Raw genomic sequence first — 113138 nt, 5'->3', positions numbered from 1 at the left:
ATTTGAGTATTACCAGATTGACAGTATGATTCAAAAGGCATTGGCGAAAAAAGGTCTGGTTAAAATGCGGAGGGTATATTATTATTGAGAGAACAGAGGCTCTTACCGTTATTGATGTAAACACCGGAAAATATGTCGGAGTAAGCAACTTGGAAGAAACCGTTTTGAAAACCAATCTCGATGCCGTTAAAGAGATTGGAAAACAATTGAGACTAAGGGATATTGGTGGAATAATCATTATTGATTTTATTGATATGCATGAGCCGGAACATCAGCGGCAGGTACTGGAAGCTTTAAAGCAAGTTCTGAAAAAGGACCGTACCAAAACAACTGTGGTGGGAATGACCGGTCTTGGCCTCATTGAAATGACAAGGAAAAAGGTAAGGGAAGGCCTTGAATCCATGGTGCTCCATGACTGTCCTTATTGCGAAGGCAGAGGAAAAATACTTACTCCTGAGTCTGTAGCACGTAATGTTGAAAAAGAAATAAGTAAATATTTCACAAAAACGATAGCAAGTGCTATTATGGTTGAGGTCCATCCTACGGTGGCCGAAGTATTAAAGGGTGAAGACAATGACAACCTTGCAAGAATTCAGAATTTATTTAATAAAAAAGTTATAATAAAGCCTACAACGGAAGTGGGCCATGAAGAAATGAAAATAAAAGAAGTTGACATAGATACACTTGTGTGATAGAATATTTCGGTAGCCGCTCGGTGCAGGTTTAGTAAACGCAAGCAATAATTTACTTTGTTGCTGCTACCTTTCGCCGGCGAGACTGGGTAGGGAGGTGTTTTGAATGTACGCTATAATTGAGACAGGCGGAAAACAGTACAAGGTTCAAGAAGGTGACGTGGTTTTTGTTGAAAAGCTTGCGAATGATGAAGGTTCAACAGTTACTTTTGACAAGGTTGTAGCTGTATCAAAGGAGGACAAGGTGAGCTTCGGTGCTCCGTTCGTAAGCAATGCGTCCGTTACTGCCAAGGTATTAAGCCACGGCAAGGATAAAAAGATTATTGTTTTCAAATTTAAGCCTAAGAAAGGTTATAGAAGAAAACAGGGCCACAGACAGCCTTATACAAAAATACAGATTGAAAAGATAAATGCATAAGGTAATATGCAATGATTAGAGTCGAAGTAATCAGGGATAGCAATCGTTTTATAAGGGAACTCAGAGTTACAGGGCATGCAGGCTACGAGAGGCGCGGAAAAGATATAGTATGCGCGGCTGTGTCGGTTCTTGCATACACTGCGGCGGGAGCTTTAGAAGAGCTTGCCGGTATAAAAGGGTATACCGAAAGGGATGGATATATGAGATGTGCTGTTCCGAAGGATATACCGGAGGAAAAGAAAGAAACGGTTAGAACTATCCTTGAAACAGTAGTGTTAGGTTTAAAGCAAGTTGAACTTGGATATGGAAAGTATGTATCGGTTTTAGATAAGGAGGTGTTGACCGATGATTAAGGCTAATTTGCAGTTGTTTGCCCACAAAAAAGGAGTGGGTAGTACAAGAAACGGTCGTGATAGTGAATCTAAAAGATTGGTGTAAAAAGAGCCGACGGTCAGTTTGTTACGGCCGGGAACATTCTGGTTAGACAGAGAGGTACAAAAATACATCCCGGTGCAAATGTTGGAATCGGGAAGGACGATACACTCTTTGCTCTGGTAGACGGAAGAGTGAAGTTCTCAAGATTGGGTAAAGATAGAAAACAAGTAAGTATTATTACAGCATAGAGAATAAATTATGAATCCCGGTTTTACCGGGATTTAATTTTTATATTTGTGCAATACTAATGGATAGAAAGATTCTGTATTATAGTATGGCCATGGAGTTGAAAAACAATGTTTATTGATAGTGCAAGAATTTATATAAAAGCCGGAGACGGCGGAAACGGTGCAGTATCTTTTCACAGGGAAAAATACATAAGCAAGGGCGGCCCGGACGGTGGAGACGGCGGAAAAGGCGGAGATGTTGTTTTTGTTGTGGATGAGGGATTGAGGACGCTTCAGGATTTTAGATACAGAACCCGCTACAAAGCTGAAAACGGGCAAAACGGTGGCGGCTCCAACTGCTCCGGCAAAAGCGGAGAAGATTTGATAATCAGGGTTCCTCCGGGAACTTTGGTTAGAGACGAACAAACCGGAAGGATTTTGGCTGACCTTGTGAAACCTGGACAGAGGACTGTAATTGCAAGAGGCGGCAAGGGTGGAGCCGGAAATCAGCATTTTGCAACACCTACAAGGCAGGTGCCCAATTTTGCCAAGCCAGGAGAACCTGGGCAAGAGATATGGGCAATATTAGAGCTAAAACTCTTGGCTGATGTGGGTTTGATTGGTTTCCCCAATGTGGGCAAATCTACTATTCTTTCAATGGTTACGGCTGCGAGGCCAAAGATTGCGAATTATCATTTTACGACCATTGACCCAAATCTTGGCGTTGTAAACATTGATGCCGAAAACGGTTTTGTAATGGCAGATATACCGGGAATTATTGAAGGTGCGCATCAGGGTGTGGGTTTAGGTCACGAGTTTTTAAAACATATTGAAAGAACAAAGCTTCTTATTCATGTTGTGGATATTTCGGGTTCTGAGGGAAGAGACCCGGTTCAAGATTTCGAAGTAATCAATGATGAACTGAAAAAGTATAATCCTGTACTTTACGAGAGGCCCCAGATTATTGCTGCAAATAAAATGGATGTCACAGGAGCTGAGGAAAATCTCGAAAAATTCAGAAAAGCTGTTGAACCTCTGGGATATAAGATTTTTCCCGTATCTGCGGCATCCAATACGGGACTTAAGGAATTGGTGTATTATGCCGCACAGAAGGTTAAGGAGCTTCCGGATACTATTCTTGTAAGCGATGAAGAGAATGAGGTAGTGTATACCGCAGTTGAAGAGGAACCTTTTAAAGTGCGAAAGGAAAATGATGTTTTTGTAGTTGAAGGAAGCTGGGTAATGAAGCTGGTTAGATCCACTAATTTCGACAATTATGAGTCGTTGCAATATTTCCAAAGAGCCATAAGAAAAAAAGGGATTGTTGATGCCCTGGAGAGTATGGGAATTAATGAAGGAGATACCGTAAAAATGTATGATTTGGAGTTTGAATATTTCAGATAAAAATTATTCGAATATCCTGTAATTGTTTGTCCTAACAATGTATACAAAAAGATTTGCTGGACAGATATGTACTATCTGTTGTAAAATATATATATGATAAACTTAATATAAGCATGATAAAACGGAGGGGCATTAGTAAGCTTTATGGAATGTTTTAATTGTGGAAACTGTAAAACCGGCAGTGCGGCATATTATTGCCTGATGAAGGATGACTTTGTGCTAAACGAAGAAGCAACATCCCAAGTTATCGAGAAGACTAGGGCTGGATGGAAAAAGGGGCATCCGAGGTATGAGGTTCAAAGGAGAAAAAGCCGGAAGGAAGTTGAGGCATACTAAGACATGAATGGGGATAGGGTCGACTATCCCCATTGTTTTGAATTATTTTGAAAAATTAAAAATATATAATAGATTAAAACAGATATGCTTGACGAGGAGAGTTTATATGCTTACAGGTAAGCAAAGAAGTTATTTAAGAAGTTTGGCAAACAACATCGAACCGATTTTTCAAATTGGTAAGGGCGGAATAAATGATAATATGATAAAGCAGTTTAACGATGCTTTAGAGGCCAGGGAGCTTATAAAAGTTACAGTGCTTAAAAATGCTTTGGCCGAGACAAAAGAAGTATGCCATGAAGTGGCAAGTCTTGTAGGAGCTGAAGTGGTTCAGGTTATAGGAAGTAAATTTGTTTTGTACAAGGAATCAAAGGAGAATAAGGTAATAGAACTTCCATAGTTTATATATCTTTAATGCTGAAAAGTAATGTTTGAAGAGCCCTCAAAGGGCTCGATGCATCAATAAGCTCGGGACATCCGCCCCCTTTGTTTTTGCCTCTTTCGTTTCACTCCAAGAGGCTAACTAAAATCAAGACTTTTGCTCGTTGATTCCGGTTCTGTCTTTTATAAGGCTTTCAATGATTTCGCTGTATATTTCCTGGGCGTGCTTTTTCCAGTTTTCACAAATTCGCCGCGCATCGTTTTTTGTTCCCACGGTAACCTTTAAATCAATAAGATTAAAATTGTCTTCCCGGACCTGACACGAGACCGTGAATTCATTTTCCCCGCTGAGGGTATAGTCGGCCGATATAAAGGTTTCATTTCTAATGTTGTTCCTTATATTGGATATACTGTTGTCAATCAGGCTCTTTATACCTCTGGGTATGTGGTTGGTAAAATAGCTAAGTGTCTGTTTGCCCGAAGGTGTAATGGTGTAAAATGCTTTATTATCAATATTTTTATACAATAAATAATTACTGCTGCATAGTTCATTGAGAAGCTGCTGAAGCATGAAATAATTCATAAATTTATTTTCCAGGATGATTTTTGTTATCTGCAGATTACTGATAGGTATATTTACCTTGTCAATAATATAAAGAAGGATTAGTTTATTCTCTGCAAGCTCTTTGTTGCTGCCGATACTCATAGCAATAATCATTCCTTTCGATCAGCTTGTTTGATTTTCTTATTGTGTAATCGTAACATATTTTGAGTGTATTATAACATAGTAGAGGGTGATTGTGCCATATTGCCCGCAAACAAATCCAATTTTGATTTATATTTATTAATAAATCTATTAAAAATAAGATACATTATGGAAGAATTGCAATGTATGTTTTATAATATGTTAATGTGTATCAGTGTAGAAAATAAGGTTGTCATAAGGAGTATTCGGTATGGAGAGTTTCATCAAAATTCAAGATAAATTAATGGATTTGGGGGCATCTTTTGTAGGGTGTTCCGATGTAGAAGCATACCTTCCGCAAAGCCTTAAAAAGGTTGGATATGCTATAACCGTTGGGGTAAGACTGTCCGATTTTGTTATTGATCAAATAAGTGACAAACCTACCTATACTTATTTTCACCATTACAGGACAGTTAATACTTTGATAGACCAGATAACTTTAAGGGGCCAGATAGAGCTTCAGAACATGGGATATAACGCTATGGCAGTACCTGCTTCCCAAACGGTAAATGATTTGGAGGACAGATACTCGGGTATTTTCCAGCATAAGACTGCTGCTGTAAAAGCGGGCCTGGGATGGATAGGAAAAAGCGGTTTGTTTATAAGCTCAAAATTCGGCCCTAGAGTAAGGCTTGGGACGATACTTACAGATATGAAATTGCCGGTACAGTCCCATGCTATTAGGGACGGCTGCGGCAACTGCAGGATATGTGTTGACAACTGTCCGGCAATGGCTTTGACCGGTAACAGCTGGACCGAAGGCTGCGACAGAAGCCATATTGTTGATGCACAAGCGTGCAGTGATTATATGAACCGAAACTTCAAACATATAGGCAGGGGTTCGGTGTGCGGTATCTGCATCAGGGTATGCCCTAAAGGCATTGCGAGATGAAAACGCTAATTTTTCACAAAGACGGGAGACTGCATGCGACTCAATCAATATTGATGACTTTTTTAATTCCGGTATTGATGTAGTTATAAAGACACAAATTGATCAATACAGGCCTAGGATTGTTTTAGGAAAAATGGAATATTTTAAAGAAGATAAAAGAAAATAATGCATGTTTATTCTTTTTAGCCAGTGAGAATAATAATTCTGGGTGATAATGATGGGATATATCTTTTTTTATTTTTCATTGTTTGGAGTACTGGTTAGTCTGATTATATGTCTTTATTTTAAGCCTCTGGACTTAAAAAAGAGCGTTATAGGCATAATATCGGTTGCATATTCAATGGTTTTCGAGACGGTACTGGGCAGCTATTATAAGCTTTATTATTATCTTAATCCGCAAGACTCAATGATTTATATTGTGATAGCGGCAATTTTCATATATCCTGTGTTGAATATTATATATACAATGTTTCTGCCTAAAAGCAAAAAGGCAGTACTTGGATATACATTAGTATGGATAATAGCCATGTTAATTTTTGAGTATTTAAGTGTGATATTCGGCACAATAGTTTTTACCGGATGGAATCCCGTGCCGTGGTCTTTGGTTACTTATATTTTCACTTACCTTTGGGTGTATTTGACATACCGATATTTAAGCAAAAAAAGATTGCCTTTAAAACTCTACTAATTCTTACGAGTCATTATTTTTAAGCTTTTTTATTTTTTCATTTATCAAATACACTCGAGCGAAATTTTTTACCACGTCCAACCTAGTGTTGTACAAAAGGTGCCGAATACCCGGAAAACCAATTGTAGCAAAAAGAAAATCATAAGTATTGTTGCTGGCTTTGTTAAAGGCTTTCCTCATTTGATAAAGCTGATAGTTATGTTTGGTCACTCGCTTAAGAAGCCTTTCATAATCTAGGCCTTTTGCAATGGAGCGGGCCGCCATTACGCCCATTTCTATGGAATTTAGCTGGCCGAAGCCTAAAAACGGGTCTATTGCGCCGCCGGAATTCCCGGCAAAATATATGTTATCTACCTTATGAGGATAAGCAAACCCTGTATCGTGTGCTTGTTTGAATTCTTCAATGATAGTGTAATTTATATTTTCATAATTCAAAAAATCTTTCCAATAATGGTCAATCTCTTTTTCATTTACGTCAGTTACTACCAATATAACCGAAGCTTTTTTATTGCTAAAGGGTGTAAGGTAGGCATAGCCGTTTTTGCAATAATCTTTATTAATCCACATAACAAGCGTGTTTGGGTCAAAATCCCCTAATATAATTCCACCTCTTATATATGTTTTTATTGTCGGATACCAGCATCCCAATTGATTGGTAAACACAGTATTCCCATTTGCAACAACCACATAGTCAAACTCCTTTGCCAGTGGTTCAATATCTCCGTAGGTATTGAATTTTATCTCGGAAGATTTAAGATGGGAAAAAAGCTGCAAAGGCAGAGAATCTTTATCTTTTCCCCTTTTTAGAAAAAATCCGAAATCACCCTTAATCACAGTTTTCTTATTTGGAGAAATGTGTGTAAGGTTGTTGACCCTGTTAATAGGAGTTATGCTTATATTAAAGTTTTTCTTAATGTATTTTATTGCATCTTTTATGGGTCTGTGCTGAATTTCCAAAAGAGCCGAAACATGGCTGTATTGGTCGCCAATATATCCATTTCTCTGAAATATTACAGGTTTAATGCCATGCCTCTCCAATTCGTAAGCGCAAGAAAGGCCTGCCAATCCTCCGCCGATTATTGCGACTTTCACATCAATTACCTCCGAATCTTTTTAGAAATATAAGCCACGCAAAAACCAGTGAGCCGTTTACAAATGTCAGGATAGTATATAACCAGATATTCATCACGACATATCCTCCTTCTTATCAAGCACTACTATTGAAAACCAGCTTAAAATAATCATAATGCACATATCTATGACTATACTGTTGGTAAAGTGCCAATTGATATAAGTAAGGCTGCCGCTGAACAGCATTAAAGCTTCCTGAAAATAAAAGAGTGTTGAAAATGCAAATATATTTAAAATCCTGATCCACCTTTTTTTAGGGTAGAACTGGGCAAACAGAGTTCCTATAGTAAATACCGGCCCTGCAGTAAAGAAAATGGAAGACCCCATTATGCTAATTACAGGATTATTTACTCTGTATAATCCATAACTAATAGCATGCGTGTCTGTTATAAGCTGCAGGGCCAAAGCCAGGACTCCGCACCACATATTTTTTTCAATTCTCGAAAATCAACCAAAATAAAAAAGAGTATCCAACTGGTTACAAATAGTATAATCCACTCCATAACGAAATTATCTCCCAATATGCGAATTAATTAATGCTATATGCTAAATTTTAGGTCTTAAAGGGAATAGTTTGGAGATAATTCCCTCTGATGATTGAAGCCTGTCTATTCTCTGTTGAAGATTCACTATAGCTCTCATTTCATCGTCCCTAAGTTGGGTAAAAACCTGTCTTGCTTCAGGATTTTTGACATAAATAAGGCTTTCATTATAAAATACCTCGTTTGCAATTCTACATTGCAGTAAATCCTGTAAAATATCAATTTGCTCCACAATAATCACCATGCTTTCTTTATGGTATTCAAAACGAACATAGGGACTTATAAAAGCTAAATAATCAGGACTTATCTATAGATAACAAAATCATCTTGTCATTTATCATTTTTATATGATCCCGGGAAGTTTCGAAAAGTCCCTAAGAATATTTTTCAATTCCTTAGCCCTTGAAATTTCGTAATAGTGCTCATATTTTTTCAATAAAAGCTCTTCTCTATTTATTGCATCGGTGAATGCAATGTTTAAAATATATTGTTGTGACTGCCTTTCCATAAATTCCTCCGAAAAAGCAAAATTAAATTAAACTATAAATCTATAAATATTTTTGTCTTTTTTGCAGATATTATTCTTATGAATTAATAAGGAAGTAATGTAAAAGCAATACGGATTATGAAACATTAGTAATTTGCAACGATTAACATAAACTTTATACTTAAGGTGGGATATTATGAAGGTGGCTATAATTGGTGCGGGATTGGCCGGATTGTCCTGTGCTTTTGAGCTGGAAAGAAACGGGATATTGCCGGTTATTTTTGAGAAAAGAGATTATATAGGTGAAAACTATATGATTTCCAGTACAACTATGAGATTATTTGATAGAAGCTACAGGGACCCAATAAAATACTTTAAAAAAACATATAATTTAAATCTTATGCCCTTTTCTCCTCTTAAGGAAATAGAAATGAATGGGCCAACAAAAAAAGGTGTTATAAACGGAAGATTGGGATATGTATTCATGAGAGGAGACGAAAAAAATTCTCTGGAAAATCAAATTGCAATGCACATCAAAGCCCCTATACATTTTGATACTTATATAAATGTTGACGACATAAAAAAAGATTTTGACTATATTGTTGCTGCCACCGGTGATGAAACCATTGCAAATCAGCTTGAGGTCTGGCACACGACTACAAGTGTATATACAAGAGTTGCTCTGATAGTGGGAAATTTTAAAGTAGGTTCCGCAAAAATGTGGGTTAACCGAGAGTATTCCAAAGCATGCTACGGGTTTTTGGCTCCCCATAACAAAAAAGACGGCAGATTGCTGTTAGCTGTGAATGATATAGCCGAATATGAGTTTGATCACTATTGGAATAATTTTACGAGGGTGGAAGAAGTGAAATATAAAATAACTGAGACAAGGGACATCATAACCAAACTTGGATATGTATCTTCTGCTAAGGTTGATAATATTTACTTAACCGGTAGCGCGGCAGGACTTATAGACGATTTTTTGGGTTTTGGCGCAATTAATGCTATTGAAAGCGGAATTCTTGCGGCACGAGCCATCGCAAAAGGCAAGGACTATAATGAGTTGATTAAGCCAATAAAGAAACATGTATCTAAAATTCATGAACTTAGAAAGATGGTAAGCGAATTTGACAATGAGGACTATGACCGGATGATAAAGATTTTGACTATGCCCATTATAAAACGGATTATTTATAACAATCCCTTGGCGAAGGTGGAAAAAATAACCCCTACAGCAAGAAAATACAACAACATGAGACATAGAAAACAACGGCGTATTATAAAACGATAGTTATTAACAACCAATAACTAATACTTGATTTTTTGATTTATATGTTTTAGTCTATATATGTTTAGAGTTATTTCACAATTTTGAATCGGAATAAAGGCGGTATAAACCGGCCATGGGGGATTCATATAATGAAATAAAGTAAAATGATGTATAAGTGAGGTTATTATATGAAAATCAGTATAGAAAGAGTAAGGGGCAATATTTTTACCAATGTCAGACCGCGACTGGATATATTTGGAATAATTTATGCTTTATTTTTTGCATGTTCTATTGTGTTTAAAGGTGTATTTCTTCAATTTCAAAACCAAATTAATTTTAGACCCTTTTTTTCAACAACAAATATCTTCATGTTTGTTGCTTCAATGTCTTTTGCATTGGTACTGGTGGCTTTGTTGATTATTTTTCATACCAAAAGAAGGATGTTGTTTTTTATATCAAACATCCTGATGTCGGTTTTGTTGCTTGCCGATGCTCTGTATTTACGCTATTATAATACAATAATAACAATACCGGTCATTTATAATGCCCGCTATTTAGGCCCGGTCAGAGAGAGCATCATGAGTCTTTTTAGGATTAGCGACATACTTTATTTCTTAGACATTCCGATTTTTGCAGTAATGTCGTTTGTATTATCCAAAAGAACTGAGCAAAGCAAGATTCCATTACTTAAAAGATGCATAGTTGCAGCAGTACTTATCCTTATATCCTTAGGTTCTTTCAAAATTGCTTACAGTAAGAATGATATGTCCGAGTATGATAACAATTATATCGTGAAGAACTTCGGAATAGGCTATTTCCACTATTACGATGTGAAAAAATATTTAAGGGAAAACTACCTTAGGGACAAAAAGCTTAGAAGTGATGAGAAAAACGAGCTGATTTCCTTTTTTGAGGAGAAAAACAAGAAAAACGGCGAGCTTTCCGATAGATTTGCCGGGATAGCGAGAGGGAAAAACCTTATTGTTATCCAGATGGAAGCGCTTCAGCATTTTGTTATCAACAGTAAAATGAATGGAAGGGAAATAACTCCGAACTTAAACAAGCTTGTGAGGGAGAGTTTGTATTTTGACAATATCTACGTTCAAGTGGCAGGGGGAAATACATCGGATGCCGAGTTTATGGGCAATATCTCATTGTATCCTGCCAAAGAAGGTGCGGCATATTTTAGGTTTGCGACAAATGAGTATAATACTATTGCCAAAGAATTAAAGAAAGAAGGTTATAATTCTTATGCTTTGCATGCTTATGGCCCTGCGTTCTGGAACAGGACCGAAATGTACAAAGCTGTAGGTTTTGACACTTTTATAAGCTCCAATGACTATGTTATGGACGAATATATAGGCTGGGGAGGTTGGGCACTCAGTGATGACTCGTTTTACAGACAGTCCATGGATATAATTGATGTCACCAAGCCGTTTTATTCCTTTTTCGTAACTCTTTCCGGCCATCACCCTTATTCTTATTTTGAAGATAAGCAGACCTTTGATGTCGGAAAATATGACAGGACATATTTTGGAAACTATATTAAAGCTCAAAACTATGCAGATGCAGCCATTGGGCGTTTTATTCAAAAGCTTAAGGACATGGGATTGTATGAAAACAGCCTTATAGTAATTTACGGAGACCATACAGGGCTTCCGAAGACTCAGGCGAAAGAACTTTTGGAATTTCTCGGACTCTCCGAAAGTAAAGTTGATTGGATAAAGCTTCAAAAGGTGCCTTTGCTGATACACTGTCCGGGAGTGGAAGGGGAAATTATCGATACAACTGGGGGACAGATTGACATACTCCCTATGATAGCCAATATGATGGGATTTGAAAACTATTATGCTTTGGGCAAAGACTTGTTGAATACACAAAAGGGTTATGCGGTATTAAGAAACGGTTCGGTGCTGACAGACGAATATTACTACTGCAGCGAGGATGACACGGTCTATGATATGAAGACCGGCGAAGTTCTTGATAAAAAAGATTATGAAGAAGAAATACAAAAGTATCAAAAGGAGCTTAGAATATCCGATATTATTTTGGAAAAGGATGCATTGCGAAAGCTAAAATAAAACATTCAAAAAAGTACAGAGAAGGTTTAATTTGTATTTGAATTATGTCTTATATGTTTATATAATTAAAATATACTAATATGAGTTAATGAAAAAATATTGTGTATTATAAAGATTATTTATATAAAGGCGCAGCTTATAAATAACGAAGGAGAGTATATAAAATGACATCTTTCTTTAGAACAAAGGTTATTAAAATAGTTCCGGCAATAGTTTTATCTCTTTCTTTACTGCTTGCAGGATGCAACAGTCCGAAGTTAAATGACGACTTAAAGTCTCCGGTTCCCAATACCTCGGGACAAGATTCGGGGCAAGCGGACAGTTCTTCAGCACCTGCAACACCCACACCGACACTGATACCTACGCCTACAATTGACGTTCAAAGTGTCAAGCCCAATGAAGCCGGAAAAATAATGGTTGTTATGTTCCATAATTTTGTTGAATCTTTTACGCCTACAAGTTATGATAACGGGGAATATACCACGACTTTCAGTGAGTTTGAAAAGCTGCTTCAGAGCTTGTATGATAACGGATACAGACTTATCAGTATGAGTGATTATTTAAATAACAATATTTCCGTGCCCGCAGGATGCATTCCTATGATATTTACATTTGACGACGGAACGGCTGGGCAGTTTAATCTGGTTGAAGAAAACGGGACTCTAAAAGCAAATAAAAAATCTGCAGTAGGTATTATGGAAGAGTTCTACAAGAAGCATCCTGACTTCGGACTTAAAGGTACTTTCTATGTAAACCTTGGCAACAGTACTTTTGAGGGTAAAGGCACCCTTCAAGAGAGGCTCAAATATTTGGTTGACAAAGGGTTTGAAATTGGCAATCATACCTACACGCATATAAATTTGAAAAATACCACAAGTGCGGAAAAAATACAGGAGGAGATTGGAAAGAACCAAAAGACCATCGCCGAGCTTATACCGGGATATAAAATGACTACTTTTTCTCTTCCTTACGGACTTCCATCCAAAGACCTTCAGACTATGTTATAAAGGGTGTGTATGACGGGGTGGAATACGAACATGCGGCAATTATGGAGGTGGGCTGGGATCCGGCACACTCACCTGTATCGAAAGATTTTAATCCTCTTTCTACCCACAGGGTTAGAGCTTCGGGAATTAATCCTGTAGAATGTGACTTGGCTTGGTGGATTAAGAATTTATCCAGAGGAGAGCAATATGTTAGTGATGGAAATCCCGATACCATTACAGTTCCTGCGGGGAAGGAAGATAAAATTGATAAGGATAAGCTAAAGGACAAGGAGCTCATAGTTTATTAAGTGTTAAATCACAATTTGAATTAACTTCGAGCAAAAGGGACTTAGCGGTCCCTTTTGTATTATTTTATCACTTTGAGTGCCGTATTACTTATTTTATGATTTGCATTAAAAGTGATACTGTATTATAATTAATGTGTATAATATTAGATATGTAACATAGAATTTCCCATGACAAGTTAGCCCTACAAAAAGTAAATAATTTAAAAGAAAAAATTTGTGTTTATTTGCAGCTATTGCTGCATTATTTAGTACTATTATTATATTTATAGGGAGTGTTTTAAATGGAAAAGGTTCAATCCAATATTAATTCCAAAAAAGAAGGAAGGAAAGTTCAAACGGATGCGGATGTAAAGAGAAAGGCTGTAAAGCTTGTTATTTCTCATCTGAAGAAAAAAATAGCCAAAGAATATGCCGGTTCTGAACTTGTCCAAGAATGGGTTGGAGAAATGGAAAAGCTATTGGAAAAGAACGAATTTGAACTTTCGGAGTATGTTCAGATGAGAAGGGAACTGAATGATATTATAGAGAGAACTATGGATGAAGAGATGAGATTTAAGTTAAGGGACTCTTGGTATAGTTTTGGTAGGGCTCTTGATAAAAAAGTAAAAAAATATTAAAATAGTCCGGTGTTCCGGACTATTTTGTTTAGCATTTTAAAGTGAAATGAAAGAGGAAAAACTATTCAGGGCAAATTTTTTAAATTTTTTAAAAAAATATCGAAATAAAATTCTTCCGCCTCATGTGGAAATATTATGCAGCATAAGGGAAATGGTATATCATATTAATCAAGAAAACAATTCAAATGAGGTGGGACTAAAATGTTTATGCTGTTAAAAAAGAAATTTGATGAATCAAATAATAGCAAGCAGATTGGAAGAATAAGAAGGGATTTGATTGTCAGCTTGAGGAAAATGGGTATAGAGGTTTCAAATATTGAAATAGACCTGGAAGAAAATAATGTATCTTTGCACCTTTCCATTCCTGAGAAAAAATATAGTTCCATCCCAAGTGAATGAGTTTTGCTTTTATAGGTGTTCATAGATAAAATAATGAGCTACGGCAAGAAAATTTATTTGATTTTGCCGCAGCCCAATTATTCAAAATCTAATATTTTTATAATTTTGACAGAAATTTAAGACCGTTTTCAATCGAAGCCATGACGCTTTCCTTTGCCGGGCCTCCGGGGAGTTTTCTTCCGGAAACACACTTTGACAGGCTTATTTCTTCATATACATCTTCAGATATAAGCTCTGAGAAGCTTTTAAACTCGCTCATGTCAAGTTCGTCAATGGACTTGTTGTTCTCGATACAGTAAAGAACCATTTTTCCTATAATTTCATGGGCGTTTCTAAAAGGAATACCCTTTTTAACAAGGTAATCTGCAATATCGGTGGCATTGGTAAATCCGCCTTGTGCAGCACGGTACATGTTTTCCTTGTTTACTTTCATGGTTTCAATCATTTTGGTGAATACCGGAAGACACATTTTTACGGTGTCCACAGCATCGAAAATTGCCTCTTTGTCTTCTTGCATATCCTTGTTGTAAGCTAAAGGAAGCGACTTCATAACCGAAAGGAGAGCAAAAAGGTCGCCGTAAACCCTTCCGGTTTTGCCTCTGACCAGCTCAGCCACGTCCGGATTCTTTTTCTGAGGCATTATACTGCTTCCTGTACTGTATGCATCATCAAGTTCAACAAAACCAAACTCATGGGAGGACCATAAGATTATTTCTTCGCTGAATCGGCTAAGATGCATCATCACTATCGAAAGACAGGCAGAAAGCTCAATAGCAAAATCCCTGTCGCTAACAGCATCAAGGCTGTTTTCGGTAATAGAGTCAAAATCCAGCTCCTTTGCCACCATATACCTGTCAAGGGGATAGGTTGTGGACGCCAAAGCTCCGGAACCCAAGGGCATTATATTGATTCTCTTATAGCAATCGTCCAGCCTTTCAATATCGCGCTTAAACATTTGAAAGTATGCCATCATGTGATGGGCAAAAGTTATGGGTTGTGCCCTCTGAAGGTGGGTATACCCCGGAAGTATGGTGTCGGTATTGTTTTTTGCTATTTCTATAAGAGTCCTTTCAAGTTCGGCCAATAATTTTTTGATTTCAACAACTTCATCTCTCAGGTACATTCTGATATCAAGGGCAACTTGGTCATTGCGGCTTCTCCCGGTGTGAAGCCTTTTGCCCACATCGCCGATTCTGGATATAAGGATTTTTTCAACATTCATATGAATGTCTTCGGCATCAATCTCAAACTGGACTTTACCTTCTTCAATGTCTTTGAGTATTTCCTTTAATGTGTTCTGAATGAGAAGGGAGTCCTCTTCGGAAATAATTTTACATTTCCCAAGCATTTTGGCGTGGGCAATGCTTCCTAAAATGTCCTGTTTGTACATACGACAGTCAAATCTTATGGATGAATTAAAATCATCTACGGACTTGTCGGTACTTTTTTCAAATCTACCGCCCCAAAGCTTCATTTTATCACCTTATTGCCTTTATTCTTTTCTTTCATAAGAGCCTGAACCTTCATCGGAAGACCAAAGAGATTTATAAATCCTTCAGCATCCTTCTGATTATATACATCATCCTCTCCAAAAGTAGAGAGTTTTTCATTGTAGAGAGAATAATCGGACTTGGCTCCGGCACTCATGACATTGCCTTTGTAGAGTTTCAACCTGACTGTACCGGTAACCGTCTCTTGAGTAACGTCAACGAAGGCTGAAATAGCCTCACGAAGAGGAGTATACCACTGTCCGTAATAAACAAGTTCTGCAAATCTTTGTGCTACAATATCTTTGTAGTGTAAAGTGTCGCGGTCAAGACAGAGAAGTTCAAGTTCCCTGTGAGCAGCATATAGAATGGTTCCACCCGGGGTTTCATAAACACCTCTGGATTTCATTCCGACCAGCCGGTTTTCTACTATGTCAACGATTCCGATACCGTTTTCGCCGCCAATTTTGTTAAGAACCTCAATGAGTTCTACAGGTCCGTATTCCACACCGTTGACCTTCTTCGGAATACCCTTTTCAAAGTATATTTCAACATAGGTTGGTTTGTCCGGAGCTTTTTCCGGCGGAACCATGAGCTTTAATATTTTGTCATACTGCGGCTCGTTCCATGGATCTTCCAGATCCGAACCTTCGTGACTTAGATGCCAGAGATTTCTGTCCATGCTGTAATTGTCCTTTTTTGAAACAGGGATGGGGATATTTCTTGCTTCTGCATATTCGATTGCATCTTCTCTTGATCTGATATTCCATATTCTCCATGGAGCAATGATCTTGAGGTGGGGAGCAAGAGCTTTGACAGTAAGCTCGAAACGAACCTGGTCATTTCCTTTTCCCGTTGCTCCGTGAGCTATGGCTGTAGCCCCTTCCTTTAAAGCAATCTCAACCATTCTTTTTGCGATAATAGGTCTTGCAAAGGATGTACCTAAAAGATACTTTCCTTCATATACTGCACCGGCTTTTAATGTAGGGAAAATAAAATCTGTTATGAATTCTTCTTTTAAATCTTCGATATATATTTTGCTTGCCCCGGTTTTTATAGCTTTTTCGTTTAAGGGTTCAAGCTCTTCGCCTTGCCCTACGTCGGCAGCCATTGCAATTACTTCATAATCATAATTTTCTTTAAGCCAGGGAATGATTATTGAAGTATCCAAACCACCGGAATAGGCAAGGATAACTTTTTCTTTTTGACTCATACAAATACCTCCTTAAATGTGTTAGAATATATTATTAGTAAGTTAAATGCCTAACTTTGAAACTGGAAACAGTCTGTGCAAAATAGTATGCGCAAAGTTAAAGCTTACAATATAATGAGATATATTATATAATAAAATGTATAAATATGCAATGAAATATATAATTATTCACAAATATTTTAAGAAAGGATAAAACCGATGATTATAATGGGAATTGATCCCGGGTTTGCAATTACCGGTTATGGTATAGTAAAATATGAAGGAAACAGATTTACTCCTGTAGATTATGGTGCAATAACTACCGAAAGCTCAATGGAGCTTCCGAAAAGGCTTTTGATTTTGCATAACGATTTAATGGAAATTATTGAAAAGTACAAACCTGCGGCAATATCTATAGAAGAGCTCTTTTTCAATAAAAATATAAAAACGGCTCTTGCAGTAGGACATGGAAGAGGTGTTGCGGTTTTGGCAGCCGCCCAATCGGGAATAGATGTTTTTGAATACACTCCCATTCAGGTAAAACAGTCAATAGTGGGGTATGGGCGTGCGGAAAAGGCCCAGGTGCAGCAGATGGTAAAGGCTATACTTAATCTTCCGGCCATACCCAAGCCGGATGATGTGGCGGATGCGCTGGCGGTTGCGGTATGCCATGCCCATTCCTATAAAATGAAAAGTTACGGACTATGATAAACCTGGAAAATACACGAAAAAATTTAACCGGAGGAAATAAAATTGTTTGCATATATTAGAGGAAGGCTTGAATACAAGAATAACGATTTTTGATAGTTGAATCAAACGGAGTGGGATACAGGATTTTTACATCCCTGTCCACCGTTTCGGGCATTGGTGAGATAGGTGGGGAGGTAAAGGTTTACACTTACCTTTATGTTCGGGAGGACAATATAAGCCTGTATGGGTTTCTGACTCAGGAGGAGCTCAATGTGTTTGAGCTTTTAATCAGTGTTTCCGGAGTGGGACCTAAGGCAGCAGTATCTGTTTTGTCCGCAATATCGCCTTCAAGGTTTAGCCTTGCAGTCATAACCGATGATACGAAGACATTGACAAAAGCGCAGGTATAGGAAAGAAAATTGCCCAAAGGATAATCCTTGAACTTAAGGACAAGATAAATAAAGAACAACTTACATCGAATATAGGAATTGAAGCTGAAAGCAAAGCTTTAGACGCGGACGGTTCAAAAATATCGGAGGCAGTAAGCGCCCTTATGGTTTTGGGATATTCTCCCGCTGAAGCAAATAAAGCGGTATCGGCGGTTTACAAGGAGGATATGGACATCGAAACCATAGTTAAAAATGCTCTTAAAGGACTGGCAAGACCTTAAGTGAGCATTAAGTAACAGTTGAAGCTGAATTGCGGTTTGGTGCAGAACGATAGACTAAAGGGGAAAGATTACTTAATACGGATTTGGAGGTTGTAGCGATGGAGGACAGGCTTGTCGGTTGTAAACTTAATGAAGAGGATCTTGATGAGGCAAGTTTAAGGCCCAGAAAATTCGGAGAGTATATCGGACAGGCAAAGGTGAAAGAAAACCTTATGGTTTTATCGAAGCGGCAAAGAAGAGAAACGAGGCATTGGATCACGTACTTCTTTATGGCCCGCCCGGACTGGGTAAGACAACCCTTGCCAGCATAATAGCATCGGAGCTGGGCGTCAATTTGCGAGTCACCTCAGGTCCGGCTATAGAAAAGCCCGGAGATTTGGCTGCCATATTGACCAATCTCGGTAATTTTGATGTCCTTTTTATAGATGAAATCCACAGGCTGAACAGGAGTGTTGAGGAGATATTGTATCCTGCCATGGAGGACTATGCTTTGGATATAATTATCGGAAAAGGCCCCAGTGCCCGGTCAATAAGGCTTGACCTTCCCAAATTCACACTGATAGGTGCCACTACCAGGGCAGGCTTGTTGACATCTCCTTTGAGGGATAGATTTGGGGTAATAAACAAGCTGGAAATGTATACTGTGGAGGAACTGAAGCAGATTGTGAAGAGATCTGCGCGCATCCTGAATACCGGAATAGAAGATGAAGCTGCTGAAGAGATAGCACGCCGGGCCAGAGGTACGCCGAGGGTTGCCAACAGGATATTAAAAAGGATTCGGGATTTTGCCCAGGTCAAGTCCGACGGATTTATAACAAAAGATATAGCAAAGACAGGGCTTGACGCCTTGGAAGTTGACGAAATCGGTCTTGATGCTGTCGACAGAAATCTGCTTATGAGTATTATTGATAAGTTTGCAGGAGGGCCGGTGGGACTTGATACATTGGCGGCAACGATTGGAGAGGAAGCAGACACAATAGAGGATGTGTATGAGCCTTATTTATTGCAGCTTGGGTTTATAAACAAAACCCTCGGGGAAGAATGGCTACAAAGCTTGCCTATGACCATTTCGGGCTCAGGTATGAGTGATGTTGATTAATTTGGAATTCATAAAAAACGGAGGAGAAAAATGAAGCTATTGCTGCACATATGCTGCGGGCCATGCGCTGTATATCCGGTAAGTGTACTGGAAGAAGAAGGCATTTGTTTTGAGGGACTTTTTTATAATCCCAATATTCATCCGTACGACGAGTTTGTAAGAAGAAAAGAAAATGTTGAAAAGCTTTCGGAACTAAAGAATATTCCTGTAAAATACATGGATGACTTTTCTCGGGAAATATGGGAAAAGTTTGGTGAGGACAATGAAAATCGATGCAATATGTGTTATACGGTAAGAATGGATAAAGTTGCTCAGTTTGCAAAAGAGAACGGCTATGATGCCTTTACTACAACCCTTCTGGTAAGTCCGTATCAAAAGCACGAGCTTATTGTTGAGCTGGCAGAGAAAGCAGCGCAAAAATACGGCATCGGGTTTTATTACAAGGATTTCAGGCCAGGTTTCAGACAGGGACAGCAAGTGGCAAAAGAATTGGGACTTTACAGACAGAAGTATTGTGGTTGTATAATATCTTATAGGGAAGCAGAAAAATTAAAAAACAAAAGAAAAAGTAAATAACAAAAGTTTTAGATATAAAAATTGGCTATTTCATGCATAATTATTGATTTTTTTTCAATATTGTGCTAATGTATAATTGGAAAGAAAGTTTTAGTGATGATAAGTCAATTCTATTATGGGGTTAAGGGAGTCAATGATGTATGTTGTTACCATTTTTGAGAAATAATTATCTAAGTATTGATGTAGGTTTTAGGAATATCAAAGTTGTTGAAGTGGCTGTAAACAGAAATAACGAAGTTATATCAACAATTTTGGAATTGCTCCTACTCCTTTAAACTGTATTAAAAACGGTGTTATAAAAAACGTTGATGCGGTTTCTAGCGAGATTAGCAGGATAATTCGGGAAAACAAGATGAAGGTAAAAAAATCCAAGATTGTTATGTCCGGTACCAGCATAATTTCAAGAGTATTTATGATTGAAAAGGTACCCGGAAAGGATATTGATGAGCTTGTATATAATGAAATAGTATCCAATATGCCTATTAATCCCGATGAACATAAGATTGACTACAAGATTTTACAAGAGTTGAAAGAGGATAATGTTGAAAAGATAAAAGTATTTGTGACTGCTGTTAGAAAAAGTATAATAAATAGCTATATAGATGTACTTTTTGAGCTTGGATTAAAACCGGTTTCGGTTGATATACCTGCAAACAGTACTGCAAAGTTTTTCAACAGGGATATAAAGGTAAGCATTGACAACGTTAAGTTTGTAAACCCCAATAAGAGTCAGTTGAACAAAGATGCTTTTGCTGTTATAGATTTTGGTTCGGAGACTACGATTATAAATATTTTAAGAAATAAGATACTGGAGTTTAACAAAGTAATACTTACCGGCAGTACCAATCTTGACGATGCAATAGCTAAAAATATGCGCAAATCTATAATTGAAGCTGAGAGACTTAAGAAATTATACGGTATTTCGGTTCCGCCACATCATTCTACCAATGAGGAACATATGAAAGTTTATAGAACTTTGAAGGAAGTAGTTGATAAGCTCTTAAACCAGATTTATATGTGTCTTACTTTCTACGAAGCCAGATGCTATGGTGTGAAGGTCGGAAAGATATTTATAATCGGCGGAGGTTCGCTTCTAAAAGGTTTGGCCGATTACATGGAGCAGGTACTGCAGATACCTGTATATCCTGTAGGACTTTTGGATATAGACGGTATTGATATAAACAAAAATTTAAACAGCGACAAATTGAATTTCTTAGTAAATGCAGTAGGAATAACCCTTTGATGCATTTTTGGTTTCAAAAGTATGTTCGTTATACCGGGAAGCCTAAATAAGGCTTCTTTTATTTTATCTCGTTCCGAGCTTTTGATTTTAATCCTTTTATTGAGAAGTAATTTTGCCTAAACTGTGCCGCAAACTACTGTATTACAATTTAATTACAAATCATATTTAAAGCACTTCTACGACAGGAATTATCATAAGTATGTCGAATATCATATAGTGTATGCTGTCGTTTTTTCTGAATTTACAAATATTAGAAAACTTCATAAGATAACATAAAACTTATTACTAATGATAAATAATTTTAAGAGGTGTTCGTATGAAAAGAGGTCTATTAATTCTATTTATTGCAATGTCTCTAATATTTAATTCCTTCAGTATCTGTGCAGAAGCATTAATACTAAATTATGACGGCAAAGTGCAGGAGTATACGGGAAATATCTTTACGTTGAAAGTTGACGGAGAAATTGTCAACTCCGACATGCCGCTCATTATAATTAACGGACGTTCTCTGGTCCCTGTCAGAGCTATTTTCGAAAAGCTCGGTGCAAAGGTTGGGTGGGATGCAGCCAGTAAAAAAGTAACGGTATCTTATGACAGTAATATAATTGAGCTTAAGATAAATGATGTGTATGCCTTGGTAAACGGTGCCAAAGTTGAGATGGAAGTTCCGGCAAAGATTATTAATGACAGGACTTTAGTGCCTTTGCGTTTCGTGGGAGAGCAATTGGGCATGGAAGTTGGCTGGTACCCGGAAAAAGGTGAGATTACCTTGGACGGCAAGAAAGGCGCTGTTGCCAGCATAAATGATATAAATTATAAAACCGACGGTGATTTGCATCAGGTTGCAATAGAGCTGGATAAATGCCGGGAATATAAGATAATGAGAGCTGCAAATCCTGACAGAATTGTTGTGGATTTTCCCAACACAAAGCTTTCAAATGTCAGTTCAAATATTAGTGTGGACAGTGAACTTATACATTCGATTCGCAGCGGATATCCCGATGCAAAGACTGCAAGAGTAGTGCTTGATGTAGTCGGTCAGCCTCAGTACATAGTAAAGGAAGACGGAAGCAGTGTTGTTCTAAATCTTCAAAAAGAAAATGCCGGTAAAGCACCGGGCACTGTCGAAAACAGCAGTAAGCTTGATATTGAGCATATAAATAGAACAGATCACGAAGAAATACATATAAAATGCGGAACAGCTTCGGAATACAATTCTTTTACCCTTTCCGACCCTGAAAGAATTGTGGTTGATGTATCCGGAGCGTATATTGAAGGCGAGATTAAGAATATTGAAGTAAAAAGTAATCTGGTAAAATCAATAAGGTCTGCAAACCAGATGGATAATGTTGCGAGAGTAGTGGTTGACCTTCAGCAGAAATTAAACCATAGGGTTATAAAATCGGGAGAGTACCTTATCGTATATATATCGAGAGCACCTATTCCGGAAAGTCCCGTGCTTTCTCTGCCCAACAGAGGAGGCGGTAAAGATGCTGGGACAAGGGACAACATTCTTTATGTTGCCTATGAACCTGAGGGAGAAGAGGACACAGTTGTTTTAAGCATTAACAGTTATGAAAATTATAATATTGTTAAGAATGTTGAGAAAAACAGGATTACTATTGATATACCGAATGCTATAGGTCCTTCTGAAGAGAAAACAATAGGTGTTGACAGTGATATGATTGGCAGCATCAAATATATTGGGTTTGATAAATCGTATGCACAGGTGGAGATTCTGCTTAAAAGAAAGGTCCAATACCGGGTGATTGAAAAAGAAGGTAAATTATTACTGGCTCTTTCTGAGGATTCATCCGATTCTCCGTCAGTATCTCCTGTACCTGAGCCAACACCAAGTGTTACACCAACTGCAGTACCGACTGCTACGCCAACCGTAACACCAACTGTAAAACCTACAGCATCAGCAATTCCGACCCCGACAGCGACGCAAAAGCCGAATAAAACTCCGGGCTCTGGGGATGGACTTGTTTCAGTGGATTATGTTGTTAATTCAGGTTATAACAAGGTCATAATTGGAGTAGATAACTATAAAAGTTATGATGTAAAGCGTATTTCGGATCCTGACCGTCTTGTGATTGATATAGAGGGAGCATATGTGGATAAAAAGGCGAATACCATTGAGGTAAAGAAAGGCTTGATAAGTGCTATAAGGTATTCACAATACGAGATGGGTGTTGTCAGAGTTGTTGTTGATTTAAGAGGTAATCCGCAGTACCATGTGGGAGAATTGGAAGGCAAGCTGGAAATATACCTTATGGAGCCAACTTTCAAAAATATACAGTACATTAACAATATGGACAGGGTACATTTTATCTTGCAGGGAGCAAAGCTCACAGAGGGCGGAGCGGATCTCAAAAAACTTTATACCGAAAAGTATGGACTTGACGGAAAAAGATATACAATAACTTTCCCTTCCAATCTTGCTGATATAGGAAGCGGCATAATGCAGATAGACGATAAAATGATAGATTACATTGAAATTACTCAAAATGCGGATACCAATGAAACGAGCATAGAGTTTAACACAAAAGAGAGCTTTAGCTATTTTATAATTACCCGTTCCGATGTGAAAAATACAACCATTACCTTGTTAAAGAAGGCATCAAAGGCGGATAAGCTTGTGGTCATCGATGCCGGACATGGAGGCTCGGAACCGGGTGCGGTGCACGCCGGATATTATGAAAAGGATTTCAATCTTGATATTGCAAAGAGATTGAATGAGCTTTTGAAGAGCAAAAATGTCAAAACATATATGATTCGTGAGGATGACAGTTATGTAGGATTATATGAGAGAGCCTATATTGCAAACAAACTTAATGCAACACTGTTTTTAAGTATTCATAATAATGCATATTATTCAAAATATCATGGAACCGAGACTCTGTATTATCCGACATCTTCAGGAAGTACCGGGTTTACCGGCAAGAGGTTTGCGCAGATTATTCAAAATAGCCTCATCAGCAAGCTCAAGACAAACGACAGGGGAATTGTGGAAAGGCCGAACCTGGTAGTTCTAAAAGCGACTACAATGCCGGCGGCACTGGCGGAAATTGCGTTTATGACCAACAGTGATGACCTGAAAAAACTTGAGACGGAAGAATTTAGGCAAAAAGCGGCAGAAGCGCTGTGCGAGGCTATAATTAAGGCACTTGAGGAAGTAGAATAATAGAAATAATATAATGAAAAGAGGGCGGTGTAAAAAACTGCCTTCTTTTTATTATCCCTTGTTTTAAATAGACAGACTTTGTGTTATTATAAAATATGGATGAGAATATGCAGTAAAAAGCCGTATGCAAAACAGTATGCATATGGTTTTGCTGTCTTAAGTAAGCATAATAAACATAGAGGAAAGGTTGTGTTTAAAGTGGCAGTATTGGTTACAGGAGGCGCAGGTTATATCGGAAGCCATACAGTGGCGGAGTTGGTTGAAAAAAATGAAGAGGTAATAGTTGTTGACAACCTTGAAAAAGGTCATAGAGATGCTGTGGCAGGGCAAAAGCTTATTGTAGGAGACTTGAGGGATAAAGAATTTTTGGCGAAAGTATTTTCGGAAAACGATATTGAAGCAGTTATTCATTTTGCGGCTTATATTGAAGTGGGCGAGAGTGTTCAAAATCCCTTAAAGTATTATAACAACAATGTTGTTGCAACGCTGAACCTTCTTACGGCAATGAAAGATGCGGGTGTTGATAAAATTGTGTTTTCTTCCACGGCTGCAACTTACGGTGAACCGGAAAATGTGCCGATTTTGGAGACCGATAGGACATTTCCCACCAACCCATACGGCGAAACAAAGCTGGCTGTTGAAAAAGCTCTTAAGTGGTGTGACAGAGCCTATGGTACTAAATACGTTGCCTTAAGGTATTTTAATGCCAGTGGTGCCCATGAAAGCGGCGAAATAGGTGAAGACCACTCTCCGGAAAGTCATTTGATTCCCCTTATTATACAGGCCGCGTTGGGTAAAAGGGAATCCATCAAGATATTCGGAAATGACTATAATACTCCGGACGGTACATGTATAAGGGATTATATACACGTTTCCGACCTTGCAAATGCGCATTATCTTGCGCTGCAAAGGCTCAGAGAGGGCAAGGAGAGCGAGATTTACAACCTTGGAAACGGAAAAGGTTTTTCTGTAAAAGAGGTTATTGATGTGGTACGCAAGGTTACGGGAAGACCAATCAAAGTCGAGGACGCCCCAAGAAGACCGGGAGACCCGGCAATACTGGTTGCTTCATCCGATAAAATTCGTAAGGAGCTAAACTGGCAGCCACGCATGCTGATCTCGAAACGATAGTAAGTACTGCATGGAAGTGGCACCAATCTCATCCGAACGGATATAACGACAAATAATGAGCAATAAAAAAAGACAATAAAACTTTATAAAAAGATTATATTATGTGCAGCTTCTGTCTATAATTACAGTAATACTAATATTTTACTGTAAGGAGTAGGTAATATGAAGAAGCTGACATGTCTTGTTGTTGTTTTGCTGGTTACGTTTTTATACGGATGTCAAATACCGACGGATAAAATAACTCAAGATGAAAACGGTATGAACAGCCCCAATATAGATAAAGAAGTTATGAGTCTTGATGACTCATTAAATGCGGAGAATAGAGCAGGTGATAATGTCTTGGACACGAGTAATCCTTCGGATGACGAGGATAAAAGAGTCTTAAGCAGTACTGTAGAGCCATCGGCAGGCAGCGGGGAAAAGGAGGATAAAAGCGAAGAAAAAACAAAGATTGCTGTGACTGTATACTACAGTGATAGTGATAATCACCTCATACCCCTTACAAGAGATATTTATAAAGAAGAGGGTATTGCAAAAGCTTCTTTAAAATGCATGGTGGATAATGATTTGAATCGCAGTGCGGTAGAAACTTTAGGCCTATACCCTGTTTTGCCCGAAGGTACTGAAATATTGGGGATGAATATAAAAGACGGTATTGCAACAATTGACTTTAACAGCCGTATTTTGGACTACAAGGATAAAACGGCGGAGAATAATATAGTGGCAGGAGTTGTATACTGCCTCACCGAATTTAAGACGATTGACGGCGTTAAGATATTAATTGAAGGCATGGAAAAGGAAAAACTGCAATACGGCACCGATATATCCGGCATTCTTGCAAGGGACAATATTCTTATCAATTCGGATAAGGTAAACCTTGAGGATAAGCTGAAAAAAGCCGATGTTTATATGTTTAAATACATAAAGGATAAGAATGAGTTCATCCTTCCGATTTCAATGGAATATATCGGGGTTTCGAATGAGCAGCTTCCGGCAGAGATAATAAGAATGCTGGCTGCAAAGCCTGCAAACGAGAGGATATATTCACAGATTCCGTCAGGCGTCGAGGTGCTGGGAAGTAGGATTCAAGGGAATCTTCTGGTATTGGATTTGAACAAAGAAATAAAGAATTATGGGGGAACTGCCAGGGAAGAGGGGATTTTGAAGCAGATACTATACAGTATGAGGCAATTAAAGAATGTAGATAAAATTCAAATTCTCATTGAAGGAAAAAAGGATCATCTTCCCGAAGGAACGGACATATCCCGCGAAATACTGCTTCCTGCGGAGATAAATAGACAAAAAGGCTTGTAATTTCTTTAAAATTATAGGAAAATTGAAAATATTACAGGATTATAATGACAGCGGAAAGGTTGTGAACATGTTGAGAGTCGACGGAAGAAACCAGTCTGATTTAAGACCGGTAAAGATAACAAGGAACTACATCAAACATGCCGAGGGCTCGGTTTTGATTGAGATGGGAGATACTAAGGTAATTTGTACGGCTACAGTGGATGAAAAAGTACCTCCGTTTAAGAAAAACACTGGTGAAGGATGGGTTACTGCAGAGTATTCAATGCTGCCAAGGTCCACTGCCACCCGTAATCAAAGAGATATAAGCAGGCTGAAGTTAAACGGAAGAAGCCAGGAAATACAAAGGCTTATAGGAAGAGCACTTCGCTCAGTTGTGAATTTAAACCTTCTGGGTGAAAGGGAAATCATAATAGACTGTGATGTTATTCAGGCAGACGGAGGCACAAGAACTGCTTCAATTACCGGCGGATTTGTTGCTTTGGTGGATGCCTGCAAAAAGCTTGTGGATGACGGTGTAATTGAAAAAATACCGGTGACTGATTTTTTGGCAGCGGTAAGTGTCGGTATTGTAGATGATGTGGAAATGCTGGATTTGTGCTACGTAGAGGATTCAAATGCTGCTACGGATATGAATGTAGTGATGACATCCAAAGGCGAATTTATTGAAATTCAAGCAACCGGTGAGCAGTTACCCTTTAGGAAAGAGCAGTTTGACACGCTTTTGAGTCTTGCTGAAAAAGGTATAAGTCGGTTGATTGAAATACAGAAGGATGCGTTGGGTCAGGTATCAAATGAGGTTGGGAGAGTTACGAAAGATGAGAAAGTTTGTAATTGCGACGAAGAACAGGGGCAAGCTTAAGGAAATAGAAGAAATATTGGATGGTCTTAACTTTCAAGTGGTGTCTATGGAAGAGGTTGGAATAACCAAGGATATTGAAGAATCCGGAAGCACTTTCGAAGAAAATGCCTGATTAAGGCTCGGGAAGTTTTTAATGCTTGCGGCGAAATGGTAATGGCTGATGATTCCGGACTTGAAGTGGACTATTTAAACGGTGCTCCCGGAATCTATTCTTCGAGATTTGCAGGAGAAGGCGCCAGTGACGAGGACAGGAACAACAAGCTTCTTTCGCTTTTAAAGGATGTGCCCTTTGAGAAAAGAAAAGCAAGGTTTGTATGTGTTATTGCCGTGATACTATCGAATGAGGAATACTTTACTGTAAGGGGAACCGTTGAAGGCTACATAGGTTTTGAGCCTAAAGGAGACAATGGCTTTGGATATGACCCTCTGTTTTATCTTCCGGAATACAATATGACATCGGCACAAATGGAGCCCTCCAAAAAGCATGAAATAAGTCACCGGGGGAAAGCAATGAGAATGATGCTTGAGGAGCTTAAGAAGAGGTTGGAAATTTAATATAGGATATGGTTTTAAGGCTATTGCAGGGAATGCAGTAGCCTTAAAATTTTTCAAATATATAAATCGTAGTTTTAAGTTGAATATATTTTTTGGGTTAATTTTTATTTGTTGAAATATGATTCTTAAAATTTACATAAAATAAATAGGGAGGAAATTGTGGGTTGTATTTTGTTTAATTTCTTGATATAATATTAATGGAAAAATAAAGATATTTTATAATTTTATGTAATTAATTCCGGCATAACATATTCTAATTCCTTTCTGTTATTTTCACGGTTACCATTGAAGCAAGCAATACTTTTTCTTGATAATTAAGGGTTATTTTATTTAAACCTTAAAAAATATATTTATTTTTATTTAAGGGGGAATTGTTATGCAAAAGAAAATGATTTTTGTCCTTATTTTAGCATTGTTATCTTCTTTTTTGCTTGTCAGCAATTCGTTTGCCGACGGGAATTGGGATACATATTATGAGTTGTATCCTGAGCCGGTTGTTGCGCAAAACTGTGCTGTCGTTAAATTTAAGCTTACGCAAGTAATGACAGACGACTTTATCACGTGGCCGGGATATATGTATGAAATTAGATACTGGAAGACTGAAGAGCCTTCGAATATCAAATCTGTACGAATAGAAATGAGGTTTGATGTTGTACAAACAGTAGAGTTGACCGATTTGGAGTCAGACACAGAGTATACATATAAAGTCTGGGGACAAATGCCTACATATAATCTTGAAGGTACTCCTAAAACTCTTTCATTTAGGACACTTCCTAAAAAGAATGTTTACGGTGAGCTGAACGGAGACGGAAATATAAACAGCACAGACCTTAACTTATTGAGACGTTATCTGCTTCGGGTAATAGATGGATTTGCTGTAGGTGACATTGCTTGTGCGGATTTGAATGGGGACGGAAATGTAAACAGCTCGGATTACAGTTTGCTAAAAAGGTATGTTCTTCGTATATTGGATAAGTTCCCTGTAGAAGAGAAAGAAGAAATAAATGAAGGTATAAGTGATGGTTTTATCGAAGGAAACAGCAAATTTGCATTCGATATTTTCAAAGAGATCAGTAAAGGCGAACAGGGTGGGAATGTGTTTATTTCTCCCTTTGGCATTTCAACTGCATTGTCTATGGTTTATCAGGGAGCCAAGTCTGATACTAGGAAAGAGATGGCTAAAGCTTTAGGTTTTGAAGGACTTGATATTACAGAGATTAACAAGAGTTATAAGTGTTTGTTGAAATACTTTGGGCAGCTTGATGAAAAAGTAAAACTCAAAAACAGTAATTCAATTTGGAATAACTCTTTAAGGAGCAATGCTATTAAAGAAGATTTTATATCTGCAAATAAGGATGTATTTAATGCAGTGGTTGAGTCGAGAGACTTTTCTGATCAAAGTGTAGTAAGTGAAATAAACAACTGGATTTCCGAGGCTACAGAAGGTAAAATAGAGAACATGTTCAGCCGTGTTGATCCGAATGATATATCATATATTATATCAGCATTATATTTTAATGGAATGTGGAAAGAAGAGTTTGATATAGGCAGAACATCTAAAGAGGTTTTTAAAGCTGAGGACGGAAGTACTGACTATGTTATGATGATGAGAAAAAATGGTAAGATAGGGTTTGGCAATGGCAATGGATATAAAGCTGTCAGACTTCCCTATGGTGATGGTGAGATGGCCATGTACTGTATTCTTCCTGACGAAAGTACACCAATGAACGATTTTATTCAAAAGATGGATTTGTCTCTTTGGAATGAAATTAATAACAGTATAACTGAAACAGAAAATGTATTTCTTTGCTTACCTCGCTTTAAAATGGAATATGGTAAAGGAGAAAACGGCAGTATAATGGAAAGCTTGAAAGCTCTGGGTATGGAGAAAGCATTTCGGGATGATGCAGACTTTTCCGGTATATCCGAAATTTCTGTTCGTATTAGTGATGTTTTGCATAAAGCGGTAGTGGAAGTAAATGAAAAGGGAACAGAAGCTTCGGGAGGAACAGTAATACCTATTGTAAGCCCGGGTATTGGACCAAAACCTGAGTTTGTTGCAAACAGACCATTTGTATTTGTAATTGCAGATGAAAAATACGATACAATACTCTTTATGGGTAAAGTAGCTAACGGTGAATTTGCAAATTAATTGTTGACATCAGAATTGAATATGTAAATAAATTTATATAATAGAAAATCTCCACTTTGCATTGTTATAAGTGGGGATTTTTCTATGCATTTTAAGAAAATAAACCGGAAAATTTTTAAAAATTTTATAAAAATAGTGTTGACAAACAAAAAAAGTTGTTTGTATAATAAACTAGTCGGTTGAAGGTTTCCCGATTATGATATAAGTCGCGGGTGTAGTTCAATGGTAGAACATCAGCCTTCCAAGCTGATTGCGAGGGTTCGATTCCCTTCACCCGCTCCAACAAGTTTTTTATATCTGCCCGTAGCTCAGCTGGATAGAGCAACGGACTTCTAATCCGTCGGTCGGACGTTCGAATCGTCTCGGGCAGGCCAAACAAAACCCTAGAGGTGTAAGACTTCTAGGGTTTTGTTTTTATTTAGCCTCTTGGAATGAAATGAAAGAGGCAAAAGCGAAGGGACTCGATGTCCCGAGCTTTTATTTTCGGAAATATTGCAAAGACAAAAAATTGACTGCTATTTAACTACCTCCGGTTTCTTTATTTTTTCTCCAAGCAGAAGGAATATTAGAATGACTGAGCAAGGAGCTTACCAGAAAATTTTTATCCCTATTATTCTGATGAATACTAATGATATGATATTATGAAAGAGCAAAAAGTATATTCAAAGCATTATATATTAAATATAATATTATTAAATTATGCTACTGTTAGATTCATTTGCTTACTTTTCAAAACAATGCTATAATATAGTTGTTAATAATGTATAATTTAACCAAAAATAATATATAAAAACTGACGAATAGTTAAGTTTAGAGGCTACAATGTTCTGAAATAAAAAGCTTTCTGTAAGGCCGTTGCATAATTAGATGACATATATTATGAATTACTGCAATTACCCGGTCTTTTGAGAAGACAATCATAAGGTGAACGACGAAGACGTAAAATGAAAGGGTTATGGATACAGGAATGAAGGCAATTTCAAACTATGGATCAATCTTAATTTAGTGTTGAGTCAAAATTAAAAGAAAAGTTAATATAGAAATAATAGGAGAAGGTAGTAATTTTGAAATTAAATAAAAAAGTATTGTCAATTGTAATAGCAGCTGTTTTAATCACCTTTTTAAGCAGTATGGCGTTTGCCGGATATTATATTATAACGCTCTTTGGCAGAAGTATTACTGCAGATGAAGTAACACATTTGGATAATATAAATAACATGAAAAAATATAGAGTTAAAAAGGTTGATAGCTTGGAAATATTCGATGAAAGCAAATTTGATGACTTTTCTATCGATGATGAATCCAAGATAGAATCATCGTTGGAAGCAATTACCGAATACCTTGAGAAAAAGGGTTATTTACCGGAAGGAGCCGAATTTGACAGTATATCAACCAGAGAAAGCATTCCTATACAAGCATCCGATGCACAACAAAAAACAGAAGTACTTAAAAATTATGTTATAAACTATAGGCAGAATTATAACGGTAAAAAAGTATCTACTTTGCACAAAGGAAGTTATTTGAATGTATATATTGAAGACGGCAAAATAACCGGCATAATTAAAAATTGAATAGAGGTCGATAGCGAATTAGGAGAAGATTTAAGTAACCAAAATTTGATTAGCAGTGAAAAAGCTGTTGAAAAGAGCAACGCTGAATTGAAGAAAAGCGGATGGGCTGAAATACCGGAAATAAAATCTAAAGAGATAGTATACATAAATAAAAAGGGAGAACTATTGCCTATATGGGAAGTAAAATACGATGGTATAACTATGCAGGTTGATTGTATAAATGAGTAATACTTTTAGCATTAAGTTTATAGCGATACAGAGTTCAATTCTTTATCAATGGAATTTTTTTACAATATGAGCGCTTTTGATCTAATTCTGAATTTGTGGTATTGTGGAACATATTCTGATGCATTAGCTTATGGTATAATAGAAATTAGATACAGCTTCTAAGAAGATGAATGTGATTTGGCGGTATTAGCAATAATGAAAGGCAAAGAGGGCGCATAAAGCTCTAATTATAATAGTATTTAAGGAGGAAGACTATGGGGAAAAGAAAAAAATTAATATTAGGCGGAGTACTTTTTATAGGGGTTATATTAATAGCCGGTTTTACTTTACTTTCAGTACTGAAACCGAGTGTGAAGGTGGGGTATGTTGGAAATAGTGTTGGAAATACAATTAATGCTTCTTTTAAGTATTTTGACGGTGTGGAAAGCAGAAAAGTTAAATTCAATGAAGGTGACATTGTTACAATAAAATATGCTATAGGATTGGAAGAAGGAAGTCTCAGTCTGGTTGTTTTTGATGAAAAGGGGAACGAAATAATCAATAGGTCAGATAGTGAGGGAGAAGTAAGTTTTCAAGTTAGTGAAACCCAAAAGTATAAAATCAGTCTGGTTGCAGCTAAGGCTAAAGGGGATTTCAGTGTAAAATGGGGTATATAACCTGAAGAGGTGTATATCATTTACACATAAAGAGGCAAGTTATTATGGTATTGGTTAAATCGACATTAATATAACTTCTATGTAGATTTTGGTTATTTTCCTTGACTATTTAAGAGTTATTATATCATTTAAGAGGAATTGAATTTTGCAAGATTGACAAAAAGAAATGGCCACTCTGCAAACAACGCAGAGTGGCTATAATATAGAGTGGTAATGATATATAGAAGATCTACTGGATACCCAGAGAATTGCAGAATATTACAAAGCAAAACGATAAGACTTCTAGAGAGTTTGTTTATGTATTTAATATTTTATTGCTTTGCGTATCCGCATCCGCATGTTCCAACGTAAGTTGGATTTTTCTTATTACATTTCGGACAACGCCATTTATCCTCATCAGATAAATCATCGGAAAGATATGTTAGTTTTTTGTTCATTGTGTAATATAGATTTTCTTGATTATCAATGATTTCATATTGAGAGCGCAAAAGCGTATAAAGTATAAGTGTACTGAATATTGCGGCTAGGAATATTGCAATAGTAGTACCCCAATCCCTTTGGTAGGAGATATTTGGAAGATATGTTACCTTTACGACTCTACCCCCACTATACGCAAGAAAAAAACTACCGATGGTACCGAGCACAAGTTCAAGATAGGCCAAAATCTTGACAAATTCTTTTGACATATAAGAATCCCCCTTAAATTGAATGATAATTAAATTATATTTGATTTTGACAGGAATTCAATAGTTAGGTTTTTATTAGCAAAAAAGTCACCACTTTTTTATATTTTGGAGCGAGGAATTCTTTTCTTATGCGAAAGTAAGTGTAATACCCGATTTTTAATTCAAATCTTTTACGATTACGTTAAAACTTTTACTTTATTTGATTTTGCTTGCTTTGCATCTGCAATTATCATATAATCATTCCTATATCTTGTAAATACACATGCTGCTACTTTCGTATTAATTAGTTTATAATCATGAGTCAGTATTTGATTTTTAATCACTTCTTTCATTTCTTCCCAATAGAGATTTTCTTTTTTAAGTAAGCCGAGACTTTACGCTTTTTCCGAAACTTAAACGTATACTCTTGCACTTTTTCATCTCTTTGTAATGAATAATGTTTTTGAATTACCTTGCTTAAAAATGAGTTAAGTTCTGGATTCTAGAAAGGCGATTCTTTCTTTGACACCAAATATGTGGTAGATTGTAGGAATATTATATTGCTATATAAACATTATATCAAATTTTCTAGATTTTTCGGTAAGAGTTTGAAAAATACCTGATTTTTAGAAAATGATTGGGTTTAGGCGAGTTGGATAGGATATTTACGAATAGATAGGTGGTTCCGAGAAGGCAAACAATTTATTGCTTTTTCTATGCTACGGATTATTTTCTCATCTTGCAACAGGATGGAAGAGAGGTCACATTGTTACTTCATACCAAGCAAAAATAAAATATTGACAGCAGTAATTTTAGGTTCCTTTAAATTTAGGCCATTGATTGTATCCGACTTCAGGATTGTTTGAATTGTAATACTTAATGTATTCTACTTCTTTACGGCTAACTTCCTCATCTGTAGCAGTTTCCGATTCCCATAAAATTTGCTTTCGTATTGTAAAGTCTCTTCTCTCTTCTCTTGTAAAGTCTTTCTCAATTAGCTTACTATTTGCACTTCCAAAATAATTAATACTGTCCGTTAAATCTTTTCCAATATAGATTTTGCCGTTTGGATAAGTAATTTTATAAATAACTTTCACAATTAATTTCCCCCTTAACACCATCTGTATACATCGTATTACAATTGTGCAATATTTTATATCAAATTTCAATATTTATTTAAAGAATTTAGATTTGTGCAGTAAAATGTAAAACTTTATGCAGCAACCCCTAATTTGGCAGCTATATCATCGAGACTTACCCATTTTTCTGCACAAGAGTATGCAAACTTGGCAATACAGACCATATATTGTTTGCGGAAGTACTCTATGGTATCTCCAATGGTCTCAAATTTCAAGGTTCTCCTTTTAGAGACCTTGAAGAGCTCAAGGAAAGCATAGGTCATAAAGACCATACTCCAGAAACACTTTATTGAAGTTAATGATTCAACCTAGTATTCGAAAAACCCTAATGAGTTTTTATGATACCGGCAGCTCACTTCAATATCCCAGCAGTTCTGGTAATATCCAATAATAGTGGAGATGGTTAGGCTTACATCGGTACTTACGATAAATACTGGCTTGTCAGAAAGATCTTTTTTGCTCCAAAATTAAAGCATAATTAAAAATTAAAAAACTTGATTTTGGGTAAAAGCATTTTATTATAGTATATTTAAATCTGAAGCACCTTTTTTGGATTTTTCATAAAATCATCTCATTTTCCATATATAACCTTTATTTTACTCTGGGTTGTCTCAAAATAAGATAAATTTTGGGGGCAGTGTGCTCTTTTTTTAATTTTAAATCTGATTTTTTCATCCTAATTAAACCTTAATTAGTCAAAAATTTAAAAAATAGAAGAAAGACATAAAAATAACTTCTATGTAGATTTTGGTTATTTTCCTTGACTATTTAAGAGTTATTATATCATTTAAGAGGAATTGTAATTTTGCAAGATTGACAAAAAGAAATGACCACTCTGCAATCAACGCAGAGTGGCTATAATATAGAGTGGTAATGATATATAGAAGATCTACTGGATACCTATAATTATTGATATCAACTGCTTTTTCCAATCAATTTTCATAGTTCAACTTCAATATCGTCCTGCAAAGCATCGTAATCTTCTTCACCGGTGCGAATTTTGACTACATTTTCCACATTGAAGGTAAATAACTTACCATCCCCGATATTTCCGGTGTGCAGGGCTTTCTTAGCTGCTTCAATTACAGTTGATACAGGAATTTTACATACAACAATTTCAACTTTAACTTTGGGCAAAAGGTTTATCTCAAGAGGAGAACCTCTGTAATATTCGGTACTGCCTCTTTGCATTCCGCATCCTAAAACTTGAGTTACTGTCATTCCGGTTATACCTATTCCGTCCATAGCGGCTTTTAAGCTATCAAATTTGCTTTGCTTTGTTATTATGACTATTTTGGTCATTTTAGCGTTAGTTTTTGAAAGGTTGTATTCTATCTTTGGAGTGTCCGCAAGAGGAGCTACAGCGGTATCATCACCGGATGCCGGTGGCATAAAGTCTGCATAGCTGCTTATAATGCCGTGTTCTGCTATATCAAGACCTGCGATTTCTTCTTCTTTGGAAACTCTAAGGCCAACGGTATGCTTAATTAAATAAAACACAGCAGTCATAGTTATAGCAACCCATGCCGTTACGGCTAAGACTCCAAGGGTTTGAATTCCCAACATTTTTAACTCCCCGCTATATAATAGTCCTCCATTTTGAGCAAACACTCCCGTTAATATGGTACCTGCGGCACCACATAGTCCATGTACTCCGATTGCACCTACCGGATCGTCAACTTTTAGCTCTTTATCAATAAATTCTATGCCAAACACAATTATAAAACCTGAAAGAATACCGATAATTAATGCTCCTGTGGCAGACACCGCATCACACCCTGCAGTGACAGCCACGAGTCCTCCCAAAGCTCCGTTCAGCGTCATAGAAACATCCGGCTTTTTATACCTCAGCCATGTAATAATCATGGTGGAGGTTGCAGCAGCGGCAGCAGCCAGATTTGTTTTAACGAAAATGGAAGAAATCAGAATCAAGGTATCATCACCGGACGCGGAAACAGTGGAACCGCCATTGAATCCAAACCAACAAAACCATAGTATGAATACTCCCAAGGCTCCTAAAGTCAGGCTGTGACCGGGAATTGCCTGGATTTTCCGTTCTTTGTATATTTTCCTATGCGAGGACCTAATATTTTTGCGCCTATGAAAGCTGAAATTCCGCCTACCATATGAACTGCTGCCGAGCCTGCAAAATCATGAAATCCCAGCTGGATAGCCATCCGCCTCCCCAGATCCAATGCCCGGATACAGGATAAACGAAAGCACTTATAACGACACTGTAGATGCAGTAGGACAAGAACTTGGTTCTTTCAGCCATGGCACCGGAGACAATCGTTGCAGCAGTAGTGCAAAACACTGTTTGAAAAATAAAGAATGCTGCTGTCGGAATTTTCGAACTGTAATCTCCTTGTACAAAGAAATCCGGTGTTCCGATTAATCCGAATTTTGAGGCGCCAAACATCAGTCCAAATCCGAACATCCAATAAATTATACTCCCCAGACAAAAATCCATTAGATTTTTCATAATAATGTTGCCGGCATTTTTTGCCCTTGTGAATCCTGCTTCTACCATTGTAAAGCCGGCTTGCATGAAAAATACAAGAACGGTTCCTAGCAATACCCAGATGGTGTCCGCTGATGAATACATAATAAATCCCCCTTGCGACATACCTTATAAAGGTAAATAAAGACGTGCAATCTACTTTTATAATAGACTACACGCCTTTGTGAGGCTTATATTTATTTTAATATACACTGTACAGAAGCTCGCCGTAAGTGGGGAACGGCCAGTATTTTTTACCTATTTTTGTTTCAAGATTATCAATTACGCTTCTTAATTCCTGCATATTAATGAATACAACTTCTCTATAGTATTTTGCAATACTTAAAACATCAGATTGATTTTTTGCCTCGAGAATTGAATTATCCAATTTCTCAATATTTTTATAAAGGCAACCGGCTAAATCGGATACAGTACTAATTAAAGATTCTTCAAGCTTGCAATTAAATTCGCTGCTTATGGCTTTTTTGTTTTTCGCAACTTCGGTTAGGTCTTTGAGGTAATCGACAATTGCGGGTATAATACCTCTTTTAGTCATATCGAGTATTGTGAGCGCTTCAATGTGTAGTACTTTGATATATTCCTCAAGCATTATATGATATCTTGAATGAATCTCCGACTCTGAGAAGATGTTGTGTTTTGTAAACAGCTCTATATTCTTTTCGGATATAAAGTACGGAACAGCTTCAACAGTTGATTTAAGGTTCAGAAGCCCTCTCTTTTCAGATTCTTTTACCCATTCCTCCGAATAGTTGTTGCCGTTGAATATAATTCTCTTGTGCTTTGCAATTGTTTCTTTAATTAATGCAGACAATTCTCCTTTGAAATTTTCGGCCTTTTCCAGTCTGTCGGCAAATTGGGACAGAGCTTCAGCAACAATAGTATTGAGAACAACGTTGGCATCGGATATGGATGCACTGGAACCCAACATTCTAAACTCGAATTTATTACCGGTAAACGCAAAAGGTGAAGTTCTGTTTCTGTCAGTGCTGTCTTTGGGGAAATGAGGAAGCACAGTTGCACCGATTTCCATTTGAATTTTTTCTTTCTTATTATAGCTGGTATCATTTTCAATGGATTCGATAATTGCTGTAAGTTCATCTCCCAAGAATACTGATATTATTGCAGGCGGCGCTTCATTCGCTCCGAGTCTGTGGTCATTTCCGGCACTTGCAATGGATATTCTGAGCAAATCTTGATATTCATCCACTGCTTTTATAACAGCACACAAGAACAATAAGAACTGCGCATTATCGTAAGGAGTTTCCCCGGGTTCCAAGAGATTTATACCGGTGTCTGTTGAAACAGACCAGTTGTTGTGCTTACCGCTTCCGTTTACTCCTGCAAAAGGCTTTTCATGCAGCAAACATACAAGGTCATGCTTATTTGCAATGGTTTTCATAAGCTCCATAATTAACTGGTTGTGGTCAGCGGCAATATTAACTGTTGTAAATATTGGAGCTACTTCATGCTGAGCAGGTGCAACTTCGTTGTGCTTTGTTTTGGCTAAAACGCCAAGTTTCCAAAGCTCTTCATCCAGCTCTTTCATAAAGGCGGAAACCCTTGGTTTTATTGATGCAAAATAGTGGTCTTCCAATTCCTGACCTTTTGGAGGTCTTGCACCGAATAATGTTCTGCCGCAGTATATCAAATCCGGACGTTTTTGGTACAATTCTTTGTCTATCAAGAAGAATTCTTGTTCCGGTCCTACAGTTGTTACAACCCTTTTTACATTGTCGTGTCCGAAGATCTTTAGAATTCTTTTAGCTTGTTTATCTATTGCTTCCATGGAACGAAGAAGCGGTGTCTTTTTGTCAAGGGCTTCTCCGCTATATGAGCAGAACGCTGTTGGGATACAAAGGGTATTGTCTTTGATGAATGCATAAGAAGTTGGATCCCAAGCAGTATAACCTCTTGCTTCAAAGGTTGATCTGATTCCGCCGCTGGGGAAGCTTGAAGCATCGGGTTCTCCGCGGACAAGTTCTTTACCTGAGAATTCCATGATTATATTTCCGTCATCTACGGGAGAAATAAAGCTGTCATGCTTTTCTGCAGTTACTCCCGTGAGGGGCTGGAACCAATGGGTAAAATGAGTGGCTCCTTTTTCGATAGCCCATTCTTTCATGGCAGTTGCCACGATATTAGCAACGTCCAAATTTAAATGTTTCTGCTCTGCTATTGTTCTTTTCAAAGCCTTATATACATCTTTAGGCAGTCTTTGTTTCATGACTTTATCATTAAAAACCATACTTCCGAATACATTAGGGATATCTAGCATTTTAATTCCTCCTTACAATTATACAATTATAATAGATTGACTCCTTTTTCCTGGCATACGGCAATTGTCTCATCGTCCCAAACGGACACTTGCACTTCTCCTATATGAGCTTTGGCAAGAAGAAGCATGCAAATTCTGGACTGACCGATTCCGCCTCCTATGGTAAGAGGAAGCTCTCCATTTAACAGCATCTTGTGGAAAGGCAGATTTCTTCTGTCGTCGCAATTTGCTTTTGTAAGCTGTTCATCAAGGGATGCAGGATCTACACGAATTCCCATGGAAGAAATTTCAAAAGCATAATCTAAAACATCATTCCAGAATACAATGTCTCCGTTTAATTTCCAATCATCATAGTCAGGAGACCTACCGTCATGTTTTTGTCCTGACTTTAATATATCTCCAATCTGCATAATAAATGCAGTTTTATGCTCTTTCAAATAAGCATTTTCTCTTTCTTTTGGGGATAGGGACGGATACATGTCTTCAAGTTCCTGAGTAGTGATAAAGTTTACATCCCTGGAAAGTTCAACCGGAATTTCGGGAAAAACTTTTTTGATGGAATCAAGAGTGTTGCATACGGAATTCACTATTGATTTTACTGTTTCCTTTAAATAATTCACATTGCGATCTTCTTTTGTAATTACTTTTTCCCAATCCCATTGATCTACGTATATGGAATGGAGATTATCCATTTCTTCATCTCTACGAATGGCATTCATATCTGTGTAAAGGCCTTCTCCGGGCTTAAATCCGTACCTATGGAGAGCCATCCTTTTCCATTTGGCCAGAGAGTGGACAATTTGTGCTTCAGTTTTTGTTTGCAAGATATCAAAGCTTACCGGTCTTTCAACACCGTTCAGATTGTCATTTAGACCTGTTTTCGGATCAACAAACAGCGGAGCGGATACTCTTCTTAAATTTAATGCTTTCTTTAATTCATCTTCGAAAATCCTCTTTATCATTCCTATGGCAGTTTGGGTTTCATATAGGTTGAGCAACGATTTATAACCTTCCGGTATAACAGTTTTTTTCATTCTATCATCCCTTTCCAAAAAATTAAGGCGCTACGAGTTTTGAAAACTCATAGCGCCTTTGCTTTATATTAGTAGTATAACACCAAATCAATAAAATGTAAATACTTTTTTCTTAAAAAAAATGCAAGATTATTTTGATAAAGTTGCAAAAATTTTGACAAATAGTTTTTGGTAATGGCATATATTCAGTGTTGTATGAAATTTAGAATAATAAATCCTTCAAAATGTTATTGACAGAATTGTTATTTTAACGTATTATAATAGTACAGTGAACAAAGGCGTTCACCAAATAACGAAAGCACTGAAAGTATTGATATGCTTTTGTTATCGGTGAACGCCTTCTTATATTATAAACAAAGATGTATTTTGCAGAATACAGATATTTATTACAGAGGTGGGAATGATGTTGAAAGAAGGTCAAATAAGGATACCGTCAGGTTGTGCAATATCGGGTATATTTTCAAAGTCGGGTAAAAGAATAAGTGGAGATGCAATTATCAAATCAATCGCAACAATGCACGACCGTTCAAACGGCTTGGGCGGAGGATTTGCCGGTTATGGAATTTATCCTGAATATAAAGATTTCTATGCATTCCATGTTTTTTATGATGGGGATGTTGCCCAAGACGAATGTGAGAAATTTTAGAACGACATTTTGACATAATTAATCTTTCTAAAATACCAACACGAAAAACTCCGGGAATAACAGATGCTCCTTTGATTTGGAGGTATTTCGTTACTCCTTTGCCGACAAAACTCGATGAAAGCCAACTGGATGAAAGAGAGTTTACGGCAAGGTGTGTAATGAAAATAAACAAGGGAATAGAAGGGGCCTATGTGTTTTCCAGCGGCAAAAATATGGGAGTATTCAAGGCGGTAGGTTTTCCGGAGGATGTCGGAGAATTCTACAAACTTTATGAGTATGCAGGTTATTGCTGGACTGCTCACGGAAGATATCCAACCAACACTCCCGGCTGGTGGGGTGGTGCGCACCCTTTTGCGTTACTGGATTATTCGGTGGTACACAACGGTGAAATATCTTCTTACGATACCAACAGAAGAACTATTGAAATGCATGGTTACAAATGCACATTGCTCACAGATACAGAAGTAATTACTTATATAATTGACTATTTGAACCGCAAAGTAGGTTTAACTCTTGAAGAAATAGCTGGAGTTGTTGCAGCACCTTTTTGGCAAGTCATTGACAACATGCCCCAAGGAGAAAAAGAAAAATACTCTTATCTTAGAAAGGCATTTTCATCAATGTTAATAACAGGGCCTTTTTCCATCTTGGCAGGATTTGAAGGGGGAATTATGGCTCTCAATGACAGGCTAAAACTTCGTTCTATGGTAATCGGAGAAAAAGACGACATGTTTTATGCAGCTAGTGAAGAATGTGCAATTCGTGTTTTAGAAGAAAATTTGGATAGAGTTTGGTCTCCGAAAGGCGGAGAAGCAGTTATCGCTACATTGAATAGAGGTGTTTTATAATGGGAATCAATTTATTGTATCCGGAATATGAAGTTGCAAGAAATATGGACAGATGCATTAATTGCAGAGTATGTGAAAGGCAATGCGCCAATGAAGTTCACAGCTATGATAAGGAGAAAAAAATAATGTGCAGTGACGATTCAAAGTGCGTCAACTGTCACAGATGCGTAGCTCTTTGCCCTACAAGGGCTCTAAAAATAGTAAAAACAGATCATACTTTCAAAGAAAATGCCAACTGGCGTGGTTCTATAATTAATGAAATATACAAGCAGGCTGAAAGCGGTGCGGTACTTCTGTCCAGTATGGGAAATCCCAATGCTTATCCTGTGTATTTTGACAAAATTCTGTTAAATGCATCCCAGGTTACGAATCCTTCTATTGACCCCTTAAGAGAGCCTATGGAAACAAAAGTGTTTCTAGGCAGCAAACCGAATAGTATTCAAAGGGATAAGGACGGAAAGCTTGTAAATAATTTGTCTTGCGGGATTGAACTATCTGTACCCATTATGTTCTCTGCCATGAGTTACGGATCCATCAGCTACAATGCTCACGAAAGTTTGGCAAGAGCCGCAAGAGAGGCCGGAATTCTGTATAACACAGGTGAAGGAGGACTTCACAAAGATTTTTATCAATACGGCAGCAACACTATTGTACAAGTGGCTTCAGGAAGATTTGGGGTGTATAAAGACTATCTTGAAGCTGGAGCTGCAATAGAAATAAAAATGGGTCAGGGTGCAAAGCCCGGAATAGGAGGACATCTCCCAGGAACAAAGATTGTAGGGGACATATCTAAAACCAGAATGGTTCCTGAAGGCTCGGATGCCATTTCCCCGGCTCCTCATCATGACATTTATTCTATTGAAGACTTAAGACAGCTGGTCTACTCGCTAAAGGAATCCACAAATTACACAAAGCCCGTTATAGTAAAAATAGCCGCAGTTCACAATGTCGCAGCTATTGCCAGCGGAATTGCGAGAAGCGGAGCTGATATTATCTCTATCGACGGATTCCGCGGAGGTACCGGAGCTGCTCCTACAAGAATAAGAGATAATGTGGGAATTCCGATTGAGCTTGCTTTGGCAAGCGTGGACCAAAGACTTAGAGAAGAAGGTATAAGAGATAATGTATCCGTTGTTGTAGGCGGAAGTATCAGAAACAGCAGCGATATCGTAAAAGCAATTGCATTGGGAGCTGACTGTGTTTATATCGGAACAGCTGCTTTGATTGCTTTGGGTTGTCATCTTTGCAGAAGCTGTCATACAGGAAAGTGTAACTGGGGTATTGCAACCCAGGAGCCTGAATTGGTAAAGCGCCTAAACCCCGATATGGGCTACAAGAGGCTTGTTAATCTTGTCAGCGCGTGGAAGCATGAAATAAAAGAAATGATGGGCGGAATGGGCATTAACTCGATAGAGAGCCTGAGAGGAAATCGACTGATGCTAAGAGGAGTAGGACTTAATGAGAAGGAGCTTCAAATATTAGGAATTAAACATGCGGGGGAATAGGAGGTGCTTTGCGTTGAAAAGGGTGTATGTAAATGAAAAATGGTGCCTGGCATGCCATCTGTGCGAATACTACTGTGCTTTTGCAAATTCCAATGAAAAAGATATGGTTAAGGCCTTAAAAGACATAGTTATAAACCCAAGAATTCGAGTAGAACAAAAGGATAATATAAGTTTTGCCGTGTCCTGCAGGCATTGTGAAGAACCTTTGTGTGTAAAGGGTTGCATTACAGGGGCTCTTTCAATAAAAGACGGAGTAATATCCGTTGACCAAAATAAATGCGTCGGATGCTTTACCTGTATTTTATGCTGTCCCTATGGGGCAATAAGTCCGGGCGATGAATCTGTTATTCAAAAATGCGAATTGTGTACCAATAACATACATGGAAGTCCTCAATGTGTAAAAGGTTGTCCGAACAACGCCATTGTATTTGAAGAGAGGTGAGAAAATGAAATATGTAATAATAGGAAATTCTACGGCGGCTGTGGGAGCTGTGGAAGGGATAAGGAAAATTGATATGGAGGGCGAAATAACCATTATTAGTAAAGAGCTTACCATGTATATTCAAGACCTCTTATATCGTATTTGCTGTATGGTAAGACCGATGAGGAAAGAATGAAATACCGGAAAGAAGATTTCTATGAGACTATGAATTGCAAGACGATTTTAGGAAAAGAAGCAGTAAAGATAAACGATGCAAAAAAAGAAGTTCTATTAGATGACGGAGAAGTTGTAAATTACGATAAATTACTTGTGGCTACCGGCTCACTTCCTTTTGTTCCGCCTATGAAAGGACTTGAAGGGGTCGAAAAAAGATTTTCTTTTATGTCTTTGGACGATGCCAAAGAACTTGAAAGTGCAATTTCTCCTTCAAGCAAAGTTTTAATAATCGGTGCCGGACTTATCGGTTTAAAATGTGCCGAGGGAATTTCAAAGAGAGTGGAAAGCATTACAGTAGTAGATTTGGCGGACAGAATTTTGTCAAGTATTTTGGACAGGGACGGAGCCGAAATAGTTAAATCCCATATAGAAAAGAAAAATATTAATTTCATTTTAAACGCCAAAGTGGATGAATTTACGGGAAATAAGGCTTTGCTCTCCAATGGAGAAGAAGTTGAATTTGATGTTTTAGTAGTTGCCGTTGGTGTTATACCTAATACAGGTTTGATAAAAGAGATAAACGGCAAGGTGAACCGGGGAATTGCTATTGATGAATTCTGTCAGACTTCCATACCGGATATATATGCTGCAGGAGACTGCTGTGAATCTTTTGATATTACTTTAGATCAGAACAGTCCTTGCGTTACTCCCAAATGCTTATATGCAGGGCGAGTGTGCGGGAGCTAATATGGCGGGGGGCAAAAAAGAGTACGGAAAAGCAATTCCCATGAATGCAATATCTTTTTTCGGACTTCACATCATAACAGCGGGAAGCTATATCGGGGATGTTTTCAGCCAAATCGAAGGGGACAATTATAAAAAATTGTTTGTTAAGGATGGACTGTTAAAAGGGTATATTATGATTGGGGATGTGGATAAGGCAGGAATTTATACGAGTTTGATTAGAGAAAAAACTCCTCTTTCTGAAGTTGATTTTGAATTGATTTTCCAAAAGCCCGGTCTGATGGCTTTTACAAGAAGAGAGCGCAAGAAATACTTGGAGGTGTGGTAAATGAATATTAATGCTCAAAACTTATATTATAAAGAATTAAATCAAAGAATAAGAGAAGTATCCGATAAAGATATTGTTATAGAAAATTGCTTGGGGCAAAGATATATAGGAAGCGGTCAAGGTGATAAAAACATTACAATATACGGCACACCGGGAAATGACCTTGGGGCATATTTGGACGGATGTACTATAAGGGTGAAAGGAAATGCCCAAGATGCCACAGGAGATACGATGAATGACGGCGTTATTTATATTCACGGAAACAGCGGAGACGCCTGCGGATATGCAATGAGGGGCGGAAAAATATTTATAAGGGATAATGCAGGATATAGAACTGGCATTCATATGAAGCAATATAAAGACAAAAAGCCTGTCATAGTTATTGGAGGCACTGCAGGAAGTTTCCTTGGCGAGTATCTTGCAGGGGGAATCATAATAGTATTGGGATTAAACAGCGAGAATGCTATTCCGGTAGGAAATTTTTGCGGAACAGGCATGCATGGTGGTAAAATATACTTAAGGTGCAGTAAGCTTCCTCAAGACTTGCCCAAACAGGTGATTTCAAGGGAAGCAACCAATGAGGATATGGAGGAAATAAAGGGGTATATAGAGGAATTTTGCCAAGAGTTTGGCAAAGACAAGGAGCAAATTTTAAACTCCAAATTTTTCTGTCTGATTCCCAATACAAAAAACCCCTACAAGCAATTGTACACATATAATTAACCGATAGTATGACCAAAAGTATGACCAAAGGAGGTTTTCTGAGGATGACTTATATTATGAAAGAGGTGCTGGAATTTGTCGAAGAAAATGATGTGAAATTTATTCGACTGGCCTTTTGCGATATTTTAGGGACTCAAAAGAATATCTCTATCATGCCTCAGGAGCTTGAAAGAGCATTTGAGCAAGGTATATCCTTTGATGCGTCTTCTATTTTGGGATTTATGAATGTTGAAAAATCGGATTTGTTTTTGCATCCGGACCCATCGACTTTAAGTATTTTGCCCTGGAGGCCTCAGCAGGGAAGAGTAATACGTTTTTACTGCGACATAAAGCACCCCGATGGGAGAGCGTTTGAAGGAGATACGAGAAATATTCTCAAAAAAGCTGTGGAACGTGCGGAAAAAATGGGATATGTATGCAGGATAGGCTCGGAATGTGAGTTTTACTTGTTTGAAACCGATGAAAAAGGAAGCCCCACATATATTCCCCACGATGAAGGAAGATACTTGGATATAGCTCCTCTTGATAAAGGTGAAAACGTAAGAAGGGAGATTTGCCTGTCTCTTGAGCAAATGGGAATCCAGCCGGAAAGTTCCCATCATGAGCAAGGTCCGGGGCAAAACGAAATAGATTTCAAATATAGCGATGCACTTACTGCCGCAGATAATTTAATGGCTTTCAAAGCAGTGGTCAAGGCTGTTGCATTAAGAAACGGACTTTTTGCCTCCTTTATGCCAAAACCCATTTTGACCGAAAGCGGCAGCGGACTTCATATAAACTTATCTCTTTCCAAAGACGGACATAATATTTTTAGGGATAGGGATGCCGATTCTTCTGCTGCAAAAAGCTTTATTGCCGGAGTTATTGATAAAATATTGGATATTACTGCATTTACAAATCCAATAACAAATTCTTATGCCCGGTTTGGAAGTTTCAGGGCGCCTAAATACGTATCCTGGTCTCATCAAAATCGTTCCCAGCTTATCAGAATCCCTGCCGAAAAGGGAGAATACAGCAGAATGGAACTTCGCTCTCCGGATCCGGCTTGTAATCCATACATTACCTTTGCCCTTATTTTGCATGCAGGACTTGACGGAATCGAGAAAAAATTAGAGCTTTCGGAGCCAATTAATCATAACTTGTATAATGCCAGCGGCGATGAACTAAGGGAAATCAAGGCTCTTCCGGAAAATTTGAAACAAGCTTTGGATATTGCGTCAAAAAGTAGTTTTGTAAAGAGCATTTTAGGGGAAGAAATGTTAAGCAAGTATATGGAGATAAAGCTTGAAGAATGGAAAAGATATTCTGAAAGTGAAGACAAAGAAAGTGTGGAAAAGCAGATGTATTTTCGAACAATCTAAGATTTTATAAGGGATAAGTCGGTGGTAGTATGGACAGTATTTTAATTATATCCAGTTCCTTGAAGGTGAGTTCTTCGTTGGAAGAACTGTTAAAGTTAAATTCTTATAGCGAAATTGTTTTGGCTAAAAATGCCGGTGAGGCCAAAAGAATACTACTTGACAGGGATTTTGACTTGTGCATAATTAATACGCCGTTGACGGACGAATTTGGAGGCAATTTGGCAATAAATATTGCAAACAGGGGAACGGCGCAAGTTATGCTGCTTGTCAAAAGCGAATTGGAAGATGAGATATCGGATAAAGTTGAAGATTTCGGGATATTTGTTATAGCAAAACCTGTCAATCGTCAGCTTTTTGGAGTGCTCTAAAACTTGTCTCCGCTTCCTACAATAGAATGAAAGGGCTTAAGAAGCAGAATGAGCAGCTTCAAAAAAGATAGAAGATATTAAGTTTGTCGACAGAGCAAAATGTGTTTTGATTGAGTATTTAAAAATGTCGGAAGCTGAGGCTCACAGATTTATAGAAAAACAGGCTATGGATATGCGGGTTACAAAAAGAGAAATAGCGGCTAGAATTTTGAAAACATATGAAAAATAAGAAAAGTAAAAATTTTTTTAAATAATCGAAAAATAATTGAATAATAAATTTTAAAAAGGTTAATAATTATATTGACCTCACACAAATACATTTTAACCCCCTAATAGATGCCCTGGCGTAATGCGGGGTGTTTAATTTGCTCTAAAATTTGTTATAAAACGATAAAATTTGATATAATATATATGTAATCCTGTTGTTAGCTTATTAGCAGTCTCTATAATTCTTGGTAATTATGGAAACCCAATATTTGATGACGATGGGGGAAACGAGTATGCCAAACTTAAAATCTAATCCATATATGTTTGTTTTTCTCTTATTTGCCTTAATAAATCTTGTCGGTTTTGCCTTAAGCGGGATTGACAAATATAAAGCAGCAAGAAGCCTGTGGAGGATACAGGAAAGAACATTTTTCTGGCTTGTGCTGATGGGAGGCGCACCGGAGTATATTTGGGGTTGCTTGTTTTCAGGCACAAGACAAGGCGTATGAGTTTTATGGTGGGAATTCCGTTAATTTTTGTATTTCAGATTTTGGGAATCATTTTTGTTTATATCCTAAGTAGAGCTTAATTGAGCTTTATGACACTATTTTTATTGCTTGGCAATCTATTCTTAGATATTTGAAAATTGTCGATTGCAATATTGCCTGTTGTAGTTCATAAATGTTTTCATTAATCTTCCCATGATGGTATAATATATAAAGTAAAACTTTTTGGAGGGATACCTATCATATTTTTGATGATCTTGCAGGGAAGATTATTAAAGCACCAGCAGAAAATTCAAAACTGATACTTAAAGGTCCTACCGGGAGCGGAAAGTCGACTCTGCTTCTTGAAAGGTACAAATATATGGTGAACACTCTTGAGGTGCCCAGTGAAAAAATATTGATACTGCTTCTAAACAGAACACAGTCATTGGAGTGGAGGACCAAGACTTTTTTGGAGGGTTCCGCAGCAATTCTCAGAACATCATATTTTGGGTTTGTTCAAGAGGAGATAAGGACTTATTATCCCCTTATTCTAAAAAACTGCAATGAGATAGGTAACAGGAATGTGAAGCCTGTTTTTTTGACTTTTGAAGCTTCCCAATTCCTTGTATCCATTGTTTTGGAATGGCGCAGGCAAAAAAAGGAGCCTTTGCGGGGGTTACCTCTTATTCCGACAGGCTTGCAATTGAGATGACATCGAATCTTGTAAAGGCTGCCATTTCCGATATTCCCTACAGTGAGATAGGAGAGAGGCTTTATAATGCTTTGGAGAAAAAGGAAGACATTAAAAAGCAGGTATACAAAGAAGCGGACGAAATAATAAGAGACTACAGGAAAAAGTGTATGGAGCTGGGGATATTTGATTTTGGCATGGCTGTGGAATTGTACAACAAATGCCTGCTTACCGATGAAACATACCGGAATCAGTTGTTTCAAAGGATAGACCACCTTATTGTGGACAATATCGAGGAGTGTGTACCTTCGGAGGTTGACTTTATCAATTTCCTAATGCCTAAGGTAAAGACATGTCTTTTAGGGTATAATCATGAAGGGGGATATGGACAGGCTTTTGGGAGCAATCATGAATATGTCAAAAAGCAATTGATTGATAAGATGGAGATAGTGGAGCTAAATAAATCCTATACCTGCAAGGATTTTATGTATGAATTTTCGGACATGCTTTTTGATACCATAAAGAACTCAACACCGTGTAAATTTAAAGCGCGGCCGGAGATAGAGAGGACTTTGCCGCTGGAACTTAGAAGCGATATGCTGGAGGAGGCAGGAAACAGAATCGTTGAGTTGATTGAGAATGAAGGATATAATCCTTCGGATATTGCGGTGATATCCAACTATGCAGACCCTGTCACAGAGTTTGTTATAGGAAGAATCCTTGAAAGACACGGATATGAGATTAAAAACTTGGCAAGAATGAACAAGATAATAGACAATCCTTTCTCCCAGGCACTGATAACTTTGGCTCAATTGTGCCATCCGGCTTACGGTTCGGCTCCGGGAAGGGATGATGTAAGGGCACTTATAAGGATAGTGCTGAAAATAGATCCGGTAAGAAGTTCCATTCTTGCAGGAGAGGTTCTTGCCCAAAGGCCCTTTGCCGAGTTTCCCGATATAGAGTTCCCGGGACTGGTGGAAAGGGTCGGGTATTATAACATTGAAAAGTATGAGTACATAAGAAATTGGATAAAGGAATACCGGGAGATGGAGAAACCGCTTCAAATACATGAGTTTTTTCAGAAGGTTTTCTTAGAGATACTTCTATCAAACGAAGTGTCTCAGAAAGATATTATTGAAGCCAAAAAGCTTATAGACAGTGCAGAGACCTTTGTTGATGTGGTTTCAAGGTTTAACAGGAATGCCAGCAAAGATTTTCTTGATATCGCAAAGAAGGGAATAAAGTCGGCGGAAAGCATATTTGAGCTGGAAGAAAAGCTTAACGGCAATTTTGTGCTGATGTCTACTCCCGTTGCATACCTGTCAAGCCCGTTAAAAAGCAAAGTACTGATACTTTTGAGTATCAGCAGCAATAACTGGACTCCAAGAAGCATAAAAGAAATAACAAACATCCATGTCCTGACAAAGACATGGAATGAGAATGATATTTATACGGAAGAAATGGAAGAACAAAATCAGAAGCATTACCTAGCGGTTCTCATAAGGTCGCTTTTAAAAAGATGTGAAGAGAAGCTTATAACATTTGAGTCCATGCTTTCAGCCAACGGCTATGAGAATGACGGAATTTTGGCAGAATATTTTGACGAGATACTGACGCAGTAAAAGAATTATTGGGGAGGCATGTTTCGTGGGGCTTAGAAAAGGACAGAAGGAGCTTGTGGAAAGATACAGAGGAGGAAAATGTGCTATTCCGGCAATACCTGGGGGAGGAAAAACCCATTGCCTGTCTCTTTGGGCAGTGGAGATGATAGCCAACGGATACCACAAACCGGGTAAAATTTTGATTGTTACATACATGAATAGTGCTGTGAATAATTTTAAGCAGCGAATTTCTGCAGAACTGCAAAAAAGAGGCATTAATGGAAGCAAGGATTACTTTGTATCTACAATTCACGGCCTGTGTCTCCAAATCATCAAAGAAAAGCCCGACCTTATTATTGCAAACGAGGAATTTGAAATACTTGATGAGGTATCCAAGATACACCTGATTTCCAGTGCCATTGACGAGTGGAAGAGATATAACCATAGGGAGTTTCGGCTTTACCTTGATATGGAAAATTTAAGCTCAAGCAAAATAGGGGATGTATACAAAAGCTGGCATGAAAAGCTTTGCCGTATAATGCTCTCTGCCATCGGCGATTTTAAGGTAAAGGGAATTACTCCTTCAGAGGCAAAAAATAAATGTAAAAGTTTGGGAAGAGACTCTATTCTCTCATGGGCCTCCGACATATACGAGATATATGACAGGAGGCTAAAAATGGGCGGTTATTTGGATTTTGACGACATGCTTTACAATGCAAAAAAAATGCTGCAAACCGATGAACACCTTCTTGAGAAATACCGAAAGAAGTACTCCTTTGTTTGTGAGGATGAGGCTCAGGATTCAAACTATATTCAGAACGAGATACTCACACTGATAGCCAACGGCAATCTTCTGAGGGTTGGAGACAGCAACCAGGCGATTTGCGGAAGCTTTAGCAGCAGTGATTTTACGCTTTTTAAGAGCTTTTGCGATGCTCCGGACACGACGGTGTACAGTATAACCCAGTCAAGCAGAAACACCAGGGACATTATTGACCTGGCTAATTATTTTGTAAAATATGTAAGGGAGAACCACCCGGTACATGAATGCCGTGACAGCCTGCTTCCCCAATATATCGAGCCTGTGCCGAAGGATGACCCAAGGCCAAATCCGGTCATAGATGAATATGGCATAAAAGCCGCTGTCTTTGAATCATGGGAAGAGGAAGCCGGGGGAGTTGTGGACCAGGCAGTGCAAATGATAAAAAAGCATCCGGACAAGACTATTGCAATACTGGTTCCCACGGCATGGAAAATGTCATTGATTATTGATATTTTACAATCAAGAAAGGCTCCTTTCGAACAGCTTGACAATACTTCCGGTGAGAGGAACAAGACTTTGAAAAAGCTTGGAAGGATTATTGACTTTTTGGCCGTTCCGGAAGATGGCGAAAAGTTTTCCAATATGATAAATGAGTGTATTCTAACCGGTGAATATGACAGTACTGTTTTTACCGAGTTGGTGGATGAAACGGAAACGGTGGGGCAGAGGGAGCTTTTGAGTGAGTTTATAAAAAAGTATCCTGTGGAAAAGATTCTTTATCCTATGGGAGGGATTATTGAAATCTCTGATGTTCCAAAGGAGCTTCTTCAAACCAAAATCTGGAAAGATTTTACGGATAGCCTGGACATAGTTAGAGAGCTACTGGAGTTTCCCAATACTGTTGTGGAAAAGCTTATTCTTTTTATATCGGAAAAGCTTAGGTTTGACAGGGAAGAAAGAGCCATAGCCCAGAAGGTGGCCGGAGATGTAAGGTACCTTATGAACCAAAATCCAAGATGGAGGCTCAGCGACCTGGCATTTGAGCTTTTAAGCCCTAAAAATATGTTCAATTATTTTGCCGGCATTGTTTGGGATTTAAAAGGCTTTGAGCCGCATCCGGGAGTAGTTACGGTTGCCACATACCATAAATCCAAAGGCCTTGAGTGGGATATTGTTTTTCTTACCGGGCTCAACAACGCCGATTTTCCGGTTTTGCTGGAGGATAAATTTATGGGTGAATTCTGGTTTTTAAAAGAGCAGTATAAAAATCCCCAGCCTTAATCAAAATGATATGGCAAAATTATTTGAAGGAAAAACCGTCGTAGATTCGGTTTTGGAATCAAAGTTTGAGATAATTTCGGAGAAGGCAAGGCTTCTCTATGTCGGTATTACCCGGGCAAAGGAGTATCTCTTTTTATCCTCATATGAGCAAAACAAGGGTAAAAGGGGTGAACTTCCGTCGAGATATTTTCTTGAACTGAGACGGTATATTGAGGAGGCCGGAAAAGTATGAATAATGATTTGAGGTTTTTCAACTATTTTTTGTTTACCCAGTATTCCATATCCACCTTTGAAAAGTGTCCGTTGAAGTTTAAAAAGAGATATCTTGAAGGGATTAAGTGGAAAAGTGTAATTAGCGAAGAGATAAAGAGAAGGAGTGATATAGGCAGAAACTTTCATTTAATGGCCAGAAGATACTTTTTGGGGATTGATACGGGACTTACTAGTGGAATTGAAGGATATGAAGAGCTTTCAAAGTGGTTGGAAGCTCTAAAAAGCCATTTTCCAAAGACAGATGATGCACTGTATCTTCCTGAGTACAAGCTCAGAATGGCAAAGGGGACTTTGAGACTTGAAGCAAACTTTGATCTGGTTGTAATAAAAAATGACGGTATAGAAATATGGGACTGGAAGACCCAAGGCAAAAGTAAGTCAAATAAGCCATGGGATGATAAGCAAAAAGGCGAAAGGCTCAAAGGAAGCCTTCAGACAATGGTGTATCTTTTTGTGCTGAAAGAGCAGGCACAAAGAGTGGTGCAAAGAGAAATTGAATGCTCAGACATTAGGATGTTTTACTGGCATCCGGACCCGGCCCGTATTTTGGCTGAAATAAACTACAGCGATGAAATACATGAACAGTTTGGACAAGCTCTAAAAAGCAAGATAGACGGTATTTTGCAGTATGATTACGAAAGCTTTGACAAAGAGCTCTACAAGAAAAACTGCCTCTATTGTGAATTCAATTGGTTTTGCAACAATGAACGGGTTGATTTTCAGGCTGTGGAAGAGGATGAGGATTTTCTGGAAGAACTCGATTGGGACAGCATAGAGGAGTTGAGATAGATGAAAGTTAAAGTAAATATATTAAATCAGGGAGTTGAGTTGCCGCAAGAAGTGCTGGATGCTTGCGGCGGTGACGAACTTGTGGCAAGAATTTTTTACAACCGGGGGTATAAAAATCCCGAAACCATAAAACAGATGTTGAATCCGGAGTTTTATGAGCCTACAAAACCCAATGAATTTTCGGATATGCCCAAAGCTGTGGACAGGATATTTCGTGCCATAGACAATGGAGAAAAAATATGTGTGTACGGAGACTATGATGTTGACGGTGTTACCAGCACCGTCACTCTTGTTGAATGCCTGAGTTTTTTTACGCAAAAGGTAGTCTACCATGTTCCTGACCGGTTTACCGAAGGATACGGCATGAATGAGAAAGTGGTAAGAAAACTTTTCCGGGATGGTGTTTCGCTAATAATCACCTGCGACTGTGGGATTTCCAATATCAAGGAGATAACTCTTGCCAAGGAGCTGGGAATGGATGTGGTGCTCACCGACCACCATACTGTACCCGACGAACTTCCTCCTGCCGATGCGATATTAAACCCCAAGCTTTTGGAAGAGGGACACAGGGCTAGGAATATATCCGGTTGCGGAATGGTGTATTTTCTCTGTCTTGCTCTCCTTGAGAAAAAGAGTCTTCTTGGCAGGGCGGAAAAGTTTTTGGACATGCTTGCGTTATCCCTTATAGCGGATGTTGTGAGCCTTAACGGAGAAAACAGGTACCTTCTTCAAAAAGCTCTGCCGGCATTATTTAATACTGAAAGAATTGGGCTTCGGCAGCTAATTGAGATAGCAGAAATAAACGGAAAACTTGAGAATGAGGAAGATGTTGCGTTTCAGATAGCACCCAGAATAAATGCGGCAGGAAGAATGGAGACAGCACGGCTTCCTGTGGAGCTTTTTTTGTGCCGGGACTTTGAAAAGGCACGGATCATGGCGGAGAAAATTGACTCACTGAATATGGAGAGAAAAAGGGTACAGCAGACAATTGTAGATGAAGCTGTGGAGATGGTGGAGACACGAAAGAAAAACAAGACAATTTTGGTGCTGTATAAAGAGTATTGGCATCATGGGATAATCGGAATTGCTGCCGGAAGGATTTGCGAGCTTTATCGAAAGCCGTCAATTCTGTTTTCCTTAAAAGAGGATGGGGTTACTGCGGTAGGTTCTGCCAGGTCCATTGAGGAGATAAATATTTACGAATTGATTAAGGAATGCAGCGGAAAGCTTTTAAAGTTTGGAGGGCATTCCCAGGCTGCAGGACTTTCAATCAAAAAGGATGATATTGAGGATTTTATCAGCCGGATTGAGCTGGAGGCAGAAAACAGATATTTTATAAAAGACATGATAAATGTCAATGCCGATATGGAGCTTAAGATAGAAAATATAGATGAAGAATTCTACAGCAGAATCCAATCGGCGGGACCCTATGGAGAAGGATTTCATGCTCCTTGCTTTTGCATAAGGAATGTTACTGTTTTAAGTGACAGAATGACGGAGAAAAAACATCATATAATGGTAATAGAAGACCAAAATGGAAACAGAATACCGGCGGTCAAGTGGTTTGGAGAGGATGAGTCCTTTGAAGGCAGGAACTTTGATATAACCTTCAAGGTCAGCCGAAACAACTACAACAAAGACGCAGGTATTCAACTGACTTTGGAATATATGTTTGAAACTTTCGGAGAATCCAGGAAGCTGTTTGAAGGAGAAATTTTAGATGAGAGAAAAACATCTATTGAAAACCTCTTAAAGAAATATCCCAATGCACAAATATTCTACGAAGGACTTCAGGCAGCATGCCCCATTGAGAATACCGTTGACAGATTTTCGGTGAAAAGCTGCGGTGAGCTTATATTCCTCTCTACTCCTAGCAATACGGACATTTTTAAAGAGACCATTGCTCTTGCCAATCCCAAAAAGGTGATAATAAATTTTGGCGTTCTTCCGAATTATACCTTTAAAGGCTTTGTATTGAACCTTTTGGGCTCATAAAGCACATAATTAATAAACGGAACGGAAGAGCTTATATTGATGAGCTTTCCATGAAGCTTTGCGTTGAGGAGAACATTGTAAAGGCGGGCCTAAAATATCTTGGGTCTTCCGGAATGTTAAACTATACCTTAAGCGATGATGAGCAGAAAGTTTATTTGTCGGAAGGAAAAGGTGTAGCAGATAAAAGTACTTTTATGGCAAAAAAGAACCTTGCCGATGCTTTGGCAGAAAAAAATGCCTATCAGCAGTTTATATTAAAGATGGAGATAGATAGATTTAAGGAATATCTAAAAAAATTCGATTAAATGAGTTGATAAAAGTGCATATCAATTGAGAATTTTAACCGTAATTTCGAGTTTTTATATAAAATTCAGATTTCAAAAGTATTTAAAAAGTTTTTCTTAAGAATTATATTTCAGGTGTTTTTAAGCGTTTTATGAAAAGCGCCTAACCACAATTAGCATTACTGTTTTTGGTGTTACTGCATTACTTACAGTACATTTATTTTTATATCAGTAAAAAATTGACAAGTAAAATCATGATAATAATATTGTTGAGTATTCTGATGAAAGCAAAAAAACAATTACTCTAATGGAAGATTGGCCTATGTATGACAGTAAGATGCCTTATACAATGATGCAATTGCTGTTATTATAGGTGAGGTTTTAAAAATAGATTGCAAGGCTACTAAGGAACATGCAAGCGATTCAAGTTACACGAAACAGAAAAAGGATGAGATGGGCTTATACATAAAGGTTACACTATCTGATATTAAAGTTCTGAAAGCACTTAAAGAAAATTTAGAAGAAGGCCAAGTAATTTGCGTCGGTCAATCATAGTATGAAGAAAACGGTATTAAATTATGAAGGGCATTAATAGATTTGATAACGGAATCAAATACCGTCTGTTGTTATTGGAAGATTATGTTAGAGCACGTATATAGAAAGGCTCTGATATTATGAGTAGAGGAAAACTTGAGGTAACTGGAAAAACCGACTCTTATGATGTACATGAAGCTTCATTCGAGATTGCAACGATTCAAAACTTCGAACAAGAATGCTCGCCGTATTGCAGACCTGGGATGGTAAACCAAGTCTAGAAGTATCTAAAGATATTCATATGGCAGCTACCAATGTCCGTAAGTGGTGCACCGATATAACGAATATGGTATTGCCGGTCTTATTGATACTCGACGCAGCAACTGAAAGAGTTACTTATCACGAGAGCAGAAGCAAGCAGTAAACGAAGCCTTGCGAAAGTTTCCCCGTGAATGCGGGTTCAACAAAAGCAACTGGACTATGCTTTTGTTAAAAAGGCGGATAAGTAATTAGTGGGGTATCAACTATTAAACCTTAAGCTTATATGACTTAGTCCATAAACTTTGATTCACTTTTCAAAGGTCAAAGAAGCAGAGCCAGAATGCCAAGAAGGAAAAGCAGGAGCAATTCAGGGAGAAGCTACAGGACCTTCTTACCAACTCCGATGATGACACTGTGTACTTTATGAAGATGACGCATATTTACAGACGAACGTACTACAACATTAGAGTGGTTATGCAAAGGTGAACAGCCAATTGTGCCGACTGACAGTTCCAGTTCCGGGGAAAGAATTGTTATGTTTGGGGCAGTAGATCCTGTCGATGGCAAGGTATACTTTAAAAACTCTGAAACTGCTAATTCTGAAAGCTTTAAGATTTTTTTTATATAAGCCTTCAATGTATTATGCCAACAAGAAAGTAATATTGCTTCTTGATAATGTACGGTATCATTATACCAAAAGCGTTATAGAATTATTGGATTCAATAAAGAATATCTCCCTTAAGTATTCACTCCCCCTATAGCTCCGATTTGAATTCAATCGAACATCTTTGGAAAGATATCTGAAAGGATGTAACGCAAAACCACTTGTTGGAATCCATGGATAAAATTGCGCAGGCGATACGCAAATACTTTATGACTGTACAAAGATCTCCTGCGAAAATCGAGCGGTTTTGTGCCTATATATTGTAATTTTTTGCGAGCCTAAACTATATAAATTAATTACCTTCCTGCTAACAACTAAAATCTTCATTTTTATAAAATAAGAAAAACTTTAAAAAATGAAGAAAAAATAAAAAAGTAGAATAATTTAAATAATAATCATGTATATGCATATACTCTATTATTTACAAATTTTAACTTGTAATATACAATATAACATATAATAAACATCTAAGGATAATTCTAATCGACAAAAGCACTTGAAGTTTCAACAAAAGGGTTGCCATGGCAAAAGTATACACCTTTTTGTTGATTATGGATTATCTGATAGTAATAACTTAAAAAGAAAGTCTTAATTATTGATCATGAATCTATAGCAGAATGGGCAAGTTTTTTACTTTTTTTACTTAATAACCAAAGGAGGCTTAGTTCAAATGAAAAAAAAGTGTTTTTTTGATGATGATTGTATTCTTTGTGGTAATTGCTTCTAAAAATGTTTTTGCGTATGATAATGTAATATATGAAACTACTAGTTCAAATGATACCTTTGGAACTGCACAGAATCTTGGTAATAATTTTTCTGAGGCTACTATTAAAGGTACTTTTCCATCAGGTGATCAAAATGACTACTATAAGTTTAATGCTACAAAAAATGATAATATGTATATTCATCTATCGAGTATACCTACTGGTTGCGATTATGATTTCTATCTTTACGACAAAGACTATGTTCAATTAGCATACTCAAACACAAGCCAAGATTTTGGAGAGTTTTTTAGCTACACTGCTCCATATACCGGTACTTACTATGTCTTAGTAAGAAAATGGGGTGGCACACCCCCGGCAAATTCTAGGTATAAGTTGTTCATTAAAACTCAAGGAGAAACTTTTAACCACTCATTCTATGTTACAAATACTACTTCAACGGATTATATGAGATATTTAGGTCGTGATCATACGAATAATCTTGAAGGAATTGTAATATTAAGCTTTGGTCGCCCTATGAAACAAGGCTCTGTTCATGGTGTTCAAGGTTATAATGACAGTTTTTTGAGCTATTCTCAAATAACTCAAGCTGTAAATGCCTTTATTAGTGGATATAATGAGCATCCTAAGCATACTGCAAAAATTAAAGTTGTAGTAGGTGTAACTAACCAAAGAGGAATGTTGGTAGATAACACGGTGGAATGGTATAATAATGGTAAAGCTTTTAAAGAAGCTGTGCTCAATATAAGCTATAGTAAAAATGTTACAGAAGTATTTGGAGGCTATGATGCAGAAATGGGTTGGAATGACCCTTTATATACAAAAGAGCTTGCAAGGGGATTTAGTGAGACGGGGGCTTATCGTAGATTATACAATTATGGTAGTCATAATGGAGCTACTTATGATTGGTCAGGTGAAACGGATCCATCTTGGTCTGTTAAAGATGATTTTAGTAGTAGGTATTTTCAATGGAAAGCAAGTGATGTTTATTATTTGTCATGGGGACTGAGCTGTGCGTATTGCATGCCTCAAATTTATAACGATTCTCACGTTAAAAGATGGACATACCAGAAAAAGTGGAGAGCTTTTTATTTTGATGGGCTTTTGAGTACAAATAAATGGAGTGAGTTTAGCTCTGCTTTATATAGTAACCAAGAATCATATGCAAACTTTTATAACTTTTTAAATCAAAACGGAATAGGTGAACCTCTTGAGTATCGCACATGGATTGCATTGCCAAGTCAGTATAATTAATAAAGAAAGGGGTAATTTAGATGACAAATCGAGCAAAAAAGGTTATTTTAGTCACAACTGTTATAGCTGTTTTGTTGAGTAGTGGTACAGCTATTGCAAAAAATTTTGATAAGCAATCTAAAACCGATTTAATTGAGAGAAATACTAGTGCCGGAACTGAAAAAGGTTTTGAAAATTTACAGGATGCAGAAGGATATTTAAATCCGAAGATAGCTGAACTTACCAAAATGAAAGAGGAGTACATAAGAAGAGGTGAAAAAGTTCCGGAAGAATTGGAAGCAAAAATAGAAGGTGAAAAGGAATATGAAGCTTATTTGAGGGAAACTGAGAAAAAACGTCTCGAATACGAAAAAGAGCATGAGAAGAAATTAAAAAACGCTCCTAAGGATGAGAAAGGAAACCCTATTCTTAATGTTGAACCGCTTAAACATGGATTTGGTTACTTCCCTAAGGAACAGCAAGTTATAAAAAAAGTGGATACAGATCCTTCAACGCCAGGTTTTATTTTTGGTAGAGGAATGCTTGAGTATGAGATAAATACAATGGCAAAAAGTAATATTAGTATTTTGGCATCAGGATGTAAAAAAGACAATGAAGACGTAGGGGTTATTTGGCAAAAAATATATAGTCCCACAGAATTTGAGGTATCTGTTGAAAAATATGAATATCCGGGGAAAGGTGCGATAACTTTTAAGTCATACGCAGATGATAACAATATACTAATATTCACATACGGAGACGGACAAGAAGGATATTTCGATGTAAGAGCAAACGAAGCTGTTTTCGAAAAGTACAACGGAAACTGATTTGTTTCAGACGATTTTTCTACATGAATTACGCTTGATTATTTGAACATTCACCGTTTTTTGCCTGTTTTTTATCTCTTTATTATTAATAGAATCGAGCAATAATTCAATAGAACATTTGGCTATTTCAGGCAATGAAACATTGACTGTGGTAAGGGGAGGGGACATGTATTGGGATATATATGAATTATCGAATCCCATAACCGAAATATCCTCCGGAATTTTAAATCCTTGCTCTTCTATTGCTCTATATGCTCCGATAGCCATGGTATCATTGCTTACAAATACGGCTGTCGGCTTTCTTTCGGAGGCCAATATTTTTTTCATACCTTCATAGCCGCTGTGTTCGGTAAAGTCACCATATGCAATAAAGGCATCATTTAATGGAAGGCCGTGTCTTAAAAGTGCGTCTTTAAAGCTTTCAAGCCTTATTTTACCCGAAAGCTTGTTTAAATCGCCTGTGATAACGGCAATATCTCTATGCCCAAGTTCAATAAGATAATCTATCGCATCGGACACACCGTCATAATTATTGATATTCACAGACATAACTGTACCTGTATTTTCTCTTTCCATATCCAAATCAACTGCAACGGTAACAAAATCCTTATCCGTTATTTCGAAAATTTTGTTGTAATCGGATTTGCTGCTTCCTATAATTACTGCTCCGTCAATTCTCTTCTCATAAAAAGCACTTTGAATCTTCCACAATTCCTTGGAACTGTAGATAGTCGATACCAAAACGTGGTACTGTGCTTTGTTTGACTGGTCGATAAAAGCATTAATAAACGATGAAAAATATGAATTGCCGTATAAAAGGTCCTCGTTATTTTCAATTACATGGTGCGGTTTTTCGTTATCTCTAATGTCAATAATGAAAATTCCCAATGTGGAACTTTTCATTCCTGCAAGCCTCCTGGCCGAAGCATTAGGATAATAGTTATATTCTTTTATTGCTTTTAATACCTTTTCCCTTGTTGCTTGAGGGATATCGGGATAGTTGTTTATTACTCGGGAAACAGTACTTCTTGAAACACCGACGATTTTTGCTATATCCTTGCTATTCATGCCCAAACCACCTTAATACCGAAAAATAAAAATTAGCCTTTTAAGTAAAGGATAGCACTGATATCGGAATTAATCAAGAGGGTTTACTGTTTGTGTATGCATTGAGAATAATTTGGATTTTTTGCATCCCAATAATTTAGAACCATATTCTTTTTTATCTAAGCATGGATTTGGTTGACAATCAAAAATCGATATTATATAATAAAATCGAATTAACACGTGTTAGTTGTTTGGAATGCTAGATTTGAGATAAATAGATAGATTGAATTGATTTTTTCAGAAGTTTTATTGGAGTTACAATTTTGCTGCGGCAATTATATTATTATTTTTCGGGAGGTATCTTATGAAAAAGAGGGTAATTTCATTATTAGCTGCTTTGTTGTTGATTTTACCGCTGTTTGCTTCTCCTTTACCAAAAGTGGAAGCTGCCAATGTGGTAAATACACCTTTTTCTGCAGTGTTTTCAAATTTTGACTCCAGTCAATGGGAGAAGGCAGATTGGGCAAACGGTTCGGTGTTCAACTGTGTTTGGAAACCTTCTCAAGTGTCGTTTTCCAATGGAAAGATGGTTTTAACTCTGGACAAGGAATATGGCGGTTCATATCCGTATAAAAGCGGCGAATACCGCACAAAATCATTTTTCGGATACGGTTATTATGAAGTAAGAATGAAAGCTGCAAAGAACACAGGTATTGTTTCATCGTTTTTCACATATACAGGACCTTCAGACAACAATCCATGGGACGAAATAGATATCGAGATTTTAGGTAAAAACACGACCCAAGTTCAATTCAACTGGTACAAGGACGGGGTTGGCGGAAACGAATATTATTATAATCTAGGATTTGACGCTTCTCAGGATTTTCATACATATGGTTTTGAGTGGAGACCGGGTTACATAGACTTTTATGTTGACGGTAAAAAAGTCTATCGCGGAACCAGGAATATACCGGTTACCCCAGGTAAAATTATGATGAATTTATGGCCTGGAACAGGCGTTGACGGATGGCTTGGACCATATGACGGAAGAACTCCTTTAACAGCAGAATATGAATATGTAAAATACTATCCCGATGGAGTGCCGCAAAATACTCCGACTCCAACTCCAACTCCGACCCCTGCGGTTACTTCTAAGCCGACTCCTAATTCGTCAAACTTTGTTGCAGTGTTTTCAAACTTTGACACCAATCAATGGGAGAAGGCAGATTGGGCAAACGGTTCGGTATTCAACTGTGTTTGGAAACCTTCTCAAGTGTCGTTTTCCAATGGAAAGATGGTTTTAACCCTTGACAGGGAATATGGCGGTTCATATCCGTATAAAAGCGGCGAATACCGCACAAAATCATTTTTCGGATACGGTTATTATGAAGTAAGAATGAAAGCTGCAAAGAATACAGGTATTGTTTCATCATTTTTCACATATACAGGACCTTCAGACAACAATCCGTGGGACGAAATAGATATCGAGATTTTAGGTAAAAACACGACCCAAGTTCAATTCAACTGGTACAAGGACGGGGTTGGCGGAAATGAATATTATCATAATCTAGGATTCGATGCATCTCAGGATTTCCATACATATGGTTTTGAGTGGAGACCGGGCTATATAGATTTCTATGTTGACGGACAAAAAGTCTATAGAGGAACCAGAAATATACCTGTTACTCCGGGTAAAATTATGATGAATTTATGGCCTGGAATAGGTGTTGACGGATGGCTTGGACCATATGACGGAAAAACTCCATTAACAGCAGAATATGAATATGTAAAATACTATCCCGACGGCGTTCCGCAAAATACTCCGACTCCAACTCCAACTTCTACTCCGACTCCAACGAACGGCATTGGGTTCCGAAAAGGAGATGTAAACGGTGATGGAGCCGTTAATTCAACAGATTATGCAGCATATAAAAGATATATACTCAGAATTATTAATCAATTTCCGGTTAATGATTTAAGAGTTGCTGATCTCAATGATGACGGAAAAATTGACTCAACAGATCTTTCAAAGTTAAAACGATACTTAATGCGAGTGATTCCGGAACTCTAAAATTAAGCTTGTGTGCACCCAAAATTAATTATATTCTTCTCAAAACCCCATTCAAAAAACTCTGTAATTTGATTTGTTTCAATTACAGAGTTTTTTGCTTGAATTTTGCGTTTGATAATTATTCCGGATAATTGGAGTAAAATTAAATTATGTGCTTCTTTTTGTGCGGCAATAATGATAAAATATATATGTGGATAGTTTTTTAGCTTAATTCCCTACATATTCTTTTTAGTTCGTTAATACAGTTTAAGTACCGAAATAGGACTTATAACGGATGAACTATCCAGAAAAATGTGAAGGGTGGTATTTTAATGGATGGTTATTTAAAACAATATGTGGGAAAGAAGGTTGTGGTATATCTTTCTTTGTGGTCTACGCTCCTTCATGTTGGTATATCCGGACTGGTAAGTGAATGTCGTGATGGATGGATTGGACTTAAGAGAAAAAATAGAGTTCAACACATTAGCGTTGATAAAATATATTGCTTCAGGATTATAGATTAAAGTAAATAATGCTAATGGACATTCGGATATGGATGCCCATTAGCATTTGTGTTTTATACCGGTTATTATTGATGCATGAGGCTAGAAGCCGTTGTTTTTAATAACTTCCTTATACCAGTAGCCGCTGTCCTTTATTTTTCTTTCCTGGGTTTCAAAGTTGACATGAACAATTCCGAATCTTTTGTTGTATCCGAAAGACCATTCAAAGTTGTCCATAAGCGACCACAAATAATAACCCTTTAAGTTTACACCGTCTTGAATTGCTCTATGAGCTTGAGTTAAATAACTCTTAAGATATTGAATTCTCTTTGTGTCTTCTATCCTTCCGCTGCTGCTTATTTCATCTTTGAAGGCAGCACCGTTTTCGCTAATAATCAGATTTGGCTTTCCGTAATCTCTGTCAAGGAGCATAAGCAGATCATACAAGCCTTCAGGATAAATAATCCAACCCATATCTGTTTTCTCAAACTTATCCAATATGGATTCTGCAAAGGAAAAGCCAGACTCATCGGACGGATCGTACTGTATAATGTCCGAAGAATAGTTGTTGAATGCCAAAAAGTCTATTGGCTGGCTTATGAGCTTTAAGTCATCCTGAGGGAAAGAAAGCTCAATACCCTTCTTTTTATAATACTCTAGGGCATCTTCGGGATAACAGCCTTTGAACAAAGGATCAAGATACCATCTTCCGGCAATTGAGAACGACAGTTCTGCTGCTGCAATATCTTCAGGTTTTTCGGATACGGGATAATGATGCGACAAATTGAGAGCAATACCTATTTGGGCATCGATATTCATTTCTCTAAATAGTTTTACGGTTTTGCCGTGGGACAAAAGAATATTATGCGAAACCTCCAAGGATGTGCGAAGGTCTTTTATGCCAGGCGCATGAATTCCAAGAAAATGACCCAGCAGAGCCACAACCCGAGGTTCGTTGTGAGTAATCCACATTGGTACGATATCTCCCAGGCTTTTAAATATTGCTTCGCAATATTCTGTAAAATAATCGGTAGTGTCCCTGTTTTTCCATCCTCCTTTGTCCTGAAGCTTTTGAGGAAGGTCCCAATGGTAAAGGGTGATTGCGGGCATAATTCCATTTTCCAAAAGCATATTTGTCAGCCGCTTGTAAAAATCCAATCCCTTTTGATTTAATTGACCTGTCCCTTCGGGAAAAATCCTAGGCCATGAGATAGAAAACCTGTATGATTTAAGGCCGATTTCCTTCATTATTTTAATATCTTCTTCATAACGATGGTAGTGATCGCATGCGATATCGCCGTTATGTCCGTTCTCTATATTTCCCGGAGTATGGGAGAAGCGGTCCCATATAGATTCACCTTTGCCGTCTTCGTTGTACGCGCCTTCGATTTGATATGCCGCTGTTGCAGAACCCCATATGAAATCCTTTGGGAAATTGATTTTTGACATGTTTATCACATCCTTTGAGATATTATTTGCAAACAATGGGTCAATATAATTATAACTCAGATATAACATAAATACTATTCGTTATTTTAATTTTGTCTGAGGCAAACAGCAATATCAAGTGATGTGCAAGTATTATAGCAAACTATGGATAACTTATGAGTTTTTTTCTTTGAATTAAGTTAAATAATATGATAAAATAGCAGAATGAATCGAGATAGAAAAGTATTTGATATATATGGGGGTAATGTTTGATGGAATTGGGCAGATTAAAAAAGAAAGCGAGGTTTCAGCTGAGCAACAATGGAGCTAACTTGGCATTTTTATTTATAATGATGGCGTTGTTTTATTTTCTGTTGCCTTATTTGCTGGGACGTTTTAGCTTACAGACAGCATTAATAATTAACGGGCCGGTAGTGCTGGGATGTACATTTACTTTCTTGGTATAGCAGGATGGAAAAGGAGCCTAGGACCAAAAAAGAAAAGGAAGACCTTGCAAAGGAAAGAAAGCAAAAAGGGAAGTTTTCTATTTTCGGAATAGAAGTGACGCTTGGAAAAAAAACAAAAATTAATCTTGATGCAGCTCATCATCTACCGAGTAAGTTTAAAATATGTGTTTTACGGCTTTAAATACTTTTTAAATGCTGCAGCACTTTATATCTGGACGACTCTTTTGATTTTAGTATGGTCGCTTCTATTGATAGTTCCGGGAATAATCAAGGCGATTGATTTGAGTATGAGCTTTTTTATACTTGCCGATAATCCGAAAATGGACGTAAGAAAAGTGGCGGATTTGAGTACAAAAATGATGAAAGGCCACAGAAAAGAGTTCTTTATGCTTACCTTAAGCTTTATAGGCTGGATATTGATTTCGATATTTACTTTTTGCATTGGATTTGTTATTACAATACCGTACATTATGACTACTTATGCACTTTTTTATGATGAGCTCAAAAATGAAAGTATAAAAAACGGTGTTATTGCAGAAGATGAAATTGGAACCAAAAGGTTATGGGAATACTAAGATTTATGTGACGTCAATTTAGTAAGATAAAAATCGCATTGAATATATGTAAAATTTATGCTATAATTTATAAAATTATATTAAAGCGATGATTGAGAGAGTAGACGGTCATGGAGGATACAAGAGAGAAGATACCAAAGGCTGAGAGTATCTTTATCGGTTCGGGCCGTTGAAATTCCCTCAGGAGCTGCATTCTGAACACCGGAAGGAAAATGGCGTATAAAGTAAAGCCGGTAAGTAGGAAGTGCCGGGTTGCATCCGTTATTTGCAAAAGAGTGCTTGTATATCCCAAAAGATATACAAGAATTTGGGTGGTACCGCGAAGCAAACCTTCGTCCCTTTGTGTTGGGATGAAGGTTTTTTAATTGGCCTCTTGTAATGAAATGAAAGAGGCAAAAGCGAAAGGGACTCGATGTCTCGAGCTTTTAGTTAACAAAAGACAGAAAAATAGTTTTAATGAATTTATATAAGGAGGAATATAAAGCATGAAGGAGCAGTTGAACAGTATTAGAATGCAGGCAGAGCAGGAGCTTTCTAGTGTTGGGACTATTACGGAGCTGGAAAATATTAGAGTAAAATACTTAGGCAAAAAGGGAGAACTCACCGCCGTATTAAGGGGCATGGGCTCGTTGTCACCGGAGGAAAGGCCGGTAATAGGACAATTGGCAAATGAGGTCAGAGCCTACATTGAAGCCGTATAGAAGAAGCCAAGAGTGAACTTATAAGAAAGGAAAGAAGCCAAAAGCTTGAAAAAGAAGTTATTGACGTAACAATGCCGGGTAAAAGAAAGATGCTTGGAAAGAAGCATCCTTTGAGCATTGTAATAGATGAGATAAAAGATGTGTTTATCGGAATGGGCTATGAGATAGCGGAAGGCCCCGAGATTGAGCTGGATTATTACAACTTTGAAGCCCTGAATATTCCTAAAAACCATCCGGCAAGAGATGTTCAAGACACCTTCTATATAAACAACAATATATTGCTCAGGACTCAGACTTCTCCTGTCCAGATCAGGGTTATGGAGAATAAAAAACCGCCAATTAAAATAATCTGTCCCGGAAGGGTGTATCGTTCCGATGCCGTGGATGCTACCCATTCGCCTATATTCCATCAGGTAGAAGGATTGGTCGTTGACAAGGGAATTACAATGGGAGACCTCGTTGGTACATTGAGATTGTTTGCGAAAAGCTTGTTTGGAGAAAAGACAGAGATAAGGCTAAGACCTCACCATTTCCCCTTTACAGAACCCAGTGCCGAGGTTGATGTTTCATGCTGGGCTTGCGGGGGAACAGGATGCAGGGTTTGCAAAAACGAAGGCTGGATAGAAATATTGGGAGCAGGAATGGTTCATCCGAAGGTTTTGGAGATTTGCGGAATTGACCCTGAAGTTTACAGCGGATTTGCCTTCGGACTCGGAGTTGAAAGAACGGCTATGGGAAGATTCAATATTGACGACATGAGGCTTTTGTATGAAAACGATATCAGATTCTTAAAACAGTTTTAATATTTGATATAAAATTTTCGAAAGGAGTAATAGTATGAAAGCACCGATAGATTGGCTTAAAGATTATGTTGATATAAATGTAAGCCCGAAGGAATTTGCAGATGCAATGACAATGTCAGGCTCTAAAGTTGAAGGAATAGAGGTTCAGGGTGAGGACATCACCAAAGTGGTGGTGGGAAAGATACTTTCTGTTGAAAAACATCCCGATGCCGACAAACTGCAGGTGACAAAGGTGGATGTCGGAAGCGAGGTAATACAGATAGTTACCGGAGCCCAGAACATCAGTGTTGGAGATTACATACCTGTAGCTCTTGTGGGTTCTACTCTTCCGGGAGACAAGAAAATATCAAAAGGGAAGCTCAGGGGTATAGAATCCTACGGCATGATGTGCTCAATAGAGGAGCTGGGCCTTACCAGGGATGACTGTCCCGATGCGCCGGAGGATGGTATCTATATTCTGCCTAAAGAAGAGGAACTGGGCAAAGACATAAAGGAAGTATTGGGCTTGAATCAGAAGGTCATAGAGTTTGAAATTACATCCAATAGGCCGGACTGCCTGAGCATTATCGGACTTGCAAGAGAGGCTGCTGTCACTTTGAAGACAGAGTTCAAGAAACCTGCTTTAAATTTAAAAGAAGAGGGGGACGATGCTTCGCAGTATATTTCTGTTGAAGTGAAAGACGCTGAGCTTTGCCCGAGGTTTGCGGCAAGAGTTGTAAAGGATGTCAAAATCGGACCTTCGCCCAAGTGGATGAAGGATAGACTTAAAGCAGCAGGGGTAAGACCGATTAATAATATTGTTGACATAACCAACTATGTAATGCTGGAATACGGCCAGCCAATGCATGCTTATGATATCAAGGATATAAAGGGAAGTAAGATTATTGTAAGAAGAGCTCTTGATGGAGAGATAATCAAGACCTTGGATGATCAGGACAGGGAACTGGATTCCTCAATGCTTGTTATAGCCGATGAGGAAAGGGCTGTCGGAGTGGCCGGAGTTATGGGCGGTGCCAATTCGGAAATCAAAGAAGACACCAAGACCATAGTATTTGAGGCCGCAAACTTCAACGGAACATCCGTGAGACTTACAGCAAAGAAGCTGGGGATGAGGACCGAGGCTTCCGGAAGATTTGAAAAGGGCCTTGATGCCGAAAATGTTGAGGCTGCCATCAACAGGGCTGCGCAGCTTGTGGAAGAGCTGGGAATAGGTACGGTATGCAAGGGTATGATTGATTGTTATCCTAAAAAGAAAGAACGAAGGATTATAAATCTAAGAGTTGATAAAATAAATAGTTTCCTCGGTACCAATATTTCGAAAGAAGAAATGGTTGGTATTTTGAAATCACTGGAATTTGAAGTTGATGAGAATAATATGACTGTAAAGGTTCCCAGCTTCAGAGACGATGTGGAAAGGGAAGCGGATATTGCAGAGGAAATTGCCAGATTCTATGACTACAACAACATAGAAGCTACGCTTTTATCCGGTAAGTCTGCCACACTGGGAAGAAAAACCTACAAGCAGATTATTGAGGACCTTATAAAAGAAACAATGATTGCATGCGGGTTGTCCGAGACGTATACTTTCTCGTTTACCAGTCCGAAGGTATTCGACAAATTAAACCTTCCGGAGGACAGTGAGCTTCGCAAGGCTATTGTTATTTCCAATCCGCTGGGTGAGGATTACAGCATAATGAGAACTACTACTATTCCGGATATGCTTGGAGTAATCAGCACTAACTACAATAGGAGAATAGAAGAGGCAAGACTCTTTGAAATGTCCAGGGTTTATATTCCTCAAAGTCTTCCTATAAATGAGCTGCCTCAGGAAAAGTTTGTACTTACTCTGGGAATGTACGGAGAACTTGACTTCTATGATTTGAAAGGTGTTGTAGAAGAGCTTTTTGAAAGGCTTGGAATAGAGAATTATGAAATTTTGCCGGAGAAAATCAATTCTGTATTCCATCCGGGAAGAACTGCTGTAATAAACATTGGCGGTGAGTATGCAGGTATCATAGGGGAAATACATCCTGAAGTTGCCGAGAGATTTGAATGTCCGGAAAGGACTTACATTGGTGTTATCGAGGTTGAAACACTCGTCAGTAAAGCTTCAATGGATTGTCAGTATAAAGGGCTTCCGAAGTATCCCGCTGTTACAAGGGATATAGCAATGCTTGTAAAGGACGAAGTGTTGGTAAAAGAAATAGAAGATATTATAAAGCAAAGAGCGGGCAAGATACTTGAGAGTATAAAGCTGTTTGACGTTTACAAAGGAAAGCAGGTACCCGAAGGAATGAAGAGTGTGGCCTATTCTATAACTTTCAGGGCTTCCGACAGAACTTTGACCGATGAAGAGGTGGGCAAGGCTATGACAAAAATTCTTGACGGACTGAAAAGAAACCTTGGGGCAGAACTTAGGTAATCGGGCATATTAATATAGCCGGAGAAGGGTGATGCATTTACTTTTCTCCGGCTCTTGTTAATATTTTGGAATCTATTTTAATAACTGACTTTCTGCCATTTGAATCATTCTTTTTACCATTTGTCCGCCAATGGGTCCGCCTTGCAAGCCATTTACCCTGCAAGGAACATCGCCTTTGTAATGGTCGTTGTTTTCCTTAACGTACTGCAAATAACCGATTTCTTTGGCACATTCTATTTTAAAACGGTTTAAAGCCTCTCTCGCTTGCGGATCCAAAGAAGTATTTCTTCTTGCCATGCTATTCACCACCTTATCTGTTTTGTATGTATTTAGTTTGTACGTTTTAAAAAGGATTAACACAGTAATTTTAACCTTGATTTCGTATTAACATGAAGACTGACCATATTTTACGCTAATTATATTATTTGCTTTGCAAACATAAATCTATAAAACGCAGTTTGATGCCGGAGGGTATAAATTATACGGTTTGATGCATGATATCATTTGGACATAAAATTAGAATACTCTATTGCGTTAAGATTAATCATTTGTTAATATAAAAACAAAGTTGTTGAAAAGCTTATCAGACTTATGTTTGATTAATAAAAATTTATATTCTGGAGGTTTTACGATGGAAAGAATAAAATTCGACTATTCAAAAGCAGCGTCTTTTGTAAATGAACGTGAAATCGCATATTTTGAAAGCTTTGTAAAGTCTGCACATGAAATGCTTCATAACAAGACAGGAGCAGGAAATGATTTTGTAGGTTGGGTAGATCTTCCTGTAAATTATGACAAGGAAGAATTCGCAAGAATCAAAGCTGCAGCAGAAAAAATAAAATCCGATTCCGATGTTTTGATTGTAATTGGAATCGGTGGTTCCTACTTGGGAGCAAAGGCAGCAATAGACATGCTTTCTCACTCATTCCACAATCTTTTGCCAAAATCAAAGAGAAATGCTCCTGAAATATATTTTGTAGGAAACAATATTAGCTCTACATACATTGCTGATTTGATGGAAGTAATAGAGGGCAAGGAAATTTCGGTAAATGTAATATCAAAGTCCGGTACTACAACAGAGCCTGCAATTGCATTCAGAATCTTTAAAGAGTACATGGAAAGCAAATATGGAAAAGACGGAGCAAGAAGCAGAATATATGCCACTACCGACAAGGAAAAGGGAGCACTTAAGAAGCTGGCAATGGAAGAAGGGTACGAAACCTTCGTAGTTCCCGATGATATCGGAGGAAGATTCTCTGTTTTGACAGCAGTTGGATTGCTTCCTATTGCAGTATCCGGAGCCGATATCGACAGCATGATGAAGGGAGCTGCTGATGCCCGTGAACTCTACAGCAACCCGAATTTGATGGAAAACGACTGCTACAAGTATGCTGCTGTAAGAAACGCTCTCTACAGAAAGAATAAGACAATCGAAATAATGGTTAACTATGAGCTTCCCTTCATTATTTCACAGAATGGTGGAAACAGCTCTATGGTGAAAGTGAAGGAAAGGATCAAAAAGGTATATTCCGGCTGGGGTTGATTTCACAACTGACCTTCACTCCATGGGACAATATGTGCAAGACGGACTCAGAAACATATTTGAGACTGTAATCAGGATTGAGAAACCGAGAAAGAATATCGTTATAAAGGAAGACAAGGATAACCTTGACGGATTGAACTTCATTGCCGGCAGGGATGTAGACTATGTAAACAAGAAAGCAATGGAAGGAACAATACTTGCTCATACCGACGGAGGAGTTCCAAATCTTGTGGTAACTGTGCCCGAGCTTAGTGCTTATTACTTTGGAAATATGGTATACTTCTTTGAAAAAGCTTGCGGTATCAGCGGATACCTCCTTGGGGTAAATCCTTTTGATCAACCGGGAGTTGAAGCTTACAAGAAAAATATGTTTGCTCTCCTTGGAAAACCGGGCTACGAAGAACAAAGAAAGAAGCTTGAAGAGCGTTTATAATATAGTAGATAAAAATAAGGAGCCGGAAAGTTTTTCGACTCCTTGTTTAGTTTTTTGAAGAGAAATGAAAGACGCAAAAGCAAAAGGGAGCTATGTCCCGAGCTTTTATTTTTATGGCAGATGTAATACCGATATCTCCGGCGGTGAAAAAAACCTTAGAGGAACGCACACATTCCCAAGCCCGCTGTTAATATATAAATTAATATTGTTAAATCTATGGGACCCTTTTGTGATACCCATTTTAGCGAGTTTTTCATGGCGCAGAAGCTTAAATTCGAAGTCGAAGGGGGCCCATATCTGGCCACCGTGAAAATGACCGCACAGAAGATAGTCCACACTTCCAGCGGGTATTTGAAATATGATATCGGGATTGTGGGATATTGCTATATTGGTGCAGCCCTTTGTGTTACAGCTTCCTAGGGCCTTTTTTATATCGTACCGTTTTGACCTGAGGTCCTCAATTCCAATAATATTGTACTTTCGACTGTTTTTTTCAATACAGACGGAGCTGTTTAGAAGGACCGATACGCCTTTATTTTCGATTAGCTCTTTAAATTCCTGTATTGAAGCCTCATTGTTGTCTAATGCCTTATAATCGTGGTTGCCGAAACAAAGGCAGATTTTATAATCTCCTCTGATGTCTTCGAGAAAATTTATGAATGCCGGTATATGTTTCGGATTGTCTATATAATCCCCCGTAAGTACGACAAGATCCGGTTTTTCCGTCTCTAATACTTTTACCACCTTGTTTATATCCACATTTAAGAATTTCATGTGCAGGTCTGAAAGATGTATAACCTTAAAAGGATTCTTGTTTTCGGTAAAACAGACTCTGCCGACTTTTAGTGTTGTAGTCTCATAGCGCATATAAACAAGGGCGAGAATCGTTAAAAATAAAATAAAATATAAAGTATTCATTGCTTTCCTTTTTCTAATCTAATATTTAACATTATTATTTTTATGCTTATTTTAGCTGGTTTTTGATTGTCTATCCAATAATATATCAATAAATTTAGATTCCATCAATAATTTTTTTTGAATTGGTAAAATGTCGCATGGGGAGCAAAACGAGTAATTGCGCGGGTTTTAGTAATATTAACCTCTGGATTTTAGATAAGAAGGGGTTGTATAATTTTATTAGGGGGTGCTCAATATGTTCAATCTCAACAATGACTATGATTTGCAGCCAATGACGTATTCCATCAAAAGCTATCGCAGGAGAGAATCTTCGATAGGCAAAAAGATAGCCAAAATTTTTGTGGGTCTTATTATACTAACGGTTTTAGCTATAGCAGCGTTCCTTCTTTTTTATTAGTTTGCGAAAGGTATATGTTTTTTGTGAAAAGTTTTGAAATTTAAATTTTCTATTGACAAATGCCTACAACGCAAGTATAATAACTTTTGTCGCGTGATATTATTTGCGGATGTGGCGGAATTGGCAGACGCGCTAGACTTAGGATCTAGTGTCACCGACGTGGGGGTTCAAGTCCCTTCATCCGCACCATTAGGGTTTGAGAGAATTGTACAAATTCTTTCAAACCTTTTTTCAATTTTAAAACAGGGGCGGTTCGAAAGCCCTGAGCAAAGCTGCGCTGTAAACCTTCATCGAGCCATTTACGCTTATCACTTATACTAAAGGAACGTAAAAAAGACGCTGCCCTTCGTTCATGCCAATGGCAGCGCCCTTTTTCTGTCGGCTTACTTCCCGGCGATATAGGCCAGCAGATCCGCACATCTGGCTGAATATCCCCATTCGTTGTCATACCAGGCTACCACCTTCACCATATTCTTCTCGATCACCATCGTGGACAGGGCGTCGATAGTTGATGAGGCCGGGTCCCCCTTATAGTCGATGGATACGAGGGGCTCTTCCGAATAATTCAGGATGTCCTTCAGTTCGCCCTCGGCAGCCTGCTTCAGTACGGCATTTACTTCTTCCCGGGTAACGTCTTTCCGGGTTTCAACCACCAGGTCGATGACCGACACATCGGCGGTGGGCACCCTGAACGCAAATCCGTTCAGTTTTCCGTTCAACTGCGGCAATACAAGCCCGATGGCTTTTGCGGCTCCGGATTTCGCGGGGATGATGGAAAGCGCCGCAGCCCTTGCCCTGCGAAGCTCCTTATGCGGCAAATCCAGAATTTTCTGGTCGTTCGTATAAGCGTGTACCGTGGTCATAAAACCTTTCACAATGCCAAAGCTTTCGTGAAGCACCCTGGCTACCGGCGCAAGGCCGTTTGTCGTACAGGATGCGTTTGATATGATGTGGTGCCGGTCCGGATCATACATCTGTTCATTTACACCGAGAACGACGGTGATATCCTCGCCGGTAGCCGGAGCAGAAATCACAACCTTTTTTGCCCCGCCGGAAGTGATATGCGCCTGGGCCTTTTCTCTTTTCGTGAACAGCCCTGTCGATTCAAGCACGATGTCGACGCCGTATTGCTGCCATGGGATATTCGCAGGATCTTTTTCGGCCAGTACTTGAATTGATTTTCCATTAACGATGAGGGCATTTTCCGTTGCTTCAACCGTTTGGCCGTATCTGCCGAACACCGAATCGTATTTCAGCAGATAGGCCAGTGTCTGCGCGTCGGTTAAATCGTTGATTGCGACAACTTCCAAATCATCCGGGTATTTTTCAAGGATTAGCTTGAAGGTGTGCCTGCCGATTCTTCCAAAACCATTTATTCCTATTTTTGTTTTCATCCTGATCTCCTCCTTGTATTATGGCTTCATTTTGATTATAATCGTAATTGAGATATAAATAAAATGCATATATTTAATTAGTGCCATAACTATTGATTATGCCTATGATGAAAGGTATGGTTTGACATGAATCTGGAGCTGTATAAAACCTTCTATCACATCGCAAAATGTGAAAGCATTACAAAGGCCGCCGAGCAAATGTATATCACGCAGCCGGCCGTCAGCCGCGCCATCCGGCAATTGGAAGAAGAGCTGGGATGCACGCTGTTTATCAGGACACCGAAGGGGGTCAAACTGACCCTTGAGGGAAGCATTCTGTATCAGTATGTGGATCAAATCTTTCATTTCCTGTCGACAGCGGAGAAAAAGATCAATGATGTGAAAAACCTGAACAGCGGGGAAGTCCGGCTTGGGGTCAGCGACACGCTGTGCAGGTACTATCTGGTCAAATACCTTAAGTTGTTTAACACCCTGCATCCCAAAATCAAGATCCATGTGGTCTGCCCGACAACTCCCGGAATCATCAGTCTTCTGAAAGCGGGAAAAATCGATTTTGGAATCATTAACCTTCCCTATAACGATGACAGTCTTCATTTTACAACCATCATGGAAGTGCAGGATTGCTTTGTAGCAGGAGTAAAATACAGGCATATGTCGGTAAAAATGCAGCCACTGAGTGAAATCATCCGTTACCCCCTGCTGATACTGGAGAAAAACAGCAATTCCAGAGCCTTTGCCGATCAGTACTTTTTGCAGAACGGCCTGGAGGCAGCTCCGGATTTCGAGCTGGGTAACATGGACCTTTTAGTGACCTTTGCGAAGTATGATATGGGGATAGCTTGGATAACAAGAAACTTTTTTGAAGATGAAATCGCCAGCGGAAGGCTGTACGAGATCAGGCCCATAGAGAGGATTCCGCCACGTTATGTCGGTGTCGCCCGGTTGAAGGATGTTCCTCTTTCACGGGCTTCCCTTGAGCTGATCAGCCTGCTGAGCGATAATGAGCCTGCAGAGTTTTAGCGTTCCTTAATACTGCTTATGAAACAAGGGAAAGCTTAATACCATACCGAATTCTGTTATAAGATGGAGTAGGTTTACAACGGGAAATTGTTTACAGGCAATCCGGCAAACCGAAACCTTGCCGTTGTCTATGGGCTTACTTACCCGGGGCATTCTGCATTGTTCGGGCATGTAATCTTTTCCATCGCTTGCTTATTCAATAAAGGTAACTAGTGCATCCATTGGTAAATTAAATTCATTAAGACGCTTGTCGAGGTTAACCGGATTTGTTGCCAATAAGGTTTATTGAGTGTAGAACAAAGAAACGGCCCCTGTTCTATTAGATATTGACATATTGGTCTATAAGTTGTAGACTTATATTGTAAGGTCTATAAGATATAGACTTATATTATACGGTCTATAAGATATAGAGCGAGGAGGCTTGTTATGAATAAATATAAACTTACTTCATCTCAAATTACAAAGGACGAATATTATTCAAATTTAAGTATAAATTTCGTTGAAGGCACTTTTGGGGGTTCTTTACCGAATTTTTTGACAGCATTTATCGGCGGAAGGAAATTAAGCAAAAATCAAGTTGAGAAGTTGAAAAAGCTAATTGATGAGCACAAGGAGGTGCAATAATGAGTAAATTGTTTCTTACTGTTTTGGGAATGAGTTTTACTTCGTGCTATATAATCCTTTTTGTGATTCTCGTAAGACTATTGCTCAAAAAAGCTCCAAAAGTCATCTCCTATATCTTATGGGGAGTGGTGGCATTTCGCCTTATAATTCCATTCTCTTTTGAAAGTATGTTTAGCCTTGTACCGCAGAGTGCAAATACTATTCCGATCCAACGTGAAACAGTGTATCAGTACAGTTTGCCCGTTAATATCGGGACAGAAGCAGCTGATTCATTTGCAAACGAGGTACTTCCTGAATTGAATACTGAAGCTAGTGTATATCCATTTCAGAATTATATTAAAGCGGGTACATATATATGGGTTCTAGGAATAATAGTATTGCTTATATACAGTTTGGGATCTGTTTTACTCATAAAAAGAAATCTTAAAAGTGCCAAATTAATAGAACAGAATATTTACGAAGCTGAGAATTTGAAAACACCGTTTGTGCTAGGTATGTTAAGACCTAAAATATATTTGCCTGTTGGACTTAACGTTGAAGAAAGAAGTTATATTTTATTACATGAACAGACTCATATACAAAGAAAAGATCATATTGTTAAGATATTAGCTTTCCTAATATTGTCCATCCACTGGTTTAATCCTCTTGTGTGGATTTCGTTCATGTTGATGAGCACCGATATGGAACTTTCCTGTGATGAAAGGGTTTTAAAAGAAATGGGCGAAGATATTAAAAAGCCTTATGCTAATTCTTTGTTGTCTCTTGCTGTTGGAAAACATATAGTAAGTAGTATTCCACTTGCTTTTGGAGAGGGGAACGTAAAGGGGAGGATTAAAAATGTACTAAAATATAAAAAGCCAAGGTTTTGGATTATATTTGTGGGATTTATGGTGGTAATCACAGTAAGTATATGTTTGCTGTCAAATCCTAAATTATTATCACTTCCCGACACAAATGAAATACATAAAATTGAAATTGAGAATTATAGTGAAGGCTCAAGCCTTGGTGTTGCTACAATAACTGATAAGGGAGATATTGATAATATCCTTTCAAATTTATCGGGAGCTAAGAAAACGATGAAAATGTCTACAAATGATTATCCTGCTCAAAATAATTATCTGGTTGTAAGACTTATGCTTGAAAATGAACTTCGAACTTTATGCCTATATTCTGATGGCTATGGATACTATATCGAGGAACCATATATCGGTATATATAGAAGCAATAGAGAATTAAACGATGCAATACACAAGATATATACAGAAAAAATTGATATGCTTAATGCTATTGATAATTTGAACGGAGATGAACTTCTAGAGGCCAAAGTCACAGAACAGGAGACTGTTATACCTAATTTATCTAGCGAAGAAAAAACCGAATCAACTGCACAAAATAGGGAGGAGATAGTGGAATTTGAAGATTTCGATAAAATGGGAATCACAATCCGGCTGCCTGAAAATACAAATTGGATAGGGAATCCTGTTTGCAGTATAATTGACGGAAAGATTGCACAAGTAAGATACTATGATAAAATTGTTGAAACAGAAGTTACATTGCGTGTCGGTAAAGAAGATATTCAAACTTTGGCCGGAATAAACTGTTCATTTGACAATGAGCGGGAGATAATTTGGAATGATAATATTAAGGTGCAATTTGCAATTTCAGATAATAAAATGGAGGGAGTTCTTGCTAGTTGGAATTACAAAGAGTATAATTGCATTCTCTGGAGTAGTATTTCTGATGAAAAAGCAGATGTAACTTCAATTGCCAAAACAGCAATGTATATTTCAAACCATATGCAATAAAATCTTTAGGGCTGTACTACCCGGCAGATCCTTTAAAGCATCCTGGATGTACATTAAGGATGATATTTGCCGGTAAATTCATCTGCAATAATTTTAAACACTAAAACACTGTCTACCATCTTATCATCAAATGAAAAATCCTTTCCGGTTTGATGTTTCATCAATGCAGACAGGGCAGTTTTCTTTTCTTCAACGTCATCGATAAAGACGGCTTTACCGTTTCCGATAATGCTTTTAAACGAATATGAATATTGGCAGGCTATGTCTCCTGTAATGAGCCGGTGTTCACAATCCATTTCAAAGCATACATCGCTGTTTTCTTTCAGTGCTCTAACCTTTCTTCCGTCTTTTGCACTATGAAAAAATAACACCAGTTGATTGCTTTCATAAGTATAGCCAAAATTCATTGGTACAATATAAAGACCGGCATTATCCTGCATACCAATCCTGCAGACTTTACATTGGTCAATAATTTGAATTAATTCTTTTATTTCTGTAACTTCTCTGTCTTTTCTTCTCATTTACCGTACTCCTTTAAAAATATTGCTTTGCCCGAGAAAGCAGAAAGATAGCTATTGCCTTCTAAAAGTCATTATATTACTTTGATTTTAGTTGAAAAAACTTGCTTAATTTGCTTTCTCTATTAATGATAACACAATTACTTGACTCAAATGCAACGAATTTCTGGAAAATTGATTTGCTGGATTCAGATTGAAGTAAATCTTGTTTATCACGATAAGAATTTGATACAATAAGTATATATTTAGCGGTAATTTAATTAAATTGAAATAATTAACTGTATATGTTTTTTAGATATATAATAAGATATTTTGCGCTGTGTAAAGGTGAGTTATTTCTTCTAAAAAGGTGGGAGTTATGTGAAAAGGTTGGTAATCATTTCTGCCTTGTTTATATTAGCTGTTATATTGAGTACATCTGTTTTTGCCGGTGAAGCATATCAGATGCTTATGAGCGGTGGGCAATCTGCTTTAGTCATTGGAATAGTGGAAAGCGTAAATGAAGAATTCTCCTCAATAAAGGTGGAAAAAGTTTTGATGGGAAGCATATCAAGCGATGTATTTAAACTTACCGACACGGAATATTCGAAAGTTCCGCCTCTTAAACCCGGAGAGATTTGGGTATTATCTTTGAATGAGCATAATGGTAACTATGGAATTGCAGAGGGAGCATATCAGGCTGACAACACGGATTATAAGACGTTGAATTTGTTGTCAGCTAAGGAAGGAGATATTCCGGCAAAAATTATTCAAGAGTTTATAAACAGTGGTGTGTTTATTGAAGCTGATAAAAAAGCAAAAGAACAACAAAAATTTTTAGAAAATCCGTCAAGTTGAATGGCCTGAATGGGGGGCAAGACCTTTGTCTTTTTTAGCTCAAATTAATTTGGAGGAAGTTGCAAGTTATGATACTGAAAAGGTGTTGCCGAGTACAGGTATATTATATTTCTTTTATGATTCCCAACAAGAAACATGGGGGTTTGACCCAAAGGACAAAGGCAGTTGGAGGGTTATATATTTCGATGGAGACAAAAGCGAACTAAAGAGGGTCAGTTTGCCTGAAAATATGCCTAAAGAAGGTATTTTTACTGCCTGTCGTTTAGAATTAAAGAGTGAATTGTCTTTGCCGGCATGTGAATCAAAATACATAGACGAAATTATGCTCAGTGATAAAGAGTCCGATGCATATTTTGATTTTTGCGATGAATTGCAACAAGACTCCGTTATTAACAAGTTGCTTGGTCACCCTGATCAAATTCAAGGAGATATGCAACTTGAGGTACAATTGGTTTCTAATGGTTTATATTGTGGAAATTCCTCAGGATATTTAGACCCACGGGCAAAGGAGCTTAAAAAAGGAGTGAGAGAATGGCGGTTGCTTTTGCAAATTGATTCGGATCCGAATTGCAATATGATGTGGGGAGATGTTGGAAGATTGTATTTTTGGATAAAGAATGACGATCTTTTGAATAGAAGGTTTGAAAATGTATGGATGATTTTAGAATGTTCATAAATACTACAGATTAAAATGGAAATGCATAGGTGAGGCGAGCCAAGAGCTTTTCTTACAATGAGGGGAACATGCTTCTTAGTATTATAAAAAACTTGGTTGGGAATTTGTTGAAAGTCTTATAGACGAGTTTGGACTTGAAAGAAGCGTGTTTTTAAAAAGCTTATAGGAAAAGATTCTAAAGAAAAATGCCTGAATGATTCATTGCTCCGGCCGAACAATGCAGACGTAATACATATTTTCGGTTATGAAAGTAGTGATAATACTTGGAATTTACAGAAATGAAAATTTATGATATCAAGCAAGTTGCGCATTTACATAATGAGCTTGATTATTATATTCAAAGAGAGACGAAAGACGAGTACTGGGATTTTGGAGAATTGACAATCGATAACGCAGGTAAATATCTTGAAGAATTTATTGATAGTGAAGAACGAAAAGTAATTGTAGCTGAAGATATCGGTAGAATTATTGGCTTTATTGCAGGAGAGATAGTCAAGTGTCATTTGCCTATTTCAAGCATTCGTAAAGTCGGCTATATATCTGGAGCTTATGTTCTCCCCGAATATAGGCAAAAAGGTGTAGTGAAGAAACTCGAAAGTGAAATTGTGAAGTTCTTTAAAGCTAAAGGTCTAAAATATGCTGAATTGAACTTTCTATCGCAAAACAATATTGCAAGAAAGAGTTGGGAAGCTCTGGGTTATAAGGTGTTTAGGGAACAGGCACGCAAGCAAATATAGAACAAAAGCGTAATAATAGTTTGAGAAAAACGATTATTGATTTGTCTACCATAAGGAGGCTAGTATGCTTGCACATAAAGGCACGAAGGAGATCGATACAAAAAGATTGAAGCTAAGAAAGTATACTCTTTTGGATGCGGCGTCTATGTATAAAAACTATGCTGCGGATGAAAGGGTTGCGAGATTTCTTTCCTGGAAACCGTATAAAAGCATTGAAGAAGTTGAAGCCTTTTTGTCAGATATGATTGGCAAATATGAGTGTAAAGATGTATATCATTGGGCGATAGAAATGAATAGAGAAGTAATAGGAAGCATATCTACAATATCAATAGACGAAAAAAATTGTAACTGTGAGTTGGGGTATTGTATTGGATATGACTATTGGAATAAAGGAATTGCTACCGAAGCTATGTTGGCCGTTATGAATTTTCTTTTTAATGAGGTAGGCATGCACAGAATTACTGCAAAGCATGATGTTGAAAATCCTGCTTCGGGAAGAGTAATGCAAAAATGCAATATGACCTATGAAGGAAAGTTACGAGGACATTATTTGCGGCATGACGGTACATATTCGGATGCATTGGTTTACGGTATAATTAAAAACGAATTTAGACACATCTTCTAAGAGCAACCTGATGCATGGCTATTCGTTGTCTTATCAAAATCTCTTATCAGAATAAAATTCTATAGATATCAAATTATTAATAATAAATTTTATTTCTTCTTACGGCACGTTATGGTAGAATAGTAATATAGTGAAAGCTATAAAATGGAAAAGAATATAGTTTATATAAATGTGTAAAGTGCCGGGGAATTGATTGTTATGTTCGGACAGTAGAAGGATATGGAGTGGAAGGAGTAATTTTTATTGGTCTTCAAGCGTCAGGGAAAAGTAGTTTTTATAAGATGATAAAAAAATACATTGAAAAGCTTAAAGAAGCTAAATTTGATGTAGTAGGCTATTATTTTAAATCTGGTGTAAAGGATTCTATAAAACGAAATGAATTAAGAAACGGCAACGAGAAAATACCGTTATTGGGAATATTAAATACCTATAATAAGCTCCAATTACCCTCTTTTGAAGAAGGATTTGATAAACTTTATTATGTAAGGCTTGATAATAATGCTTTTGTTGTAGAGGAGTGGAATAATGAGATTTAGCGAACTGGATGAAAAAATGAGAGTATATGAAACTGCAAGAGATTATTGTGTTTTACCGGGCATGCATATTGTGGCTAGAATAGACGGAAGAAATTTTACGAAACTTACCAAAGAAGTTCATAAATTTGAAGCTCCTTTTGATATTAAGTTTACAGATTATATGATAGAAACAGCAAAACATTTGATGAAATGTGGATTTAGAATTATATATGGCTATACACAGAGCGATGAAATTTCACTGTTATTTCATCCTGAAGAAAATACATTTGGAAGAAAGGTAAGAAAAATAAATTCAATACTTGCCGGAGAAGCAAGTGCAAAATTTACGAGTTTACTGGGAGACATTGGATGCTTTGACTGCAGGGTATCTGAGCTGCCTAATATAGAAGTTGTAATTGATTACTTCCGATGGAGGCAGGCCGATGCACATAGGAATTCTTTAAATGCTCATTGTTATTGGGCTTTAAGAAGAAAAGGTTTTTCAGCTATTGATGCTACAAATTATTTGTCTAATAAAACAGTATCTGATAAAAATGAATTTCTATCTAATGAGGGTATTAATTACAATGATTTACCTTTATGGCAAAGAAGAGGAGTGGGACTGTATTGGAAGGATTTTGTCATAAAAGGATATAATCCTATTGAGAAAAAGAAGTTGAAGCTACTAGAAGAGATATAAAAGTAGATTTTAACTTACCTTTAGGGGATGAGTACAGTTTTCTGATATCTGCAATAATTGATGGACAGAAGTATGCTTAAAGCTCTAGCTATATAGTTTTAAAGGAGTTGCTAATGTGTTACCGTTTTTTAATAAACTATTTTCAAATAAACGAGAAATAAAGAACGCTAACAATACTCAAAAAGATGTTCCTTTAGAGATTCAAATTGACAAACTAAAAGAGATTGGATTTTCCTTAAATGACGGACTGGGCATAGATTTTCTCTTAAGTGAGTTTGATAGGTCCGATTTCGAATCTGATCCTTACGGATGTATTTTACATGTATATGGAGCTGAACGCGAGGAACCTGATGGAACTTGGAAACAGAATTGCAATGATATATTTCTGTTAGATACCGAATGTATTGAGGATAATGGCGCATATGTTGATATATTAGAGAAATTTAGAGGACTTTCCAAAGGTGTATTTAATATAGACAATATCAAAGACTTTGTTGATTTTGATTCGGGCAAAGCGTGGGTTTCATTTGATTTTCAAGGAATTGAATATAAATGGGACATAAAAGTTGATGATGATTGGTTTGATATCGGGCTGGTTGATAAAATAAATGACCTGATAATTAAGTCCGGTAGCCAAAAAAGATTTTATACTTGTTCACAAGGCCAAAATTTACTTGTGTTTTTTCTTGATAATGTTGAAGTAAAAAAACTCAACGATTTAACATCCTGTAATTTTAAGTAAAATTTTATTTTTACGATAGATAGATTTGTAGTAAGAGGTAGGAAAGTTTAGGGGTACATTAATAGAATATTTTTTCACTAAACTTTGATGATGATAGGAAATTATAAGGGGAGGTAAACATTATGAAAATAAAAAATATTGTGTTGGCAATAGTTTTGCTTATCGTTTTAACGTTGTTAGGAACAGCTGTGATGAAAATACTTGATTTACTATTTGATCTGGAGTATGAAAGCATATCGAGGGCTGGATTCAAAGTAGGATTTGCTGCATGGCTTTTGCTAATCGTAGGGAATGTTATCTATAAGTTGAGAAAAGAGAGTAAGACACGAAAAGAAATGTTTGAATGAAATGGACATTTAAAATTAGAAGTTGGAACAAAGCTTATAACTATAAATACATATAGAAATCAACCGCCATATCAAGGTGATTTGGTAATTGGTCCCAATTATTTAGGTAATTGGTATAGAGTGGTTTTTTTGGTATGATTATAAAAAAGTATGAAAGAGATTGAGGTCATTAATGAGTAATAAGGAAAGGCTTGCCATTGCCATTAGAATGATTTTAATTATTTTATGTATAGCAATATCAACGTTCATCCTATACTTATTGTATAATAAAATGCAAGTTATTATTTTCAACCAAGCTGATTCCATGCTGTTCATTGGTACCCAGAATTCCGGTATGATTTTCTTTATAATTGCAACTATTTTCACTTTTCTAATCATTTATAGAATTTATTATGGTAGGTATATACTTATGTTAATCGGCGTAAATAAAGAAGTAAAATTTTTATCAGTATTAATACTTTTTACAGTTATGTCCATATGTTTACTAACCTATGAATTCTTCAGTTACAGTATAGTAACCAGGGAAAGTATCATCAGTAGGGATAATGTATTTCGTAAACAAGTTAATTATAAATTGGAGGATATCAACAATATTTCTGTATCGGCATTTATTGAGAGGATAAGAAGAAAAAATAGGATAGTTCTATATTATACAATCTACACAAATGACGGTAAGACAATTGAGTTAAATGAGAGTAAAGAATTCTGGGAAAAGATTGTTGATTTAGATAAATATTTAGAATCAAAGGGATTGAAAATAAAGAGACAAAAAATAGACTTAAATACAATGATTATGTTGGGTCGCGAGTATGGTTTTAGAAAAGAAAACGGGATTGATGATGTAATAGATCAAATTTTTATTGTAGAAAAAAGCTCAGATGAGTTTTTTTATTAAAAAATTGGTACATCGTCTGACTGGTTGCTAATATTATGTTGAAAAATATTGGTGAGGTACATATGAAAATATATATTACTAGACATGGTGAAACACAATGGAATAATGAGGGATTAATGCAAGGATGGAAGAATTCCAACTTAACAGATAAGGGTATAGAAAATGCCAAAAGACTAGGAGAAAGGCTAAAGGATATAAAATTTGATGTTATATATTCCAGTCCTTTAGGTAGGGCAATTGATACTGCAAAGTACATAAATGAAAAAATCAACGCGAAAGTTGTCTTGGTGGAATCTTTGAAGGAAATGGGATTTGGTATTTGGGAAGGTATGGAACTTAACAAAATTAAAGAGTTATACTTTGAACAGTATACTAACTTTTGGGAGAGACCTCATCTATATAAACCGCAAGAAGATGGTGAAAGTTTTCAAGAGTTATTGGTCAGGGTAAGAAATGCTTGGGATGAGATAATAAAAGCCGGCGGAGATAATATCTTAATCGTGACGCATGCAGTTGTATTAAAAGCTATATACATGATAATAAAAAATTACCAATTAAGGACTTTTGGAATCCGCCATTTATGAAAGATACTTGCTTAACTATAGTTGAGGCAACAGACAACAAGGTAGAGATTATATTGGAAGCAGATACATCACATTTGAAATAATTCAATAGATTTTGGGGTGTCGCTACCTTATAAATCATTCGATTTGAATTTTTAGATTATAGACCTCCTTAGAAATCTAAAGTTTTGCTCTCAATATTAATGAATGGTGCGCATAAAATCTGACTGAAATGAATATTGTTATTTTAGCAAAGTTCATTAAATTATAGGTGCGCATGTCATGTCTGAAAAAATGTACAAGAATTAATTGTTGACTCACCATTGGGTAAAAATAAACTGGATTCCACTGGAGCACCAATCTCATGTGTAAAATTAGATCCGGAGGATGCTTATGCACAAATACCAAAATTACTTAAAAAGTACATAAACAACCATGGTGGTATACAGTTCTGTCCTTGTTGTGTTTTCCTTTAAGCCATGCTCTTTCTTCCGCTTCTTTATCCAACATTGCTTTCATGACCTGTATCCCAACGACTATTGATAATGCAAGAAGACCTTTTTTTGCCAACGTATGGGCTTTATTAATTTTAATCTGATCCTTTGATAATTCATTTTTATTTCCATTTTTCGTATTAACATGATATAATTCCATTGAGATGGCTGCTTTATATGATTGTTTTTTCCAAACAATAGCTTACCGAAACCATTGTCTGGACTGCCACTCTCAAATTCCACGAAGTTTGCGACATGGGCCAACTTTTATAACCGGTTTTTTTATGATTGTACCGTTTAAAATTAGGAATACTATGTGCGGGCCGGTTTTACGCTTACAGACATGCACAATAACGAATTTAAATTAAGGGGGCAAAAAATGAATTTGCTTTTTCATACGGTGTTTAGCGTTTCAACCTCTCCGGTAATTTCCAAAAAGACAGTTAGAACTGATAACACTTTAAAATACCTGGGATTAGGTTTTATAAGTAACATAGTTATTCATGGGGTTATGGATTTGGTTCCCCATGACTATCCTATTACTACGATGATTGATGTGTTTGTTTCATTTGCTTTATTTTTCTTAGTAATAATATTTGTAAAAAGAGAATTTCGAATTCCGGTTTTTTTCTGTTTTTTAGGAGGGGCATTGCCTGACCTTGTAGACAAGGGACTTTTTCGAGTGCTTAGAATGAATAATATTAAGCTGTTTCCATGGCATTGGTCTAATGTTATTAACTTTTTCTACAAGTGGTATAAACATCCCTGGCTTTTTACAATAGGCAATGTTTTGACGATTGCCGTTTCTTTATTCTTGTTGTGGGTTAATAGAAAATTTATATTTAAATCTATGGCAAAGTATATAAGTTCATAAGAGTGGACAGGTTGTATAGATTAATAATGGCTTGGTATTTGTGCTTTTTTAATTTTCAAGGATAATATATATGGTACAAAAGGCATAGAGAAAAACATGATATTGCAAAATTATCTTTAAATTATAAAATATATATTAACGTAATATTGGTATAGGGAGGGACGAATCAATGTTAAAATTAAACGGCTATGAAGTGGTGTGTCCGATTTGCAAAGGTAAAAAATTTAGCAAAAGAAATACTTTGCTTAATACTAGAGGTATGACCTTTCTGAAACTTGATTGGTTAAATGAAAGTGCAATAAACTATATATGTAATAAATGTGGCTATATTCTTTGGTTTATTGATGACGGAAGAGATTATGTTGAAGAGCATTATGTTGAAAAGAAAAATGATATACATGATTTGCACATAGATTATGAAACTTCAAAAGCAAATGAGGATGAATGCCCAATTTGTTTTAGCAAACGCAATGTAAATGATAAAGAATGTACGAATTGCGGTTATAAATTTTAATGTTAGATTGATATAAAAAGATTCTTAAACTCTACTAGATGATTAAATAAAAAGAGGTAGACAAGGGATTAATGAGACAACAGAATCCAAGGATTGACTTCGAGGTAGTTTTATGAGAATATCCATAGACTATGCTGAATTTGCAGATATAGAGTATCTACTGAAAAATGACAAATATATAAGTGAAGAAATGCTTGAAAAAAAGATTAAAGATAAAGAGATAATTGCAATTCGTGTTGATGAAGTATAGTAGGATGGCTGAGATACAATTATTTTTGGGACAACACACCATTTATGAACATGTTGTATTTTGATGAAAACCACAGACAAAAAGGCTTGGGCTCAAAAGCTGTTTCGTTTTGGGAAAAGGCTATGAAGGAAAAGGGATATACAAGGGTTATGACATCATCATTGTCAAATGAACAGGCACAGTTTTTTTATAGAAAACTGGGTTATAAGGATGCCGGATGTTTATTGCTTGAAAATGAAGCTCTTGAAATACTGTTTATTAAAAATATTTAATGATGACAATAATAGGATAACAATAATTCTTAGGCGGCACAGGCCAAGACTCAAGAATACTGATCCATACATGATTTGCGAGAGTATGGACTAGATAATCGGTAACCGATAATAAACCCTTTGCATATTAATATTATGTAACTAAGACGCAGAAAAGCACCAAGCATGTCTTAACTGCATAATATGAACTTTCTATGTAAAGGGGATAGACTAATGGAAGGAGTAATATTAGTCACCGGAGCAGCAGGCTTTATCGGTTTTCATTTAGTACAGCGTTTGCTGAAAGATGGTTGTGATGTCGTAGGTATAGATAATTTAAACGAATATTATGATATTCAATTGAAAAAAGACCGTCTAAAATTGTTAAATGAAAATAACAACTTTGCATTCCACAAAGTTGACATAAAAGAGAAAAAGGCAGTGGACCATATCTTTGAAACCTATAGGCCAACCTATGTTATCAATCTTGCGGCACAAGCAGGGGTGCGTTATTCTATTGAGAATCCCTATGCATATGTAGATTCAAATCTAGTCGGATTTGTAAATATTCTGGAGGCTTGCCGAAGGTATCCCGTGAAGCATCTTATCTATGCTTCGTCAAGTTCGGTATATGGCGGAAACAAGGTTTCGCCCTTTTCTACCGGCCATAATGTAGACCATCCTGTATCTCTCTATGCAGCTACCAAAAAAGCCAATGAATTGTTGGCTCATACCTACAGTCATCTTTTTGGCATACCTACAACGGGATTAAGATTTTTTACCGTCTACGGCCCTTGGGGAAGACCGGATATGGCGTATTTCTCATTTACAAAAGATATTTTAAGCGGTAAGCCAATTAAAGTATTCAACCATGGCAAGATGGAAAGAGACTTTACTTACATTGACGATATTGTAGACGGGATAGTCAAGTTGATTGATAAAATTCCGATGCCAAATAAAAACTGGGATGAAACTAAAGACGGCATAAGTACCAGTTTTGCACCATACAAAATCTATAATATTGGAAACAACAATCCTGTTCCTTTGATGAATTTCATCAATGCTTTAGAGTCGGTTCTCGGCAAAGTTGCGAAGAAAGTGTATTTGGATATGCAGCCTGGCGATGTGCTTAAAACCTATGCCGATATTTCCGATCTTGAAAGGGATATAAATTTCAAACCGTCCACAAGTATTGAAGAAGGACTTCGGAAGTTTGTAGATTGGTATAAGGAATATTACAAAGCTGAAGTTTAATATAATTTTACTATGTTGCACGTGCAATATGACAAGAACAGATTAATGCTAAAAAAAGTTGCCGTAAATCCAAACTTTAATAAGAAATTTTAAGAGACAAACAGCGCAAAATAAGTTAAAATTGATATTAGTAAAAAATTTTAATTTTTTAAAATACGTTTACAAGGGATAATAAAATCTGGGTAAAAAAATACGCATAGGATACTTATGCAGATAAAAAGGGGTTAATATGATAAGAAAAATTATAGTGTTTTTTTCAATTTTACTTGCTTTAATTATGCCGGCAAATGTCAGGGTGGATGCATCGAGTATTGCCAATCTTGGTTTTGTTGAAACCGATGTTATTTTGCAGCCTGACGGCAAAGCTATTGTTTCTTACACCGTCCGTTATAATCTGGTGCCGGGAAAGACCATGTTGGCATTTACCATATCGGGGTTTGACAAGCTTAGCCCTGTATTTGATACGGAAAATGCATGGGTTATAACAGATGACAATACCTCTTATCCTATCGATATAGTTAATCTTGGCAATGGCGATTATGACATTATAAATTCAGGCAATAAGAGGTTGGGCGGAAAATATCTCACCTACAAATTCCGCTTTGCTGCAGACATGGCTGGGGCCGGATATTTGGCAAAGACCACTGCCGAAGACGGACGAAGACTAGTGGTGTTTGATTGGGCTCCTACCCAATGGGATGAGGCAATGGAGCATTATACCGTTACAATAAATTATCCTTTGATTTTTCCGAATGAATCCGGCACAAGGGAAGAAGTTGAAAGTTTTCTTCTTGAGCATGACTTTGCCACGGAGCAGTGGATGAATGAGAAGTACCTTATTGATTACAGAGTTCAGGTGCTGGATGGAACTCCAAGGGTACAGGTTTTGCTTCACAAGGAGAATTTGTGGCCTAAAGAAAAGTTTGAAATAAAGCAGTATATTACAGAGGATATTTTCGATATAAATACTAATGTATATACTCCAAAAGATGAGTTTGAAGAAGAACTGGATAACTGGTATGAAGAAGATTTGGACAGGTATCCGGAGCGTATGGACAATGGAGCTGAGGGCAGAATAGTTCTATTGGTAATTCTAATCGGCCTTTTTGCAGGAATTTACATGGTGATGGGGAAGAAGTACCGCTCTGTGGTCCAAGCACAGAATACTTTATCTCAGATTCAATGGGCAAGGTATGATTGGGAGCCTCCAAAGCTTGAAATAGCTTCGTTTAGAAAGGACGGGACTATTGCGACAGGGTTAAATGCCATTGAGATAGCATTAGTAATAGGAGTTCCTTACAACCAGATTCTTTCAATTATCCTCTCCAAACTTGTGGACCAAGGATTTCTTGAGGAAATTTCGTTAGAACCTTTAAGGGTGCGCCGCATTGAACATGAGGACCCGTCATCGGTCCTGAATGAATATGAATTAATGATGTATGAAGCTGCGAGGGATGGGGAGATTGACGAAAAGGAAATAGAGGGTATATTGCAAAAATTGGTGGATAATGTGCAGCAAAAAACATGGGACTGCGATATGGAAGCTACCCGCAAGTACTATAGTGATATGATGTCCGAAATTTCAAAGAGCCAAAATATAGATCCGGAGCAGGAAGAAGATAATCTATATACTGAGGATGACTATATTCAAACCTGGCCTTACTGGTATTATTACCACAGCGGTATAGCATATAACAGACACAGGAATTACTATAATAGATATGAACGGTCGGTACCGGTCAATCCGGACAATTTGTCGTTTGACTCAGTTTTGGACTCAAACACAGGTGCTTTTGCGTGTCATTCGGCATGCCACTCGGCATGTCATGATGCCTGCCATTCGGCATGCCACTCGGCATGTCATTCTGCGTGCCACTCAGCCTGCCATTCAGCATGTCACTCGGCTTGTGTAAGCGGGGGTGCAAGATGACGAAAAACGAGAAAAAATTGTCCTGGGTTGATGAGTTTCTAGCCCGAATAAAGCCGTATGTATATATCCGGCTTAAAGATAATGTGTTGATTCGTATGCCCAATGAGGCATTTAAGCTAAATACCACCGGAGCACGGATTATTGACCACATTTTAAAGGGTGGTTCGGTGTATGATTTTGTTAAGGTTCGTCCGATGCAAAAGAAACCGAAATGCAGTTGGAGCGTTTCTTTGTAGATTTTTTGCGGGTATGGAATAATGAAGTCTGTGAAAATTACAGGACAGCTGCTGTGCACAGGGTTGAATTCAGCAAAGGATATATCGAGCTTCCCGTTTTGTCGGAGGTTGCCCTCACATATGCCTGCAATATAAAATGCCGTTTTTGTTATGCCGGCTGTACCGGGGTAAAAAAGAGCAGGGAGCTTGACAAGGAAGGGTTTCAAAAGGTTCTTGACATTATCCGGTATGAGGCGGAGGTGCCCAGTGTGTCCTTTACGGGAGGGGAGCCGCTTCTTAATAAAAACCTTCCGGAACTTATTAAATATGCCTCAAAAGTTAACGGAATGAGGGTTAATCTTATAACAAACGGTACGCTGATAACTCCTAAAAAAGCCAAGGAACTTGCAAAGGCCGGTCTTTCGTCGGCACAGGTCAGCATTGAGTCTCCGAATGCATCGGAACATGATTCCATTACGGGGATACCGGGTTCCCATGAGGCTTCGGTATCGGGATTTAAAGCCTTAAAGATGCGGGGATTTTGGTTCATCCTCATTTTACCATTTGCAAGCAAAACCAGAAATCGGCCGTGGAATATCCGGAGTTTTGTAAAGAAATCGGCTCGGACAGGTTTTCGGCTAATTTGGTTATACCTGCAGGCAGAGGCGATGACGATGAATTAACGGTTCGTTATAGTGATATCGGCGAAATGGTAGAGGAGATACGAAAAAAAGCTTCAATGGCCGGTGTTAAATTTATGTGGTATTCTCCCACCCCTTTATGCTTGTTTAATCCTATTCCTGCGGGTCTTGGCAATAAAGGATGCAGTGCCTGTGAAGGATTGCTTTCTGTTGATCCTGAAGGCAATATACTGCCATGTTCAAGCTGGGCAGAACCCATGGGAAATTTGCTGAAAGAAGGCTTTGAGGATGTATGGTCTAAAAAACGGTCTAAATGGATAAGAGACAAGCAAGAAGCACCTGAAGAATGCAAGGGTTGCAAGCACTTTGATGTATGCCAGGGAGCCTGTCCATTATATTTCAATATACATGGATATGAAGAGCTCCATAGTGTTTGGAAATCTTACGGCCTATGTAAAGAAAGGAGTACAGTATGAGTAACTGGATTCATATACCGGGTTTTCCGTCTCCTGAAAAACAGGATAATTTAAGGTTTTATGTATTAAAGAATTTGCCTTATTCCACCAGGATAGTTATATATTTACTGCTAATAGCCTTTGGCTTTTTCATTCAATTTATTACAATGAATGCCTGGTTAGGAGCTGTTTTTTTAATTTGTGCGACGATTTTGAGCCTGGTTCGGGGGATTGACAGTCATAAGAAGCTTACGGGCTTTAAAAACGATAAAAATTGGACGACGGTTGATATGGAGCGCATCAATGAAATTAGAAAACTTGATGATTCAATATCAAAGTGGGATAAAGATGCTTTTGATATAACCAATGGATTGGGAATCTTTGCATTTATGTTTTGCATTCTCAGTTTGCTTATAATCTCAAAAAATATGATGTCTAATCCGGGATATTATAAGGTGGGAAAGATTTTGATGACCGATACGATTGTTCTTTTGGTGCCCATATGGTTTAACGGAACACGAGAGGTTTTCAAACAAAAGAAACTAAGGATAAAAGCTGATATTATTCAAAGGATGGAAGAGTACTTCGGGGCTATTAAGAAAGAAGGAGAACATTTTAAGCCTGCTTTGCTGCTTGCTCGGAACAGTAGAGGAAAATGCATACCAAAAGATGCGCGTTTTAATATTTCTTTTGACGGTATGCCGGCAGATTTCTATGGTGTTCAGGCGCAGATAAATATAAATGTTGTGGAGGGAGCAAATTATCCTTATTTTTATTGTGTTATACCTGCAAAAACAGGATTTGGACTTCGTGAGTTTGTAAATAAAATTCCCCAAAGTAAAAATGTTATTTTGGAGCGTGTTATTGTAGAATTTCAGCAAGACGAAGAAGCTGAGGTAATCGTTATTCGCCAGCATACGACAAAGACATCGGGATATCATACAAAGATAAACAATTGCAAAAATATACTTAATATTGCTCTCAACGGTGCAAGGATTATACTTGAAGCGAAAGGAAATTGATTGTAAGGAGTGACTTAAAATAATGAGCGAGACATCCCATATTCGTCTATATAATCCTTCATTGGAAACGGAACGGCTTATCCTAAGAAAGCTTAGGATTTCCGATGACAGGGATATATTTGAATATGCAAAGGTGCCTGAAGTGTCCAGATACGTGACGTGGGAGCCGCATAAGTCTATTGAAGATGCCAGAGCATTTATTAATTGGAACCTTGAACGTTATAACAAGGGAGAGATTGGCGAGTGGGCTATTGAGCTTAAGGAAACCGGAAGAGTAATCGGAAGTATTGGTTTTGTAGAACTTGACAAGGTAAATTTTTGCGGAACGGTCGGATATGCCTTGTCAAAGGAATATTGGGGGAAGGGGATTATGACCGAAGCAGTGAAACGTATAATCCGTTTTGCCTTTGAAGAAATGGGGCTAAACAGGTTGAAGCGGTTCATATTCCTGAAAATGAAGCCTCGGGAAGGGTAATGCAAAAAGCGGGAATGTTGTATGAAGGTTTATTACGTCAAAGAATGTTTGCAAAGGGTAGATTTTGGGACTTGAAGCAGTATGCCATTTTGAAAAATGATGTTCTTTAATCTCGACATAATTATTCTTGACATTGTATATTTAATTTGATAATATAACATCAAAAATGGGAAAATGCGTTGATGAGGAAAAAGCGCTGTGGGGACGTGTTTTAGAGAGCTGTTGGTTGCTGAAAAACAGTACACGAGGCAGATTGCGAGCTCGCCTTTGAGCATTTAGCTGAAAGCCGTAAAAGTTTTTTGATCTGTCGGCGATTAGGTGTGAACGGGTTTCTCGCCGTTACAACGGGAAGGCATTGATTTAGTTTCTTGGAATGAAACGAAAGAGGTAAAAGCGATGGGGGCGATATCCCGAGCTTTTATAGAAACGCCGGATTCTATTTCGATGCCGCAGAGTGGGTATTTTTATACCAAGAAGAGTGGTACCACGGAGTGATGTAGCTTTCGTCTCTGACATGTATGTTATGAGGTGAAGGCTTTTTTAGTTTTAATACTGGGATTATAGGAGGAATGTTATGAAAATTGCGTTTTCAACACTTGGTTGTCCGGACTTTAGCTGGACGGACATATATTCCATGGCTAAGGATTTTGGTTTTGACGGTATCGAAATCCGTGGACTTGGAAATGAGATTTTTGCGGTAAAAGCGCAGCCCTTTACCGAATCGGAGCTTCCTCAGACTGCAAAAAAGCTTTCCGAGCTTCGCCTTGAAATTCCGTGCTTTTCTTCAGGGTGCTGTTTGAAGTTTGCTGAGAATGCGACAAAATCATGAGGAGATTTTACAGTATATTACACTTGCTTCCAAGCTTGGAACACCTTTTGTTCGTGTTCTTGGCGATCTTGAGCCGGAGCCTAAAGGAGATGTGGATGACAATGTTGTCATTGAGGCACTGAAAAAACTTGCACCTATAGCGGAAGAAAAGGGTGTAACTCTTCTTGTGGAAACCAACGGCGTCTATTCCGATACCAAACGCCTGTGTGCGCTTCTTGAAAATGTGGCAAGTGACGCAGTAGCAGCTTTGTGGGATGTGCACCATCCGTATAGATTTGCCGGTGAGACTCCCGGAAAGACGGTGCAGAATCTTGGAGCATACATTAAATATGTACATATTAAAGACTCTGTTGTTGAAAACGGAAAAACCAGTTACCGCATGTTGGGCGAGGGAGATTTGCCGATTGATGACATAATGATGGCGCTTCGTTCAATCAACTATGAAGGATATGTTTCTCTTGAATGGGTTAAGAGATGGGCTGCGGATCTTGATGATGCCGGAGTTGTTTTCCCGAATTTTGCAAACTATATGAACCGTTATACCAAAAAAAGCGAAGTAAAAGGACGCCTGTTTGATAATGCAAGGAAGACCGGAAAATATATTTGGGAGAAGGATAAAATGATTGATTTGACATTCTCTCAAGTATTGGACCGTGTTGTTGAAGAGTTTCCCGATCAGTATGCATTCAAATATACCACAACGGATTATACAAGAACTTATGCTCAGTTTAGGGATGATGTAGATACTTTTGCAAGGTCCTTATAGCGCTGGGAGTGAAGCCGGGTGACCATGTTGCCGTCTGGGCTACCAACGTTCCCCAATGGTTTATTACATTCTGGGCAACAACAAAGATTGGTGCGGTACTTGTTACTGTAAACACTGCTTACAAAATTTATGAGCTTGAATATTTGCTTCGCCAGTCGGATACCCACACACTGGTTATGACTGACGGTTTTAAGGATTCGGACTATATCGGCATTATCAAAGAGCTTTGTCCCGAGCTTGAAACAGCAGAGGCCGGTAAACCTCTGCATATAAAGAGACTTCCTTTCCTGCGCAATATTATTACAATAGACTCAAAGCAGAAGGGCTGCTTATCGTGGGATGAGGCAGTTGCTTTAGCGGAAAAGGTGCCCATTGAGGAAGTTTATCGTCGTGCGCTTGCAGTCAACAGGCATGATGTCTGCAATATGCAGTATACTTCAGGAACCACAGGTTTTCCGAAGGGTGTTATGCTTACCCACTACAATGTTATTAACAACGGAAAATGCATTGGAGACTGCATGGATCTGTCCACTGCCGACCGCATGCTGATTCAAGTGCCGATGTTCCACTGCTTCGGAATGGTGCTTTCAATGATAGCTTCGGTGACACACGGAGCTACAATGTGCCCGATACCGTATTTTTCACCGAAAGTGTCTTTGGACTGCATTAACCGCGAGAAGATTACTGTCTGCAACGGTGTTCCGACGATGTTTATTGCAATGATGGAACACGAAGACTTTAGTAAGACTGATTTCTCACATATGAGAACCGGTATTATGGCGGGAAGTCCGTGCCCTATAAAGGTTATGCAGGATGTAGTGGACAAAATGAATATGAAGGAGATAACCATCGTGTACGGCCAGACCGAGGCTTCACCGGGCTGTACCCAGAGCCGTGTGGATGATCCAATTGAAGTACGTGTGAATACTGTCGGACGTCCGCTTCCGGGTATTGAATGTAAGATTGTAGACCCGCAAACCGGTGAGGAATTGCCGGACAATACCGATGGAGAATTTGTTGCCCGCGGATATAATATTATGAGAGGTTATTACAAGATGCCTGAAGCAACGGCAGCGGCCATTGACAAGGATGGATGGCTCCATACCGGTGATATGGCAAGACGTGACGAAAACGGCAACTACAAAATAACCGGCCGTATCAAGGACATGATAATTCGCGGCGGTGAGAATATATATCCGAAGGAAATTGAAGACTTTATTTACACCCATCCGAAAGTAATGGATGTTCAGGTTATAGGAGTTCCCGACAAACAGTACGGTGAAGAGATTATGGCCTGTGTAATCCTTAAAGAGGGCGAGACAATGACTGCGGAAGAGCTTCAGGATTATGTTCGCTCTCATATGGCAAAGCACAAGACTCCGCGCTACGTTGAGTTTGTTACGGAATTCCCTATGAATGCGGCAGGAAAAATATTAAAGTACAAAATGCGTGAGCAAGCGATTGAAAAACTGTCCCTGCAAGAAGCAAATTCGATTGTTACAGCTTAATAAGTCAAATTAACTTTTTAATGTCTCGGTCAGGCTCCATTTGGGTTTTATGTATTGGAGTCTGACCGAGTGTTTTTTTGAAGAATTATTTCACCAGCTCCTGTTTTCCTGTTATGGAGCTTTTTTCATCTGCTTTAAATGTCGATTGCGCTTCTTCGTTTGTAAAGTATACGTTTCCTTCAACCTTGGTATCTATTAGTTGGAAATTTTTTGCCGAGACGTAGAGGTCGCCTTTAAAGGTTCCGTGTTGAATGCTGGCATTGGGACTATTGATGGTTAACTTGGGAATAGTTAAAGTATATCTTGCGGTGATGTTGCGGTTTTCATCCTGTTCATAAAGGCCTATTTTGCGCTGTATAATTTCCTGACCGTTTTCATCCTTCTTGCCGTTTGTGTATACACCGTCCAATACAAGCTCTTTGTCAAAAGTCAAATCCTTTGTCAAGGCTATAAGCCATGTACCGCTGTCGCTGATAGCTTTCTCGAAAGATGCTTCATCCCCTACAATAGAGGCTGTGCTGACCGAATCCGGTTCGGATGTCTGAGTGGGCTTGGGCTGTTGTGTTACTGGGCCCTGCTGCGGTGTACATCCTGCAAGAAGTAAAACAAAAAGCAGAGTTGTCGATAAGACTACTTTTACTTTCAATGCAATTTCCTCCTTTATTAGTAAATATAGTTTCTTATTTCTGATGTATTATACCCATAATAATGAAAAATATTTGAAAATTTTTGATATAATATTTATAGTATCAGCAAATAATAAATAGATTAATAAAAGGGGTGTTGCGGTATTAAGTCTTTTAATAAAAAAGTGGGTGTTTTAAAAGGAGTTATTGTGGAATAATTAAATAGTAGTCTTAGCAAATAATTAGGAGGGCGATAATATGGACGTAATTGTATATACTACACCTACATGTCCATGGTGTACAAGAGTAAAGGAATATCTGGATCAAAAGGGTGTTGAGTATAGGGAAATTAATGTGGCATCCGACAGAAATGCTGCGATGGAAATGATTCAAAAATCCGGTCAGCGTGGTGTACCTGTTGTGGATATTAACGGAAACATTGTTGTGGGATTTGATCAAGGAAGAATCGACAGTTTGATAGGAAACTGATAAAACGCCAATAAAAAAGGCTGAACTGTCCAAAGACAGACGGCCTTTTATCTTGATGCCGTTTCACTTTTGTGAAGTCCGGCCAAAAAAAGGGAGGGAGCTTAACGCTCGCAAAATTTGTTGTTTTCGCAAAGGATGTGTACATTTTTATCTGAGGGACTTAATGTACAACCTTGATCTTAAACAACAATGCTTATAAGTATGCTTCATGTTATAAAGTTCGTATTGAATTGATTTTTTCTGACCGAATTAATAAAAATTTAACATAAAAGTTTGCGATAAAATTAAATGTTGCTAAAAGGCTGGAAAGTCAGTGTAGACAATGTAGACGAGTAAAATTTCTTTTGTTAAAATGTAAGAAGGTAATTTTTTAGAGCTAATATATTTAAATTTATAGCTATTCTATATATTTATGATATTACAGATTGGAGGAAAATAAATGCAGTATCGTGAATTGGGTAAAACCGGTGTAAAAATATCCGCTCTCGGGTTTGGGGCAATGAGGCTTCCGGAGATTAATGCGAACGGAAAAACAGAGTTTGATGTAGAAAAGAGCATTGCAATGATTCACAGGGCATTTGAACTCGGGGTAAATTACATAGATACAGCTCCCGGATACTGCAACGGCGAAAGCGAAATTATTGTAGGCAAGGCTTTAAAGCTGGAGAGACAAGGTTTATTTATCTACCAAGAATCCAATTGAGAACGCGTCGGGAGCCGATTGGCGTAAAAGGCTGGAAAATTCGTTAAAAAAGCTGGATACAGACTATATTGATTTTTATCATATGTGGGGAATCAGTCTGGAAACCTATGAAAACAGCATAAACGTGAAGGGTGGACCTTTGGAAGCAGCGCAAAAGGCCAAAGAAGAGGGACTTATCCGGCATATATCCTTTTCATTTCACGACAAACCTGAAAACTTAATTAAACTTGTGGATACCGGCAGCTTTGAAACGGTGTTGTGTCAGTATAACCTTCTTGACAGAAAAAACGAAAAGGCGATAGAGCACGCAAAGAGCAAGGGTCTGGGAGTAATAATCATGGGCCCGGTAGGAGGAGGAAAACTCGGGGAACCTTCGGAAACAATTAAAAAACTGCTTCCGCAAAAGACGGTAAGCTGTGCGGAAATAGCCTTGAGGTTTGTACTTGCCAATCCCAATGTTGGCTGTGCACTGTCGGGTATGAGTACAATTGAAATGGTTGAGGAGAATGCGCGTATAGCATCAAACGATACTCCTCTTACAAAGGAAGAGCTCGAGATGATAAATGCATCAATGGAGGAAAACAAACGGATGGAAGATCTATATTGCACCGGCTGCAATTATTGCATGCCATGTCCTGCCGATGTTAATATTCCTCTTAACTTTCAGTTGATGAATTATCACAGGGTGTATAAAATTACCGATTATGCAAGAGGTCAATACAGCCAAATAGGCAAGGTTGAGTGGTACAAGGGTAAACCTGCCCACGAGTGTATTGAATGTGGTGTGTGTGAGACAAAATGTCCTCAGAAACTTGAGATAAGAAAGCAACTAAAAGAAACGGCAAGGGTCTTGGGTTAACCAAAACACATAAATACATAATAGGGGAAGAGTAAAACTGAAAATATTTGAGAAAGCGAAATATTTTATTGCCGGGATGGTTACAACAGCTATAATAGCTACTTCTATGACGGCTTATACTGCGTCAATGAGAAAAACGATAACTGTTGATTATAAGGATATTAAAATCAATGTTGACGGAAAAAGGATTGAGCCGAAGGACGGAAACGGCAAAAGTGTAGAACCGTTTATTTATGAAGGGACAACCTATCTTCCGGTGAGGGCAGTAAGTGAAGCACTCGGCAAGCAAGTTTTATGGGATGGAAAAACATACACTATAGATATTTTATCAACTCCGATCGAAGAAAAAGATGAAAAAAAGATAAAAATCTGGCTGTTTGGATTATGCCGAATTCTTCATTAATTGAGGATGATTTTATTGAGGTTGTTTCGCCTTTTCTTAAGGGAAATCCTGATGTAGGCTTGGATATTACAGTAGTGGATTGGACTGCTGCATCGAATAAAGTGGCTTTTGCGGCGGCGATTGGGGAAGCACCTGACATAGCCCAGGTTGACACTTCCTGGGTGGCAGAGTTATCCGGTGATGGTGCGTTCGTAGATCTTTCAAAAGAAATAAATAAAGATAAGTTTCTTCCCCCAAACATTGAGTTCAACCGTAATTGACGGAAGTGAAGAAATGACTGCAGTGCCATGGCTTGCAGATACGAGAGCGTTATTTTACAGAATAGATGCATGCCGGAAAGCAGGAGTGGATCCTGAAAAAGATTTTGCAACTTGGGATTCTTTTAAAAATGCATTAAAAAAGCTGAATAATATTGAAATAAACGGTAAGAAGTTAGCTGCATTGGGAATGCCGGGGAAAAATGATTGGAATGTTCATCACAATTATGCACCGTGGATTTATGGAGCAGGGGAAGACTTTTTAAATTCAGATTTTACAAAATCCACTTTAAGCAGTAATGAAACCTTCAGCGGAATTAAGTTTTATTCGGAACTGGCAGTTGAAGGGCTGATGGATAGACAATCACTGGCAATGAATACTGCGGATATTGAGGCAAAATTTATCAAAGGCGATTATGCAACTACAATTTCAGGTTCATGGTTTGCCACTGTATTGGAAATCAAAAAGGATAATGGAGTCAATTTCATAGAAAATGTTGGAGTTACAATGCTTCCGGAAGGACCAAAAGGGCGGTATGCGTATCTTGGGGGAAGCTCTCTTGTGGTTTTCAAAAGTTCGCAAAATCAAAATAAAGCAATTAAGCTTATAGAATACTTGACAACTGAAGAGGCACAAATAGAATATTGTAAAAAGACAGAACTTCTGCCTGTGGTTAAGTCAGCATACGATCACCCGTGGATAAAAGGAAACAGAATGAGAAAGGTATTTGCTGAGCAAATGAATTATGCAAAAGGTTATCCGGCAATGCCTGCGTGGCATACGGCAGAAACCTATATTGTTAAGGCATTGAGTAAAGTTTGGGATAATGTTACGGAAGGTGAAGTGAAATACAGTCCGGAAAGAACCATAAAAATACTGGAAAAAGCTGATAGGGATATAGATAAAACTTTACGATATTATTTATTTCAACGCGATTAGCGAAAACTCAACAGACTTAAGTTGCGGTATTTTCCGTATACTTTAGTTCATAGCCTGCGCCGCGAATGGTATCTATTGTCACCTTGGAATTGATATTATAAAGCTTCTTCCTTAAAAAGGATATGTAGACTTCAACGTGGTTGGCGTTTGCTTTGGAATCAAATCCCCACAGCTTTTCGATGATTGTTTCTTTAGGAGAAATCATGCCTTTTCTAAGGATTAAAAACTCAAGGAGCTCATATTCGCGGCGTGTCAGGTTTATCTCAGATGACTGTGTCGATAGCATAAAGTTGGAAGTGTTTAGCTCAATGTCGCCAAAAGATAATATGTTGTTCATGACAATACCGCCTTTGCGTCTGCCCAAAGCGCGAATTCTTGCCATTAGGACTTCCGGTGAAAAAGGTTTTGCCAGATAATCATCAGCACCGCTGTCGAGGCCAATTACAATGTCGGATGGTGTGTTTTTGTCGGATATTAGTATAACAGGAGTTGGCAGATTTCTTTTTCTGAGAGTTTTAAGCAAAGTGATGCCGTCCATCTTAGGAAGCTTTGTATCCAGCACAATGATGTCATAAATACCTGTAAGAGCAAAATCCAACCCGTCTTCTCCATTGTAAACACATGTAACTATATAATTACTTTTCTTAAATAATTGAGATATGTTTTCAGCAAGTCGGACATTATCTTCGATTATCAGAATTCTCATGTTAATGCCTCCTTCTTATTCTATTTTAACACGGATTGTCCTAAAAAGGACACTGCATAATTTAAGTTTATAGCTTGGAATTTAGAATAGATGCGAATAAAAAACAATTTAATTTGAAGGCTTTTTAAGGTTGATTTAAGCTTTGCAATATAAAATGTTAATAGGTAAACTATATTTTGCACGAAAAATTCGACTCAAATATGTTTAATTATATGAATTTATACCTACTTTAATATATTTATTTATGCGAATATATATTTATATAAAGTACTGCGAAGTTCTATTTCCGTCAAAATTATGTCGATAGTATATGTTCCGGCATTTTTTATTGAATATACAGGCTAAAACAGAGATTATTATTGTTTTATAAACATAATAATACAAAATTTTATAAAGGGGAGAAAAGGATGAAAAAAGTTGTATCAAGTACTGTCGTTATTGCCATGCTTTTGGCAATAGTGATACCTGCATACTATTTTGGGGCCTTTGCCGAGGAGACCCAGACCCTTTTTATTAATGAGGTCATGTCGTCAAATGAGTCGACAATTCGGGATGGGGACGTTACAGATCCTAAACATGGAAGTAAAGGCGGAGCATACTCGGACTGGATCGAAATTTACAACTCCGGTTCTACGGATGTGGATTTGACAGGCTACATACTGGAGGATTCATCTGCGGAATGGACCTTTCCTCAAGGGATTGTACCCGCAGGAGGATATTTGTTGGTTTGGGCATCTGACAAGAATATGGTAGCTCAAGACGGTCAATTGCATACAAACTTTAAATTGAGTGCGTCAGGTGAGACCGTAACGTTAAAAAAGCCCGATGGAACTGTTGTTGATTCAGTTGCAGTTATCGGCCTTGGGGATGACCAGAGTTATGGAAGAATAAGAGATGGGGCACCTGAGTTTGTTGTTTTTTCAAAAGCAACACCTGGAGCTGCAAACGTTTATGATGCACCCGGGACAACTACTCTCTTTATCAACGAGGTTATGGCTTCAAATGCATCTACAATAAGGGATGGAGACGTGGATGATCCTAAAGATGGAAGTAAGGGCGGAGCATACTCGGACTGGATCGAGATTTATAATTCCGGTTCTGTGGATGTGGATTTGACAGGATACATACTGGCGGATTCATCGGCAGAATGGACATTCCCTCAGGGGGTTGTACCTGCAGGAGGATACTTGCTGGTTTGGGCTTCTGACAAGAATAAGGTTGCAGCGGATGGGCAATTACATACTAATTTTAAAATAAGTTCGTCCGGAGAAGCATTGACCCTGAAGGATCCTGACGGTAATGTTATTGATATGTTGGTTACTATAAATCTTTTGGATGACGAATCCTACGGAAGAAAATCCGATGGTTCGTCTGAACTGGCGTTGTTAAGACCTACACCCGGAGCTGCAAACATTTATGATCCAAGACTTATACCTGTTTCGGAACCAGCTTTTTCCCATAAGGGGGATTTTATACCGATGCGTTTAATCTAAAGCTTACTACAAACGAGTCGGGAGTTAAGATTTATTATACCACGGATTGTTCGGATCCTGTCCCGGGGGAAGAGGGAACTTTTGAATACACTTCCGGAATAAATATAAAAAGCAGGGCAGGAGAACCCAATATACTTTCTATGATTCGGGATATATCCAATGACCAGTGGAACAAATGGAAAGCACCAAAAGGGGAAGTTTTCAAGTGCACTACCGTTAAGGCTGTTGCGGTAAGAAATGACGGGGCACGGAGCAAAATAGTTACCCACTCGTATTTCGTAGATCCGGAGATGAATACGAGATATACCCTGCCTGTAATTTCTCTTGTGACTGAATATGAGAATTTGTTTGATAATTCTATCGGACTTTATGTAAATGAAAACTACGAGCAAAGAGGTGCAGAGTGGGAAAGACCGGTCCATGTCGAGTTCTTTGAAACCAGCGGAAAGCTTGGATTTTCTTTAGATGCAGGATTTAGGATACATGGAGGATGGACAAGAAAGTATCCTCAGAAGTCTTTCCGTTTGTATGCTGACCACAATAATGATATTGGTGAAATCAAATATGAGATTTTCCCGGGACTTAGAGGAACGGAACCGGCAAGAAAATAAAAATCTTTGAGCGCTTGATTTTGAGGAATGCAGGAAACGACTGGACAGGTGCTCTTTTCAGAGATGAAATGATGCAAAGTCTTGTTTCCCATCTAAAACTAGATACGCAGGCTTATAGACCGTGTGTTGTATTCTTGAATGGAGAGTATTGGGGAATATATCATATTCGTGAACGTTTTGACGATAAATACCTGAAAGAACATTACGACCTTGATGACGACAAAGTTGCAATACTTGATGTTTATGAGACACCAGAGGTTCAGGAAGGTGATTCTACGGATGTTTTGGCATATACAACGATGTTATAAATTATTTAAAAACTCATTCCATAACGGAAAAGAGCACTTATGATTATATTAAAACCAAAATTGACATAGAGAACTATATCGATTATTATGTTGCTCAAATATTCTTCGGAAATACAGACTGGCCGGGAAATAATGTGGCTATATGGAGGTATAAGACGGATGACGGCGAATATCATCCTGAAGCTCCTTACGGTCAGGACGGAAGATGGAGATGGATGCTGAAAGATACTGATTTCGGTTTTGGGTTGTACGGTAAGAGTGTATCGCACAACACCCTTGCTTTTGCAGCCGGTGATACATATGAAGGTTATGCAAATGAGGAGTGGGCGGTATTCCTTTTCAAGACTCTTCTTAAGAATGAAGAGTTTAGAAATGAGTTTATAAACCGTTTTGCAGACCAATTGAATACTTCTTTTGTACCGTCAAGAGTTGTTCCAATTATTGATGATGTGGCTTCAATATTACAACCCGAAATGCAGGAGCATACTGACCGTTGGCCGTTTATAAAATTAACTTCTACCAACCCTATGGAAACAACCTGGAGTCAAGAAGTGACTTGGATTAGAAATTATACCAATAGCCGTCCTACATATGTAAGACAGCACATATTGAGTAAGTTCCGAAATAATGGTGTGACAGGGACTGCTTATGTCAGTTTGAATACCGATTCAACTCAGGGACATATAAAGATTAACTCTATTGATATTGTGCCGGATACTCCGGCAGTCACAAACCCTGATTCTTGGAACGGTTTATACTTTAAGGGAGTGCCTGTTACGGTAAAAGCTATTCCAAAAGAAGGCTATGTGTTTGACCACTGGGAGGGAATACCCGGAGGACTTCAGTCGTCGGATACTGTGACATTTACTTTCGGGAGATGTGAACATTAAAGCTGTATTCAAACCCGAAGAAGAAATTCCATTGCCAACACCTACTCCTGAGATTTTATATGGTGATTATAATGGGGATGGAACGGTTAATTCCACAGATTTGATGGCATGTAGAAGATATTTGCTTCATGTTTTGGGACCGGAGCAGATAAATGTGATAGCTGGGGATCTTGACGGCAACGGAAAGATTAACTCAACTGACTATACATATCTCAAGAGATATTTATTAAGGGCTATAGTCAAGTTTCCGGTGCAAATGAAATAATAATATTTTTTATATGTGACGCATATACACAATTGGGGGGATAAGGAAATTGGCAATTGAGGTATTTAACAGGTATGAGAAAAAGTATTTGATGGACAACGAAACGTATGAGAAGGTTCAAAACGCACTCAGTGAATACATGGAGCTTGATGAATATAACAAAGTAAATAATACTTACTACACAATATGCAATATCTACTATGATACTCAAGACAACCAATTGATAAGACATTCGGTTTCAAAACCTAAATATAAAGAAAAGTTGAGGCTTCGTGCCTATGGAGTGCCTTCTTTGGATGCTAAGGTTTATTTGGAAATTAAGAAGAAGGTAAACGGGCTTGTAAACAAGAGAAGAACCAAGCTGACATTGAAAGAGGCGTATGAATTTGCCAGAACAGGTATTAAGCCTAAATACCAGAGTTATATGAATAAACAGGTTTTGAATGAAATCGAATATCTTTTGAAAATGTATGTCCTTGAGCCAAAGCTTTATCTGGCGTATGACAGAATAGCGTATTTTGGGATAAACAACAGGGACCTGAGAATAACCTTTGATACCAATATAAGATCCCGAAGGACTGATTTGAGAGTTGAACTGGGAGACCATGGCGAACCGTTGCTGGACGAAGGTATTTGGCTAATGGAGGTCAAAGCGGAGAAGAGCATTCCTGTCTGGCTTTCAAGGATGTTGAGCGAGAATAAGCTCTTTAAGACCAGCTTTTCAAAATATGGCACTGAGTACAAAAAGATGATTTTGAATAATATTACAAAGGAGGATGACAGCGATTGCTCGATGGAATATATAATGTCGCGACTGGCATAAATCTATCCTTTGGGAGCACGATACTGACAATAATTGTTTCGTTTGTTTTGGGTATAATTATAAGCTTGGTGTATATAAAGACCTATGAAAAAGGGCAGTATTCTCAAAACTTTGCTTTGACTCTGGTTATGTTGCCAAGTATTATTGCCATAATTATTCTGCTGGTGGGAAGCAATATTGCAAGGGCTTTTAGTCTGGTAGGTGCTTTTTCGATTATTCGTTTTAGAAGTGAGGCGGGTTCTCCCAAAGAAATTGCGTATGTGTTTTTTGCAATGGCAGCAGGATTGGCCTGTGGCGTTGGATTTTTTGGTTATGCGGTACTGTTTACTTGGTGCTTTGTATGTTCTTGATTGTTCTTGGTAAAGTAGGTTTTGGTGTAAAAAAATCGCCGTATAAACTGCTGAAGGTTACAATTCCGGAGGACCTTGATTATCAAAGAGAGTTTGAAGAGGTTTTTAACCAATACGCATTGAGCTACGAGCTGCAAAAAGTTAAGACAACGGATTTGGGGTCTCTTTACGAGCTTGTGTATCTTGTGTCTCTTTATTACGATGCCGACGAAAAAGAATTTATAGATGCGCTTCGCTGCCGTAACGGCAATTTGAATATTGTGCTGGGAATGAATGTTGAAAGATAGTTGAAACAAGTCAGGGGAGCAGTTTCTCCTGACTTGTCCCATTTTTATATGTTTACTAGATATTTCTTTTCAAGCTTTATGGTTGATAAGCCAATTTGGCTCTGCGCAGCCCTTCTATGCCTAAGTCCTCCTGGAGATTAATAAATTCAACATCGCTAAAGCATGTCTCTACCAATGACTTGTTTAAGAATGGGTAAATGCCGGAAAAACTGTAATTTCCTTTTTCAAAGTGGATGGTTGCCATCTTGCCGTTTAATCTCTCGCCTAGTGCAAATCCTGCTATTTCGTTGTCTGCATAAACGGCAATACCTCTTATATTAAAGAGTTCGATATTGCCTAGAATATCAATAATGGCTTTTTGCTCATTTTTTAGCTGCTCACTGTTTATGGCCTTGTAATCATACCATTTGAGGGACAAATCAATACAATCCTTTATAACTTCAGAATTTTTTATCTCTTCAATTCTGTAATCATATTTTTTTACGAATTGATTATACTGATTCTTTTTCCTGTGGTATTTGCTACCGGACAATGCAATCAAATCCCTGGTGTTGAAAATATAATCAAAGTTATTTTTATCCTCATAGGAAATTACCAGGTCTCCGAAGTTTTCATGGAGTTCATTTAAAAAAGCTGTTTCGACGTCGCGTACAGGTATTTGAAATCCGGATTGTCTTTTTTTATAGCATTAAGTTTTGAAGTAATGCCGGCTATTTTGGTTTTGTGGGCACCAATAGGCTGCATGAAATATGTGCCGTTGGTGCTGGTGTGCTTTTTAATAACTATTGCGTCATCAACTATTGCAAATTCTGTATTATACATTTTTCTCCATATATAAAGGGTTAAGAAGGAATATTCATAAGTGCTAAAGTTATAGTCTTTTAAATATTCACAAAAAAGTTCTCTGTCTTTTAATTCTAAAGGTTTGAAATCCAGCATTTGTCTCATCCTACTTTTGTTATTTCTTTGTTGTTTATTCTAAATCAATATACCTTAATAAATGTTATTATATATAATTCGCAACTTTTTGGCTACTATTTATTAGTTGCATTAAATAAGCAAAATTAATGATGCAGCGGTTTTATAATTATTATCTATAATTATTGCTTAATTTAGTCGGATAGACAATATTATTGAGTGAAACGGGTAAGAGTAAAACAAAGAAGGAAATTGCAGGTGAGAATGGTATAATTATAGTGGTATGACCGGTTTTAAGATTATTGAAATAAAAAATTATTTTCAATCTACAAGGTGGGATCTGAATGTTTTGCCCTAAATGTAAATGTGAGTATCGAGATGGATATAAGATATGCTCTGACTGGCAATGTTGATTTAGTGGTCAATTTGCCTTTAGAGGAGTCAAAGAATAAACAGCATGTGTTAAAAAACAAGTTACAGTTAAAGACAAAAACCAAATATTATTTTTCAATAGTATTTCGGGGTTTTTTAGGGGGATTTTTCCTTGCTATTGTTACTGCTATTGGTGCATCTCAAGGGCCACTTCCGCCGGAAATGAGGTCACAAATGTATGTAGTATATTAGCGTTATATGAGCTATATTTTACTCGTCCCGCATTTGGAGATGACTTAGCAGTTGCTGTATTATTAGCATAATTTGCGCTTCAGGTTGTTCTTGTGTTGTTATTAATTTTGTTGTTGGGTAAGCAGGTCAATAGATTAGTTGTTGTACAACCATTGCTAATGATGCTTTTTTCAGGTGTTATCATAATTGCCACGATAAACTTATTGCCTGATGAGTCCTTATTTAGTGCTTTTCTTTGCTTGATTACTTTGGCGACTATTTTTATTAATTATTTTAATCCAGTCTTACTATATATACTTAGCTATACTGCAAAGAGAAAACTTGTTTATAAAATATAATCAGCAATTATTGTTGTCAGACTTCCTTAACTGCAGGTCTTACTCACTTAACCATGTTCGTAGATGTATAATGTTCTATTATGGGCTTTAAATTGAGTTTAAACTTGATGATGGGGAAATAACAATGGAGTAAGGCTCCAAAAAGATGCTATGATCCCAAAATAGCGAGGTTCCTGCAGAAGTATACATATAAATGTGCAATTGACGACCCGCATAATTTGCTTAGGGGAAATATGTGGACAAAATTCCAACATAATACCAACTGATTGATTGACACGTAAAAAACAGAAGGCTCAAAATGATTCATGGTCAAAGTATGACGAGGGGGGTAAGCGGTGAAAAAAGTTTATCAGTTATAGAGGATGCAAACTATATTATATTTTTTATAACATATATTATATAGTTATCTCAATTTTAAAAATTACTTTATCTTTGCTGTCTTATTTACTCAATTTGCGCTTGAGGTTATTCTCGTATTGTTATTATTTTTCTCTCTAGATAGACATGTTAATAAAGCATTTGCTATAGTACCATTATTAATAGTGCTTTTTACAGTTGAAGCACATATCATTGTAGCAATTGATTTCTCTATGGATTTGAGCTTTTTGATTTTGATTGTAACTTACTTCATTAATTATTTTAATCCCGTTTTGCTGTACATACTTAACTATACTGCAAAAGGAAAACTTGTTTATAAAAGATAATCGGCAAACAACTGATTTCATTACTAATACAATTCGATGTCACTGAATGATGCAGATAAAAGAAATTAGATGCAAATTATATTGCTGAGATTATTTGGCAAAAATTTTAACTTTCAATATTGGCTGTTTTATGATAAAATGTTGCCGTCATATTTAATTACAATATTATTAAAGGTGGTGTGATATGAATAATGAAGGAAGGTGTAAAGCCGTATTAGTTGTGCTTATCGTACTTTTCGTAAGCTTTATCGGACGCCTTGAGGTAAGCGCACTTGCCAAGCAGATCTTTATAACTGTAAAGGTGAACGGCAACTATATTAAAATGGATACCTTACCTTATATTAAAGACGGCAGAACATTTGTATCAGTACGTTTTATCGCTGAAGCACTTGGAGCAAAAGTAGAATGGAATGACGAAAAGAAAAAAGTTGTAATAAATGATGACTACAATTATATTGAGCTGTTTGTCGGAAGCAAAGATTGTTATATTAACGCAGTAAAGCAAGTAATGGATACTTCTCCTGAAATATCAAACGGACGCACAATGGTGCCATTAAGATTCGTATCGGAAGTTCTCAACTGTTCGGTGGATTGGAATCAGACTACATATACCGTTTCAATAAACAAAGAAGGCATTAATGTGCCTGAAGAGTGTGTGTACAACAGAAACTACACTGATGAAGATTTAATGTGGCTCGCCAGAATAGTAACTGTTGAAGCAAGAGGAATGTCTCTTGAGGGTAAAGTTGCGGTTGCAAATGTCGTGTTAAACAGAGTAAAAAGTCCTTCGTTTCCCAATACAGTATATGATGTTATATTTCAAAAAGGTCAATTTCCTCCGGCGCACAAAAGCGGCTTTAAAGAATTGGTACCTCCGGAAGAATGTATTATTGCTGCAAAGATGGCTTTAGAGGGTGTCAACAACATTGGAACTTGTCTGTATTTTAATAACAGACGTTACATCAAGAAGCGGTTCATTCTATAAGAAAATAGAAGGCGAGTATTTTTACAACTAAAGCAAAGAATGTGAAGATGTGAAAAACAGGTACTAACATATGAGTACCTGTTTTTTAGCATCTTTATAATGATAAATTATATATTCTTTATTCTCATTACTCTCATGGCATTGAGTACTGCCAGCAGCGCAACTCCCACATCGGCAAAAACCGCTTCCCACATGGTGGCCATACCTCCTGCGCCGAGCATCAAGATCAGAGCTTTTACGGCAAAGGAGAAAATAATGTTTTGCCAAACAATGTTTCTTGTCCTTTTGGCGATTTTAATGGCACTGACCAGCTTTGAGGGTTCATCGGTCATCAATACCACGTCTGCGGCTTCAATTGCGGCATCTGAGCCCAAGCCTCCCATTGCAACACCGATATCGGACCGTGCCAGGACAGGGGCATCATTCAAACCGTCTCCAACAAACACCAGCTTGCCTCTGCGGGATTTACTGCCATCCAAAAGTTCAACCGTTTCTACTTTTTCGTGGGGCAACAGTTCGGCATGGACTTCATCGATTCCCAATTCGTTTGCAATCTTATGAGCAGTATTTTTATTATCTCCGGTGAGCATTACAAGCTTTCTTACGCCAATTTCCTTCAATTCTATTAAAGCTTTCTTTGAATCTGCCTTTATTTCATCCGAAATTACAATATTGCCTGCGTAGTTTCCGTCAACGGCTACATGAACTATAGTTCCCGAAGTGTCAGCATTGGTGTGGGGAATAGCTGCTTTTGCCATCAGTTTGGTGTTTCCTGCCAGTATCTCCTTGCCATGGGAAACAGCCTTTATTCCATGACCGGCTATTTCTTCATAGCTTTCCACTTTGTTTTTATCAATAGTTTTGCCAAAAGCATTTGTTATTGATAATGCAATAGGATGATTTGAAAAGCTTTCCGCATAGGCTGCGTACATTAGCAAATCCTCTTTAGTATAGCCTGACGATGGATTGACCTCGGTTACATTAAACACGCCTTTTGTTAGGGTGCCGGTCTTGTCGAACACTACAGTGTCAACGCTGTTTAATGCCTCAAGATAGTTGCTGCCTTTGATGAGGATGCCGTTTCTAGAAGCTCCTCCAATTCCACCGAAGAACCCGAGGGGGATGGATATCACCAGAGCACAAGGGCATGAGATTACGAGGAAAATAAGTGCTCTGTAAACCCAATCGAAAAATTCGGCACCGGGAATAACCAACGGAGGAATTACTGCCAAAGCTGCCGAGATAAAAACTACAGCAGGGGTATAATATCTTGCAAACTTTGTGATAAAGTTTTCGGTTGGAGCCTTTTTGCTGCCGGCGTTTTGTACCATGTCCAGTATTTTTGATACCGTTGATTCACCGAGCAATTTTGTGACTTCGATACTAATAAGGCTGGTTTGATTAACCGAACCGGAAAGGACAGGTTCACCGGGGTTAACTTCCCGAGGGACCGGTTCGCCGGTGAGTGCCGAAGTATCCAGCATTGTTTTTCCTTCAACAACCTTGCCGTCCAAAGGTATTCTTTCTCCGGGCTTTACAACTATTATATCTCCAACTTTGACATCCTCTACCGATACTTTTTCTATACCGTCATCGGTCTTGAGGTTGGCATAGTCGGGACGAATATCCATTAGAGCGGCGATGGATTTTCTGGAACGATTTACTGCCATATCCTGCAAGGTTTCACCAATTTGGTAAAAGAGCATAACAGCTACGCCTTCAGGGAATTCACCGATTAGGAATGCTCCAACTGTGGCTATGCACATCAGAAAGTTTTCATCGAATATTTTGCCTTTTGAAATATTGCGGATAGCTTTTAGTAATACCTCTCCTCCGATAATTATATAGCTTGCAAAAAACAAGCCGAATTCAACCCAGTAGTTTAAATTAAATGCTAATGCAAAGGCAAATAAAAGTATTCCGAGGCCGAGTTTTGCCAAGCCTTTTTTGTCGAAATCACCATCGGTATCCTTTTCCTTGCGTTTCTCCTGTTCTTCGATGACCTCAATATCTTCTTCAATACTTTTGGCAATCAAAGATGCTTGCTTTACGATGTCTGATGATTGGAGCATATCGTCCAGCTCCAAAGTCATTTTTTTTGATACGAAATTAATCGAAGCATCTTTTACACCTTCGATTTCTTTTACCTTCGTTTCTATTTTTAGTGCACAATGCGCGCAATTTAGACCTTCAAGTATTAACTCTTTCTTTACTGCCTGTTTCATTTTACCATCACTTCCTAAATTCATTATTCCGTTATATGCATATATCCTTGGTCAAAAATTTGCTTTATATGCTCATCGTCCAGAGAATAGTACACAACTTTGCCCTCTTTTCTGTACTTTACAAGTCTTGCCTGTTTTAACACCCTGAGCTGGTGGGAAACTGCCGACTGGGACATATTTATTAGTGCAGCAATATCGCACACACACATTTCAGAGGCAAACAATGCGTATAAAATTTTTATTCTGGTGGTATCTCCAAAAACTTTGAAAAGCTCTGCCAAGTCATAAAGGTGCTCTTCTTTGGGCATGTTTTTCTTTACCATGTTTACTACATCTTCGTGTATTACACTGCATTCGCAAGAATCACGTTTTTCGTTCAACATCAATTTTTCCTCCTAGTATAATTGGTAGCCTGAACATATGAATACATATTCATGTATCCTGATTTTATTATATTCCAACTAAATTATGGTGTCAATATTTTATATAGCAAAAAAATATTAATTAATCAAAAAAATTTATAAGAAAAAATCGATAATAAAAGAAAAACCTAACCCCCAAAAAATTAGAAATTTCGTTATTAAATTAAGAAAGAAGGGAGCAAATAAAAGAAGAAT

At 37.8% G+C, this 113138-nt stretch carries 103 protein-coding genes, 3 tRNA genes, 21 pseudogenes and 1 other annotated feature; of the genes and pseudogenes, 101 read left to right on the top strand and 26 right to left on the bottom strand.

The annotated features are described in order from the left end of the window. The first annotated feature begins 77 nt into the window (after nucleotides 1-77). From JCM21531_RS01525 to yhbY, 7 genes and pseudogenes are all read left to right on the top strand, one after another. Nucleotides 78-692 (top strand): ribonuclease E/G, encoded by a 615-nt coding sequence (locus tag JCM21531_RS01525; RefSeq protein ID WP_439644267.1) that lies wholly within the window; start codon nucleotides 78-80, stop codon nucleotides 690-692. Nucleotides 693-798: 106 nt separating this feature from the next. Next, entirely contained in the window at nucleotides 799-1110 is a 312-nt protein-coding gene (gene rplU / locus JCM21531_RS01520; RefSeq protein ID WP_038286870.1) for a 50S ribosomal protein L21, read from the top strand. Between the two features lie 11 nt (nucleotides 1111-1121). Further along, nucleotides 1122-1463: a ribosomal-processing cysteine protease Prp gene (locus JCM21531_RS01515; RefSeq protein ID WP_038286869.1), complete on the top strand. Its 342-nt coding sequence runs from the start codon at nucleotides 1122-1124 to the stop codon at nucleotides 1461-1463. Then, nucleotides 1456-1733: pseudogene (gene rpmA, locus JCM21531_RS01510) on the top strand (50S ribosomal protein L27). Before JCM21531_RS01515 ends, rpmA begins: the two are co-directional and overlap by 8 nt. Nucleotides 1734-1841: 108 nt before the next feature. Next, nucleotides 1842-3116, top strand: coding sequence for a GTPase ObgE (gene obgE, locus JCM21531_RS01505; protein ID WP_038286867.1), 1275 nt, complete (start codon nucleotides 1842-1844; stop codon nucleotides 3114-3116). Nucleotides 3117-3260: 144 nt separating this feature from the next. Continuing rightward, entirely contained in the window at nucleotides 3261-3452 is a 192-nt protein-coding gene (locus JCM21531_RS01500) for a hypothetical protein (protein ID WP_038286865.1), read from the top strand. Between the two features lie 106 nt (nucleotides 3453-3558). Further along, nucleotides 3559-3849, top strand: a complete 291-nt coding sequence (yhbY, locus tag JCM21531_RS01495; RefSeq protein WP_038286863.1) for a ribosome assembly RNA-binding protein YhbY — start codon at nucleotides 3559-3561, stop codon at nucleotides 3847-3849. A gap of 129 nt (nucleotides 3850-3978) precedes the next feature. Here the strand turns inward: yhbY and JCM21531_RS01490 are convergent, their stop codons facing one another. Beyond that, nucleotides 3979-4548, bottom strand: coding sequence for a DUF4364 family protein (locus JCM21531_RS01490; RefSeq protein ID WP_243467031.1), 570 nt, complete (start codon nucleotides 4546-4548; stop codon nucleotides 3979-3981). Nucleotides 4549-4786: 238 nt separating this feature from the next. Here JCM21531_RS01490 and JCM21531_RS01485 point away from each other — a divergent pair, with 238 nt between their 5' ends. From JCM21531_RS01485 to JCM21531_RS01475, 3 genes are all read left to right on the top strand, one after another. Then, nucleotides 4787-5467 carry a 4Fe-4S double cluster binding domain-containing protein gene (locus JCM21531_RS01485; RefSeq protein ID WP_038286861.1) on the top strand — a complete coding sequence of 227 codons (681 nt, stop codon included), beginning with the start codon at nucleotides 4787-4789 and terminating at the stop codon, nucleotides 5465-5467. Then, on the top strand, nucleotides 5457-5633 hold the full coding sequence (locus JCM21531_RS18840; protein ID WP_157833635.1) for a hypothetical protein: 177 nt from the start codon (nucleotides 5457-5459) through the stop codon (nucleotides 5631-5633). Before JCM21531_RS01485 ends, JCM21531_RS18840 begins: the two co-directional genes overlap by 11 nt. A gap of 78 nt (nucleotides 5634-5711) precedes the next feature. Further along, nucleotides 5712-6155 (top strand): hypothetical protein, encoded by a 444-nt coding sequence (locus JCM21531_RS01475; protein ID WP_243467030.1) that lies wholly within the window; start codon nucleotides 5712-5714, stop codon nucleotides 6153-6155. A 3-nt stretch (nucleotides 6156-6158) separates the two neighbouring features. Here the strand turns inward: JCM21531_RS01475 and JCM21531_RS01470 are convergent, their stop codons facing one another. The 4 genes from JCM21531_RS01470 to JCM21531_RS01455 form a co-directional block, all read right to left on the bottom strand. Next, on the bottom strand, nucleotides 6159-7247 hold the full coding sequence (locus JCM21531_RS01470; protein ID WP_038286857.1) for an NAD(P)/FAD-dependent oxidoreductase: 1089 nt from the start codon (nucleotides 7245-7247) through the stop codon (nucleotides 6159-6161). 93 nt (nucleotides 7248-7340) lie between these two features. Beyond that, entirely contained in the window at nucleotides 7341-7712 is a 372-nt protein-coding gene (locus JCM21531_RS01465) for a hypothetical protein (protein WP_243467029.1), read from the bottom strand. A 120-nt stretch (nucleotides 7713-7832) separates the two neighbouring features. Further along, nucleotides 7833-8072 carry a ferritin family protein gene (locus JCM21531_RS01460; protein ID WP_038286854.1) on the bottom strand — a complete coding sequence of 80 codons (240 nt, stop codon included), beginning with the start codon at nucleotides 8070-8072 and terminating at the stop codon, nucleotides 7833-7835. Nucleotides 8073-8171: 99 nt separating this feature from the next. Continuing rightward, nucleotides 8172-8336 carry a hypothetical protein gene (locus JCM21531_RS01455; protein ID WP_243467028.1) on the bottom strand — a complete coding sequence of 55 codons (165 nt, stop codon included), beginning with the start codon at nucleotides 8334-8336 and terminating at the stop codon, nucleotides 8172-8174. A 175-nt stretch (nucleotides 8337-8511) separates the two neighbouring features. Here JCM21531_RS01455 and JCM21531_RS01450 point away from each other — a divergent pair, with 175 nt between their 5' ends. From JCM21531_RS01450 to JCM21531_RS01430, 5 genes and pseudogenes are all read left to right on the top strand, one after another. Then, nucleotides 8512-9606, top strand: a complete 1095-nt coding sequence (locus tag JCM21531_RS01450) for an NAD(P)/FAD-dependent oxidoreductase (RefSeq protein ID WP_038286852.1) — start codon at nucleotides 8512-8514, stop codon at nucleotides 9604-9606. Between the two features lie 167 nt (nucleotides 9607-9773). Then, the gene (locus JCM21531_RS01445) at nucleotides 9774-11666 is read left to right on the top strand and encodes an LTA synthase family protein (RefSeq protein ID WP_038286850.1); all 1893 of its coding nucleotides are present in this window, start codon (nucleotides 9774-9776) and stop codon (nucleotides 11664-11666) included. 164 nt (nucleotides 11667-11830) lie between these two features. Next, nucleotides 11831-12960: pseudogene (locus tag JCM21531_RS01440) on the top strand (polysaccharide deacetylase family protein). Between the two features lie 281 nt (nucleotides 12961-13241). Further along, nucleotides 13242-13577 (top strand): hypothetical protein, encoded by a 336-nt coding sequence (locus tag JCM21531_RS01435; RefSeq protein WP_038286848.1) that lies wholly within the window; start codon nucleotides 13242-13244, stop codon nucleotides 13575-13577. Nucleotides 13578-13778: 201 nt separating this feature from the next. Continuing rightward, nucleotides 13779-13976, top strand: a complete 198-nt coding sequence (locus JCM21531_RS01430; protein ID WP_038286846.1) for a hypothetical protein — start codon at nucleotides 13779-13781, stop codon at nucleotides 13974-13976. A 97-nt stretch (nucleotides 13977-14073) separates the two neighbouring features. Here the strand turns inward: JCM21531_RS01430 and argH are convergent, their stop codons facing one another. Next, the gene (gene argH, locus JCM21531_RS01425; RefSeq protein ID WP_038286844.1) at nucleotides 14074-15450 is read right to left on the bottom strand and encodes an argininosuccinate lyase; all 1377 of its coding nucleotides are present in this window, start codon (nucleotides 15448-15450) and stop codon (nucleotides 14074-14076) included. Beyond that, nucleotides 15447-16676, bottom strand: coding sequence for an argininosuccinate synthase (locus JCM21531_RS01420; protein ID WP_038286843.1), 1230 nt, complete (start codon nucleotides 16674-16676; stop codon nucleotides 15447-15449). Before JCM21531_RS01420 ends, argH begins: the two co-directional genes overlap by 4 nt. Nucleotides 16677-16874: 198 nt before the next feature. Here JCM21531_RS01420 and ruvC point away from each other — a divergent pair, with 198 nt between their 5' ends. The 16 genes and pseudogenes from ruvC (at nucleotide 16875) to JCM21531_RS01340 (ending at nucleotide 32586) form a co-directional block, all read left to right on the top strand. After that, nucleotides 16875-17363 carry a crossover junction endodeoxyribonuclease RuvC gene (ruvC, locus tag JCM21531_RS01415; RefSeq protein WP_038286840.1) on the top strand — a complete coding sequence of 163 codons (489 nt, stop codon included), beginning with the start codon at nucleotides 16875-16877 and terminating at the stop codon, nucleotides 17361-17363. 45 nt (nucleotides 17364-17408) lie between these two features. Next, nucleotides 17409-18015 (top strand): annotated as a pseudogene (gene ruvA, locus JCM21531_RS01410) (Holliday junction branch migration protein RuvA). 98 nt (nucleotides 18016-18113) lie between these two features. Further along, nucleotides 18114-19104, top strand: a pseudogene (gene ruvB, locus JCM21531_RS01405) (Holliday junction branch migration DNA helicase RuvB). 40 nt (nucleotides 19105-19144) lie between these two features. Further along, nucleotides 19145-19690: an epoxyqueuosine reductase QueH gene (locus tag JCM21531_RS01400; RefSeq protein WP_038286837.1), complete on the top strand. Its 546-nt coding sequence runs from the start codon at nucleotides 19145-19147 to the stop codon at nucleotides 19688-19690. A gap of 140 nt (nucleotides 19691-19830) precedes the next feature. Beyond that, nucleotides 19831-20933 (top strand): annotated as a pseudogene (gene pilM / locus JCM21531_RS01395) (type IV pilus assembly protein PilM). A gap of 316 nt (nucleotides 20934-21249) precedes the next feature. Beyond that, nucleotides 21250-24120: an AMIN domain-containing protein gene (locus JCM21531_RS01390; RefSeq protein ID WP_038286835.1), complete on the top strand. Its 2871-nt coding sequence runs from the start codon at nucleotides 21250-21252 to the stop codon at nucleotides 24118-24120. Between the two features lie 198 nt (nucleotides 24121-24318). Next, a pseudogene (galE, locus tag JCM21531_RS01385) lies at nucleotides 24319-25307 on the top strand (UDP-glucose 4-epimerase GalE). A 106-nt stretch (nucleotides 25308-25413) separates the two neighbouring features. Further along, the gene (locus JCM21531_RS01380; protein ID WP_038286832.1) at nucleotides 25414-26565 is read left to right on the top strand and encodes a GerMN domain-containing protein; all 1152 of its coding nucleotides are present in this window, start codon (nucleotides 25414-25416) and stop codon (nucleotides 26563-26565) included. 67 nt (nucleotides 26566-26632) lie between these two features. Continuing rightward, entirely contained in the window at nucleotides 26633-27424 is a 792-nt protein-coding gene (gene rph / locus JCM21531_RS01375) for a ribonuclease PH (protein ID WP_038286888.1), read from the top strand. Beyond that, nucleotides 27381-27979 (top strand): annotated as a pseudogene (locus tag JCM21531_RS01370) (XTP/dITP diphosphatase). The gene rph and the pseudogene JCM21531_RS01370 overlap by 44 nt, the downstream one beginning before the upstream one ends. Nucleotides 27980-28355: 376 nt before the next feature. Continuing rightward, the gene (locus JCM21531_RS01365) at nucleotides 28356-30131 is read left to right on the top strand and encodes a serpin family protein (RefSeq protein WP_038286829.1); all 1776 of its coding nucleotides are present in this window, start codon (nucleotides 28356-28358) and stop codon (nucleotides 30129-30131) included. Between the two features lie 208 nt (nucleotides 30132-30339). Continuing rightward, nucleotides 30340-30413, top strand: a tRNA-Gly gene (locus JCM21531_RS01360). A 15-nt stretch (nucleotides 30414-30428) separates the two neighbouring features. Then, nucleotides 30429-30505 (top strand) — tRNA-Arg (locus JCM21531_RS01355). 690 nt (nucleotides 30506-31195) lie between these two features. Then, a complete protein-coding gene (locus JCM21531_RS01350; RefSeq protein ID WP_038286828.1) occupies nucleotides 31196-31702 on the top strand; it encodes a hypothetical protein in 507 nt (168 codons plus the stop codon). A gap of 45 nt (nucleotides 31703-31747) precedes the next feature. Further along, nucleotides 31748-31930, top strand: a complete 183-nt coding sequence (locus JCM21531_RS01345; protein WP_054846959.1) for a hypothetical protein — start codon at nucleotides 31748-31750, stop codon at nucleotides 31928-31930. A gap of 254 nt (nucleotides 31931-32184) precedes the next feature. After that, complete coding sequence (locus JCM21531_RS01340) at nucleotides 32185-32586, top strand: hypothetical protein (protein WP_038286827.1); 402 nt, start codon at nucleotides 32185-32187, stop codon at nucleotides 32584-32586. Nucleotides 32587-32897: 311 nt separating this feature from the next. Here JCM21531_RS01340 and JCM21531_RS01335 read toward each other — a convergent pair whose 3' ends face one another. The 6 genes and pseudogenes from JCM21531_RS01335 to asnA all read right to left on the bottom strand — a co-directional run bounded on the left by JCM21531_RS01335 (nucleotide 32898) and on the right by asnA (nucleotide 40220). After that, complete coding sequence (locus tag JCM21531_RS01335; RefSeq protein WP_038286825.1) at nucleotides 32898-33272, bottom strand: hypothetical protein; 375 nt, start codon at nucleotides 33270-33272, stop codon at nucleotides 32898-32900. 791 nt (nucleotides 33273-34063) lie between these two features. Beyond that, complete coding sequence (locus JCM21531_RS01330; protein ID WP_038286823.1) at nucleotides 34064-34348, bottom strand: GIY-YIG nuclease family protein; 285 nt, start codon at nucleotides 34346-34348, stop codon at nucleotides 34064-34066. Nucleotides 34349-34464: 116 nt separating this feature from the next. Continuing rightward, nucleotides 34465-34854 (bottom strand): annotated as a pseudogene (locus JCM21531_RS18175) (IS701 family transposase); the annotation flags it as partial. 475 nt (nucleotides 34855-35329) lie between these two features. Beyond that, a pseudogene (locus JCM21531_RS23415) lies at nucleotides 35330-36995 on the bottom strand (ammonium transporter). 97 nt (nucleotides 36996-37092) lie between these two features. Beyond that, a complete protein-coding gene (locus tag JCM21531_RS01315; RefSeq protein WP_038286818.1) occupies nucleotides 37093-39186 on the bottom strand; it encodes a glutamine synthetase III family protein in 2094 nt (697 codons plus the stop codon). Nucleotides 39187-39212: 26 nt separating this feature from the next. After that, complete coding sequence (asnA, locus tag JCM21531_RS01310) at nucleotides 39213-40220, bottom strand: aspartate--ammonia ligase (RefSeq protein WP_038286817.1); 1008 nt, start codon at nucleotides 40218-40220, stop codon at nucleotides 39213-39215. A gap of 403 nt (nucleotides 40221-40623) precedes the next feature. Between asnA and JCM21531_RS01305 the strand changes: the two are divergent. The 20 genes and pseudogenes from JCM21531_RS01305 to JCM21531_RS01240 all read left to right on the top strand — a co-directional run bounded on the left by JCM21531_RS01305 (nucleotide 40624) and on the right by JCM21531_RS01240 (nucleotide 59954). Next, nucleotides 40624-41714 (top strand): annotated as a pseudogene (locus JCM21531_RS01305) (class II glutamine amidotransferase). Then, complete coding sequence (locus tag JCM21531_RS01300) at nucleotides 41714-43219, top strand: glutamate synthase-related protein (RefSeq protein WP_038286815.1); 1506 nt, start codon at nucleotides 41714-41716, stop codon at nucleotides 43217-43219. Before JCM21531_RS01305 ends, JCM21531_RS01300 begins: the two are co-directional and overlap by 1 nt. Before the next feature lie 13 nt (nucleotides 43220-43232). Beyond that, nucleotides 43233-43661 carry a 4Fe-4S dicluster domain-containing protein gene (locus JCM21531_RS01295; RefSeq protein WP_038286813.1) on the top strand — a complete coding sequence of 143 codons (429 nt, stop codon included), beginning with the start codon at nucleotides 43233-43235 and terminating at the stop codon, nucleotides 43659-43661. Between the two features lie 4 nt (nucleotides 43662-43665). Further along, nucleotides 43666-43836, top strand: a complete 171-nt coding sequence (locus JCM21531_RS24730; protein WP_439644265.1) for a hypothetical protein — start codon at nucleotides 43666-43668, stop codon at nucleotides 43834-43836. After that, nucleotides 43833-44564, top strand: a complete 732-nt coding sequence (locus JCM21531_RS24725) for an NAD(P)/FAD-dependent oxidoreductase (protein WP_439644264.1) — start codon at nucleotides 43833-43835, stop codon at nucleotides 44562-44564. Before JCM21531_RS24730 ends, JCM21531_RS24725 begins: the two co-directional genes overlap by 4 nt. Nucleotide 44565: 1 nt before the next feature. After that, on the top strand, nucleotides 44566-44889 hold the full coding sequence (locus JCM21531_RS24720; RefSeq protein WP_439644263.1) for a hypothetical protein: 324 nt from the start codon (nucleotides 44566-44568) through the stop codon (nucleotides 44887-44889). After that, a complete protein-coding gene (locus tag JCM21531_RS01285) occupies nucleotides 44890-45612 on the top strand; it encodes a GltB/FmdC/FwdC-like GXGXG domain-containing protein (RefSeq protein WP_038286811.1) in 723 nt (240 codons plus the stop codon). It begins immediately after the preceding gene. 44 nt (nucleotides 45613-45656) lie between these two features. After that, nucleotides 45657-46973, top strand: a complete 1317-nt coding sequence (glnA, locus tag JCM21531_RS01280) for a type I glutamate--ammonia ligase (RefSeq protein WP_038286809.1) — start codon at nucleotides 45657-45659, stop codon at nucleotides 46971-46973. Between the two features lie 29 nt (nucleotides 46974-47002). Next, nucleotides 47003-47570: pseudogene (locus JCM21531_RS24975) on the top strand (ANTAR domain-containing response regulator). A gap of 271 nt (nucleotides 47571-47841) precedes the next feature. Continuing rightward, a complete protein-coding gene (locus JCM21531_RS01270) occupies nucleotides 47842-48057 on the top strand; it encodes a DUF1294 domain-containing protein (protein ID WP_243467025.1) in 216 nt (71 codons plus the stop codon). A 358-nt stretch (nucleotides 48058-48415) separates the two neighbouring features. Further along, entirely contained in the window at nucleotides 48416-48748 is a 333-nt protein-coding gene (locus JCM21531_RS19940; protein ID WP_243467024.1) for a hypothetical protein, read from the top strand. Next, on the top strand, nucleotides 48745-50349 hold the full coding sequence (locus tag JCM21531_RS01265; RefSeq protein WP_243467023.1) for a DEAD/DEAH box helicase: 1605 nt from the start codon (nucleotides 48745-48747) through the stop codon (nucleotides 50347-50349). Before JCM21531_RS19940 ends, JCM21531_RS01265 begins: the two co-directional genes overlap by 4 nt. 25 nt (nucleotides 50350-50374) lie before the next feature. Further along, nucleotides 50375-52372 carry an ATP-dependent helicase gene (locus JCM21531_RS01260; protein WP_243467022.1) on the top strand — a complete coding sequence of 666 codons (1998 nt, stop codon included), beginning with the start codon at nucleotides 50375-50377 and terminating at the stop codon, nucleotides 52370-52372. Nucleotides 52373-52382: 10 nt separating this feature from the next. Further along, a complete protein-coding gene (locus JCM21531_RS19935) occupies nucleotides 52383-52604 on the top strand; it encodes a 3'-5' exonuclease (protein ID WP_243467021.1) in 222 nt (73 codons plus the stop codon). Beyond that, a complete protein-coding gene (locus JCM21531_RS01255) occupies nucleotides 52601-53434 on the top strand; it encodes a PD-(D/E)XK nuclease family protein (protein WP_038286807.1) in 834 nt (277 codons plus the stop codon). The genes JCM21531_RS19935 and JCM21531_RS01255 overlap by 4 nt, the downstream gene beginning before the upstream one ends. Beyond that, nucleotides 53435-55429 (top strand): single-stranded-DNA-specific exonuclease RecJ, encoded by a 1995-nt coding sequence (recJ, locus tag JCM21531_RS01250; protein ID WP_243467020.1) that lies wholly within the window; start codon nucleotides 53435-53437, stop codon nucleotides 55427-55429. A gap of 50 nt (nucleotides 55430-55479) precedes the next feature. Continuing rightward, entirely contained in the window at nucleotides 55480-55734 is a 255-nt protein-coding gene (locus JCM21531_RS19930) for a hypothetical protein (protein WP_243467019.1), read from the top strand. A 751-nt stretch (nucleotides 55735-56485) separates the two neighbouring features. Continuing rightward, a complete protein-coding gene (locus JCM21531_RS18775; RefSeq protein ID WP_131464352.1) occupies nucleotides 56486-56671 on the top strand; it encodes a hypothetical protein in 186 nt (61 codons plus the stop codon). A gap of 1193 nt (nucleotides 56672-57864) precedes the next feature. Further along, nucleotides 57865-59148 (top strand): PPC domain-containing protein, encoded by a 1284-nt coding sequence (locus JCM21531_RS01245; protein ID WP_038286805.1) that lies wholly within the window; start codon nucleotides 57865-57867, stop codon nucleotides 59146-59148. Between the two features lie 20 nt (nucleotides 59149-59168). Then, complete coding sequence (locus tag JCM21531_RS01240) at nucleotides 59169-59954, top strand: hypothetical protein (RefSeq protein WP_038286803.1); 786 nt, start codon at nucleotides 59169-59171, stop codon at nucleotides 59952-59954. 6 nt (nucleotides 59955-59960) lie between these two features. On the opposite strand, the gene JCM21531_RS01235 is transcribed toward JCM21531_RS01240, so the two are convergent. Then, a complete protein-coding gene (locus JCM21531_RS01235; protein WP_038286801.1) occupies nucleotides 59961-61022 on the bottom strand; it encodes a LacI family DNA-binding transcriptional regulator in 1062 nt (353 codons plus the stop codon). Between the two features lie 343 nt (nucleotides 61023-61365). Here JCM21531_RS01235 and bglS (JCM21531_RS19925) point away from each other — a divergent pair. From bglS (JCM21531_RS19925) to JCM21531_RS01220, 3 genes and pseudogenes are all read left to right on the top strand, one after another. Beyond that, nucleotides 61366-62160, top strand: a pseudogene (gene bglS, locus JCM21531_RS19925) (beta-glucanase); the annotation flags it as partial. 18 nt (nucleotides 62161-62178) lie between these two features. Beyond that, nucleotides 62179-63072, top strand: a pseudogene (gene bglS / locus JCM21531_RS01225) (beta-glucanase); the annotation flags it as partial. Nucleotides 63073-63383: 311 nt separating this feature from the next. Then, on the top strand, nucleotides 63384-63575 hold the full coding sequence (locus JCM21531_RS01220) for a DUF6897 domain-containing protein (protein ID WP_038286799.1): 192 nt from the start codon (nucleotides 63384-63386) through the stop codon (nucleotides 63573-63575). A gap of 81 nt (nucleotides 63576-63656) precedes the next feature. On the opposite strand, the gene JCM21531_RS01215 is transcribed toward JCM21531_RS01220, so the two are convergent. Then, on the bottom strand, nucleotides 63657-65003 hold the full coding sequence (locus JCM21531_RS01215; RefSeq protein ID WP_038286797.1) for a GH1 family beta-glucosidase: 1347 nt from the start codon (nucleotides 65001-65003) through the stop codon (nucleotides 63657-63659). 251 nt (nucleotides 65004-65254) lie between these two features. Between JCM21531_RS01215 and JCM21531_RS19920 the strand changes: the two genes are divergently transcribed. The 5 genes and pseudogenes from JCM21531_RS19920 to pheT all read left to right on the top strand — a co-directional run bounded on the left by JCM21531_RS19920 (nucleotide 65255) and on the right by pheT (nucleotide 69950). Beyond that, a complete protein-coding gene (locus JCM21531_RS19920; RefSeq protein WP_038286796.1) occupies nucleotides 65255-65449 on the top strand; it encodes a hypothetical protein in 195 nt (64 codons plus the stop codon). A 4-nt stretch (nucleotides 65450-65453) separates the two neighbouring features. Next, on the top strand, nucleotides 65454-65630 hold the full coding sequence (locus JCM21531_RS19915) for a hypothetical protein (protein ID WP_243467018.1): 177 nt from the start codon (nucleotides 65454-65456) through the stop codon (nucleotides 65628-65630). Further along, the gene (locus tag JCM21531_RS19910; RefSeq protein WP_243467017.1) at nucleotides 65614-66024 is read left to right on the top strand and encodes a DUF975 family protein; all 411 of its coding nucleotides are present in this window, start codon (nucleotides 65614-65616) and stop codon (nucleotides 66022-66024) included. The genes JCM21531_RS19915 and JCM21531_RS19910 overlap by 17 nt, the downstream gene beginning before the upstream one ends. A gap of 79 nt (nucleotides 66025-66103) precedes the next feature. After that, nucleotides 66104-66367: a binding site (T-box leader), on the top strand. Nucleotides 66368-66509: 142 nt separating this feature from the next. Further along, nucleotides 66510-67528, top strand: a pseudogene (pheS, locus tag JCM21531_RS01200) (phenylalanine--tRNA ligase subunit alpha). Between the two features lie 34 nt (nucleotides 67529-67562). After that, complete coding sequence (gene pheT, locus JCM21531_RS01195) at nucleotides 67563-69950, top strand: phenylalanine--tRNA ligase subunit beta (protein ID WP_038286794.1); 2388 nt, start codon at nucleotides 67563-67565, stop codon at nucleotides 69948-69950. A gap of 72 nt (nucleotides 69951-70022) precedes the next feature. Here pheT and JCM21531_RS01190 read toward each other — a convergent pair whose 3' ends face one another. Then, on the bottom strand, nucleotides 70023-70247 hold the full coding sequence (locus tag JCM21531_RS01190; RefSeq protein ID WP_038286792.1) for an alpha/beta-type small acid-soluble spore protein: 225 nt from the start codon (nucleotides 70245-70247) through the stop codon (nucleotides 70023-70025). Nucleotides 70248-70581: 334 nt separating this feature from the next. Here JCM21531_RS01190 and JCM21531_RS01185 point away from each other — a divergent pair. Further along, nucleotides 70582-71926: pseudogene (locus tag JCM21531_RS01185) on the top strand (glucose-6-phosphate isomerase). A 111-nt stretch (nucleotides 71927-72037) separates the two neighbouring features. Here JCM21531_RS01185 and JCM21531_RS01180 read toward each other — a convergent pair. After that, a complete protein-coding gene (locus tag JCM21531_RS01180; RefSeq protein WP_038286791.1) occupies nucleotides 72038-72844 on the bottom strand; it encodes a metallophosphoesterase in 807 nt (268 codons plus the stop codon). Between the two features lie 235 nt (nucleotides 72845-73079). Here JCM21531_RS01180 and JCM21531_RS19255 point away from each other — a divergent pair, with 235 nt between their 5' ends. Both JCM21531_RS19255 and JCM21531_RS01175 read left to right on the top strand, forming a co-directional pair. Beyond that, nucleotides 73080-73241: a hypothetical protein gene (locus tag JCM21531_RS19255; protein WP_173400163.1), complete on the top strand. Its 162-nt coding sequence runs from the start codon at nucleotides 73080-73082 to the stop codon at nucleotides 73239-73241. 105 nt (nucleotides 73242-73346) lie between these two features. Further along, nucleotides 73347-73430: transfer RNA gene (locus JCM21531_RS01175), tRNA-Leu, on the top strand. A gap of 194 nt (nucleotides 73431-73624) precedes the next feature. Here the strand turns inward: JCM21531_RS01175 and gap are convergent. Further along, nucleotides 73625-74635 (bottom strand): type I glyceraldehyde-3-phosphate dehydrogenase, encoded by a 1011-nt coding sequence (gene gap / locus JCM21531_RS01170; protein ID WP_038286789.1) that lies wholly within the window; start codon nucleotides 74633-74635, stop codon nucleotides 73625-73627. Nucleotides 74636-74761: 126 nt separating this feature from the next. Here gap and JCM21531_RS01165 point away from each other — a divergent pair, with 126 nt between their 5' ends. The 3 genes and pseudogenes from JCM21531_RS01165 (at nucleotide 74762) to JCM21531_RS17530 (ending at nucleotide 78084) form a co-directional block, all read left to right on the top strand. Then, nucleotides 74762-75655 (top strand): LysR family transcriptional regulator, encoded by an 894-nt coding sequence (locus tag JCM21531_RS01165; protein WP_038286787.1) that lies wholly within the window; start codon nucleotides 74762-74764, stop codon nucleotides 75653-75655. Between the two features lie 456 nt (nucleotides 75656-76111). Continuing rightward, a pseudogene (locus tag JCM21531_RS01160) lies at nucleotides 76112-76279 on the top strand (BlaI/MecI/CopY family transcriptional regulator); the annotation flags it as partial. Further along, the gene (locus tag JCM21531_RS17530) at nucleotides 76279-78084 is read left to right on the top strand and encodes a M56 family metallopeptidase (RefSeq protein ID WP_054846957.1); all 1806 of its coding nucleotides are present in this window, start codon (nucleotides 76279-76281) and stop codon (nucleotides 78082-78084) included. The pseudogene JCM21531_RS01160 and the gene JCM21531_RS17530, both read left to right, overlap by 1 nt. 53 nt (nucleotides 78085-78137) lie before the next feature. Here JCM21531_RS17530 and JCM21531_RS01150 read toward each other — a convergent pair whose 3' ends face one another. Continuing rightward, on the bottom strand, nucleotides 78138-78605 hold the full coding sequence (locus tag JCM21531_RS01150) for a pyridoxamine 5'-phosphate oxidase family protein (RefSeq protein WP_038286785.1): 468 nt from the start codon (nucleotides 78603-78605) through the stop codon (nucleotides 78138-78140). A 357-nt stretch (nucleotides 78606-78962) separates the two neighbouring features. Between JCM21531_RS01150 and JCM21531_RS01145 the strand changes: the two genes are divergently transcribed. The 10 genes from JCM21531_RS01145 (at nucleotide 78963) to JCM21531_RS01100 (ending at nucleotide 85260) form a co-directional block, all read left to right on the top strand. Beyond that, on the top strand, nucleotides 78963-79439 hold the full coding sequence (locus tag JCM21531_RS01145; protein WP_243467016.1) for a hypothetical protein: 477 nt from the start codon (nucleotides 78963-78965) through the stop codon (nucleotides 79437-79439). 25 nt (nucleotides 79440-79464) lie between these two features. Continuing rightward, a complete protein-coding gene (locus tag JCM21531_RS01140) occupies nucleotides 79465-80115 on the top strand; it encodes a YwqG family protein (protein WP_054846956.1) in 651 nt (216 codons plus the stop codon). A 278-nt stretch (nucleotides 80116-80393) separates the two neighbouring features. Then, complete coding sequence (locus tag JCM21531_RS01135; RefSeq protein WP_038286782.1) at nucleotides 80394-80852, top strand: GNAT family N-acetyltransferase; 459 nt, start codon at nucleotides 80394-80396, stop codon at nucleotides 80850-80852. A 64-nt stretch (nucleotides 80853-80916) separates the two neighbouring features. Further along, entirely contained in the window at nucleotides 80917-81477 is a 561-nt protein-coding gene (locus tag JCM21531_RS01130; RefSeq protein ID WP_038286780.1) for a GNAT family N-acetyltransferase, read from the top strand. A gap of 224 nt (nucleotides 81478-81701) precedes the next feature. Further along, nucleotides 81702-82013, top strand: coding sequence for a hypothetical protein (locus JCM21531_RS01125; protein ID WP_054846955.1), 312 nt, complete (start codon nucleotides 81702-81704; stop codon nucleotides 82011-82013). Next, nucleotides 82003-82692 (top strand): tRNA(His) guanylyltransferase Thg1 family protein, encoded by a 690-nt coding sequence (locus tag JCM21531_RS01120; RefSeq protein ID WP_243467015.1) that lies wholly within the window; start codon nucleotides 82003-82005, stop codon nucleotides 82690-82692. The genes JCM21531_RS01125 and JCM21531_RS01120 overlap by 11 nt, the downstream gene beginning before the upstream one ends. 115 nt (nucleotides 82693-82807) lie before the next feature. Then, nucleotides 82808-83434, top strand: a complete 627-nt coding sequence (locus JCM21531_RS01115) for a hypothetical protein (RefSeq protein WP_038286778.1) — start codon at nucleotides 82808-82810, stop codon at nucleotides 83432-83434. 122 nt (nucleotides 83435-83556) lie between these two features. Next, entirely contained in the window at nucleotides 83557-83781 is a 225-nt protein-coding gene (locus JCM21531_RS01110) for a hypothetical protein (RefSeq protein ID WP_038286775.1), read from the top strand. Nucleotides 83782-83953: 172 nt separating this feature from the next. Next, nucleotides 83954-84676, top strand: a complete 723-nt coding sequence (locus JCM21531_RS01105) for a hypothetical protein (protein WP_038286772.1) — start codon at nucleotides 83954-83956, stop codon at nucleotides 84674-84676. 35 nt (nucleotides 84677-84711) lie between these two features. Then, nucleotides 84712-85260 carry a histidine phosphatase family protein gene (locus JCM21531_RS01100; protein WP_243467014.1) on the top strand — a complete coding sequence of 183 codons (549 nt, stop codon included), beginning with the start codon at nucleotides 84712-84714 and terminating at the stop codon, nucleotides 85258-85260. Nucleotides 85261-85653: 393 nt separating this feature from the next. Here the strand turns inward: JCM21531_RS01100 and JCM21531_RS18170 are convergent, their stop codons facing one another. Further along, nucleotides 85654-85893 carry a hypothetical protein gene (locus JCM21531_RS18170; protein ID WP_094184704.1) on the bottom strand — a complete coding sequence of 80 codons (240 nt, stop codon included), beginning with the start codon at nucleotides 85891-85893 and terminating at the stop codon, nucleotides 85654-85656. 219 nt (nucleotides 85894-86112) lie between these two features. Here JCM21531_RS18170 and JCM21531_RS01090 point away from each other — a divergent pair, with 219 nt between their 5' ends. The 11 genes and pseudogenes from JCM21531_RS01090 to JCM21531_RS01050 all read left to right on the top strand — a co-directional run bounded on the left by JCM21531_RS01090 (nucleotide 86113) and on the right by JCM21531_RS01050 (nucleotide 96717). Beyond that, on the top strand, nucleotides 86113-86607 hold the full coding sequence (locus tag JCM21531_RS01090) for a hypothetical protein (protein WP_038286769.1): 495 nt from the start codon (nucleotides 86113-86115) through the stop codon (nucleotides 86605-86607). Between the two features lie 169 nt (nucleotides 86608-86776). After that, the gene (locus JCM21531_RS01085) at nucleotides 86777-87121 is read left to right on the top strand and encodes a hypothetical protein (protein ID WP_038286768.1); all 345 of its coding nucleotides are present in this window, start codon (nucleotides 86777-86779) and stop codon (nucleotides 87119-87121) included. Nucleotides 87122-87239: 118 nt separating this feature from the next. Then, nucleotides 87240-87643: pseudogene (locus tag JCM21531_RS24970) on the top strand (GNAT family N-acetyltransferase). 213 nt (nucleotides 87644-87856) lie between these two features. Further along, a complete protein-coding gene (locus JCM21531_RS01075) occupies nucleotides 87857-88876 on the top strand; it encodes an NAD-dependent epimerase (protein WP_038286766.1) in 1020 nt (339 codons plus the stop codon). A gap of 229 nt (nucleotides 88877-89105) precedes the next feature. Beyond that, nucleotides 89106-90806: a hypothetical protein gene (locus JCM21531_RS01070; protein ID WP_038286763.1), complete on the top strand. Its 1701-nt coding sequence runs from the start codon at nucleotides 89106-89108 to the stop codon at nucleotides 90804-90806. After that, entirely contained in the window at nucleotides 90803-91042 is a 240-nt protein-coding gene (locus JCM21531_RS19895; RefSeq protein WP_243467011.1) for a hypothetical protein, read from the top strand. The genes JCM21531_RS01070 and JCM21531_RS19895 overlap by 4 nt, the downstream gene beginning before the upstream one ends. Beyond that, a complete protein-coding gene (locus tag JCM21531_RS19890) occupies nucleotides 91018-91704 on the top strand; it encodes a radical SAM protein (RefSeq protein WP_243467010.1) in 687 nt (228 codons plus the stop codon). The genes JCM21531_RS19895 and JCM21531_RS19890 overlap by 25 nt, the downstream gene beginning before the upstream one ends. Next, nucleotides 91665-92138 (top strand): SPASM domain-containing protein, encoded by a 474-nt coding sequence (locus tag JCM21531_RS19885; protein ID WP_243467009.1) that lies wholly within the window; start codon nucleotides 91665-91667, stop codon nucleotides 92136-92138. Before JCM21531_RS19890 ends, JCM21531_RS19885 begins: the two co-directional genes overlap by 40 nt. Further along, nucleotides 92135-93139 carry a hypothetical protein gene (locus tag JCM21531_RS01060; protein ID WP_038286761.1) on the top strand — a complete coding sequence of 335 codons (1005 nt, stop codon included), beginning with the start codon at nucleotides 92135-92137 and terminating at the stop codon, nucleotides 93137-93139. Before JCM21531_RS19885 ends, JCM21531_RS01060 begins: the two co-directional genes overlap by 4 nt. Nucleotides 93140-93161: 22 nt before the next feature. Beyond that, nucleotides 93162-93724 (top strand): annotated as a pseudogene (locus JCM21531_RS01055) (GNAT family N-acetyltransferase). 464 nt (nucleotides 93725-94188) lie between these two features. After that, a pseudogene (locus JCM21531_RS01050) lies at nucleotides 94189-96717 on the top strand (AMP-binding protein). Between the two features lie 85 nt (nucleotides 96718-96802). Here the strand turns inward: JCM21531_RS01050 and JCM21531_RS01045 are convergent. Beyond that, on the bottom strand, nucleotides 96803-97363 hold the full coding sequence (locus JCM21531_RS01045; protein ID WP_038286759.1) for a hypothetical protein: 561 nt from the start codon (nucleotides 97361-97363) through the stop codon (nucleotides 96803-96805). A 238-nt stretch (nucleotides 97364-97601) separates the two neighbouring features. On the opposite strand from JCM21531_RS01045, the gene JCM21531_RS01040 reads away from it, so the two are divergent. From JCM21531_RS01040 to JCM21531_RS01025, 6 genes and pseudogenes are all read left to right on the top strand, one after another. Next, nucleotides 97602-97832 carry a glutaredoxin family protein gene (locus tag JCM21531_RS01040; RefSeq protein ID WP_038286757.1) on the top strand — a complete coding sequence of 77 codons (231 nt, stop codon included), beginning with the start codon at nucleotides 97602-97604 and terminating at the stop codon, nucleotides 97830-97832. A 439-nt stretch (nucleotides 97833-98271) separates the two neighbouring features. Further along, nucleotides 98272-99043: pseudogene (locus JCM21531_RS24195) on the top strand (aldo/keto reductase); the annotation flags it as partial. Beyond that, nucleotides 99029-99394 (top strand): 4Fe-4S dicluster domain-containing protein, encoded by a 366-nt coding sequence (locus JCM21531_RS24190; RefSeq protein ID WP_369347551.1) that lies wholly within the window; start codon nucleotides 99029-99031, stop codon nucleotides 99392-99394. The pseudogene JCM21531_RS24195 and the gene JCM21531_RS24190, both read left to right, overlap by 15 nt. A gap of 76 nt (nucleotides 99395-99470) precedes the next feature. Then, entirely contained in the window at nucleotides 99471-99797 is a 327-nt protein-coding gene (locus tag JCM21531_RS01030) for a stalk domain-containing protein (RefSeq protein WP_094184702.1), read from the top strand. Continuing rightward, entirely contained in the window at nucleotides 99779-100057 is a 279-nt protein-coding gene (locus JCM21531_RS23410) for an extracellular solute-binding protein (RefSeq protein WP_054846953.1), read from the top strand. The genes JCM21531_RS01030 and JCM21531_RS23410 overlap by 19 nt, the downstream gene beginning before the upstream one ends. Further along, nucleotides 100038-100994, top strand: coding sequence for an extracellular solute-binding protein (locus JCM21531_RS01025; RefSeq protein ID WP_131464346.1), 957 nt, complete (start codon nucleotides 100038-100040; stop codon nucleotides 100992-100994). Before JCM21531_RS23410 ends, JCM21531_RS01025 begins: the two co-directional genes overlap by 20 nt. Before the next feature lie 16 nt (nucleotides 100995-101010). Here JCM21531_RS01025 and JCM21531_RS01020 read toward each other — a convergent pair whose 3' ends face one another. After that, a complete protein-coding gene (locus JCM21531_RS01020; RefSeq protein WP_038286755.1) occupies nucleotides 101011-101700 on the bottom strand; it encodes a response regulator transcription factor in 690 nt (229 codons plus the stop codon). Nucleotides 101701-102107: 407 nt separating this feature from the next. Between JCM21531_RS01020 and JCM21531_RS19870 the strand changes: the two genes are divergently transcribed. The 7 genes and pseudogenes from JCM21531_RS19870 to JCM21531_RS01005 all read left to right on the top strand — a co-directional run bounded on the left by JCM21531_RS19870 (nucleotide 102108) and on the right by JCM21531_RS01005 (nucleotide 106727). Further along, nucleotides 102108-103193 carry a lamin tail domain-containing protein gene (locus tag JCM21531_RS19870; protein WP_243467005.1) on the top strand — a complete coding sequence of 362 codons (1086 nt, stop codon included), beginning with the start codon at nucleotides 102108-102110 and terminating at the stop codon, nucleotides 103191-103193. Between the two features lie 29 nt (nucleotides 103194-103222). Next, the gene (locus tag JCM21531_RS19865; protein ID WP_243467035.1) at nucleotides 103223-103804 is read left to right on the top strand and encodes an FN3 associated domain-containing protein; all 582 of its coding nucleotides are present in this window, start codon (nucleotides 103223-103225) and stop codon (nucleotides 103802-103804) included. Nucleotides 103805-103824: 20 nt separating this feature from the next. Beyond that, nucleotides 103825-104112 (top strand): CotH kinase family protein, encoded by a 288-nt coding sequence (locus JCM21531_RS23405; RefSeq protein WP_279378950.1) that lies wholly within the window; start codon nucleotides 103825-103827, stop codon nucleotides 104110-104112. Next, nucleotides 104094-105002, top strand: coding sequence for a CotH kinase family protein (locus JCM21531_RS23400; protein ID WP_369347550.1), 909 nt, complete (start codon nucleotides 104094-104096; stop codon nucleotides 105000-105002). Before JCM21531_RS23405 ends, JCM21531_RS23400 begins: the two co-directional genes overlap by 19 nt. Next, a complete protein-coding gene (locus tag JCM21531_RS19850; protein ID WP_243467004.1) occupies nucleotides 104992-105267 on the top strand; it encodes a dockerin type I repeat-containing protein in 276 nt (91 codons plus the stop codon). The genes JCM21531_RS23400 and JCM21531_RS19850 overlap by 11 nt, the downstream gene beginning before the upstream one ends. 40 nt (nucleotides 105268-105307) lie before the next feature. Beyond that, nucleotides 105308-106090, top strand: coding sequence for a polyphosphate polymerase domain-containing protein (locus JCM21531_RS01010; RefSeq protein ID WP_094184701.1), 783 nt, complete (start codon nucleotides 105308-105310; stop codon nucleotides 106088-106090). Further along, a pseudogene (locus tag JCM21531_RS01005) lies at nucleotides 106054-106727 on the top strand (DUF4956 domain-containing protein). The gene JCM21531_RS01010 and the pseudogene JCM21531_RS01005 overlap by 37 nt, the downstream one beginning before the upstream one ends. 76 nt (nucleotides 106728-106803) lie before the next feature. Here JCM21531_RS01005 and JCM21531_RS19845 read toward each other — a convergent pair. Together JCM21531_RS19845 and JCM21531_RS19840 are read right to left on the bottom strand one after the other, a co-directional pair. Further along, nucleotides 106804-107385, bottom strand: coding sequence for a DUF2156 domain-containing protein (locus JCM21531_RS19845; RefSeq protein ID WP_243467033.1), 582 nt, complete (start codon nucleotides 107383-107385; stop codon nucleotides 106804-106806). Continuing rightward, nucleotides 107352-107666: a phosphatidylglycerol lysyltransferase domain-containing protein gene (locus JCM21531_RS19840; protein ID WP_243467003.1), complete on the bottom strand. Its 315-nt coding sequence runs from the start codon at nucleotides 107664-107666 to the stop codon at nucleotides 107352-107354. Before JCM21531_RS19840 ends, JCM21531_RS19845 begins: the two co-directional genes overlap by 34 nt. 345 nt (nucleotides 107667-108011) lie before the next feature. Here JCM21531_RS19840 and JCM21531_RS00995 point away from each other — a divergent pair, with 345 nt between their 5' ends. Together JCM21531_RS00995 and JCM21531_RS00990 are read left to right on the top strand one after the other, a co-directional pair. Next, entirely contained in the window at nucleotides 108012-108269 is a 258-nt protein-coding gene (locus JCM21531_RS00995; protein ID WP_038286752.1) for a hypothetical protein, read from the top strand. A 1226-nt stretch (nucleotides 108270-109495) separates the two neighbouring features. Beyond that, nucleotides 109496-110296: a stalk domain-containing protein gene (locus tag JCM21531_RS00990; protein WP_243467002.1), complete on the top strand. Its 801-nt coding sequence runs from the start codon at nucleotides 109496-109498 to the stop codon at nucleotides 110294-110296. Between the two features lie 107 nt (nucleotides 110297-110403). Here JCM21531_RS00990 and JCM21531_RS00985 read toward each other — a convergent pair whose 3' ends face one another. Together JCM21531_RS00985 and JCM21531_RS00980 are read right to left on the bottom strand one after the other, a co-directional pair. Further along, entirely contained in the window at nucleotides 110404-112521 is a 2118-nt protein-coding gene (locus JCM21531_RS00985) for a heavy metal translocating P-type ATPase (RefSeq protein WP_038286751.1), read from the bottom strand. Between the two features lie 23 nt (nucleotides 112522-112544). Next, nucleotides 112545-112904, bottom strand: a complete 360-nt coding sequence (locus tag JCM21531_RS00980) for an ArsR/SmtB family transcription factor (RefSeq protein ID WP_038286748.1) — start codon at nucleotides 112902-112904, stop codon at nucleotides 112545-112547. Between the last annotated feature and the right edge of the window lie 234 nt (nucleotides 112905-113138).

It is taken from the genome of Acetivibrio straminisolvens JCM 21531 (assembly GCF_000521465.1).
Classification (GTDB): Bacteria; Bacillota; Clostridia; order Acetivibrionales; family Acetivibrionaceae; genus Hungateiclostridium; species Hungateiclostridium straminisolvens.
The sequence above is the reverse complement of the archived record's forward strand: the minus strand, read 5'-3'. Positions and strand labels throughout refer to the sequence as shown.

Coding starts and splice junctions, on each gene's coding strand:
- rplU (WP_038286870.1), top strand. CDS start 799: ATGTACGCTATAATTGAGACAGGCGGAAAACAGTACAAGGTTCAAGAA.
- JCM21531_RS01515 (WP_038286869.1), top strand. CDS start 1,122: ATGATTAGAGTCGAAGTAATCAGGGATAGCAATCGTTTTATAAGGGAA.
- obgE (WP_038286867.1), top strand. CDS start 1,842: ATGTTTATTGATAGTGCAAGAATTTATATAAAAGCCGGAGACGGCGGA.
- JCM21531_RS01500 (WP_038286865.1), top strand. CDS start 3,261: ATGGAATGTTTTAATTGTGGAAACTGTAAAACCGGCAGTGCGGCATAT.
- yhbY (WP_038286863.1), top strand. CDS start 3,559: ATGCTTACAGGTAAGCAAAGAAGTTATTTAAGAAGTTTGGCAAACAAC.
- JCM21531_RS01490 (WP_243467031.1), bottom strand. CDS start 4,548: ATGATTATTGCTATGAGTATCGGCAGCAACAAAGAGCTTGCAGAGAAT.
- JCM21531_RS01485 (WP_038286861.1), top strand. CDS start 4,787: ATGGAGAGTTTCATCAAAATTCAAGATAAATTAATGGATTTGGGGGCA.
- JCM21531_RS01465 (WP_243467029.1), bottom strand. CDS start 7,712: ATGTGGTGCGGAGTCCTGGCTTTGGCCCTGCAGCTTATAACAGACACG.
- JCM21531_RS01460 (WP_038286854.1), bottom strand. CDS start 8,072: ATGGTGATTATTGTGGAGCAAATTGATATTTTACAGGATTTACTGCAA.
- JCM21531_RS01455 (WP_243467028.1), bottom strand. CDS start 8,336: ATGGAAAGGCAGTCACAACAATATATTTTAAACATTGCATTCACCGAT.
- JCM21531_RS01450 (WP_038286852.1), top strand. CDS start 8,512: ATGAAGGTGGCTATAATTGGTGCGGGATTGGCCGGATTGTCCTGTGCT.
- JCM21531_RS01445 (WP_038286850.1), top strand. CDS start 9,774: ATGAAAATCAGTATAGAAAGAGTAAGGGGCAATATTTTTACCAATGTC.
- JCM21531_RS01435 (WP_038286848.1), top strand. CDS start 13,242: ATGGAAAAGGTTCAATCCAATATTAATTCCAAAAAAGAAGGAAGGAAA.
- JCM21531_RS01430 (WP_038286846.1), top strand. CDS start 13,779: ATGTTTATGCTGTTAAAAAAGAAATTTGATGAATCAAATAATAGCAAG.
- argH (WP_038286844.1), bottom strand. CDS start 15,450: ATGAAGCTTTGGGGCGGTAGATTTGAAAAAAGTACCGACAAGTCCGTA.
- JCM21531_RS01420 (WP_038286843.1), bottom strand. CDS start 16,676: ATGAGTCAAAAAGAAAAAGTTATCCTTGCCTATTCCGGTGGTTTGGAT.
- ruvC (WP_038286840.1), top strand. CDS start 16,875: ATGATTATAATGGGAATTGATCCCGGGTTTGCAATTACCGGTTATGGT.
- JCM21531_RS01400 (WP_038286837.1), top strand. CDS start 19,145: ATGAAGCTATTGCTGCACATATGCTGCGGGCCATGCGCTGTATATCCG.
- JCM21531_RS01390 (WP_038286835.1), top strand. CDS start 21,250: ATGAAAAGAGGTCTATTAATTCTATTTATTGCAATGTCTCTAATATTT.
- JCM21531_RS01380 (WP_038286832.1), top strand. CDS start 25,414: ATGAAGAAGCTGACATGTCTTGTTGTTGTTTTGCTGGTTACGTTTTTA.
- rph (WP_038286888.1), top strand. CDS start 26,633: ATGTTGAGAGTCGACGGAAGAAACCAGTCTGATTTAAGACCGGTAAAG.
- JCM21531_RS01365 (WP_038286829.1), top strand. CDS start 28,356: ATGCAAAAGAAAATGATTTTTGTCCTTATTTTAGCATTGTTATCTTCT.
- JCM21531_RS01340 (WP_038286827.1), top strand. CDS start 32,185: ATGGGGAAAAGAAAAAAATTAATATTAGGCGGAGTACTTTTTATAGGG.
- JCM21531_RS01335 (WP_038286825.1), bottom strand. CDS start 33,272: ATGTCAAAAGAATTTGTCAAGATTTTGGCCTATCTTGAACTTGTGCTC.
- JCM21531_RS01315 (WP_038286818.1), bottom strand. CDS start 39,186: ATGCTAGATATCCCTAATGTATTCGGAAGTATGGTTTTTAATGATAAA.
- asnA (WP_038286817.1), bottom strand. CDS start 40,220: ATGAAAAAAACTGTTATACCGGAAGGTTATAAATCGTTGCTCAACCTA.
- JCM21531_RS01300 (WP_038286815.1), top strand. CDS start 41,714: ATGGGAATCAATTTATTGTATCCGGAATATGAAGTTGCAAGAAATATG.
- JCM21531_RS24730 (WP_439644265.1), top strand. CDS start 43,666: ATGAAATATGTAATAATAGGAAATTCTACGGCGGCTGTGGGAGCTGTG.
- JCM21531_RS24725 (WP_439644264.1), top strand. CDS start 43,833: ATGAAATACCGGAAAGAAGATTTCTATGAGACTATGAATTGCAAGACG.
- JCM21531_RS24720 (WP_439644263.1), top strand. CDS start 44,566: ATGGCGGGGGGCAAAAAAGAGTACGGAAAAGCAATTCCCATGAATGCA.
- JCM21531_RS01285 (WP_038286811.1), top strand. CDS start 44,890: ATGAATATTAATGCTCAAAACTTATATTATAAAGAATTAAATCAAAGA.
- glnA (WP_038286809.1), top strand. CDS start 45,657: ATGACTTATATTATGAAAGAGGTGCTGGAATTTGTCGAAGAAAATGAT.
- JCM21531_RS01270 (WP_243467025.1), top strand. CDS start 47,842: ATGCCAAACTTAAAATCTAATCCATATATGTTTGTTTTTCTCTTATTT.
- JCM21531_RS19940 (WP_243467024.1), top strand. CDS start 48,416: ATGGTGAACACTCTTGAGGTGCCCAGTGAAAAAATATTGATACTGCTT.
- JCM21531_RS01265 (WP_243467023.1), top strand. CDS start 48,745: ATGACATCGAATCTTGTAAAGGCTGCCATTTCCGATATTCCCTACAGT.
- JCM21531_RS19935 (WP_243467021.1), top strand. CDS start 52,383: ATGGCAAAATTATTTGAAGGAAAAACCGTCGTAGATTCGGTTTTGGAA.
- JCM21531_RS01255 (WP_038286807.1), top strand. CDS start 52,601: ATGAATAATGATTTGAGGTTTTTCAACTATTTTTTGTTTACCCAGTAT.
- recJ (WP_243467020.1), top strand. CDS start 53,435: ATGAAAGTTAAAGTAAATATATTAAATCAGGGAGTTGAGTTGCCGCAA.
- JCM21531_RS19930 (WP_243467019.1), top strand. CDS start 55,480: ATGAAGCTTTGCGTTGAGGAGAACATTGTAAAGGCGGGCCTAAAATAT.
- JCM21531_RS18775 (WP_131464352.1), top strand. CDS start 56,486: ATGCTCGCCGTATTGCAGACCTGGGATGGTAAACCAAGTCTAGAAGTA.
- JCM21531_RS01245 (WP_038286805.1), top strand. CDS start 57,865: ATGATGATTGTATTCTTTGTGGTAATTGCTTCTAAAAATGTTTTTGCG.
- JCM21531_RS01240 (WP_038286803.1), top strand. CDS start 59,169: ATGACAAATCGAGCAAAAAAGGTTATTTTAGTCACAACTGTTATAGCT.
- JCM21531_RS01235 (WP_038286801.1), bottom strand. CDS start 61,022: ATGAATAGCAAGGATATAGCAAAAATCGTCGGTGTTTCAAGAAGTACT.
- JCM21531_RS01220 (WP_038286799.1), top strand. CDS start 63,384: ATGGATGGTTATTTAAAACAATATGTGGGAAAGAAGGTTGTGGTATAT.
- JCM21531_RS01215 (WP_038286797.1), bottom strand. CDS start 65,003: ATGTCAAAAATCAATTTCCCAAAGGATTTCATATGGGGTTCTGCAACA.
- JCM21531_RS19920 (WP_038286796.1), top strand. CDS start 65,255: ATGGAATTGGGCAGATTAAAAAAGAAAGCGAGGTTTCAGCTGAGCAAC.
- JCM21531_RS19915 (WP_243467018.1), top strand. CDS start 65,454: ATGGAAAAGGAGCCTAGGACCAAAAAAGAAAAGGAAGACCTTGCAAAG.
- pheT (WP_038286794.1), top strand. CDS start 67,563: ATGAAAGCACCGATAGATTGGCTTAAAGATTATGTTGATATAAATGTA.
- JCM21531_RS01190 (WP_038286792.1), bottom strand. CDS start 70,247: ATGGCAAGAAGAAATACTTCTTTGGATCCGCAAGCGAGAGAGGCTTTA.
- JCM21531_RS01180 (WP_038286791.1), bottom strand. CDS start 72,844: ATGAATACTTTATATTTTATTTTATTTTTAACGATTCTCGCCCTTGTT.
- JCM21531_RS19255 (WP_173400163.1), top strand. CDS start 73,080: ATGTTCAATCTCAACAATGACTATGATTTGCAGCCAATGACGTATTCC.
- gap (WP_038286789.1), bottom strand. CDS start 74,635: ATGAAAACAAAAATAGGAATAAATGGTTTTGGAAGAATCGGCAGGCAC.
- JCM21531_RS01165 (WP_038286787.1), top strand. CDS start 74,762: ATGAATCTGGAGCTGTATAAAACCTTCTATCACATCGCAAAATGTGAA.
- JCM21531_RS17530 (WP_054846957.1), top strand. CDS start 76,279: ATGAGTAAATTGTTTCTTACTGTTTTGGGAATGAGTTTTACTTCGTGC.
- JCM21531_RS01150 (WP_038286785.1), bottom strand. CDS start 78,605: ATGAGAAGAAAAGACAGAGAAGTTACAGAAATAAAAGAATTAATTCAA.
- JCM21531_RS01135 (WP_038286782.1), top strand. CDS start 80,394: ATGAAAATTTATGATATCAAGCAAGTTGCGCATTTACATAATGAGCTT.
- JCM21531_RS01130 (WP_038286780.1), top strand. CDS start 80,917: ATGCTTGCACATAAAGGCACGAAGGAGATCGATACAAAAAGATTGAAG.
- JCM21531_RS01120 (WP_243467015.1), top strand. CDS start 82,003: ATGAGATTTAGCGAACTGGATGAAAAAATGAGAGTATATGAAACTGCA.
- JCM21531_RS01110 (WP_038286775.1), top strand. CDS start 83,557: ATGAAAATAAAAAATATTGTGTTGGCAATAGTTTTGCTTATCGTTTTA.
- JCM21531_RS01105 (WP_038286772.1), top strand. CDS start 83,954: ATGAGTAATAAGGAAAGGCTTGCCATTGCCATTAGAATGATTTTAATT.
- JCM21531_RS01100 (WP_243467014.1), top strand. CDS start 84,712: ATGTTGAAAAATATTGGTGAGGTACATATGAAAATATATATTACTAGA.
- JCM21531_RS18170 (WP_094184704.1), bottom strand. CDS start 85,893: ATGGAATTATATCATGTTAATACGAAAAATGGAAATAAAAATGAATTA.
- JCM21531_RS01090 (WP_038286769.1), top strand. CDS start 86,113: ATGAATTTGCTTTTTCATACGGTGTTTAGCGTTTCAACCTCTCCGGTA.
- JCM21531_RS01085 (WP_038286768.1), top strand. CDS start 86,777: ATGTTAAAATTAAACGGCTATGAAGTGGTGTGTCCGATTTGCAAAGGT.
- JCM21531_RS01075 (WP_038286766.1), top strand. CDS start 87,857: ATGGAAGGAGTAATATTAGTCACCGGAGCAGCAGGCTTTATCGGTTTT.
- JCM21531_RS01070 (WP_038286763.1), top strand. CDS start 89,106: ATGATAAGAAAAATTATAGTGTTTTTTTCAATTTTACTTGCTTTAATT.
- JCM21531_RS19895 (WP_243467011.1), top strand. CDS start 90,803: ATGACGAAAAACGAGAAAAAATTGTCCTGGGTTGATGAGTTTCTAGCC.
- JCM21531_RS19890 (WP_243467010.1), top strand. CDS start 91,018: ATGCAGTTGGAGCGTTTCTTTGTAGATTTTTTGCGGGTATGGAATAAT.
- JCM21531_RS01060 (WP_038286761.1), top strand. CDS start 92,135: ATGAGTAACTGGATTCATATACCGGGTTTTCCGTCTCCTGAAAAACAG.
- JCM21531_RS01040 (WP_038286757.1), top strand. CDS start 97,602: ATGGACGTAATTGTATATACTACACCTACATGTCCATGGTGTACAAGA.
- JCM21531_RS24190 (WP_369347551.1), top strand. CDS start 99,029: ATGGTTGAGGAGAATGCGCGTATAGCATCAAACGATACTCCTCTTACA.
- JCM21531_RS01030 (WP_094184702.1), top strand. CDS start 99,471: ATGGTTACAACAGCTATAATAGCTACTTCTATGACGGCTTATACTGCG.
- JCM21531_RS23410 (WP_054846953.1), top strand. CDS start 99,779: ATGCCGAATTCTTCATTAATTGAGGATGATTTTATTGAGGTTGTTTCG.
- JCM21531_RS01020 (WP_038286755.1), bottom strand. CDS start 101,700: ATGAGAATTCTGATAATCGAAGATAATGTCCGACTTGCTGAAAACATA.
- JCM21531_RS19870 (WP_243467005.1), top strand. CDS start 102,108: ATGAAAAAAGTTGTATCAAGTACTGTCGTTATTGCCATGCTTTTGGCA.
- JCM21531_RS19840 (WP_243467003.1), bottom strand. CDS start 107,666: ATGCTGGATTTCAAACCTTTAGAATTAAAAGACAGAGAACTTTTTTGT.
- JCM21531_RS00990 (WP_243467002.1), top strand. CDS start 109,496: ATGAATAATGAAGGAAGGTGTAAAGCCGTATTAGTTGTGCTTATCGTA.
- JCM21531_RS00985 (WP_038286751.1), bottom strand. CDS start 112,521: ATGAAACAGGCAGTAAAGAAAGAGTTAATACTTGAAGGTCTAAATTGC.
- JCM21531_RS00980 (WP_038286748.1), bottom strand. CDS start 112,904: ATGTTGAACGAAAAACGTGATTCTTGCGAATGCAGTGTAATACACGAA.